General features: G+C 65.0%; 111 protein-coding genes (2 of these 111 cut by a window edge). 59 read left to right on the top strand and 52 right to left on the bottom strand.

The genetic code is table 11. The features are described 5' to 3' along the window. Positions 1-1749 carry the 3' portion of a maltose alpha-D-glucosyltransferase gene (gene treS / locus GGC64_RS29095; protein WP_192726070.1) on the top strand. The gene continues 474 nt to the left of window position 1, outside the view, so 1749 of the gene's 2223 nt are visible here — the last part of the coding sequence; its start codon lies off the left edge, out of view; the stop codon is at positions 1747-1749. Between the two features lie 25 nt (positions 1750-1774). After that, a complete protein-coding gene (locus tag GGC64_RS29100; protein WP_192726071.1) occupies positions 1775-2170 on the top strand; it encodes a pyridoxamine 5'-phosphate oxidase family protein in 396 nt (131 codons plus the stop codon). A gap of 364 nt (positions 2171-2534) precedes the next feature. Here GGC64_RS29100 and GGC64_RS29105 read toward each other — a convergent pair whose 3' ends face one another. Further along, positions 2535-2900: a site-specific integrase gene (locus GGC64_RS29105; RefSeq protein ID WP_192726072.1), complete on the bottom strand. Its 366-nt coding sequence runs from the start codon at positions 2898-2900 to the stop codon at positions 2535-2537. A gap of 107 nt (positions 2901-3007) precedes the next feature. Between GGC64_RS29105 and GGC64_RS29110 the strand changes: the two genes are divergently transcribed. After that, complete coding sequence (locus GGC64_RS29110; RefSeq protein ID WP_192726073.1) at positions 3008-3229, top strand: hypothetical protein; 222 nt, start codon at positions 3008-3010, stop codon at positions 3227-3229. A gap of 653 nt (positions 3230-3882) precedes the next feature. Here GGC64_RS29110 and GGC64_RS29115 read toward each other — a convergent pair. Next, positions 3883-5058: an FAD-binding domain gene (locus tag GGC64_RS29115; protein ID WP_192726074.1), complete on the bottom strand. Its 1176-nt coding sequence runs from the start codon at positions 5056-5058 to the stop codon at positions 3883-3885. 124 nt (positions 5059-5182) lie between these two features. Between GGC64_RS29115 and GGC64_RS29120 the strand changes: the two genes are divergently transcribed. Next, positions 5183-5791: an O-acetyl-ADP-ribose deacetylase gene (locus GGC64_RS29120; protein WP_225952627.1), complete on the top strand. Its 609-nt coding sequence runs from the start codon at positions 5183-5185 to the stop codon at positions 5789-5791. 10 nt (positions 5792-5801) lie between these two features. On the opposite strand, the gene GGC64_RS29125 is transcribed toward GGC64_RS29120, so the two are convergent. The 3 genes from GGC64_RS29125 to GGC64_RS29135 are packed head-to-tail and all read right to left on the bottom strand — an operon-like array spanning position 5802 to position 11048. After that, complete coding sequence (locus GGC64_RS29125; protein ID WP_192726075.1) at positions 5802-7631, bottom strand: RiPP maturation radical SAM C-methyltransferase; 1830 nt, start codon at positions 7629-7631, stop codon at positions 5802-5804. Continuing rightward, entirely contained in the window at positions 7628-10408 is a 2781-nt protein-coding gene (locus GGC64_RS29130; protein ID WP_192726076.1) for an AMMECR1 domain-containing protein, read from the bottom strand. Before GGC64_RS29130 ends, GGC64_RS29125 begins: the two co-directional genes overlap by 4 nt. Positions 10409-10412: 4 nt before the next feature. Beyond that, complete coding sequence (locus GGC64_RS29135) at positions 10413-11048, bottom strand: hypothetical protein (protein WP_192726077.1); 636 nt, start codon at positions 11046-11048, stop codon at positions 10413-10415. A 689-nt stretch (positions 11049-11737) separates the two neighbouring features. Between GGC64_RS29135 and GGC64_RS29140 the strand changes: the two genes are divergently transcribed. Next, complete coding sequence (locus GGC64_RS29140) at positions 11738-12103, top strand: hypothetical protein (protein WP_192726078.1); 366 nt, start codon at positions 11738-11740, stop codon at positions 12101-12103. A gap of 32 nt (positions 12104-12135) precedes the next feature. Here the strand turns inward: GGC64_RS29140 and GGC64_RS29145 are convergent, their stop codons facing one another. Beyond that, positions 12136-12888 (bottom strand): hypothetical protein, encoded by a 753-nt coding sequence (locus tag GGC64_RS29145; RefSeq protein WP_192726079.1) that lies wholly within the window; start codon positions 12886-12888, stop codon positions 12136-12138. Between the two features lie 231 nt (positions 12889-13119). Between GGC64_RS29145 and GGC64_RS29150 the strand changes: the two genes are divergently transcribed. Both GGC64_RS29150 and GGC64_RS29155 read left to right on the top strand, forming a co-directional pair. After that, positions 13120-13581, top strand: coding sequence for a hypothetical protein (locus tag GGC64_RS29150; protein ID WP_192726080.1), 462 nt, complete (start codon positions 13120-13122; stop codon positions 13579-13581). Then, entirely contained in the window at positions 13574-13999 is a 426-nt protein-coding gene (locus GGC64_RS29155; RefSeq protein WP_192726081.1) for a hypothetical protein, read from the top strand. The genes GGC64_RS29150 and GGC64_RS29155 overlap by 8 nt, the downstream gene beginning before the upstream one ends. Here the strand turns inward: GGC64_RS29155 and GGC64_RS29160 are convergent. The 4 genes from GGC64_RS29160 to GGC64_RS29170 form a co-directional block, all read right to left on the bottom strand. Further along, positions 13996-15072: a lycopene cyclase family protein gene (locus GGC64_RS29160; protein ID WP_192726082.1), complete on the bottom strand. Its 1077-nt coding sequence runs from the start codon at positions 15070-15072 to the stop codon at positions 13996-13998. The genes GGC64_RS29155 and GGC64_RS29160 overlap by 4 nt on opposite strands. Further along, complete coding sequence (locus tag GGC64_RS29165) at positions 15069-16979, bottom strand: LodA/GoxA family CTQ-dependent oxidase (protein WP_225952629.1); 1911 nt, start codon at positions 16977-16979, stop codon at positions 15069-15071. The genes GGC64_RS29160 and GGC64_RS29165 overlap by 4 nt, the downstream gene beginning before the upstream one ends. Then, entirely contained in the window at positions 16976-17986 is a 1011-nt protein-coding gene (locus tag GGC64_RS34870; RefSeq protein ID WP_225952630.1) for a hypothetical protein, read from the bottom strand. The genes GGC64_RS29165 and GGC64_RS34870 overlap by 4 nt, the downstream gene beginning before the upstream one ends. Before the next feature lie 148 nt (positions 17987-18134). Next, the gene (locus GGC64_RS29170; RefSeq protein ID WP_192726083.1) at positions 18135-18722 is read right to left on the bottom strand and encodes a hypothetical protein; all 588 of its coding nucleotides are present in this window, start codon (positions 18720-18722) and stop codon (positions 18135-18137) included. Positions 18723-18944: 222 nt separating this feature from the next. On the opposite strand from GGC64_RS29170, the gene GGC64_RS29175 reads away from it, so the two are divergent. Continuing rightward, on the top strand, positions 18945-19283 hold the full coding sequence (locus GGC64_RS29175) for a hypothetical protein (protein WP_192726084.1): 339 nt from the start codon (positions 18945-18947) through the stop codon (positions 19281-19283). 10 nt (positions 19284-19293) lie between these two features. Here GGC64_RS29175 and GGC64_RS29180 read toward each other — a convergent pair whose 3' ends face one another. From GGC64_RS29180 to GGC64_RS29195, 4 genes are read right to left on the bottom strand one after another with little or no spacing between them, the layout of a single operon-like run. Continuing rightward, positions 19294-20733, bottom strand: coding sequence for a S8 family serine peptidase (locus tag GGC64_RS29180; protein ID WP_192726085.1), 1440 nt, complete (start codon positions 20731-20733; stop codon positions 19294-19296). Positions 20734-20755: 22 nt separating this feature from the next. Further along, complete coding sequence (locus GGC64_RS29185; RefSeq protein WP_225952631.1) at positions 20756-22114, bottom strand: phosphatidylserine/phosphatidylglycerophosphate/cardiolipin synthase family protein; 1359 nt, start codon at positions 22112-22114, stop codon at positions 20756-20758. 40 nt (positions 22115-22154) lie between these two features. After that, positions 22155-22931 (bottom strand): DUF2182 domain-containing protein, encoded by a 777-nt coding sequence (locus GGC64_RS29190; protein ID WP_192726086.1) that lies wholly within the window; start codon positions 22929-22931, stop codon positions 22155-22157. Positions 22932-22944: 13 nt separating this feature from the next. Further along, the gene (locus GGC64_RS29195; RefSeq protein ID WP_192726087.1) at positions 22945-24363 is read right to left on the bottom strand and encodes a tyrosinase family protein; all 1419 of its coding nucleotides are present in this window, start codon (positions 24361-24363) and stop codon (positions 22945-22947) included. Positions 24364-24625: 262 nt separating this feature from the next. Here GGC64_RS29195 and GGC64_RS29200 point away from each other — a divergent pair, with 262 nt between their 5' ends. After that, positions 24626-27340, top strand: a complete 2715-nt coding sequence (locus GGC64_RS29200; protein WP_192726088.1) for a hypothetical protein — start codon at positions 24626-24628, stop codon at positions 27338-27340. 483 nt (positions 27341-27823) lie between these two features. On the opposite strand, the gene eccCa is transcribed toward GGC64_RS29200, so the two are convergent. Continuing rightward, positions 27824-31999, bottom strand: a complete 4176-nt coding sequence (gene eccCa, locus GGC64_RS29205) for a type VII secretion protein EccCa (RefSeq protein ID WP_192726089.1) — start codon at positions 31997-31999, stop codon at positions 27824-27826. Between the two features lie 122 nt (positions 32000-32121). After that, entirely contained in the window at positions 32122-32628 is a 507-nt protein-coding gene (locus tag GGC64_RS29210; protein ID WP_192726090.1) for a hypothetical protein, read from the bottom strand. A gap of 302 nt (positions 32629-32930) precedes the next feature. Here GGC64_RS29210 and GGC64_RS35390 point away from each other — a divergent pair, with 302 nt between their 5' ends. From GGC64_RS35390 to GGC64_RS29225, 3 genes are all read left to right on the top strand, one after another. Continuing rightward, positions 32931-33218 carry a helix-turn-helix transcriptional regulator gene (locus tag GGC64_RS35390; RefSeq protein ID WP_192726091.1) on the top strand — a complete coding sequence of 96 codons (288 nt, stop codon included), beginning with the start codon at positions 32931-32933 and terminating at the stop codon, positions 33216-33218. A 36-nt stretch (positions 33219-33254) separates the two neighbouring features. After that, positions 33255-33467 (top strand): hypothetical protein, encoded by a 213-nt coding sequence (locus GGC64_RS29220; RefSeq protein WP_192726092.1) that lies wholly within the window; start codon positions 33255-33257, stop codon positions 33465-33467. An 88-nt stretch (positions 33468-33555) separates the two neighbouring features. Beyond that, the gene (locus tag GGC64_RS29225) at positions 33556-35466 is read left to right on the top strand and encodes an ATP-dependent endonuclease (RefSeq protein WP_192726093.1); all 1911 of its coding nucleotides are present in this window, start codon (positions 33556-33558) and stop codon (positions 35464-35466) included. Between the two features lie 87 nt (positions 35467-35553). Here GGC64_RS29225 and GGC64_RS29230 read toward each other — a convergent pair whose 3' ends face one another. Together GGC64_RS29230 and GGC64_RS29235 are read right to left on the bottom strand one after the other, a co-directional pair. Continuing rightward, positions 35554-35757 carry a hypothetical protein gene (locus GGC64_RS29230; RefSeq protein ID WP_192726094.1) on the bottom strand — a complete coding sequence of 68 codons (204 nt, stop codon included), beginning with the start codon at positions 35755-35757 and terminating at the stop codon, positions 35554-35556. Positions 35758-36097: 340 nt separating this feature from the next. After that, the gene (locus GGC64_RS29235) at positions 36098-36379 is read right to left on the bottom strand and encodes a phage major capsid protein (RefSeq protein WP_225952632.1); all 282 of its coding nucleotides are present in this window, start codon (positions 36377-36379) and stop codon (positions 36098-36100) included. A gap of 199 nt (positions 36380-36578) precedes the next feature. Here GGC64_RS29235 and GGC64_RS29240 point away from each other — a divergent pair, with 199 nt between their 5' ends. Together GGC64_RS29240 and GGC64_RS29245 are read left to right on the top strand one after the other, a co-directional pair. Continuing rightward, entirely contained in the window at positions 36579-36938 is a 360-nt protein-coding gene (locus GGC64_RS29240) for a hypothetical protein (protein ID WP_192726096.1), read from the top strand. Between the two features lie 685 nt (positions 36939-37623). Beyond that, the gene (locus GGC64_RS29245; protein ID WP_192726097.1) at positions 37624-38523 is read left to right on the top strand and encodes a hypothetical protein; all 900 of its coding nucleotides are present in this window, start codon (positions 37624-37626) and stop codon (positions 38521-38523) included. A 64-nt stretch (positions 38524-38587) separates the two neighbouring features. Here GGC64_RS29245 and GGC64_RS29250 read toward each other — a convergent pair whose 3' ends face one another. Together GGC64_RS29250 and GGC64_RS29255 are read right to left on the bottom strand one after the other, a co-directional pair. After that, a complete protein-coding gene (locus GGC64_RS29250) occupies positions 38588-39328 on the bottom strand; it encodes a potassium channel family protein (protein WP_192726098.1) in 741 nt (246 codons plus the stop codon). A gap of 723 nt (positions 39329-40051) precedes the next feature. Next, positions 40052-42712: a DUF4236 domain-containing protein gene (locus tag GGC64_RS29255; RefSeq protein ID WP_192726099.1), complete on the bottom strand. Its 2661-nt coding sequence runs from the start codon at positions 42710-42712 to the stop codon at positions 40052-40054. A 477-nt stretch (positions 42713-43189) separates the two neighbouring features. Between GGC64_RS29255 and GGC64_RS29260 the strand changes: the two genes are divergently transcribed. Together GGC64_RS29260 and GGC64_RS29265 are read left to right on the top strand one after the other, a co-directional pair. Beyond that, on the top strand, positions 43190-43504 hold the full coding sequence (locus GGC64_RS29260) for a DUF732 domain-containing protein (RefSeq protein WP_192726100.1): 315 nt from the start codon (positions 43190-43192) through the stop codon (positions 43502-43504). A gap of 342 nt (positions 43505-43846) precedes the next feature. Further along, entirely contained in the window at positions 43847-44314 is a 468-nt protein-coding gene (locus tag GGC64_RS29265) for a hypothetical protein (RefSeq protein ID WP_192726101.1), read from the top strand. A 96-nt stretch (positions 44315-44410) separates the two neighbouring features. Here GGC64_RS29265 and GGC64_RS29270 read toward each other — a convergent pair whose 3' ends face one another. From GGC64_RS29270 to GGC64_RS29315, 10 genes are all read right to left on the bottom strand, one after another. Beyond that, positions 44411-44722, bottom strand: a complete 312-nt coding sequence (locus GGC64_RS29270; RefSeq protein ID WP_192726102.1) for a hypothetical protein — start codon at positions 44720-44722, stop codon at positions 44411-44413. Continuing rightward, positions 44719-46368, bottom strand: a complete 1650-nt coding sequence (locus GGC64_RS29275; protein WP_192726103.1) for a hypothetical protein — start codon at positions 46366-46368, stop codon at positions 44719-44721. The genes GGC64_RS29270 and GGC64_RS29275 overlap by 4 nt, the downstream gene beginning before the upstream one ends. Beyond that, on the bottom strand, positions 46365-46679 hold the full coding sequence (locus GGC64_RS29280) for a hypothetical protein (protein WP_192726104.1): 315 nt from the start codon (positions 46677-46679) through the stop codon (positions 46365-46367). Before GGC64_RS29280 ends, GGC64_RS29275 begins: the two co-directional genes overlap by 4 nt. Continuing rightward, entirely contained in the window at positions 46676-46978 is a 303-nt protein-coding gene (locus tag GGC64_RS29285; protein WP_192726105.1) for a type VII secretion target, read from the bottom strand. Before GGC64_RS29285 ends, GGC64_RS29280 begins: the two co-directional genes overlap by 4 nt. A gap of 41 nt (positions 46979-47019) precedes the next feature. Next, the gene (locus GGC64_RS29290; RefSeq protein ID WP_192726106.1) at positions 47020-48933 is read right to left on the bottom strand and encodes a DUF4226 domain-containing protein; all 1914 of its coding nucleotides are present in this window, start codon (positions 48931-48933) and stop codon (positions 47020-47022) included. Next, positions 48930-49091 carry a hypothetical protein gene (locus tag GGC64_RS29295; protein WP_192726107.1) on the bottom strand — a complete coding sequence of 54 codons (162 nt, stop codon included), beginning with the start codon at positions 49089-49091 and terminating at the stop codon, positions 48930-48932. The genes GGC64_RS29290 and GGC64_RS29295 overlap by 4 nt, the downstream gene beginning before the upstream one ends. A gap of 62 nt (positions 49092-49153) precedes the next feature. Beyond that, positions 49154-50197, bottom strand: coding sequence for a C40 family peptidase (locus GGC64_RS29300; RefSeq protein WP_370582395.1), 1044 nt, complete (start codon positions 50195-50197; stop codon positions 49154-49156). Positions 50198-50375: 178 nt separating this feature from the next. Further along, positions 50376-50894 carry a hypothetical protein gene (locus GGC64_RS29305; RefSeq protein WP_192726109.1) on the bottom strand — a complete coding sequence of 173 codons (519 nt, stop codon included), beginning with the start codon at positions 50892-50894 and terminating at the stop codon, positions 50376-50378. A gap of 39 nt (positions 50895-50933) precedes the next feature. Then, complete coding sequence (locus GGC64_RS29310) at positions 50934-52007, bottom strand: hypothetical protein (RefSeq protein ID WP_370582396.1); 1074 nt, start codon at positions 52005-52007, stop codon at positions 50934-50936. Between the two features lie 93 nt (positions 52008-52100). Continuing rightward, positions 52101-52817 carry a helix-turn-helix transcriptional regulator gene (locus tag GGC64_RS29315; protein WP_192726110.1) on the bottom strand — a complete coding sequence of 239 codons (717 nt, stop codon included), beginning with the start codon at positions 52815-52817 and terminating at the stop codon, positions 52101-52103. Between the two features lie 217 nt (positions 52818-53034). Between GGC64_RS29315 and GGC64_RS29320 the strand changes: the two genes are divergently transcribed. Together GGC64_RS29320 and GGC64_RS29325 are read left to right on the top strand one after the other, a co-directional pair. After that, a complete protein-coding gene (locus tag GGC64_RS29320; protein ID WP_225952684.1) occupies positions 53035-53310 on the top strand; it encodes a transcription factor WhiB in 276 nt (91 codons plus the stop codon). A gap of 426 nt (positions 53311-53736) precedes the next feature. Next, positions 53737-54174 (top strand): STAS domain-containing protein, encoded by a 438-nt coding sequence (locus GGC64_RS29325; RefSeq protein ID WP_192726111.1) that lies wholly within the window; start codon positions 53737-53739, stop codon positions 54172-54174. Positions 54175-54322: 148 nt separating this feature from the next. Here the strand turns inward: GGC64_RS29325 and GGC64_RS29330 are convergent, their stop codons facing one another. Continuing rightward, a complete protein-coding gene (locus GGC64_RS29330; protein ID WP_192726112.1) occupies positions 54323-54571 on the bottom strand; it encodes a hypothetical protein in 249 nt (82 codons plus the stop codon). 264 nt (positions 54572-54835) lie between these two features. Between GGC64_RS29330 and GGC64_RS29335 the strand changes: the two genes are divergently transcribed. Beyond that, positions 54836-55114 carry a WhiB family transcriptional regulator gene (locus GGC64_RS29335; RefSeq protein ID WP_192726113.1) on the top strand — a complete coding sequence of 93 codons (279 nt, stop codon included), beginning with the start codon at positions 54836-54838 and terminating at the stop codon, positions 55112-55114. A 44-nt stretch (positions 55115-55158) separates the two neighbouring features. Here the strand turns inward: GGC64_RS29335 and GGC64_RS29340 are convergent, their stop codons facing one another. Both GGC64_RS29340 and GGC64_RS34875 read right to left on the bottom strand, forming a co-directional pair. Next, on the bottom strand, positions 55159-55989 hold the full coding sequence (locus GGC64_RS29340) for a hypothetical protein (RefSeq protein ID WP_192726114.1): 831 nt from the start codon (positions 55987-55989) through the stop codon (positions 55159-55161). Then, complete coding sequence (locus tag GGC64_RS34875) at positions 55986-58322, bottom strand: hypothetical protein (protein WP_370582397.1); 2337 nt, start codon at positions 58320-58322, stop codon at positions 55986-55988. The genes GGC64_RS29340 and GGC64_RS34875 overlap by 4 nt, the downstream gene beginning before the upstream one ends. A 161-nt stretch (positions 58323-58483) precedes the next feature. Between GGC64_RS34875 and GGC64_RS29350 the strand changes: the two genes are divergently transcribed. The 3 genes from GGC64_RS29350 to GGC64_RS29360 all read left to right on the top strand — a co-directional run bounded on the left by GGC64_RS29350 (position 58484) and on the right by GGC64_RS29360 (position 59770). Then, positions 58484-58702 (top strand): hypothetical protein, encoded by a 219-nt coding sequence (locus GGC64_RS29350; protein ID WP_225952633.1) that lies wholly within the window; start codon positions 58484-58486, stop codon positions 58700-58702. A 65-nt stretch (positions 58703-58767) separates the two neighbouring features. After that, positions 58768-59154 (top strand): hypothetical protein, encoded by a 387-nt coding sequence (locus GGC64_RS29355; RefSeq protein WP_192726116.1) that lies wholly within the window; start codon positions 58768-58770, stop codon positions 59152-59154. Positions 59155-59191: 37 nt separating this feature from the next. Continuing rightward, a complete protein-coding gene (locus tag GGC64_RS29360) occupies positions 59192-59770 on the top strand; it encodes a zeta toxin family protein (RefSeq protein WP_192726117.1) in 579 nt (192 codons plus the stop codon). Positions 59771-59836: 66 nt separating this feature from the next. Here GGC64_RS29360 and GGC64_RS29365 read toward each other — a convergent pair whose 3' ends face one another. Continuing rightward, on the bottom strand, positions 59837-60103 hold the full coding sequence (locus GGC64_RS29365) for a hypothetical protein (protein WP_192726118.1): 267 nt from the start codon (positions 60101-60103) through the stop codon (positions 59837-59839). 129 nt (positions 60104-60232) lie between these two features. On the opposite strand from GGC64_RS29365, the gene GGC64_RS29370 reads away from it, so the two are divergent. Together GGC64_RS29370 and GGC64_RS29375 are read left to right on the top strand one after the other, a co-directional pair. Beyond that, positions 60233-60700, top strand: coding sequence for a VOC family protein (locus GGC64_RS29370; protein ID WP_192726119.1), 468 nt, complete (start codon positions 60233-60235; stop codon positions 60698-60700). 267 nt (positions 60701-60967) lie between these two features. Continuing rightward, positions 60968-61234: a hypothetical protein gene (locus GGC64_RS29375; protein ID WP_192726120.1), complete on the top strand. Its 267-nt coding sequence runs from the start codon at positions 60968-60970 to the stop codon at positions 61232-61234. A gap of 46 nt (positions 61235-61280) precedes the next feature. Here the strand turns inward: GGC64_RS29375 and GGC64_RS29380 are convergent, their stop codons facing one another. Continuing rightward, a complete protein-coding gene (locus GGC64_RS29380) occupies positions 61281-61802 on the bottom strand; it encodes an isoprenylcysteine carboxylmethyltransferase family protein (RefSeq protein WP_192726121.1) in 522 nt (173 codons plus the stop codon). Positions 61803-62222: 420 nt separating this feature from the next. On the opposite strand from GGC64_RS29380, the gene GGC64_RS29385 reads away from it, so the two are divergent. The 14 genes from GGC64_RS29385 to GGC64_RS29450 all read left to right on the top strand — a co-directional run bounded on the left by GGC64_RS29385 (position 62223) and on the right by GGC64_RS29450 (position 76629). Then, positions 62223-63761 (top strand): ParB N-terminal domain-containing protein, encoded by a 1539-nt coding sequence (locus tag GGC64_RS29385; RefSeq protein ID WP_192726122.1) that lies wholly within the window; start codon positions 62223-62225, stop codon positions 63759-63761. 356 nt (positions 63762-64117) lie between these two features. Continuing rightward, positions 64118-64354, top strand: a complete 237-nt coding sequence (nrdH, locus tag GGC64_RS29390; protein WP_192726123.1) for a glutaredoxin-like protein NrdH — start codon at positions 64118-64120, stop codon at positions 64352-64354. A gap of 3 nt (positions 64355-64357) precedes the next feature. After that, the gene (locus GGC64_RS29395) at positions 64358-64711 is read left to right on the top strand and encodes a hypothetical protein (protein ID WP_192726124.1); all 354 of its coding nucleotides are present in this window, start codon (positions 64358-64360) and stop codon (positions 64709-64711) included. Further along, positions 64708-65283 carry a DnaB-like helicase N-terminal domain-containing protein gene (locus GGC64_RS29400; protein WP_192726125.1) on the top strand — a complete coding sequence of 192 codons (576 nt, stop codon included), beginning with the start codon at positions 64708-64710 and terminating at the stop codon, positions 65281-65283. Before GGC64_RS29395 ends, GGC64_RS29400 begins: the two co-directional genes overlap by 4 nt. Before the next feature lie 178 nt (positions 65284-65461). Beyond that, positions 65462-66004 (top strand): hypothetical protein, encoded by a 543-nt coding sequence (locus GGC64_RS29405; RefSeq protein WP_192726126.1) that lies wholly within the window; start codon positions 65462-65464, stop codon positions 66002-66004. Between the two features lie 26 nt (positions 66005-66030). After that, a complete protein-coding gene (locus GGC64_RS29410; RefSeq protein WP_192726127.1) occupies positions 66031-66315 on the top strand; it encodes a hypothetical protein in 285 nt (94 codons plus the stop codon). A gap of 4 nt (positions 66316-66319) precedes the next feature. Next, positions 66320-67774 carry a His-Xaa-Ser system radical SAM maturase HxsB gene (gene hxsB, locus GGC64_RS29415; protein ID WP_192726128.1) on the top strand — a complete coding sequence of 485 codons (1455 nt, stop codon included), beginning with the start codon at positions 66320-66322 and terminating at the stop codon, positions 67772-67774. Further along, positions 67771-68931, top strand: a complete 1161-nt coding sequence (gene hxsC / locus GGC64_RS29420; protein WP_370582399.1) for a His-Xaa-Ser system radical SAM maturase HxsC — start codon at positions 67771-67773, stop codon at positions 68929-68931. The genes hxsB and hxsC overlap by 4 nt, the downstream gene beginning before the upstream one ends. Positions 68932-69335: 404 nt before the next feature. Then, complete coding sequence (locus tag GGC64_RS29425; protein WP_192726129.1) at positions 69336-69869, top strand: hypothetical protein; 534 nt, start codon at positions 69336-69338, stop codon at positions 69867-69869. Between the two features lie 50 nt (positions 69870-69919). Continuing rightward, positions 69920-70225 carry a hypothetical protein gene (locus GGC64_RS29430; protein WP_192726130.1) on the top strand — a complete coding sequence of 102 codons (306 nt, stop codon included), beginning with the start codon at positions 69920-69922 and terminating at the stop codon, positions 70223-70225. Between the two features lie 423 nt (positions 70226-70648). After that, on the top strand, positions 70649-71638 hold the full coding sequence (locus GGC64_RS29435; protein WP_192726131.1) for a DUF4192 domain-containing protein: 990 nt from the start codon (positions 70649-70651) through the stop codon (positions 71636-71638). Between the two features lie 131 nt (positions 71639-71769). Then, positions 71770-72333, top strand: a complete 564-nt coding sequence (locus GGC64_RS29440; RefSeq protein WP_192726132.1) for a GNAT family N-acetyltransferase — start codon at positions 71770-71772, stop codon at positions 72331-72333. Between the two features lie 555 nt (positions 72334-72888). Next, a complete protein-coding gene (mobF, locus tag GGC64_RS29445) occupies positions 72889-75699 on the top strand; it encodes a MobF family relaxase (protein WP_192726460.1) in 2811 nt (936 codons plus the stop codon). A gap of 180 nt (positions 75700-75879) precedes the next feature. Next, entirely contained in the window at positions 75880-76629 is a 750-nt protein-coding gene (locus tag GGC64_RS29450; protein WP_192726133.1) for a hypothetical protein, read from the top strand. A gap of 101 nt (positions 76630-76730) precedes the next feature. Here the strand turns inward: GGC64_RS29450 and GGC64_RS29455 are convergent, their stop codons facing one another. Then, positions 76731-78377, bottom strand: a complete 1647-nt coding sequence (locus GGC64_RS29455; protein WP_192726134.1) for a MinD/ParA family protein — start codon at positions 78375-78377, stop codon at positions 76731-76733. Positions 78378-78693: 316 nt separating this feature from the next. Between GGC64_RS29455 and GGC64_RS29460 the strand changes: the two genes are divergently transcribed. The 3 genes from GGC64_RS29460 (at position 78694) to GGC64_RS29470 (ending at position 80453) form a co-directional block, all read left to right on the top strand. After that, complete coding sequence (locus tag GGC64_RS29460; RefSeq protein ID WP_192726135.1) at positions 78694-78879, top strand: YegP family protein; 186 nt, start codon at positions 78694-78696, stop codon at positions 78877-78879. 565 nt (positions 78880-79444) lie between these two features. Then, a complete protein-coding gene (locus GGC64_RS29465; RefSeq protein ID WP_192726136.1) occupies positions 79445-79972 on the top strand; it encodes a hypothetical protein in 528 nt (175 codons plus the stop codon). Between the two features lie 157 nt (positions 79973-80129). Continuing rightward, entirely contained in the window at positions 80130-80453 is a 324-nt protein-coding gene (locus GGC64_RS29470; RefSeq protein ID WP_192726137.1) for a WXG100 family type VII secretion target, read from the top strand. Here GGC64_RS29470 and GGC64_RS29475 read toward each other — a convergent pair whose 3' ends face one another. Continuing rightward, positions 80454-81053 (bottom strand): ComF family protein, encoded by a 600-nt coding sequence (locus GGC64_RS29475; RefSeq protein ID WP_225952634.1) that lies wholly within the window; start codon positions 81051-81053, stop codon positions 80454-80456. Between the two features lie 786 nt (positions 81054-81839). On the opposite strand from GGC64_RS29475, the gene GGC64_RS29480 reads away from it, so the two are divergent. Both GGC64_RS29480 and GGC64_RS29485 read left to right on the top strand, forming a co-directional pair. After that, positions 81840-83054, top strand: coding sequence for a helix-turn-helix domain-containing protein (locus GGC64_RS29480; protein ID WP_192726139.1), 1215 nt, complete (start codon positions 81840-81842; stop codon positions 83052-83054). After that, positions 83054-83722, top strand: a complete 669-nt coding sequence (locus GGC64_RS29485; protein ID WP_225952635.1) for a WhiB family transcriptional regulator — start codon at positions 83054-83056, stop codon at positions 83720-83722. The genes GGC64_RS29480 and GGC64_RS29485 overlap by 1 nt, the downstream gene beginning before the upstream one ends. A 30-nt stretch (positions 83723-83752) precedes the next feature. On the opposite strand, the gene GGC64_RS29490 is transcribed toward GGC64_RS29485, so the two are convergent. Both GGC64_RS29490 and GGC64_RS29495 read right to left on the bottom strand, forming a co-directional pair. Further along, positions 83753-84121 carry a hypothetical protein gene (locus tag GGC64_RS29490; RefSeq protein WP_225952636.1) on the bottom strand — a complete coding sequence of 123 codons (369 nt, stop codon included), beginning with the start codon at positions 84119-84121 and terminating at the stop codon, positions 83753-83755. Then, positions 84114-84908 carry a ParA family protein gene (locus GGC64_RS29495; protein ID WP_192726142.1) on the bottom strand — a complete coding sequence of 265 codons (795 nt, stop codon included), beginning with the start codon at positions 84906-84908 and terminating at the stop codon, positions 84114-84116. The genes GGC64_RS29490 and GGC64_RS29495 overlap by 8 nt, the downstream gene beginning before the upstream one ends. 753 nt (positions 84909-85661) lie before the next feature. Between GGC64_RS29495 and GGC64_RS29500 the strand changes: the two genes are divergently transcribed. Next, the gene (locus GGC64_RS29500; protein WP_192726461.1) at positions 85662-86195 is read left to right on the top strand and encodes a GrpB family protein; all 534 of its coding nucleotides are present in this window, start codon (positions 85662-85664) and stop codon (positions 86193-86195) included. Then, a complete protein-coding gene (locus GGC64_RS29505; RefSeq protein ID WP_370582400.1) occupies positions 86152-87783 on the top strand; it encodes a carboxylesterase/lipase family protein in 1632 nt (543 codons plus the stop codon). Before GGC64_RS29500 ends, GGC64_RS29505 begins: the two co-directional genes overlap by 44 nt. Before the next feature lie 172 nt (positions 87784-87955). Here the strand turns inward: GGC64_RS29505 and GGC64_RS29510 are convergent, their stop codons facing one another. Continuing rightward, a complete protein-coding gene (locus tag GGC64_RS29510; RefSeq protein WP_192726144.1) occupies positions 87956-88720 on the bottom strand; it encodes a hypothetical protein in 765 nt (254 codons plus the stop codon). A 444-nt stretch (positions 88721-89164) separates the two neighbouring features. On the opposite strand from GGC64_RS29510, the gene GGC64_RS29515 reads away from it, so the two are divergent. Beyond that, on the top strand, positions 89165-89881 hold the full coding sequence (locus GGC64_RS29515) for a ParA family protein (RefSeq protein WP_192726145.1): 717 nt from the start codon (positions 89165-89167) through the stop codon (positions 89879-89881). Further along, positions 89881-90726 (top strand): ParB N-terminal domain-containing protein, encoded by an 846-nt coding sequence (locus GGC64_RS29520; protein WP_192726146.1) that lies wholly within the window; start codon positions 89881-89883, stop codon positions 90724-90726. The genes GGC64_RS29515 and GGC64_RS29520 overlap by 1 nt, the downstream gene beginning before the upstream one ends. A 93-nt stretch (positions 90727-90819) precedes the next feature. On the opposite strand, the gene GGC64_RS29525 is transcribed toward GGC64_RS29520, so the two are convergent. Both GGC64_RS29525 and GGC64_RS29530 read right to left on the bottom strand, forming a co-directional pair. Next, positions 90820-91680: an SAM-dependent methyltransferase gene (locus tag GGC64_RS29525; RefSeq protein ID WP_192726147.1), complete on the bottom strand. Its 861-nt coding sequence runs from the start codon at positions 91678-91680 to the stop codon at positions 90820-90822. 57 nt (positions 91681-91737) lie between these two features. Beyond that, a complete protein-coding gene (locus GGC64_RS29530) occupies positions 91738-92178 on the bottom strand; it encodes a hypothetical protein (RefSeq protein WP_192726148.1) in 441 nt (146 codons plus the stop codon). Between the two features lie 187 nt (positions 92179-92365). Here GGC64_RS29530 and GGC64_RS29535 point away from each other — a divergent pair, with 187 nt between their 5' ends. Both GGC64_RS29535 and GGC64_RS29540 read left to right on the top strand, forming a co-directional pair. Further along, complete coding sequence (locus tag GGC64_RS29535) at positions 92366-92542, top strand: hypothetical protein (protein WP_192726149.1); 177 nt, start codon at positions 92366-92368, stop codon at positions 92540-92542. Between the two features lie 50 nt (positions 92543-92592). Continuing rightward, positions 92593-93135 carry a thermonuclease family protein gene (locus GGC64_RS29540; protein WP_370582401.1) on the top strand — a complete coding sequence of 181 codons (543 nt, stop codon included), beginning with the start codon at positions 92593-92595 and terminating at the stop codon, positions 93133-93135. 419 nt (positions 93136-93554) lie between these two features. Here the strand turns inward: GGC64_RS29540 and GGC64_RS29545 are convergent, their stop codons facing one another. The 4 genes from GGC64_RS29545 to GGC64_RS29560 all read right to left on the bottom strand — a co-directional run bounded on the left by GGC64_RS29545 (position 93555) and on the right by GGC64_RS29560 (position 96890). After that, complete coding sequence (locus tag GGC64_RS29545) at positions 93555-95072, bottom strand: serine/threonine-protein kinase (protein ID WP_192726151.1); 1518 nt, start codon at positions 95070-95072, stop codon at positions 93555-93557. A 182-nt stretch (positions 95073-95254) separates the two neighbouring features. Beyond that, positions 95255-95542: a hypothetical protein gene (locus GGC64_RS29550; protein ID WP_192726152.1), complete on the bottom strand. Its 288-nt coding sequence runs from the start codon at positions 95540-95542 to the stop codon at positions 95255-95257. Positions 95543-95651: 109 nt separating this feature from the next. Further along, positions 95652-95810, bottom strand: coding sequence for a hypothetical protein (locus tag GGC64_RS29555; protein WP_192726153.1), 159 nt, complete (start codon positions 95808-95810; stop codon positions 95652-95654). Between the two features lie 417 nt (positions 95811-96227). Then, the gene (locus tag GGC64_RS29560; protein WP_192726154.1) at positions 96228-96890 is read right to left on the bottom strand and encodes a hypothetical protein; all 663 of its coding nucleotides are present in this window, start codon (positions 96888-96890) and stop codon (positions 96228-96230) included. 199 nt (positions 96891-97089) lie between these two features. On the opposite strand from GGC64_RS29560, the gene GGC64_RS29565 reads away from it, so the two are divergent. Next, the gene (locus GGC64_RS29565; protein ID WP_192726155.1) at positions 97090-98028 is read left to right on the top strand and encodes a DUF6602 domain-containing protein; all 939 of its coding nucleotides are present in this window, start codon (positions 97090-97092) and stop codon (positions 98026-98028) included. A 519-nt stretch (positions 98029-98547) separates the two neighbouring features. Here GGC64_RS29565 and GGC64_RS29570 read toward each other — a convergent pair. Further along, complete coding sequence (locus tag GGC64_RS29570) at positions 98548-98976, bottom strand: hypothetical protein (protein WP_192726156.1); 429 nt, start codon at positions 98974-98976, stop codon at positions 98548-98550. 97 nt (positions 98977-99073) lie between these two features. Here GGC64_RS29570 and GGC64_RS29575 point away from each other — a divergent pair, with 97 nt between their 5' ends. Further along, the gene (locus tag GGC64_RS29575) at positions 99074-99940 is read left to right on the top strand and encodes a hypothetical protein (RefSeq protein ID WP_225952693.1); all 867 of its coding nucleotides are present in this window, start codon (positions 99074-99076) and stop codon (positions 99938-99940) included. Continuing rightward, positions 99924-100469 (top strand): SLATT domain-containing protein, encoded by a 546-nt coding sequence (locus GGC64_RS29580; RefSeq protein WP_192726158.1) that lies wholly within the window; start codon positions 99924-99926, stop codon positions 100467-100469. The genes GGC64_RS29575 and GGC64_RS29580 overlap by 17 nt, the downstream gene beginning before the upstream one ends. A 586-nt stretch (positions 100470-101055) precedes the next feature. Here the strand turns inward: GGC64_RS29580 and GGC64_RS29585 are convergent. Next, positions 101056-101235: a hypothetical protein gene (locus GGC64_RS29585; RefSeq protein ID WP_192726505.1), complete on the bottom strand. Its 180-nt coding sequence runs from the start codon at positions 101233-101235 to the stop codon at positions 101056-101058. 16 nt (positions 101236-101251) lie between these two features. After that, positions 101252-102166, bottom strand: coding sequence for a spirocyclase AveC family protein (locus GGC64_RS29590; protein ID WP_192726159.1), 915 nt, complete (start codon positions 102164-102166; stop codon positions 101252-101254). A gap of 149 nt (positions 102167-102315) precedes the next feature. Here GGC64_RS29590 and GGC64_RS29595 point away from each other — a divergent pair, with 149 nt between their 5' ends. The 3 genes from GGC64_RS29595 to GGC64_RS29605 all read left to right on the top strand — a co-directional run bounded on the left by GGC64_RS29595 (position 102316) and on the right by GGC64_RS29605 (position 106750). Further along, a complete protein-coding gene (locus GGC64_RS29595; protein WP_192726160.1) occupies positions 102316-102705 on the top strand; it encodes a MarR family winged helix-turn-helix transcriptional regulator in 390 nt (129 codons plus the stop codon). Between the two features lie 653 nt (positions 102706-103358). Further along, the gene (locus GGC64_RS29600) at positions 103359-105482 is read left to right on the top strand and encodes a molybdopterin-dependent oxidoreductase (RefSeq protein ID WP_192726161.1); all 2124 of its coding nucleotides are present in this window, start codon (positions 103359-103361) and stop codon (positions 105480-105482) included. A gap of 71 nt (positions 105483-105553) precedes the next feature. After that, positions 105554-106750: a cytochrome P450 gene (locus tag GGC64_RS29605; protein ID WP_192726162.1), complete on the top strand. Its 1197-nt coding sequence runs from the start codon at positions 105554-105556 to the stop codon at positions 106748-106750. Positions 106751-106767: 17 nt separating this feature from the next. On the opposite strand, the gene GGC64_RS29610 is transcribed toward GGC64_RS29605, so the two are convergent. Beyond that, the gene (locus GGC64_RS29610) at positions 106768-107442 is read right to left on the bottom strand and encodes a TetR/AcrR family transcriptional regulator C-terminal domain-containing protein (protein WP_192726462.1); all 675 of its coding nucleotides are present in this window, start codon (positions 107440-107442) and stop codon (positions 106768-106770) included. Between the two features lie 66 nt (positions 107443-107508). Beyond that, positions 107509-108801 (bottom strand): acyl-CoA dehydrogenase family protein, encoded by a 1293-nt coding sequence (locus GGC64_RS29615; RefSeq protein WP_192726163.1) that lies wholly within the window; start codon positions 108799-108801, stop codon positions 107509-107511. Between the two features lie 108 nt (positions 108802-108909). Here GGC64_RS29615 and GGC64_RS29620 point away from each other — a divergent pair, with 108 nt between their 5' ends. The 4 genes from GGC64_RS29620 (at position 108910) to GGC64_RS29635 (ending at position 113797) form a co-directional block, all read left to right on the top strand. Then, positions 108910-110028, top strand: coding sequence for an amidohydrolase family protein (locus GGC64_RS29620; RefSeq protein ID WP_192726164.1), 1119 nt, complete (start codon positions 108910-108912; stop codon positions 110026-110028). Then, entirely contained in the window at positions 110025-110864 is an 840-nt protein-coding gene (locus tag GGC64_RS29625) for a hypothetical protein (RefSeq protein WP_192726165.1), read from the top strand. Before GGC64_RS29620 ends, GGC64_RS29625 begins: the two co-directional genes overlap by 4 nt. 78 nt (positions 110865-110942) lie before the next feature. Beyond that, a complete protein-coding gene (locus GGC64_RS29630; RefSeq protein WP_192726166.1) occupies positions 110943-113321 on the top strand; it encodes a CaiB/BaiF CoA-transferase family protein in 2379 nt (792 codons plus the stop codon). Positions 113322-113455: 134 nt separating this feature from the next. Next, complete coding sequence (locus GGC64_RS29635; protein ID WP_304611136.1) at positions 113456-113797, top strand: nuclear transport factor 2 family protein; 342 nt, start codon at positions 113456-113458, stop codon at positions 113795-113797. Here GGC64_RS29635 and GGC64_RS29640 read toward each other — a convergent pair. After that, positions 113794-113905 carry the final stretch of an acyl-CoA thioesterase gene (locus GGC64_RS29640; RefSeq protein WP_192726167.1) on the bottom strand. Its footprint extends 308 nt past the window's final position, so 112 of the gene's 420 nt are visible here — the last part of the coding sequence; its start codon lies off the right edge, out of view — the gene reads right to left on this strand; it ends in the stop codon at positions 113794-113796. The two genes, GGC64_RS29635 and GGC64_RS29640, sit on opposite strands and share 4 nt — an antisense overlap.

Below are 113905 nucleotides of genomic sequence, written 5' to 3' on the forward strand. Positions count from 1 at the left end.
GACATGACACCGAGCGTCGACGGCCACTTCGACAGGATCAGCACCCAGATTGACCCTGCGTTCGGCACCGAAGAGGAGTTTCGCCACATGTGCGGAACCGCAAACTGGTACGGCGGCACCATCATTGATGACATCGTGCCGGGGCACACCGGCAAAGGGGCCGACTTTCGGCTGGCCGAGTTGAAGTACGCCGACTACCCCGGCATCTATCACATGGTCGAGATCGATCCACGCGACTGGGCTCAGTTGCCCGACGTTCCGGCGGATGCCGACTCGGTCAACATCGACGCCACAACGGAAGAATGGCTGGACAAGGCCGGGTACATCATCGGGCGACTCCAGCGGGTGATCTTCTATGCCGAAGGCGTCAAGGAAACCAACTGGAGCGTGACACGTCCGGTCGTCGGCGTCGACGGTGTCGAGCGCCGCTGGGTTTACTTGCACTACTTCAAGGACGGCCAGCCCTCCATCAACTGGCTCGATCCGTCGTTCGCAGGCATGCGACTCGTCATCGGCGACGCACTGCATTCGCTGACCGACTTAGGTACTGGCGGGTTACGGTTGGATGCGAACGGCTTCCTCGGTGCGGAGAAAACTGCCGCCGAAGACAGCACCGCGTGGTCGGAAGGCCACCCGCTGTCAGAGGCGGCCAACCATCTGATCGCCAGCATGGTCCGCAAGGTCGGTGGGTTCACGTTCCAGGAACTCAATCTCACCATCGATGACATCCGCGAAATCGGCGAGGCGGGCGCCGACCTGTCCTACGACTTCATCAACCGCCCAGCCTGTCAGCACGCGCTCGCGACGGGCGATACGGAATTTCTGCGGTTGACACTTCGGACCACCCTCGAACTGGGCGTCGATCCCGCTTCGCTGGTGCACGCACTACAAAATCACGACGAACTCACCTATGAGCTCGTGCACTGGTCCACCGGTCACCGCGACGACATCTACACCTACAAGGGCGAAGACGTGACCGGGGAAGCACTGGGCGAAACGATCCGCCGCGACCTGACCGAGAGACTCACCGGCGACAACGCGCCGTACAACCTGGTTTTCACGACGAACGGCATCGCCTGCACCTCCGCCACCATCGTCGCGGCCGCGCTTGGAATTACCGATCTGGATGTGATCGACGACATTGATCGAATCCGCCGCGCACATCTTCTGCTGGCAATGTTCAATGCCCTGCAGCCCGGCGTTTTCGCGCTGTCCGGCTGGGATCTGTGCGGGATGCTGACACTTGCGCCCTCCGATGTCGCTTCGTTGCTGCAGGGCGGCGACACTCGGTGGATCCATCGAGCGGCACACGACTTGATGGGGGTGAACCCGTCGGCAACGAAATCGATGGCTGGCATTCCGCGAGGCCGAAGCTTGTACGGGTCGATTCCTGAGCAACTCGCTGACGAGACGAGCTTCCTTCGGCAACTGCAAGCCATGTTGCGAGTGCGATCTCACTATGGCATCGCGACCAGCCGTCAGGTCGATATTCCGGAGGTATCACATCGCGGCATGCTCGTGCTTGTGCATGAACTAGCCGACCAAGGCCGCCATCAACTGACGGTCCTCAACTTCGCCAATGAGGAAGTCGTTGGGACAGTGCGCTCAGAGAGCCTCCCGCCGGGCGCGTCAGTGTCGGACATGTTTACCGGCAAAACTCTTGCAGCCGTAGACGATCTGCACAGCTTCTCCATCGAGATGCAGGCCCACCAGGGAATGTCGCTGCTCATCGAAAGCACTGCGGACTGACCTCGCATGCGGGATGGATTGCACCGTGTTCACCGAGGCCGAGTTGCAGCTGTTGGCTGTCTGTCAGCAAGGCAGAATGGTCAGCCTTGGCGCCGACGATACCTCGCAGATTCATCCCGTCTCGTTCGTCGTCGACCCCGTGGGCGGATGGATCGATATCAGTGGTCCCCGGCTCCGCGATTCGCAGAAATACCGCAACATCCGTCACGATCCGCGGGTGACCCTTATCGTCGATGAGGACAGCGCAGCAGCATGTGGATCAGGCGCTTCGAACGCTCGTAAACTTGAAATACGCGGCATAGCCGAGCTTTCCGAGCGTCCCACTCCAGGAATGAGCACCGACGTGATCCGGATCCGGCCCGTTCGCATAGGCACCTGGAACCTGGCCGGAGACGGTCACGACAGCCGCTTCGTCAGGTAGACCCGACGGCGGTTATGCTTCTCTTCAGTCGCGGCTATACACGGGTGGCGTGTACGAAGTGTTTCCCAGAACTCACCTGAGCCTCGCCGCCAGCGGTGCTGTACCCGGCCAGGTTTCGAGCCGCTCCTGCTGCCTGGAAGTAATGCAAGTGCTCGGCGATGGCCTCACCTATCCGATGAGAGTCACGGCAGATCGGCCAGCTGGCACCTACTTCCCCGCGTCGCATAAGCCGTCCACCAACAAATCACCAGATATGCAGTGCAACTCGCTCACCGAACGTGGTTTTCGACGGTCGTGCGTTCCGTGCGGGATCCGATAACACCCGATTAGGTGAACTCGCTGCTGGCCTCCTAATCGGCGTCCGCTACGTCCGCGCACGCCGAATCACCACTGCGGCAGCTGGATTCGATTCATTCATACCGCGAGCCACGAGCTCGTCATAGAACTTGCGCAGAGCGGTGACACGACGGCGGATCGTGCTTCCGCTGTACTTGCGTCGACGCAACAGGGCGACGTACTGACGAACGTCTTTGGCCGATAGGTCCAGGACGTCCTTCTCACGTGCGTGCGCCCACCAGTACACGTCATCCAAATCGCCCCAGTAGGCGCGCGCGGTGTTGTACCCGTGGTTCAGCAGCACGCTTTCGCGAATCTCCGCGAACCGCCCGTAGTCGACGCGGCGCGCGGAAATCACCGGCAGCAGATGATCCGGGTAGAACTCGCCTGTCACGACCTCAGGCTACTGCCCTAGTGCTATCACGCTTACGCTTTTCTCGCCTCTACCTGCAGCTTTAGCCTTGTGATCGACACATCCATTGCGGATGCGAGGAGCGAGCAATGCGCCGGCAACAGATTAACGGCACTGCCGAGTCACACCGGCCAGTGCTCGACGCCGCCCAGCGGCTCGCGCGACTGGTCATCATCAGCTGTGTCATTCTGGTGCTCGCCTACTTCGCACTCGCCGCCATCGTGGTCATCCGTACCGGCGACATCCAAGCCGTCGCCGACGTCGGGCGCGCAGCCGCGGAGCTGATTCGCGCGCTCACAAGGTACGACTGAACGAGCTGGGCAAGTCGCGCTCAGCGATACCTTCGCTCCACCACGCTCCGCATTTTGGCGTACCCGATGCTCATACTCGGGTCATGAGTCAGCTCTACACAAAGAATGGCCGTCCATTGCAGGTCACAGGCTCCGAGGTGTACTCCAAGGCAGGCCGATACATCGGTCAGCACAGACGGCCGGTACGCCGGAACCGTCGTGGGCACCGCGTCGTCTATCGCGGCACAGAGAGCGCACGGATGGGCAGCCCATCGACGAGAGCCGGACCGGCCGGGCTGCGCCTCGTCTGGGACGCCGAACGTCCCGCTTCCGAGCTCGCCGAGGCTCATGGAGCCCGCCGAGTCCGAAACCGTCTACGTCGACATCTCCTGCCCGAACGCCAAATAGAGTGACGTCGGAAATGGCGCATCGAGGCGTTGCACCGTGAGGACCTAGCCGAACGGAATATGTGTCTGCTGCGGTACAGGTCACCGGTCTAGGCGATGCGATCAATGGCGCGGTTTCGCCGAGCGGACTTCTCGCGATGCCGTCGACGCTGTTAGGGGCCTCTGCGCCCTGAGATAACAGTTCTGCTGCGGCGACTGCCAACCGTCGCTCACATCGAAGGCTAGCAGCGGGGGTGATGCCCTTGCGCCACAAGGGGTTCAGCTAAGTCACATAGGGTAGTTCGGCAATTCGAAGTCGTCGCGCAGGCTGCGGGACACCAGCAGATCGCCCAAAGGAGCGAACTTCATGGCCCGCATCACCAGATGCCGAAACCGGATACCGAGCTCGGTCTTTGTGGCGAAGACGGGTATGAACTTCTCGGCACCGGCCTGTTTGCCTTCGATAAACGGCCGCATTCGACTCTCATAGGCCTGGAATGCAAGCTCGTGATCGCCCCAGGCGTTCTGGAGTTCGCTGGCCAGCACGTAGGCTGCGGTCACGGCCAGACCGGTGCCCTCGCCTGCCAGCAGGGATACGCAGGCGGCTGCGTCGCCGATCAACTCCACCCTGCCCTTTGACCAGTGATCCATGCGGATTTGGCTGACGACGTCGAAGTAGAGGTCGTCAGCGTCGTCGAGTGCGGCGAGGATCTGCTTACATTCCCAGCCAGCGTCGCCGAATTCGTTCCATAGCAGCGCCTTTCGCGCGTCAAGCTCGCCTGGGTCGTAGCCTTGGTCGGAGCGGAACACGAACAGAAACAGGGTGCGGTCGCCGCGCAGCGAAAACCGTGCAACTGATCGACCCGGTCGACTGTAGGTCACGTACACCAGTTCGTCGCGCGGACGATAGCCCTCCACGACCGCGGCCGCGACCAGACAGCCCATGTAGTGCTCGGTGTTGGCCTCGGGCCCGAATGTCAGCCGACGCACGTTGGAGTGCAGTCCGTCGGCGCCGATGACGAGGTCGAAGTCGCGGGTCTTGTTCTTGGCGAAGCCCACGCTGACCCCGTCGGGGTATTGATTGATCGCCGTGATGCTGTCGTCGAAGATCGTTTCGACGTCGCGCTGAATGGCAGCGTAGATGATGGCGGCTAGGTCGCCACGCGCCACGCTGGTGAGCTGTCCGTCGGTCGCTCGCCGGAACCCCTCAACGTTCAGGCTGGCCTGGGTCTGGCCATCGGGGCCGACGGAACGCAGCGATCGCATCTGATAGCCGGCGTCGCGGATGGCCGCCTCCAGCCCCATCCGTTGTGCAACGCGGTAACCCACCCCCCAGAAATCGATCACGTAGCCGCCGGTTCGAAAGTGCGGCGCCCGTTCAATCAACGTCGGCTCGTGACCGGTGCGGTGCAGCCAATACGCGAGTGCCGGGCCGGCGACTCCGGCGCCGGAATCTCTCACCATTCGCCCACGTCGCCGCTGTGCCCGCCGCGCCGCCGGACTGGAACGCCATCGCAGCGCTCACAATCATCGCGGCGGCCCTGATCGCCGCGGGCGTCGCCGGATACTCGCGACGTGACCTGAGCTAATGAGCAACCACGCCAGCAGCTCCGACGTCGACCACGCGACGGATGCCTTCTTTGCGCCCCTGATGGACGAACATAGGGGCATGTCAGCGATTCTTACGGCGATACAAGCCGATATCACCACACTGCGAGTGGATGCCATCGTTAACGCGGCGAACGAATCGCTGCTTGGAGGCGGTGGTGTCGACGGCGCCATTCATCGCGCTGCTGGACCCGGCCTGCTCGAAGAGTGCCGACGCCTGCACGGCTGCCGCACGGGTGAAGCGAAGATCACCGGTGGCTATGACCTTGCCGCCGCCCACGTGATCCACACTGTTGGCCCCCGATGGGCGGGAGGCGATGCCGGCGAACCGGAACTGCTCGCGTCGTGCTACAGGAAGTCTCTTGAACTTGCCGCAGCACATGACGTCCGCTCCATCGCCTTCCCTTGCATCAGCGTGGGCATCTTCGGCTACCCATTCGAGCAGGCCGCGCAGGTGGCGGTGTCGACGGTGAAAGCGACGGTGGACAACTTGTCCGGCATCGGCGAGGTCATCTTCTGCTGCTTTACCGCAGACCAGCTGGCCGTATATGAGCAGCTCCCGGGAATCAACGCCGACCCTTTAGCCTGAGCCGAATGGATCAGTGATAGGGGTTGGCGGGCAGCGCAAGCGCCAGGTACTTGCCATCCAGACTGATAACCAAGTCCAGGTCGAGGAACCGCCCCAGCGCCTGCTGTAGCCAATCGACTGGGCGATCCAGGCCGGCCGCCAATTCGTCGAAACTGCGTGCGTCGGTGCACATCTCATAGAGCGCAGCATCGTCGTCATCGAATCGGTAGCCGCGGTACTCATCGCCGCGGCCGTCGTGGATGCTGACCGACTCCCACGTTTTCACCATCCGCAGATACGGCCGATTCTTCTCATCGGCCCACAGGCGTTTCCACTGCCCCACTAGACGTATGCATTCGCCGTAGGTCTCCTTCGGCAGGCCGCCGACAGTGTCGTGTTCGAAGAAGTACGACACCCGATTCAGGTCGTAGGACGGCGGATAGATGTAGCGGTAGCACCGCGAAGGGCGCAGCCCACTCACATCGTGTTCTTGCGGTTGCTCGAACATCGGTGAGCCGCGGTCGGGGCGGGCCCGCGCAATCGCATACGGCGGCTGTAGGTGCGGGATCTTACGCAGCACTGCGGCCTGGCTGCGGTAGTCCTGTTCGGTTTCTCCGCGGAACCCGTAGAGGATGTTGTAGAGGTTGTTGATGCCGTGATAAGTGGTCCATTTCAACAGCTCCAGGTTGCCCATGCCGGTGATGTTCTTGCGCATTGCCGTGAGCACGTTGGTGGCGAAGCTCTCGATGCCGGGCTGCACGGAGACCAGTCCCCCGCGTCGCAGCTCGCCGAGCTGTGCGCGGGAAAGCTTGGGGCGGATCTCGTAGTGCAGTCGCAGGTCGGTGTGGGCATTGGCGAGCCGTCCGAACAGGCGCGAGATGTAGGCCGGGGCAAGGATATTGTCGATGGCGTTGAAGTCGCGCACCCCGTAGCGACTGGACAGCTCTTTGAGCATCACCAGGACCCGCTCGGGCTTCATTGAACGGAATTCGATCCCTGCCCGGTTGAGCCCGCAGAAGGTACAGTGGTTCTTCATCCCGTACCAGCAGCCGCGTGCGGTCTCGATCGGCAGCATCGCCCGCCGATGTCCAGGATGGCGGTCGTATCCGGTGGCGGCCCGCGTGTGGAAGTACTCGTCGAAGTCGGGGGTCGGCGCAGAGTCCAGATCGCTGAAATTGGCTGCACGGCCTTCGAATACGACTTCGTCACCGTCACGCCACAGCATTCCCCGCAGACCCTTCATGGGTTCTCCGGACCGGATACGCGACACTACTTCGGGCAGCGACGCGTCGGCGTCGCCGCAATGCAAGTAGTCGATTTCGGGGTTGCGCGCCATGATCTCCATGGCGATGTCGTCTTCGAAGGTGGCGCCGCCGAAGATGATCGGCAGATCGGGATGTTGGGCCTTGATGGCCTTGGCCAGCGCGAGGGAGGCCACCATCTGCTGAAAGCACACACTGAAACCGACCAGGCTGTAGGCACTCCAGTCGACCTCACGCAGCGCCCAGTCGATGAAGCTCACGGTCTTGTGATCGCGCACAGCGACGATGTCTGCGACGGTGCCGCCGGCCTGCCTGGCGATGTGTTCGAGGTCGGCGCCGAACTCTTCGAGGTATTCGCCGGTGTCGGACGAATCGCCGAAAGCTGCTTTGGCCCATATCCATTCGCCGACCATGCACGGGTAGACATCAGCCAACGCTTCGTTGAGTTCCCAGCCGATGTGTTCGGCGAACCGAAGGAACAGCGACATGGATTCGACGGCGAACCCGGCTTGCTCGAGTGTGGGTTTGAGTAGGGCGAGCTGGAAGGACGGAAATCGCGACGCCAGCGTCGGCGCACTGATCAGCGCAATGGGTTTCACGAGGCGAGCACCCCGTCGAGGGCCATCAGCGCCGAAAGTGCGTGGTGAACGTAGTCGGTGCGCACCTCGCTGGAGGTCAGTGAGCTTCGCACGCCTCCCAGCGCCCAATCCGCATTCGGCAGCACTGCGGCGTCACGGTCTTGATAAACCAGCCGATCCAGAAACCGCACCCCCGCTCGTGCAGCGCGCCGGTAGCGCGCCTCGCGCTCGCCGTCGCCGTCGCTGTCGGCGGCCGCGCGGACCGCGGCGATTCCTTCTAGATACAAAGCGGTTGTGGCGCCCGGTGTGTCGGGTTGGTGGTCGTTGAGGAAGGCACCGGTTTTGTCGGACTGGAATGTCAACGCCCAGTCGGCGATTTCGTAGGCGAACTTCCACAGCACCACGTCATCGAGCACACTGGCCCACACCACGAAGGCTTGCATCAGCCAAGCAACCGCTCCCCAGGAATGGTTCTGCCGGAAGCGCATCCGGTAGTAGCGCAGGGCGCGGTCGATGTCAGGGCAGCGCGGTGCGCACACGCCACGCTGCGCCGCGACCGCTAACGCAAGCAAGGCTTGGCCGGGCGCGTAGTCCTGATATGCCGCAATGTCGGTGTCGCGGTGAGTGGCGAATCGGCCGTGGCAGTCGATGCGCGACCACAGGTTCTCCAGCATCGTCTCATCAACCGGCACACCGGATTCCAGCTGTGCCAGGACGACGAACGCCACCTCAGAGATCGTCGCAGGCTGGTCATCGACTTGCACCCAGCCACCGTCGACCACATGCTTCTGCAGCCGGTTCAGGTCGTCGATGCATTGCTCGGTCAGACCGGCACGCGCCTTGATCCACGCGCCGTAGGCGAACCGCGCCGGATGCATGCCGGTCCGCAGCCGATCGGCGAACACCTCGTATCGGTTGACGGGGTCACCGGACGGGTCGTGCACCCTTACGGTGTAGCTGGTAAGAAGTTCACGCAGGCGCGCTGCGTCGACATCTTCAGCACCGACAGGTAGGCCGGCTTGCATCCGGTGCACTCCGGCGGCATCGGCCAGCCAGCTCGCACAGTCGTAACGCGTCCAGTAATACGGGGGCCGGGTGATGCCCGCCTTGTCGATCACCTCGTTGACATAGCCCTGCGGGGTGAGGTTGTGGGTCATCGCCACAGACGGCAGCAGGAACCCACGGCGGTGTCCCTGGCGCACGGCCAGCGCCTGATCGCCAAAACGCAACGGTCCGGTCACCCACTCGGGTGCAGCCGCCCCGATCTCGTGCTGGTTGGCGAGCAGTGAGACGCTTACCGCGATCTGCGCGTCGGCCGCCGGGCCGGCGAAACGTTCATCGGCCAGCGCCGCATCGGTGAACTCCGGCAACGACGCTGCGAGGTCACCGTTGAATCCCCCTGCGCAGCCCGCGATCGCACCGTTGGCGTAGACGGTGACGAACAGTCCGCAGATGTCATCGGGCAATGTGACGGGCTGCCCTGCTCCAGTCGCCCTCATCGCGTGCGCGCGTGCCTGCCGCGCCAGCTCCGTCGCGGCGTCGTGCGGCCAGGCAGCTCGTGGCGAATCGGGCGCGCCGGTCGGCTGCCATCTCACCCCGGGTTCGACGACCTTGACGACGTCGTGGCGATACAGGTGGTAGGGCTCGAGTTCGAACAACTGGGCGTTGCGCCGCGCGGCGTGCCAAAACTGTTGCCACTCATTGGCGATGCCGGGCATGCGCGGCAGGGCACCGCCCAGCTGGCTGTCGCGTTCGGTGCTGCGCACCACGATGCCGTAACGGTCGTTATCGAGTTCCCCGACGGTGCATTCTTCTAGCGCACCGAAGAAGGTGACCGCGATCGCGCAGTCGTTCAGGACTGCGTGCGGATCGCTGTGGCTGGCCGAAAGTTGTTGTGCCGTCTGCACAGCGGCGGTGACCACGTCGGTGCACGGTGTCCCCCTGGCTTCGCCCGGGAAGTGCCAGAACCCGTCGCGTGCGCAACGATCGTGTATGTCGGTGCGCCGACGCAGACTGATCCAGCAGCCACCGGCGGAGTCGTAGTCCGCGGCCAGGGTGTCCGGTGCCCGCAGCGCGCGGCCGGTGTTGAGGTATTCGGCAACCGCCTCGCGTGCCAGCACGGCGGGATGCAGGCCCTCGGGGGCGCGGCGAACCGCGGCGGCGAGCGCCACGGCGGTCTTCGTCGGGTTGGCGGGCGGCGGTTCTTCGCCGTCCATGTGCCGCATGAAGTCGGAGAAGATGTCGAAGACGGCCGCCACCCGTAGTCCGCGCGCCTGCAGCTTCGCCACGCCCAGGTCGTAGCGGAAGCGGACCAAGCACACCGCTCCCTCGACTTGAAAACCCGCTTCCTCCAGTCGATCTGCGCACGTCCACGCGGAGAAACCTGAGCTGATGGAGTCGTCGATGATGACTACCGGTTCGCTGGGATCAAGTTTGCCTTCCATCAGCTTGCAAGACCCGTGCTTCTTGGCTTCTTTACGAACCAACGCGCCGCGGTAAAGACCGCCACCGCCCAGGATGCAGCCCTGCAGCAGAGGCACGCCGGTCAGACCGTAGGTCACCAATTGCCGACTCTCAAACGACTGCAGCACATCGAGCAGACAGCTGCTGGCCAGGTGCGCGCCTCGAGGTGTGAGGGTGACGGCCAGCGAGTCGAGCATCCACCGCGCGGACGAGCCGTCGCGCGACAACACCGGCTGCGAGGGTGTGCGGTGCAAGATGCCGTCAGTGCGAAGCATCTCGAGGAATTCCGCGCGCTCGTCCTCGGTCGCCACTGACCGGCGCGCCGTTATCGCCATGCGACTATTCGCGTTCGGGTGACTCCGGCGCGACTTCGACGACGGTCTCCGGTCCGGTTTCGCGGTCGGGACGTTCGGGCGCCACCTCTTGAATCGGTGGGCGGTGCGGATGGTGCCCGGGCCGATCCGGGGAGACTTCGACGATCTTCTCGGGTTTGTCCGGCTTGTCCGGATTGACTTCCGGATATGTCGGCCGCCCGGGATGCTGCGGGGCGACCTCGGGATGATGGCGGCCGGGCTCGTCAGGGGCGACTTCGGGGATCACCCTGTCCGGGTCGTCTTCATCGGGATCCTCAGGCGCGACCTCGGTGTGTATCGGCTTGCCTGGATGCGGCGGGGCGACCTCTGGGTGCTTACGGCCGGGGTGGTCTGGATATTCCGGCTGGACTTCCGGGTGCTTGGCGGGTTCGGTCTCTGGTGCGACTTCGGTGATGGTCTCTGACGGCTCCGGGCCCTTTTCCGGTTTCCCTTCGGCGGCAACGGTTTCGACGGTCCGCCCGTCGTGGGGCACAGTTGCAGGACGATCCACCTCGACGCCGGGCTCATCGGATCCGCGGCGCCGACCAGTGCCGTCGAGCGCTCGGTCATCAGGCACACTCTCCGGCCGCGTACCGCTCGTTCTGTTCACCTCGACACTCACCACAACCCCCATTCGTCGCGGCAGCGGAGTTCCCCACCCGCTGCGAAGAGCCCTCACCCGACTCCTGGAAACACTCAGAGAGTGGCAAGGATGATGGCAGCGTACGCGCAGTTGTTGCCCGGGGAATGGTTTTGCCGAACTAATCTGTTCCCTCGTTGCGGCAAACCCGCCGCGCGCAGATCCGTGATCACAGCGCAGCCGCGCTTTAGTGGGCCATGCAGAGCGTGACACGCGAGAACCGTTGACGTGTCGGGCAATCAAGATCAGAGCGTCAGGTGCACAACGGTTAAGCTTCGCGCGTTTGCCATGACTGCGCGCCGCGTCGCAGCAGCACTGCAAGCCAGCGGGGTGCCCACGATATCTTTGCTGTCCGACGCCTGCCATGGTGGGTGGTACTGCACTTCTGTGATACGTCGACGGCCGTTGCCGCGTTCATTTGCTGCGCCCGCCGCTGCTAACAGATCCCGTGGACGGTAATCCCCTGGGGTGTGATCAGCTGGCCGGTTGACTGGGTGGTGGCCGAAATCTGTTGGGCCACTGCGCTGGGGGCATCGCCGACTCAAAGCACTAGCGATTCGAGTAGTCGTGTACGCGTGCCGCCACGATGGCGCGGCCACAGACTCATGGTTGTCAACTCCATTGCTTCATCGCGGCCGGCCGATTTCCGCGTCGGCAGGAAGGAATCAGAAATGTCATCTACCAATACTGCCGGTGGCCTCCTGACGATCAGCGTCTCCGGACCGGCCAGCCACGTCAGCGAATTCGATGTCGCGCAGGGGTCTTCGGTACATGTCGAGATCCCTTCGGACTACACAGAAAAACACAACGCACTAGCGACGAAAGACCTCGAGATTCTCAGCGGCATTTTGAGCGGTAGGAGCGTCGAGGTGAGCCGTCTGATCTCCGCGGCATCTCGCGGCGAGTTCGATGAGGCGCGCTCTTTGGCCAAGCAGATCGGCATCGTCGAGGACACCTTCGTCTCTCAAGACGGTGGGCTGTGGGGACTGGTCGTCGTCATCGCAGTGGTGGCCGCTGTGACGCTCGCACACGATTAGGCCGGTCAGCGCCCGGCGGTAGCCAAGCAGTCCTAGGCCGTTGCGTCTAAAGGCAAGTCCGTTCCGTGTACTCGAGTTTCATTGTGACATCGTGCGGGGGTTTGGTTCTCCGCCCCGATGATCAGGCCGGTGGCGAGGATCTCAAGCCCGCGGGTGGCCGATGATATGCCAACGGGCTGCAGGAAGTATGAATGTAGCGACGCCGAGCTGAGCATTGCGACGATGGTTGAGATGCCCAAAACGCAACGGTGCGTGTGTATTCGCGGTCTTGATAGGCGGCTTTGACGGCCGCTGCTTCTTCGAGGCTGGCTTGGGCTTTCTTCTGTGTCACAGGCACGTGAGCGGTGCTTGCCCGCATCCCTTGCGAAGCGGCCTTCTTCGCGGGCATCCGCAGCATCGGCCAGTGGGTACGCGGCGTGTGCGTGCGCTGCTCTTGCGTGGTAGAAGTTCGTCGTCGCGTCCGCGGCGGCTCCCATTGACGCCGAGAGGTCATCGGCGACGTTCTGCTTCGGGATCAGCAGCGCGGCAAGCGGTTCGAGCAGTCGTTCTATCGCGAAGGCCGCGACGAAGAACACCGCAGGCGGGCGTCGGTGACCGGCAAGGGGCGTCTGGCCGGCGGAGCCGAGGTCGACGAGACCTTCGGCGACGACCGCGCTATCAAATCCGGTGCAGCTCCTGCTACCACCGACCTTACTTTCGTAATCCGCGCACGGCACCGACAGCAAAGAATGGGGAATTTGCGACAATTCAGGCGATAATCCGACTGCCGTGGCGGACGAATTCATATCACACGAATGAGATACACATGCGCCGCCTGACCGATCGTCGAGCCAGGTGATATGCGCTGGTCACGGGCCGCTGGCGGGCCGATGAATTCCACGACCCCCGTGCTCCCTGCGACCGCATTTGATCCCACGAATTTGTCGGCTTTAGTGTGCGAATTCGCCCCATAAAACTCGCTCGATATTCGTACGATGGAGGCGGCTCAGGTCGATCTAAAGAGACGGGGGAATTCCATGGCTGAGGTATTCAAAGTCGTCATCGACGGTCTGCAGTCGCGCGACGCTCACGCCACCATCAATGCCGCCATTCAGCAGGCGGTGGTGACGCACCTGGCTGGCCGCGACGTCGGGGGCGGCGATGACGACGAGGCGGTCCTGCTGAGCAACTGGCGGCTCGCCGGCTACGTCGCCAGGGTCGGCCTGCCGGCGATACAGGCAGATCTCGCCGACCGTACGCGCGAAGCTGTGCCCACCGAAGACCGATTGGGTCGCTTCGAGGTCAACATTGACGGACTGGACCTGCGCGACGAGGAGCGCACCGCGATCGCTGCGGACATCCAGAAAGCGGTGCTGCCTCATATCGCGGCACTGGACCTCGGCGCTCGCGTGCCGGCAATGGTGTTGCGGCCGCCGGGCTGGCTGGGGTTGATCCTCAAGCCGCTCGAGCCCGAGGAGTTGGACGAGTTCCGTGTCTGACAGCTGCTGCGGCGGCACGAACAGGGTGCACCTGTGTCCGAGCGCGCCGGCCAAACCCGGAGCGATTTTGCTGGGCCTCGTCACGTCCAACGGCCAAATCGCCTACCTGACACCACAGATGCGGATCGACGAGGACTTCGTCGACGTCGCCGCCAAGGGCCGAAGCCCCGAGAAACGCTTCCGGTTCGCCAGTACGTGCGTCGAGGGGGGCTGCGCGCAGTGGACGGGCAGTCGTTGCGGCGTCATCGAGGCCGCCGTGGCCGAGGCCGGCGGACAAGCAATCGACTCGGAGGATTCGTCGCTGCCGAAGTGCTCGATCAGGTCGCGATGCCGCTGGTTTCATCAGCGGGGACGCGACGCGTGCGGGGTGTGTCCGCTGATCATCACCGACCGCGGCGGTGAAACCGGCAGCGTCTAAGCACTTCTCGTCGTCTCATCGGCGCCGTGCTGGCTAAGCCAGAACGGGCGGCTCGCCCACCGCTGTTCGCGGGCATATGCAGCCGAGCGGCGTGCCTCGTAGATGGCGCGCACCTCGCGGTGTCGTGCGGTGACGTCCGCGAGCGCGTTGCCGGTGTTGTGCGCGCAGATCGCTTGTGCCGCAACGACACCGCCGGCGAGCGCGCCCAGCAGTCCTTGCGATGACAGCGGATCGAACGCGACGGCCGCGTCGCCGCACGCGATCCACCCCTCTCCGCACACGCGGTCCAGCCATGCCCCACCCGCAGGTGACACCTGCGGTGTCGACCACGCCTTGGGCTCACCGGCCCAACCCTGTAGGTGTTGTCGCCCGCCCAGCCGGGCAGCGAACTCCTCGCGGCCACGCAGCGACTGTGCGTCGGCCGGTCGCAGCACACACGCCGCCCCGATGCGGCGCTGTGCCGAGGCGCCGACATACCACCAGCCATCGGGCTCGCTTTCGACGAAAATTCGGGCCGGCAGCAAGTGGTGGGCTTCAAGTTCTCTCACAGCGTGTACCGCCACCAGCGGCGCATCGTTGCGGCGCTTCGCCCCGACCCGCCGCGCTACCGCACTCGCCCGGCCCGTCGCATCGATTACCCAGCGAGCCGCGACATCTGCGCCATGTGCGAAGCGGGCAAGCCATCGCGTCTGGTTGCGGCGCAGTGCGATTACTCGATCAGTGCTCAGCGCGACGCCGATGGCTGTGCAGCGCTGCCGCAGGGCCTCGTCGAATTCCTGGCGGTCGATGAACCATCCTGCGCCATCGGGTGAGCCCAACGCATCCGATGCCGCCAAATGACTATTCCCCCAGGCCGATAGCGTTCCGCCGCACCGGCCTGCGGTCAGCCCGTCCAGAGGTGTGAGCCCGGCGGCTGCCAGTACGCGAGCGGCGGCGCCGGGCAGTGACTCGCTGCGGCGCAGGTTAACCGCAGCACGGTGGACCAGCAGAACTGATGCGCCGTCGTGGGTGAGCCGGGCCGCGGCAGCGCAGCCCGCCGGTCCCGCACCGACGACGACGACATCGATGTTCATCGGTGGCGGATTCGCACGCTGCGGAATTCGTGGAACTGCTCCTCGCTTCCCCACCCGGCTCGCACCACGGGGTCTGGTGAGGGCGCGAGGATTTCGGCGGCGAGGCCAGCGGCACGCAGCGCATCGGTGACGTGGGGGGCCAGATTCTCCACATACATCACCGCCGGCAAGTCGGGGTCATCGGCAACGCCCTCGCGGGCTTCGATGACACCCAGGCTGCCGAATTCGTCGATCATGCGAGCCATCACCTCAGCGACGCCGGCGCCGTCGCTGATGAGTTTGCGCAGCCATGCGTCGCGGCTGTTGTAGGCCGCGAGGCGCTGCTCGCGCGGCTTCGTCGGGTCCACGGCGATCTGATAGCTCTGCTCGGTCAGCACCTGGTTGGGTACCCGCGCCGGCCAAAACGTCGGCAGGTACGGGTCGAATTCCGGTTCGTAGCCCGACCGGCAGAATGCGGTGTCGCCCTGCCAGGGCAGGGCCATCCACCGGGTCAGCCCGCCAGGGGGCTGGGCATACAGCGGACCGTCCAGGCTGAGGGCATTGGTCTGGGTCAGCTGTGGCCCGAGGTCGCGTTCCCGGTCGGTCGGTGGGCGTGACCGGATGCGGAAAGGGCTGCTGTACAAGCTGATCCGGCGCATCGGCCAGGTGAGTTCGCATCCGGGGTGAAAGGCGTCGGCCAGGCAGTAGGTCAGCGCCGCGCGGTCGAGAATGTCGGGCTGATCGGCGATGGGCGCCTGTTCGATCTCGGTGAGTGGCTTGGGTGCGGTGTCGCGCTCAAATCTGCCGTGCGCCCATTCGCCGAGGATCCATGCGTGCAGCGGAGGCAACGCCAGACTGTTGCGCGGCGAGGCGGCGTCGAAGGATCCGAACGCGTCGCCGTAGATCCACGGCCACAGCCGCGGTTCGTTGACAGTGGATGCTCGCGGGCGAAACGCGTTGAGCAACTGCAGGCGAAGCTCGCGGTAGGGATCGCTGCCGCCCGTCGGCGGAGTGGCCAGTCGGTCGATGAAGGCCGGATCGGCGAAGTCCATGGGCCGGCCCCGGCCGAACATCGACGCGAAGCCGGCATTGACCCACTGCAGGTTGGACAACCGGGACAGGACCGGTAGCACGTCGGCGTGAAAGTGCACTGCGTCAGGCTTCGGTAGCCAACCGTTTTCGACGTAGAGGTCGATGAGTAGGTCGGTCATCGTGCGCCAGCTGATGACCTCGGGCGCATAGTTGGGCGGAGTGACGACCACCCACGCGTCATCGACAGGGATCCTGCGCCCGTCGATGACGACATCGGCCGTGACGGGGCCGTCGGCGGTGTCGTCATACCAGTCGTCGGCGTTGTTGAAGCTGTCCGGGTCGTCCGGGTTATACAGTGGTGCGTCGCTGGCCGAGTGCGAGACGCCGTGGGCACCAAAGACCAGCAGGCGTCCGTCCTCATCGGTGCGCAGCTCACCCAGGGCTACCTCGACGTCCTTGAATTTCCCGCCGTCGAGCTTGAATTCCGGTTTGCCCGATTGCGATTGGCCGGCGATGGATTTGGGTCCTGGGTCGATGACAAGACTTTGGCGGGCCGATCCGCGGATGTTCGGGTTGCGCCGCGGGCACTGTGCGGTGGCGGCGTCGGGGATGTCTAGTGCCGCGATGAAGCGGTACCACGCCGCTTTGCGGTTGGCGACATGCACCGTCCAGGTGATCTCGGCGGTCTCGGAGGTCAACTCCGATACCACCGCGCCGGTTTCGTCGATGCCGTAAACGCGAAAGCGGGCGGCCTGACGCTTGAGCGCTCCGCTCGCATCCCGCAGACTTTCGGTGGCGGGCGCGCCGATCACCTCGGGACCGATGGTGAAGTCTGTTGTGCTGTCGCCGATCCGGGCGATTCCGATCCCGGGATGGATCCGGGCCCGCACGATCATGCCGGTTCCCCCGCGGGTTGGCGGCCCCCAACCGGGTCCGGTGAGGACGGTTCGTCCAGCGAGACACCGTTGACGGTGCGCCGTTGATCGGCTGAGGCTGCGTAGGCCAGTCGTCGCGCTTGCGCGATCGAGCCAAGCGGCAGGTGTTCGGCGGGTACCCGCCAGATGTTGAACGCCAGGTTTTCGGCGAACTGAGCCTGACCGGCAGCGGTGATGTTCTGTCGGGGCAGCAGCAAGTCAGCGACTTCTATCGGTTGGCTTTGCGCCTCGTTCCACGGCACCGTCGCATCGTCGATGGGCATGGTGGCGGGATCGGTTTGAATCTGAACGGTCAGCGCGAAGCGGGCGTCGCCAGACTTCAGGCGCGCAGCGAGATCAGCTCCGAGATAGTCCCGGTCGCTGGGTGTTTGAGTCAGCGGCGCGTCTTCGATGGGCGGAGTCAGCTTGTACTTGACGACGTAGTCGGATCCCAGATGAAACGGGACCCCGCTCCAATACGGGGTGCCGAGCACGCTGGCCACCGGCTTGGCCATGTCGCGGAGAATCGCCGCGGTCGCCGGGTGGGCTTGCAGGTAGGGCCCGTAGTCGCCGTCGACGACGCCCGCGCGGGTGAATTCGCACATATCGGTGGCCGTCGCCACGAAAAAGACGTCGTGGTTCTGCATCAGCAGATCCATCGTGGTGTCGCTCGTCTTGCCGATGGACATGGGCCCGGAGACGCCGAACAGCTTCACCCCAATTCCCAACGTGGACTTGAAGTCCGGTGCACGCGGCGGCGTGTCGGAGGAGAACCGCACCCACGCCGGCACCTCGGTGGCGGCGAACAGACCCACACGCAGATCCTCGGGAATGCCGGGGCGCATCCGTAGCACGCCGCGCGCGGCGCCGTGAACCTTGTGGAACACGGTGCGCAGCGCGGGGCGTTCGCCGGCGTCGATGCGTTTCTTCTGGACGATGTCGACGAACATCTGCTTGAGGTTGTCTGCCGCATGCGCTGCGCAGTCCATGGTGTCTCCTCGGCCAAGTGCTCACTACGGATGCCGGGCTTGCCGAAGTCAGTATCGTGCGCGGCGCAGCGATGATCGCGAGTAGTCGACTACGTGAGTTTCCTGCTGCGGCAAGCAGTGCGCGGGCGGCACGCGACCGCCGTCTGGCTCAGGCTTCCAGGATGATCGCGGTGATCGTTCCGGTGGTTGAGGCCACCAGCGCTCCCCCGCCACCAGCGATGGCGCCGCCAAGGCCGTCGGCCAAGCCGACGCCGAGGAGAAAGCTGGTCGCGTCGAACGCGAAGTGACGCGGGTACAGAAACTCCGCCGGCGGATACAACGGCGAATAGATCGTGTCGGCGCCGTCTTGGTACATCTCCTCCACGAACGCAAGGTTGTCGGCGAGCTGTGGCACCCGTGCACGGGTGGCTTGGACCACCTTGATGACATCGTCGAGCGATTTGTTCTGGATGTCCTCCTCGAGTTGATCCAGCGCTTCGCGGACCTCGCCGGAGACGTTGTCCTTCTGCGCGGTGATGGCGGGCAGCATGTCCAACGCCCGCTGCACGACATCGCGGACCTCGTCGTCGAACGCGCGAACCTGCAGCGCGGCTTCGAGCACTTCCCGTTCCGTCGGCGCTTGCCCCTTCGGGGTGGCGAGGTAGTGCACGACATGCAGCGGGTATTGCATGAACGCCTGCATCACCTTGGTGTGCTCGGCGGCGGTGATCTCGGATTTCGCGGTGGTGACCGTCATGGCCTCTCCTTTGTCGGTGAACCGGCGACTTCGATGCTATTGATGTTGACTGCTGCGTTAAATAGGGGATTTCCCGACATTTTGCAGGTCACGGACGGCTGTGCTCGCGCGGGCGTGCGGAGGTGTTTGCTGCATGCCCGACGCGCACCGCCGCGCGCGCTTATCCTGGTAGTCGTTGGAGTGGCTGTCGGCTCAGTGAGGCGACGGGCCGAAGGAGTGGTCATGGCTGGTAAGTCGGGTAGCAAAATCAGCCCTGCGCTGCAGGAGCGTCTCGAATCGGTCGCACCCGACGAGGCGATGGAGGTGGTGGTGCAACTCGAGCCGCCACAGATTCCCACACAGGGATCGCGCGCCGAGCGTATCGACGCCACCAAGACCAAATTCGACCGCACCTTGACGGACTTGACGGGCAAGGTCTCCACAGCGGGCGGCAAGGTGCTTTCGGGGGCCTGGATCAACTCGACGGCACGGGTTCTGGCCACCCCCGACCAGATCAAGACTCTGGCAGGCGATGACCATATCCAGGCGATTGACTCGCCGGTCACGCTGCAACCCGACTGATCACGGCTGGTTACTTCAGCTGCAGCAGGCCGCGGCCCTGCTCGTTGGTGGTGAATCCCTTGAGCTTCTTCGTCGAGCCCAGCAGTTGATCGCGCACCTGATCCGGTGTGAGGTGGGGGTTCTGCTGCAGCAGTAGCGCGACCGCGCCGGTCACTTGCGGAGCGGCGTAACTCGTGCCGTAGCCGGCATCACCGAAGCCGCCGCCGACGAGGCAGCAGTCCAGTCGGGGCCCGTTGAGTTCGCCACCGGGTGCCACAAGGTGCGGACGGGTGCGCCGCAGCGCCGGTCCGCGACTGCTGTAGTCGCCGACCCGGGTGCCGTCGAGGGTGGTGCCGCCGACCACGATGATCCCTTCGGCTTCGGCGGGTGTGGTCATCGTCGAGGCGCGAGGTCCGTCGTTGCCCGCGCTCTTGATCACTACCATGCCCAGCGCCCACGCGTTGTCGACGGCGAGGGCTTCTCGGCTCTTGGTTTTGGAGACCGGTCCGGCTCCCCACGAGCAGTTCGCCACGGCCGCACCGTCTTCCAGGGCCTGCTGGATGGCCAGAGCGCCGGCGTGGTCGTCTGCGTGCAGCGCGCGGACGGTGGCCAGCACCTTGTAGTTGTAGATGGTCGCGCCGGGGGCGATGCCGCCGTTGGTGGGGTCGTCGGCGGCGATGAGGCCGCCGACGGCCGTTCCGTGAAAGTCCGGCGTTCCCCACGGCTCGGTGGTGTAGTTGCGCCGCTGCACGACGCGCCCCTGCAACGCGGGATGTTTGGCGGCGATTTCGGAGTCGATGACCGCCACCGTGATGCCGGCGCCGGTGAGGCCGGTTCTGGTGAGGTAGTCGGGTAGCCCGATGGCGACCTGGTTGACGGCGGCCGCTTCGGGCTGCAATTGGCGCGGCATGTCGATCGACGTCACCGCGGGGTCGGCTGTCACGTCGGCAAGGGCGTCGGGCCCCGCCCAGGTGCGCATGGTGCGGTTGAGCCAGCAGACTTGGGTGATCAGCGATTGGATCTGCGGCCAGCCCAGGAAGTCTGGTGAGAGCCCGACCGTCGTGGTCGACAGCCGCTCGATCTCGGTGTAGACCGACGACATCGCCTGGTAGCTGGCGGTGCGTACCCGGTTGACCGCGCTCGCGCGGTCGATGTGCTGCGGCTCTTTGCCCCGCGCGCCGCGGCCGCGGGATGCAGACCGCGCCGCGTCGGGTGTGTCGTCGAGCACCTTCAGTGTGGCGGGCGGATCGAATTCGACGACAGTGGCAAGCGGCTGCTTGCTGGGCGCCACGGCTGGCATCGCCTCCAGCGCCAGTCCACGCATGCCGGGACTGGGCTGTCCGGATGGTCGCCGGTAGACGGCCAAACAGAAAGCGTCGGAGGCCTTTTCGGCCAAGGCGCTGCCATACAGCCGCTTGGTGTAGGCCCGCGCATCTTTGCGCTCTTCGGTGTCCGTCAGTGCCGTTGTCATTGGGGTGCTCCTTATCTCGCGGTCAGACTTCTCGGTAATCGCCGGGTTCGACTTTGACGAATCCGCCGGCGCGCAGCGCCTCGGGTGCAATGGCCTCCGGTGTCACGTTGGTTCCGGTGAAGGTCTGATCGGGGCTCTTGAACGCGGTGCTCCAGTCGGTTTCGAAGATGGGCGTGAAGTATTCGGCGATGTCGGCGTCGGGCACCCACAGTCCGGCTTCCCTGTTCTTGGTGACCGCGAAGTCCGACCAGTTCTGGGAGCTGATCAGCACCGCGGCGCGATCGACGATGACCATCTTGTTGTGGCAGTGGACGTATCGGTCCGTGTTGATGTAGCGGATGTGTGTGCCCAGCTTGAGCCCGAAGTCATCGGCGAGCATTTCCAGGTTCTTGTGCTCGGCGTCCAAATCGCCCCTACTGAACACCCTGCCGAGCACGATGCGTACTTTCAGGCGTGGGTTGGCCTCGCGCGCGGTGGCGATGGCGCCCAGCAGTTCACGCACCTCTGGTTGCTTGGCCTTGATGTATTGCTGCTCGATGTCGATCGAGGTGGTGGCGGCCTCGAGCAGCGGGGGCATTACCGTCATGTAGTTGTCGGGGCTGGTCACCGGTTGCAGGCGCAGCGGGCCGCTGAGATTGAAGCGCCTGCTAGCGAACAGCTTTGCCGGCCGCTTGGTGGGGGCTGCCTCGAGCAGGATTGCCTCTGGGGGCGGCGCGGCTTCGGGCGCGAGGCCTCCCGCGGCGTCGGTGGCAGCAGCCATGTCCGCGCGCAGGATGTCGGTGAACAGCTTGGCCAGTGGCTTGGAGCGCACCGCCAGGCCGGTGTCGCGGTTACCGGTGCGAAAGTGGGGGCCGGCCACGCCGTCTTGTTCGTTGAGCGGGACGGAGTTCGCGCTGTAGTTGCCGCTTTGCACCAGGGTCCATTCGTCGTCGATGACGATGACCTTCTCGTGTGAGGATGCGAACAGGTGGATGTTGGGGTTCGCGCAGGATGGCGCCGAGACGGCGTCGACCCCGATGTCGGCCAGATCTGCGAAGAGTTTTTTCTCGTCCGCCCCGTCGATGTCGAGCATCAGCGCCACCTTCACTCCGCGGGCCAGCGCGTCGAGCACCAGCTGCTTGATGTATGCGGCGGTGAAGTCGTAGATGCCGATCAGGATGGATTTCTTCGCATTGTCGAAGAGCTGCTTGGTCACCGCGTACGTCGAGTCGGGTGAGGCGTAGGCGATGATGTCGCTTTGCACCGAGACGCTGGGAATCTTGCGCTTCTGGTATCCCCCGAGCTGACACTGTCGCGGCACCATCTCCAGCTCGATGAGCCCTTGTGCCTCTGGGTTGATCGCGCCATCGCGCGCGGTTGATTTGACGGCCCATGTCGGCATCGTGGTTATCCCCTGTGTCGGTGTCTGTTTCGGGTTGTGGCTAAGTGAAAGTGGTCAGGATCGCCGTCGCCGTGAGCGCGGCGGCCACTGGGCGCACGATGCGGTCGGGCCGCGACATGAACTTCTCCGCGACGATGGCCGCGGTCATCGGCAACATCAGCCACAAGGTGATCAGGTGACCGGCGACGAGCATCGCGCACATCAGCGCCCAGCAGGCGCCGATACACCATCGCGCGTGGGTCAGTCCGCGCGCCAGGCAGGCGACGTCGGCACGCCAGCCTTGCGGCGGCACGGGCCGCACGCGGTGGCATGCGCGCAGCGACCGCACCTTCCAGCCCGTCAGCTCCCACACTGCCGCCAGGACCAGTGCGATCGGCAGCAGCCACCGCGGCCAGTGGCCGACCTGCGACGCCACACCAATGGTCAAGGCCCCCAGCAAGATCCATGGTGCGAGGTATCCCGCAACGAACAGGGCCTGAGCGCGCTGGCGCCGGTGCCAGCGCGAGCCCAGTGCGATCGACCGTGCTGCGGGCAGGATCGTGGGCAGCATCATCGCGACCACCATCAGGGTCCAATGCGGCACCGATGGTGGTGCGATGGGTGTTTCCGGCCCGGATGGGAGCAGCACGCCATGGCCGTGGCCGGGCAAGTGTGAGGCGTGCTGGGCGAGATCGCCTGCACAGAGCGCGAACAGCGCCATCCACACCGCGACGGCGACCACGGCCAGCGGCCACTCGGGATATCGCCAGCGGGCATTGCGCGAGGCCACGATCAAGTCGCGGCCAGCGGCGCGCAACGGGCTTTCTGTGGTCGTCATGGCGGCCGGGCTGCTATTGAAAGTGCACGCTGACCTGGCCGACGTCCACACTTCCCGGCCGCTGCTGGCCGCCCGGCGCCCGTTGATCAGCCTCCACCTCCACTGCCGGCGGGCGGACATATAGCGGTACGAACCGGACGCTGACGTGATCGCTCCACTGCCCCTTCGCTTTCAGGGCGCGGTAGAGGTCGGTGATGTCAAAGACCAGTTGCATGCCCTCCGGATGGTCGTGTCGCGGGTCGGGAAGCGCTTCGATGCCGAACGTGGAGGCCGTGCCGACGTAGTGGTCGTCGGGTGTCTCGGGGTCGTCGTCGGGGACGTTGAGATACACCGCGTAGGGCACGTGCGGAGTGTCTTTGCTGGTGAGGTCGCCGAGGCGCAGATAGACCCGGGTCGGCTCGGCTTCGGCCTCCAAAGGGCCTGACGGCGCGCCGATTCCGAAGCCGACGTCGACGGTGTCCCCGCTCAACTTCACCGATTTGTCGGTGGCGCCGACGAGTTGGGCGGGATGGTCGGGTTCGGGTTCCATGGCTTCCTCCCCCAGCGGCGCGGAGATGTCGTCATATTTGTAGTTCAGCTGTGTCGCGGGGTCGAGCACTTGGGACGCGGTCATCACGACGTCGTGGCCTGTCGCGTCGTGGAAGTGGAACTGCTGGCCGCCCAGCCAGTCTGGGTCGGTGGTGTTGGCCCGGCCCTGCCCCGATCCAAGCCACACCTGCCAGAGGCGGTCGATGTTCGCGTGGTGGAGCCAGAAGATCGGATCTGCGGGGGCGGTGTTGAGCTGGCTCATGTTCACCCCGACCGAGTTGTGCACCGAGCCGTGCGGGACCGCTTCCAGCGGGCCGGCACCGCGGGGCTGGTAATGCATGAATGCCGTCTTCGAGCCGCCGAAGCCGGGTGCGAAGTTGCTGGTTTGGAAGTGGCGGGGTCGAAGTGCCGTGTCAATGAGAACCGCTCTGGGGTCGAGGGTTTCGCCGTTGTTGAGGAATCGGGTGGCGTCGAACAACGGGTTGCGCTGACCGTCCAGCTTCGGTTCGGCAAATGCGGGCGGCAGCGCCAGCGTTTGCTCGTCCTTGGAGTAGTTCCAATACGGCAGCGCCCAGCTCGCCTTCGTATCGGCGTCGATGGTCGCGTCCTGCGTGATCACCGCGCGCAGGATCGCCTCGTAGTGGAACAGGTACATCCGGTGCCACGGCAGAAAGAACCACGTGCCGTGCTGGCATTTGTTGAGGAAGTTGTCGTGTGCGGGAGCGCTGTCCTCCCAGTGGATGGCCCTCTGATAGCCCCACCTGGTCGGGTCGTTCTTGTGCGCCTGGTCTTTGTCGCGGGCTTGGAGCACACCGACGGCGCGTGCATAGGCGCGGATGACAGGATGCCAGACGTCCTGTTGCGACAGCGTCCAAATGTCCTGGCGAATGCGTGGCTTGGCCATGGGTTAGTCACCGTTCTGCATTGAGATACGGACGGCGAGGATCGTGGCTTGCGCGCAATTCAGTCGACGATGCCGAACGTTACTTCTGTTAAGCAACTTTCGAGGCCCCCTCGCCCGCAAGTGGATGCGGTCCCCTCCTACAGAGGATGACAGTGAAGGCGCGTGGGCACATGCGTATCCGACTACTTGTTTTTGGCCGCCGGCGTCATCGGCCAGTCAAAGGCGACTCGTCGGCCGGCCGTCGTCAGTACCGTCGCGTCTCATGAACGCCACCGCGGATCTCGCCGAGGGCGACCGACCGGCCGAGATGATCGAGTTGAAGGTGCACGGGGTGTCGGGAACCCCGGCGACCACACTGCTGGCCTACCCACCCGAACTCATCGAATGTGTCTACGGTGACCAGGACGCTGGTTTCCATCGGCGCAGAGAGCTTTTGGCCGAACCCCAAGTCGATGTCTCGGCGCAGCCTGGATTCGCCCCGTCCGGCCGACAGACTGAGGCGTTCTGCTGGGGCGGGTTGACATCTGGACCGGCGACCAGAGCACTTTGGCTGCTGTTCTTGCCCTTCATCTTCGTCAATCTGGCGCACTGGATGCTGCCGGCGACCGACCGCAAACGGTGCGCTCGATGGTCGGTACGGTTGTTGCGTCTGCTGGGCCTGACCTTGACGATGGCGCTGTCGCTGAGCCTGGTGTCGGTGGCCGTTGACATCGTGGGCTGGCAATGCGCGGGCCTACCGCAATGCGCGCAACGGTTGGGGCCGTTGACTTTTCTGTCATCCTGGCCAGCGGCGATTCGCCTGGCGGCGACGGCGGCTCCCGTGCTGGCAATGGCCGGGGTGCTGATGCTGATGCAGAAGCAGACTCCGCGCATCGGTGCGCCGCCACCGGACGCCTCCGACGTCTCACCCTCGAAGTCACCGCTGACCCAACCGCGCTTCTGGAACGGTGACCGATCGGTGACGCGGCTGCGTGACTGTCACCTGACCGTGTGGTTCTCGTTGGCCGCGGCACTGGTGCTGGCACCCGCGAGGACCATCGACGACGGTTCACCGAGGTGGCCGACTGCCGTGCTTCTCGCAGTGAACCTCGTATTTCTGATCACCAGCGTGGGGTTGACATTCTGCGACCAGGTGACCGCGCGAGGTGGCGACGGCCTACCCGGTGATCAAACCGACCGACCGTCGCAGGTGACACGATGGATGTGGGTGTCGTCGTTGATTGTGAGCCTCACCTCGCTGGGATGGGTAGCGGCAGGCGCGCTCTGGGCTGACCGCGCGCCCCAGGGCACGGCAATCCTCGGTGCCGGGTCGCTGCCCTACCTGGGTCCGGTCACCGAGTGGGTCATCGGGATCCAGGCGGTCCTGCTCGTGGCACTGCTGGCCACGACGTTGTTGTCCAAGCGGACCCCGGCGGCGCCTGAGCGCGGCTTTCGGCCCACGCTGCGAGGCCTGACCGCTCCGTGCGTCGCCCTGCTCGCATGGCTTATCAGCGGCGAAATGTCGGTAGCTCTTGGCTTTTGGGTTGCCCGGATACTCGGTGAGCCCGTGCAGTCAGCGCAAGCCACCGACGAGTTCACCCACCAGGCCGCGCAGCGGCTGCATGCCGCCGCCGACGCAGTGCTCGCACTCGCGAGAACCGATGAGGGCAGCGGGTCAGCCCAAGCATCGTCGAAGGTACTCGGCGATTTCGTTGCCGCCGCCAATGGGCCAGCACCGTTGCAACTGTTCGACACCTACTTCATCGGTTCCGCGGTCAACCTGGTGGTCATCGTCGTGGTGCTGTGTACCGCGTTATGCGTGGGCGTCATGACATGGCTGCGCGGACGCAAGCCCGACGCGGTGTCGAAGGTCTGGGACGACTACGGTGGACCCTCGGCGCAGACGCAGGCCGACCACAACGCACACTCCACGTCGACCACGTCGACGGGGAAACGACGAAAAGCAATGGCGCTGATGGAGATATCTCGCGCCAAGGCGGTCGCTTCGACGCGAGCGTGGGCGGCGCTGACCGACCGCGGACCCCGCATCTTATTGTGGCTGATCATCGCCGCACTTGCCGCGACGGTGGTGTTCGTCATTTCCAGCGTGATCGCCACGTTGGTGAACCACGAACGACACGATCTGGCGTCATGGTTTGGCGGACACGATGATTCCGCATGGACAGCAGTCCTGGCGTTCGGGCAGGCGTTGACAGCGCTAGTCGCCTCCCTCGCAATCGGGTTGGCCTACCGTGCGTTCCGCGACCGTGAGACCCGACGCCACGTCGCCGTGCTGTGGGATGTGGTGACGTTCTGGCCGCGGGCTTCTCACCCCCTGGGACCCCCCTGCTACGGCGAACGTGCCGTTCCGGACCTGTGGCTGCGGACATCGCTGCTGAGCACAAAGTCTAAAGTAGTTATTGCAGCGCACAGTCAAGGGACTGTCATTGCCGCCGCCGCACTCCTGATGAACAGCGATGCGCCAGACCCAGAGGCCCTCGGCGCAGATAAACGGCCACTGTTTTCCCGGCCCGTCGCCCTGCTCACATTCGGCTGCGTGCTGCGCCGGCTGTATGCGCGCAACTTTCCGGCATACTTCGGTTATCAGTCGCTGAATCTGCTGCGCGGCAAGGCTTCAGGGGATGGCGCGCTGGCGACGCGATGGATCGATTTGTGGTCGCTGACCGATCCTCTCGGCGGCTGGGTCTTCGACGAGGATCTGTCCCCACCGGCCGGGATTCCCGTAGGACCGACCCTTGACCGCCGTCTTGCTGACGCCCAAGGACTGGGCCCTGAACCTGACACGGGACGATATCCGCCGATATGTGGCCATTCGGGATTCTGGACCCGGCCGGAATACGACGGCGCCCTGAGCGCACTGCAATCGCGGATCGAAGCGCAGCCGCGCTCACCGGTCGAACTCGAAACGACGCCGGGTGGACCCGACGAGGCCGGGCCACCGCTTGTTCCGTTGCGCTTTGCGGGCCCGTGCGAATAGCTTGGCGGTGGCGCATGCAACCTCGGGCATGGGAGGACTGATTCGCCACTCGCGGCGCGCCGACATCGCGGGACCAATTCCCTCGCTCGGCCAACCGCTGACAGGCTCAAGTCGACATAGCCAGATCCAAAACTTGAGCTACTCCGTGAAGTCTGTAGGCGGCGGTTGGCGCAAAGCATCGTAACGCTGCGCCGCAAGCCGTTCGGGAAGCCAGACACGGGCTTGGGCTCGGCGAATATCACCATTCCGCTGTGTGGGAGCCTTCTCGATCCGCCAGAGCAAGGACTCCCAGAGCAAGGGAACTGATTCGGCGGGGTGTCACGCACGCCACGTCATGCCCATACCTAGATTCGAGCGCCCAACTACGCGTTTTAATGGGTTGTTAGACAAGCACTTTCAGCTTGTTAACTATGTTGCATCTCGACAACGTTCGCGTTCGTTCTTCGCCGTAACACTTGTGAAAGCTCATCGTCCTCATCACCATCAGCGTCGCCGCGCAATGACCGGCGGATCCGACCACCCGACCAGCACACCGTCGGTGCCGCGCCGGGTCCACAGCAAGCCCTTGCCGGGCCGCTGCGGCGCGGCGAACACCCCGGGCACGATCGCGCCGTAGGAGCGATGGCCGTCCATGATCACCACCGGCGCCTGCATGTTCATCATCCGGCCCAGCACGCCGCCCTGCGACTGGTAGCTGAACGTGCGGATGTCGGCGGTGGCCACGATGTGCAGCCCCAGGTCGTCGCCCTCGTCGACGTAGGCGATCAGTTTGGCCAGCGGGCTGTTGGCATGCGACCAGGAGGTGATGCCGTCGATGACGACGAAGAACTCGCGGCCCTCCCAGAACCGCTTGGTCGCCAGGTCGTGCTGGCTGGTTCCCGGCGGCGGGCGGCGCTTCTCCAGGATCGCGCACAGTTCGTCGACCACCGCGGTGATGGCGGTCGGTGTCTGCGCGTAGGCGCCCAGCCAGGTGTCCTCGGGCACCACCCCGACCGAGGTCCGGCGCGGGTCGATCAGGATGATCGTCGCGTCCTGGCTGCGGTAGGACGCCATGATGCCCTTCATCATCGCGCGCAGCCACGCCGTCAGACCCGAACCGGCCAGCCCGGTGGCCACCACGTGCGGGTGATCGTGGAAGTCGATTGTCGCTGTGCCCAAAGTGGATTCGGCCAAACCGAACGGCACCATCCCGGGCTGCAGATCCAGCGCGCCCGCGAACACGTCGGCCAGCGGCACCGACTCGGGCAGCCGCACCACCGTGGTCGCCTTGTCCACCCCGGAGACCCGGCGCACGATTTCGCTCAGCGCATCGCCCTCGACCGGGCCCGCGACCGGCCGGCCCTCGAGCTGCGGTGGCGTCGCCAGCACCGGGGCGCCGACCATCAGGTGATGGCCGTCGCGGGTCAACCCGCGACCGGGTAGATCGGGCACCTCACGCACCGGGTTGCGTTCGGGGTCGCGCGGGTCACGCTTGACCTCGGTGTCGTGTTCGTTGACCAGCTTGAGCTCCAGGCGCTGACCGGTCTCGGCGCGCACCGCCGACTGCAGCCCCGACAGCGAGCTGGTGTGGGTGATGATCACCCGCACGCCGTAGTTGCGGGCCCGCTGCAACGCCAGCACCCGATCGACCAGCGCGGTGTGGCCCTCGGTGAAGTTCTTCCAGCCGTCGACGACGAGCACCACCTCACCGCCGGACACCCCGATGTCCACCGGGTTGGGTCCGAACTTGGCCGCACGCACCTTGCCCATATCCAGGTTGCGGGTGGTGAACGCCTTATCCCGTTCCAGCACAATGTTTTCCAGCGTCGACACCATCCGCGACACCCCCTCGGCGTCGGAGACCGCGACCACCGACGCGACGTGTGGCAGGTCGGCGACCCGCGCCAGCTGCGGGCCGCTGGCGGCGATGCAATAGAACTGCACCCGCTCCGGGCGATACAGCAGCGCCCCAGTGGTCACCATCGTCATCACCGCGGTGGTGGCGCCGCGGCCCGGCGCGGCGACCACCAGCGCGTTGTCGTTGAGCATGTCGAGGCTGTACACCTCTTGGCGGGCGCCGCGCGGATAGTCGGCCAGCGCCACCGGCAGCACCAATCCCGGGTTGTTGCCGTAGTCCTCATACCAGGGCCGGCCGCGCCAGCGAGCCACCAATTCGTCTGCCGGGGTCGGGTCACCGAGCACCGGAAGCCACAGCGAGCGCGGCGGGCGCTCCTTGGCGGCCTGCAGCGAGTCGGTGATCGCGGTGGCCAGTTTGAACGGCGCCTCGACCGGCCGCACCGGCAGCGGGATCACCTCCGGTGCCGGCGGCGCGGTCAACCGGTTGTCGACGTCGCGCGCCTCGGCGGCGGTGAACACCCGCGGCGCGAACTCCGCCCCCGAGCGCTGCGGAGCCGCCAGCACGCCGGCGTCATCGGTCTTGGGCACGAAGTCCGCCGAGGTGTAGAAGTAGCGGAACTTGCGCGGCTCGCGCAGCGCCACCCGCAGATAGGCGGTGCCCTCCTCGCCTTCCGACGCGATGTGGGCCGCGGCGTTGGAGCCGATCGCCGCGCGCGACTCCTCCTCGGTGCCGGTGCGCGCCGCGATGCTAAAACCCAAGAGCTTGTTGATATCCCGCAGATTCTGGGTGTCCTTGGTCTGCCCGACCAGCTGCAGGAACACGTGCAGAGAGCGGCCCACCCGCGCGATGCGCAGATACAGCTTGCGGAACTTGGGACCCCAGATCGGGTCGGCGAACACCTCGTTGTACTCGTCGGTGATCACCCACAGCGCCGGGATCGGCGGCAACGACGGATCCACCAGGCGGCGCTGGTTGTAGGTGGTGATGTCGGGGCAGTCCTCCAGGTCGGCGATGATCTTGCCGCGCCGGTCGATCTCGCCGTCCAGGGCGTCATAGAGCCGGCCCACCAGGTGGCGTTCCTCGGCCAGGTTGCTCACCGCGGCCACCACATGCGGGAAGCGCCCGATCATGCCGGCGGCAGACTTCAGCTTGAAGTCGGTGAACACGATGTTGAGCACCTCAGGCGAATGGGTCAGGCACGCCCCGGCGACCGCGGTGATCAGGCCCTCGGACTTGCCGGCGCCGGTGGTCCCGATGAACAGCGAGTGCATGCCCATGCCGCCCTGGGAGCCCTCGCGCAGATTGAACTCCGCGACCTCCCCGGTGTCGCTGTACACCCCGACGGGAAAGCGCATCCACGCCGGGCCCTGCGCGCGGGTGGCCGCCCACAGCCGGTCGGTGTCCAGCCGGCGCGGGTCACGAATCCCCAACACGTCCAACAACGTTCGTTCCTCGGCCGAGGAGGCGGAGATCGTCACGCTGGCCGACCCCGGGGCCCGGTAGCGGGCCAGGCTGCGGGCGAAGCGTTCGGCGTCATCGACGCTCATCGCGTCGGCGGTGGCGTAGAACGCGTCGTCGAGCTCGTCGCTGGCCGCGGCCCCTTCATACAGGCTCTGTGCCACCCGCTGCCGGGGATCGGTGCTGACTTGTTTGCGCAGCACACCGTCGCGCAGCCGGTAGGTGGTGTCGGGGGTGAAGCCGACCCAGAACCGGGCGCCGCCGGGCGCTGCGACCGACGGGCGCGGGGGCACATCGGTGGCCAGCCGGACGAAACACGTACTGGCGTAACCGGATGCGCCGGTCAGCCCGGCCCAGTCCTCGGGGCTGCCGCAGTGGTCGTCGATGATCACGCGCAGCGGCATCGCCGAGGCGAGGCCCGCGGTGACGCCGCTAGAAGGCGGCGACCAGGCGGGCCGGGCGTCGTCGACCTGCTCGTCGAAGAACGCCTCCAGCTCGGCGGGTGAGCTGAAGACCATCCGGCGTTCGCCGCAGCCGTCGCGGCGGCTGTCGTGCTGAACGTGGGGCAGCCACTTGACCCAGTCCCACTGCTCGACATCCGAACTGACGACGATGAGCTGCAGGTCGGCGGGGCTGTGGAAGGCGGCCAGTTGGCACATCACCGCCCGGGCCAGGCTGCGGGCCTCGTCGAGGTCACCGACGAAGGACAGGCCCGGAAACCGTTGCAGCCAAATCACCTTCGGCATGTCGTCGACGTATTCCTGGGCGTTGAGAAACTTACGCAATGCGTGCCCGGTGGCGGGTTCGAGGTCGGCGGCCGGCGCGATCTCCGGCTTCTCCAAGGTCATGGCCAGCTTGACCTTGCCGACACCGACACGCACGACTGCGAACATCGGCTCGCCGGGCTCGCGGTCCCACATCCGTTCTGAGCCGGCGACACCGAACAGATCGGTTGGGTCCCAATGGAAGTGGCGGCGGTGCGCCCACTGCCGTTGGCGCTGGACGTCGACCTCGTCGCGGATCTCGTCGAGGCGGGAGAACCACTTGCGCCGGCGGCCCAGCAGCTCGCCGAACGACATCTTGCGCCCGGCGCCGCGGTTGCGCACGAGCAGGCCGATGGCGCTGATGCCGGCCATGCCGCCGAACAGACCGAAACCGCCGGCGAGCTGACGCTGCCCGGAGGCGTACATCACGACGATCAGACCGACGATGCCGACGAGCAGGCCGATCGGCAACACGATGCCCCAGATGCTGCGCGGGATCGGGATGGGCGCGACGATCGGCGCCTCGAGCTTGATCTTGCCGCCGCCGGTTTCCGGATCGGGAACACGCTCACCAGGGCGCACGAAGCTCTGCGTGGTCACGCAGACCACCCTAATGGGGCGCGAACCACCCGCTGTGCGGCAATTTCGGCGGTACGCCTAAGCAAACACACCGCCGATGGCAGCGGCCAATCTACTAGCGGCAATGGCGATTTGGGTGAAATCTAGACAGGTGCGCGGCCAGTTCCCGAGCCGCCGCCGGCCGCCCCGCCCGGGTCCAGCGGCACGTAGGGCGTGTGGAAGTGACCGAACTCGTCTTCTTCCATGTCTCCGGTGATCCGGAACGGCTCACGTGGATCGTCCCAGCCGTCGCTGACCTCCATGATTCGCCCGCTGGCTCCCCCGGAGCCGAGTCCGTCGAGGCCGCCGGCACCGGGAACGGCGCGGTAGCGGTCGGCGTTCTGCTCGTCGGTGGCCTCGGTCTGGGCGACACCGCTGGACGTGGTGGCTTGCAGGGCAGGGCCTTTCGAAGCGACCTGGGCGGTCATGTGGGCGACCTGGGTGCCCATGGCGGCGGCGACGCTGGCGGCTGCGGCGTCCATCGGAGAGCCGGGCTTGGGGATGGGCGCCGCACCGGGATTGGGCGTGGCGACCTGTTCGGCGGTCGCGGCCACTGACGCCGCGCCCTGCAGCATCCGGGACGGGTTCACCTTGATCGGCTCAGCAGCCATCACGCACTCCTCCACATGCGCTTAGCTTAAGGGCCGCGATCCGATGACGTGGCCACGTTTTCGAGCGCCCACCCGACGACCTCGGCGATTGCAACATCTAATGCTCGCGCCTGCGGCGTCGTCCGAAAGGACGATCAGGCGACGATTTCGATCTGATGCTCACCACCTGCCAACTGGTTCAATCCCAGTATCGCGCAGCAGTATTGCCGCAGTTCTTAGGCGGTTTTTACAGCCCGAAGCGGCCCGCGTGACCTAGATATGACCTGACTCAATTTGCGACCAGCAACGAGAGGACACGTCATATGACCAGCAGGGGCCCCGTACCGACCTCCGAGTTGCGTTGGATACCTGAAGCGATTGCCAATCTGATGCTTCGACGCAACATCACCAGCCGCGACCAGCTCGCCGGGGTAATCGGCGTAAGCCGGTCGAGAGTCTACGACATGTTTGAGGGCGGCTGGTCGGGAAGAGCGTCAACCAGCGTGCTGGCCCAAATCGCCGGCGCGTTCGGTGTTCCGCTCGGCTCCCTGGCGACCAAGCCGGCGCTGCAGCACCGTCCAGCGAGGGCCCAGCGGTCAGTAGCTACGTAGAAGGAGGTTGTCGGCGCCCGGCGGGACAATCTGACAATGGGCCGGTTAACAGATGACCTCGTCTTCGTGCCGCACGACGGGTACGTACGGAACTCGTTTCACGCGCAGATGTCACATCTGCATTTGCGCGAGGCCCTCCGGGCGCAGCAGGAGGCCGCGTTAGTCGAATGGCTGAAAGATCATCCCGTCGGCGAACTGATGGCGTACACGCTCAAACGCAACGGCTTCGGTCACCTGCTGAACGAATAAGCGGTACGAGGGCAAATCGCGACTTCGTAGTCAACGCGCCGACCGGCTGCCGCCAAGATGTCGGAGGAATCAACCATCATGGTTGCCTATGAAGCTCCTGTCAGCGCAAGTTCAGATGTTCCGAAACGTCGTGGACAGCGGCGAGATCGAGTTCGAAGAAGACGTCACCTGCCTAGTCGGCAAGAACGAAAGCGGTAAGACGTCGGTTCTTCAGGCGCTTCACCGTTTTAACCCCGCTCCTGACAGCGCCACCTTCGACGCATTGAACGACTACCCGCGCTGGCGATACACGCAAGACCGGCGACGGGATCAAGTCGACTCAACACTGCCCATTCGATGCACCTTTGAGCTTGAGCAGGACGACGTAGAAGCGATCGAGGAGGAATTAGGGCCAAGCGTTCTGATGTCGACGTCCTATTCGTGTTCGGTGGCATATGCGGGGAATCGCGTGGTGAGTCTCAACGTCGACGAGGCCAAGGCCCTCACCAATTACTTCGATCACGCGAACACGCCGTACAACATCAGGCAGCTCTTGACGAACGGTGCCACCGCAGCCACCGTGCGCAGTCAAACTGCATTCCGTAAAGATCTCGACGAAGCCGAGCAGGCCCAGGCGGACGCGCTGCGCAATGAGGTCGAAGAGCGATTCGGGAAGAAAACGGCCTGGCAGATTGCGCAGGGAATCATTCGAAGCCGCACTCCCAGGTTTTTCTACTTCAGCCAGTACGAATTGCTGCCGGGCCGCATCGACCTTCGCGAATTGAACACCGATCACGACTCGCCGGGTGAAACGTCAATGCAAACGGCCCGCGCCCTGCTGCGCCTCGCTGGCGCCGATCAGGAGACGCTCACGGCAGACGAGTTCGACCGCCGCAAGGCGGAACTTGAGGCAGTCAGTAACGACCTATCGCGCGAAGTCTTCAAATACTGGACTCAGTCGTCGGACCTGTCTGTCGATATCGACGTCGACAAGACCACCGAAAACGTCGGGTCAGGTCAGACGGCGGTCGTTCGGTTTCTCGAAGTTCGCGTGCGCGACGCGCGCCACGGGTTCACGGGAAACTTCTCGCAGCGTTCGAGCGGCTTTCAATGGTTCTTCTCGTTCCTCGCCGCCTTCTCGGAATTCGAAGACAAGGGGCACGGAGTAATCGTGCTGCTGGACGAGCCTGCCCTAAATCTGCACGGTAGAGCCCAAGCCGACTTCCTGCGATTCATCAATGAGCGCCTGGCACGCGGCTCGCAGGTCATTTACACGACGCACTCGCCGTTCATGGTTGAGCCGTCGGAGCTTCAGCGGGTGCGCATCGTGGAGGATAAGGGGCCGGACATAGGCTCCGTTGTCAGCAAGGACGTCTATTCCGTAGGTAGCGAGTCGATATTTCCGCTGCAAGCAGCGTTGGGTTACGACATCGCCCAAAACTTATTCATCGGCCCGGACAACTTGCTGCTGGAGGGTACGAGCGATTTCACGTATCTTCAGCTGCTGAGCGATCATCTAAAAACCCTTGGCCGCGAAGGTCTGTCGGAGCGGTGGCGCATCATGCAGAGCGCCGGCGCGACGAACATGCCAACCTTCGTTTCGCTGTTGGGCGACAAGCTCGATGTCACGCTCTTGATCGATGGAACGTCGACCAACTTCGCCAAGATCCAATCGCTGATTCAGCAGAAAGCTCTGTCGAAAAAGCGACTAATCGTCATAGACACGTTCACCAAAATCAAGGCGAGCGATGTCGAAGACATGTTCACGAAGGCCGAATACCTTAAGATCTACAACAGGGCCTTCGGAACGAATCTGTCCGCTGGACAGCTCGTTGGCAACGACCGAATCATCGCCCAGATCGGTCGAGCAGAAGGGAAAGACTTCACGGCCCACGGCAAGCCAGCAGACGAGTTGCTCAGGGCCACTGATCGAAAGACTGTCCTCGGTGCACTCTCGAAAGGAACGCTCGACAAGTTCGAAGCACTCTTCAGGGCCGTTAACGCCACGCTGAGCGACTAGGCGCGACCTCGTAACCCGTAGTGGGTCCGAGCAGCTATCACCCCTTGGGGCTCCGCGACCTGCGCTTTCGGGGCATATGCCACCCGGTCAGCGCATCATTCCGCGCCAATGCTTCCACCGGCTGACGTCGTTGCGCAACGCGTCTCTGCGCGCCTCTCGTTTGCGAGTCTTCATCCACCGTCCTTGGTGCCATTCGATGTCCCACGGCCAGAGCCGCCGGTATACCACGTCCATGTACCGTCCTGCGGGCACGGCGTGGGCGTCGAGCGTGAGAGTTGGCCCCTTCCGCATTACTCGAAACTGGCATGTCGCGGCCTCATCCAACGGCACAAGAGGCGCGAAGTGGAACGCGTAAACGTCTAGCAATTGAACGCATGGACGCCGCGTCCGAGTCAAGTACGTTTGGTTCTCCCTCTTCGCAGCGAGATCGAATGGAGCCTTCACACGGTTCTGCCATACGGCCCAACCACCGAAGACCGTTGCAAGCGTGCCGCCGACAGCTCCGACTACCGCGATCGGATCGACTCCACTCACGCAGTACAGGATGCACAATTTCTCGGTCGAATCGTGGGAGCGCCCCGCGGCGGTGGGCACAATGCTAAAAGACCGTGCCGGCGCGGGACACTGGTCACTACGGCGTGGTCGCGATCTTCGCGATGGCAGCCGGATCGGTGAATCCCCAACTGACGCGGATGATGCCGCGTACCGCAGTCCTGTCGGAGCTGAAGGACGCCGAGGTATCTGTCGTCACCGAGGTATCCGAGCGCATGGCTACCACGACGCGGTTGCCCGGGATCGCCCAGATGATGTCGTCGCCAATCGTGGGCGACGTGATCAGGGGCACGCCTGGGACGGTGCGGCTCGCCGGCCAGTGGCTTCTGGGTTGTCGATTGCTCTGAAACGAGCTGCGCAAACCTTCTGGCGTCGGTCGTCATGGTATGCGAATCTATTTTTCTCCCGCCGGGCCGATAACGCAGACGTTAAAATCAGCAACTCTTCAGGCCAGCGTTTGATTTGATGAAACGCCTGCATGAGCGTAGGTACAGACTACTCTTGGCAAACATCACGGGGAGGCCTAAACCTGCCCCAAAGTCGAGGAACGGAGCATGCCGATGAACAACACCACCGTCAAAATCGCCGCGGTTTGTATCTGCGTTCCGCTCGTGACGTTCGGGGTCGCTGCTGCGCCCGGTGCGGTAGCCGCCCCGTGCGATGCGTCATGCGGCGTCGGCGGTGTCGCTGGAGGCACCGGTGCTCTCAAATCGAACGGCAAGGCCAACGGCGGGCAGTACGTCGGCCCCAGCGGCACGACCATATCCGGCACCATCAGGACGGATAATCAGGTAACTGCGGGTCATGAGAACTATCAAGACCCGACAGGCGCCACCGGCACAGCAAGCGGCAATTTCACCACGCTTCCTGGGCACGGCCATTGCACGGGTGTCGTCCTTGCCGCTGGCTTTTGCGGTTGACCCGCGGCAGGCGGCGGTCGTCCCACATATTTATGAAGTGCGTCCAGAGTGTGACCGGCCAATCGGTAAAGGCGCCCATTGCGCTTGAGATCGTTGCCGCCCCCGACCGCAGCCGGGGCGAAGCGATGCCCGTTTTGCGCTGTTCACGAGTGTGATGCTAGGCGCGTGACGAGCCGGTGAGCTTCTCGCTTTTATGCGTGCGTTGATCACTCGCGGCGTGCGAGCGATGTGCTAGCGGTACGGGGTGGTGGTGTGGCTTGCACAGTGCGCCCGTTGCTTTGACGCTCACCCAGCCTGACAGCCCTCAAAAGCCGTAGGAGGCGCCCCCTGGAGTTCATGCGCGTCCGCGCACCCAACGCCGGGGCTGAGGGACACATGCCGTGGCAGAACCGTGCGGCGCCCGCACGAGCTTTCTACACCGCCGCAACGGTGCAGGTGCTGCTCGCACCATTCGACTGCTACAACCGAAAGATACTCTGCCGTAAACGCTTCCGAGATCCGCGCGACAGTGACGGCGATAGCGGCACGAGACGTCGCACGGCCAGGCACCTTGCCTGCCGGCCAGGAAACCCTTCCACGTTTGGGGGGTGACTCTGGCCTGCCGGCGATTACGGCGCTACCTGCTTGGTCAGCATGATTGCTCTCGAAGGCGGCCATGAGGTCACCTCACAACGAGGGAGACATCATGGCGCTCAACATCACGAGGCGAAAATCCGTGAAGGACTTTGCGATAAAGGCTTCATTGGCGTTTGCCGGCTCGTCCGTGGCGATTGGTGCCTTCGCTGTGCTCCCGGGCGCGGCACCCGCGCATGCGGACTCCTGCTTTCAGTGGGCCTTCAATGGACGCACCGGTTTTCATGAGTCCAGCGGTTGGGAGATGTGGTTCAACTCGACCGGGACAACTGCCCAGGGTCGCGTGGACGGAATCGACCTGGGTACAGGTGGTTACCCGACATCACACGGCACCATCGAGCACGGTTCTGTCGTGGGTCACGGGGTCGATATCACGGTGCGCTGGGACAGCGGTACTGTCCAACGTTTCACCGGCACTGTGGTGGACGGCAAAGCGACCGGCAGCACTAATAACCCCGATTACCAGACCTGGTACCCGGTTGGGAATCCGCTAACGTGCATCGATCAGGAGCTACCGCCGGCAGCACCGCAGGCTCCTGCACAACAACCGGCTCCCCCTGACACCCAAACAGCCGCCGCCCGTTTGGGTGTCGCCGTCAACGGGCCGAAAACATTGCTGGCCGGCCAAAGCGGAACCTACACAGTGAGTGTCAGCAATTCGGGGGACGTCAATGCGCCCGTCGAACTGTTCATCAGCTTCAATGGTCAACTGCAGCAGGCGGGCTTCACCCCCTCCGGGGGCTTAGATTGCGACGTCCGCAACTATGGCGGCGGCAGCTCATCGGTGCACTGCACCACCGGACAATTGCCGGCGAAGGGTACGGCGAACATCGTGGTGCAGGGACGGGGATCGGCGCCGGGCGCAGCCACGTTGGGCGTGAACATCAACTCTTCTGACCCCGCAGCTCAGTTCGTGCAGAAGTCCCAACAATTGAACGTCACGATCACCTAGTGCATCCATCGTCGACCGTCGCGAAGCGACAGCCTTCGCAGCAAGCCCGCGCTGCGCGAACGACTTATGCGGAGCCAGCTGATGGCGGCATCATTCGCCTGACGTCCTCGGCGAGGCTGCGGACATCGGCACGAAGCTCGTCAATTTGAGCGGCTGTGGCTGCCTGCTTGGCAGTTTCGACTTCAGATACCCGCTGCACGATCCATGACGCGAGCGATGCCGTGACAACACCGACTAGGCTGATTCCGCCAAGCATCAGCAGGACAGCGATGACCCGTCCCGTGACTGTCACTGGGTAAAGATCGCCGTAGCCTACGGTCGTCACAGTCGTGATCGACCACCACACCGCCTTCCCGAATGAGGTGATGGTCGCCCCCGGCTGATCGCGTTCCTTATCCAGCACGGCCAACGAAGCCACATAGATCAACAGGACGATACCGGAGATGGTGTATGTGACGATACGGCCCCGCACCGCATCGCCGATCGCCTTCTGCAAAGCGCCGAGTAAGACCACGAGCCGTAGCAGCCGCAGCGGCCGCAGCAGCGGCAGGGCAACGATCGCGAGGTCGAAAAGGTGCCGGGAGAACCACCGCAATCGACTGTCTGTCAACCAAAGCCGAGCAAGGTAGTCGACGACGAATAAGCCCCACACTATCCACGTAACTGCCCACAACGCGCGCGCCGTATGACCATGCGGCTGCGCGAGTACCTGCACGGAGTAGATAGCGAGAAAGGCGAGTGCGGCTGCCGCAAGCGGCCATTCGGTTCGTCGCTCCCATCGGTCGAGCCGGTGTCCAGCATCCATACGCAATCCCAGGCCTTTCAAGATCTTCCAATTAAGCTGACCGACTGCAGTGCGACTTCTCGCGAAAGCTTCTAGTCAAGTTTTCGGGCCACCGGATTGAGCCCAAGTCGCACAAATGGCATGAGCATCGAGCTCCGCTGAACACCGTGCGGTGTCCGCATCGACTCACGGCTTTGTGACGTTGAGTTCGACTTGCTCGTATGGATGTACCGTGCAGCCCGCAGGCGGGTACATGCTGACGACGGTCCAGTTCGAAGCCTGCAGGACCATCTTGTATCTCGGGTTCGCGGAGGACATCGAGTTCCTCAAATCGAGGCTCTTCAACTGGTTTTCGGCGAGCTGAGCGTTAACGCCCACCAGGTCAGGCAAAGTGACGGAACGCTGTTGGAAAGTGCCTGCATCTCCGCCGGCGACAGTGGGGCAGGCGCCGGCGGCTGGTGGGGCCGCGACCCGCGGAGCTTGATAGGTGATTGGCGTACTTGGCCCGCTGCCGGTGGAACTGTCGTGGTGACTGCAGAGGCTGATGAACGGCGAGGCGATTAGCGCGATGAGAAAAAGCATTCCGCCGCCGCCTGATTTCCGCGAGCGTCGCCTGCGCCATGACGTGCCTGCCGAGAGCGGTCCGACGCCGACACCGACCCCACGCGTGGAGATTCCGCCTCGGACGCCAAAGGCTCCGCCTCCGATGCCTAATCGCATTCGTACTCCCTCGGGTTGATTTCGTCAGCCATACCAAGGCTCATACTCAGGATCGTGGTCGAGTTCCGCGCTCCGCCATGTCGGACGCCAGTAGGCGTCGGCCTCGGCTTCTCGTTCCCGGCGCGAAGCGTTGTATTCGTCGATTTGCCGTTGCCTCTCAAAGGCTTTCAGTTCCGCTTCGCGGATGGCCTCATCGAGCCTTACTGCTCCTTGAGCGGGACTGATGATGGGGACTCCCAGCTTGCGGGCGGTTGTGTGCCGGGAATCGGTTGTGTCAGGTGCTGCGCTGACCATCCATTTCACGGTCTTGGTGATGTTGACGGCCAGTTTCGCGCCGTAGGATTCGGCGCGCTCGCGCAGCTCGATGGCCTCGCTGTCGTCGCCGACGATCGCGATGCGTAGCCCTCGAAGGTATCGACCCTCGGGCGCTGGTTCGGGCTCGGCGCAATATTCGATGACCTGGTTGATGCGATCGGCAAGCTCGGGTAGCCCGAGCGAATCAGCCAGAAGGTACATTTCGCGGCGTCGGACCGGCGTCAATGTTGACCATTCGCAGTCCTTTTCACCGGCAAACGCGGCGTCCCACGCTTGCTGGTGGAGCTCGCGCAACTGGTTGCCCGTCAAACGGGTCAGCCGGGCCTGCGCCGTAAGCGTGCTGGCTTCCTCATAGGTCAGCCGGCCGTCCTCAACGGCTTCCGTAAGACATTCGTGGTATTTCGCGATTTCGACCGGATCGCCGGCCCGGGGATGCGGCGACTGCGGAAACGACTCCAGCAGCGCCGCGACCGAGGTCCGTGTCAGCGGAACGGGCCGACAGCTGATCGGGCACTGTTCGAACGCCGCGGGCACCGCAGCCGGGGGCTGCTGAGTCAGATGCAGCGGGACCGGAGAGGTGCGAAGCAACCACAGCAGCACGTCTCGGATGGCGCGTGCGTCACCGAGCGCGGTGTGTTTCTGCTCCTGCCACCCACCCGTCGCCGTTTTGTACATGGCGGTGAGGCTGAACGCGCGGCCGTCGAGCTGCCGGCGCGCGGTCTGCAACGTGCACACGCCGACGACGCGAGGCAAAGGTATCCCGGTGTGCTGTGCGGCGGCGGAGAGGAAACCGTCGGCGAAATCAAGGTTGTGTGCGACAAGTACGGTGCCGGTCATGAAGGACAACGCCTCGCGCAGGACCTGCTCAGTCCTGGGCGCCCCGAGCAGGTCAGCGTCCTCGATGCCATGAATCGCGCGGGCTTCTGCGCTGGAGCCCGGATTGTTGACCAGTGTGGCGAATTCGTCGACGACGGTGCCGTCCGCAGTGAACTTCACCAGACCGATCTCCACGATCCGATCGGTGTTCGGGTCCAGCCCGGTGGTCTCCACGTCGATCGCCGTGAACGTCGCGGCGCTGGCCGGGTATCGGGTCGGTCTTCGGGTCAGCAACGCTCGGATGAATCCCGGGTCCCGCCGCGGCGGCGACGGCACGGGTCGTGGCGGCATAGGGGTCATGGTCAGCGGGCTTGATATTGGCGGTTGCGGCGTCGGACCAGGATCAGATGCGGGATGCTTCGTTGGGGAGATTGGTTGTGCGGCAGGCGGAGTCGTTGCCTTCCCGCGTGCAGTTTGTGTGGAGTTGCGCGCCCAAGTTAATACCTTCGCCACTGGCGCTGCCGCGTCTCTCCGCGATACTTGCAGGTTCCACCGCAATCCCTGCGGGCTGGTGAAGTCCAGGGTTCCGTACAACATCACCGGGAGTATCCGATTGTTGGCGTACCGGCGATCCGGACCACCTTTGACATTGACGTACTGCCAGGTGTGGTCAACCTGAATCGCGTCGCCTGGCGGCGCAACGCTTTCGATGAACCGTGTCTCGCCGGCGCTCACGCCCAGGTGTGTGTAGCCGACGTCGCTGAAACGCTTGCCGTCGCGAACCAGAACACGATCGGGCAGGAAATACAACGCCGCGTTGCCCGCGGTAATCGATGGGACCGCGATATTGGTCGCTAGCTGTTTGGGTCCGCCGGTGCCTGCGACCGCTGCTATTCGACTGATGACACTGCTGGCACCTGAGTTCGTCTTGAACTGGTAGGTGGTCCTGACTGCTCCGGATTGCACCTCCCGCCACAACTTCTGCGAGCCGCACAGCCATTTCCATTGTTCGACAACGGAATTGAACCAGGCAGCTGGCTCATCATCCACGTCATAGAAGAGCACGACCTTAGCCCGGGCTTGATCCCAGAAGAACAGCCAGACGCAGATCGGCGCCAATACCGCCCACGCAACGAGTCCGAGCGGCATCCCGAAGAGCAGTCCGATCACAAACGCCACGCCCGCGGCTGCCCTGGCGACGGGAAACTTCGCCGCCGCGGCGTTGAGTTGCTCCACCACCTCGCCGCCCGCCGTTGGCTCCATCGTTACGACGGTGCTTCCGGTGACGTCCTCCATCACGATGCCGCTCGGCCGGTAGTCGGCAGGAGCCGGCACCGGCCGGGCGGCATGCGACGGTGCGGGCGAACGGCGACCGTGCTTGCCGCCCAGCGCGGCCCGGTAATACACGCCGTGGCGACCGATGTTGACATAGTTGCCCCGCGGTCCACTGCTGACCCGAAAACCGGGCACACCGGCGCTCACGCCGAGACCCGACTTGCTCAGATTGAACCGGAACGGCCCAGCTTTGATGCTCTTGCGTACGTAAAAACCCATAGATCCCCACAGCGACCGGCAGCAAACATGTGCCGCCCCGAGACGGTATCGCAGTCTGTGCGCTATTGGCCTCCATTCCGACGAATTCACAGCCAAAGTCGTCGTTCGGCGCAAAGCTGATCGCCGCAGGGTGGCTTGCTCCAGCACACATCCTCGCCTGTCGGAGGTGTGCACCCGAAACTCCGAAATGAGGTGACTTCTCGCCCAGCCCTCAGAGTCCACACTTGCATCGCCGCGTCCGCATCGATGGACAGTTCGCCCTCGTCCGATTATGGAGGGCGCCAACCGCTGGCACGGTGTCCGCCGCGATGAGATCGGCGCTGTTGAGAATGGCCGTCTCAGTCGAGCTATCACGGACTGCGCTGCGCTTAGAGGACCGGCATGACTCCTTGAACAGGCCACTACTTTCCGAAACTGCTTCGGCCCGCAAGCAAACAGACCTACACTCGCACGCACAACGAATGGGGAGGAACTCGAATGCGAGCGAGGGTCGTCATTTCGGCTATCGGTGCTGCTCTATCCGCTGCCGCCATCTGTGTCGCCCCGGCTTCTGCTGACCCGGACGGCGACTATCTTGGCGCGCTCGGCAACACGCCAGGAGTCATCGGCGGCCCGGTCAACAACGGCATCTACGTCGCGGCAGGCCATCACGCGTGTGACATCCTCCGTGGCGGCGGTACCCATGACGACGCAGTCAACCAATTGACTGTTCCCATCTACGTGCAGTCATGGCTAGCCCAAGCAATGGTCGACGCCGCGCAGAGCGCGCTGTGCCCCGACACAAAGCACTGACGCCCGGTGCCGTCCTCGGAGCTCCGGGCACGGTGAGGCGCGGCGATGACCGCAAACCCCAAGGCTCGGTGACCTACAAGCCGGGGATAACCTCGTTGCGGTGTGGCGCCGACCGCCGCGACGAAGAGTTCCGACTCAGGAGCTTTCCCCCTTAAGGCCCTGGGGCACAATAGAAGTGAAGCTATTCGCGAGTGACCCAGGAAGGCGCCCAGCCGCCACCGTAATGATTGGCCTCACCAGCCGCGAAGAAGCGCCAGCGCGGGGTGTGAACCCACCGTGGTGCGAGGTGATACACCGAGAATTGCTCGTTCGCGACTACCCTCTTGCGGAGAGGAGGGCACGGTGCAAAACATCATCGCCTTTGCCGCATTGCTTGTGTCGCTGGTGACTGCAGCCGCCACCTGGTGGATGTCGCGGGTCAAGGCAAAGAGGGCACATGTGAGCGCAGAATTCCACTGGTTGCGTGAATACGCCTACATCACGCTGCCGTCCGGGGAGGAGAGTCGCGTGGGCTATCACTTGGTGTTGACCAACGATGGGCCGCATTGCGCGACGAATGTCAATGTCAAGGTATATCCCGGTGGCCGCGCCTCAGATTGGAAAGAACTCGTCCTCACCGACGTAACGCCGGACGAGCTTCCGTTGAGTGTGCTCGACAGCGGCGGCCGATATCCCATTCCGTGGGCTTTGGGCAAAGATGGCATGGAGTGCAGGAATATGCGTCGGTTCGAAATTGAGTTGGAGTGGTATGACGGCCACGGTAAACAAACTCGTCGGATCCCACTTCGGAAGGGCAATTTCCATAGTTAGTGCTTGGTCGCCAAGCGGCTTTGGGTTCTGAGTGTGACTCTCCACTTCGGTACGGTGGTCCCCCGCATTCAAACCCACAGCCCCAATCCCCAACCCTCAGAACAACTCCGCCCGCATCTGATCCACCCCGTCCTCTCCGGCCGCGATCAGCCGGTTGAGCCGGGCTTCGAGTTCGAGGTTGGTCATCACGTGCCCGATCGCGTCGGCGATCTTTAAGTCCAGCAGCCGCCCATCGAATCCCAAGGCGAACGAGATGTACCCGTCGGGGTCCTCCACGGTGGCCCGTAGTCCGTCCAGATCGGCGAGCAGCTTGTCGAGGCGGGCGAGGGTGGCCGCGGATTCCTCCTGGCTGAACTTGACCTTCTCCGCATCGTCCATGTCCTCGAAGCCCGACGCGTCCAGACTCACGTCGGCTCCTCAGGGGGCCGGGTGACAATGCGCCGCCGCACCACTTTTTCGGCTTTGCCCGGCGGGTCGTCGTCCTCATCGGGGCCTCCAGAAGACCCTCCCCGAGTCGCAGCGGCTGCGGCGGCCAGCCGGTTGGTGTCGACGCGCCCGGTGACGTCCTCGGTGTGCGGAATATCGCGCCCCGCAATCTTTTTCGGCCGACCCGCCTCTCCTTTGTCGCCGCCGCCCTGACCGCCAGCACCGCCGAGGCCGCCCATCCCACCCATCGGCATGCCCATCGGCATCCCCGACGCACCGCCTTGGGCGGGCCCGAGCGCCGACGGCGGCCCGGATGCCCCGGCGGGCTCCACCGCCGGTGTGGACGGTGCACCCGTGGTCGGGGCCACGGACAACGGCCCCGCTCCCCCGGCCGGGCTGACACCCGCGCCGCCTCCACCGGCGCCACCACCCGAACCGCCTGCGCCATCACCCATTTCGGGCATGACCGGCAGTTCACCGGAGGCATCCAGCTTCGGCTCCCCCACCCCTTTCATCGCCTGGGTGGCCTGCTGGGCTGCCTGAGATGCGGCCTGCATCAACTCTTCTGGCGCCTTGGTCACCGCGCCCAGCAGGCCGCCGGCCATGCCGCCGACCGCGCCGAGCACAGTGGGAATCATCTGCGCCATCTGCCCGGCCATCTGACCGGACTGATCCGCCGACCCCGCCGCAGCCGGATCCTTCCCCGAGCCTGCGCCCCCGGCACCCGCGCCCGCCGCGTCGCCGGGCTGCGCGCCACCCGGGTCGCCGGGATCCGAGGCGCTCGTCGCGGCGTCGGTGTTCGCGTGGAAGTCGCCGTAGCCGGTCGTCACCCGGGTGTTCAGCTGGGTCTTGGTGGCCACCGCCTGGGCAAGCGCGGCCGAGTGCCGGCCGCCCGATGCGACGTTGTTGGCCTGCATGATTCGCACGTTCTGGTCGGCGACGGCCAGCTGCTGCGGCGACGGGATCGCCTGGCGGGCGGCGACCTGATTCTCGGCATACGCGCTCGCCTGAGTCACCAGGGTGCGCGCCCGCTCGGCGTAGGTGTCCAACCCGTCGGCGAAGGCCAGCAGGTGAGCGCTCACCGCCGGCGTGGACACCTGCGCGTCCAGCGTGTCGGGTAGCTGACCGACCGTCGCGCGGATCGTGTCGGCGCCGTCGTGCGCGGAGGCCGCCACCTGCGACCACGCCGAGGTGAACATCTCGCCCGCCGACGGGTCACCGGCGTGCGCGGCCGCCGAAATCGCCTCGGGCGGACCAGTCATCGGCGGCGGCATCGGCAACCGCACATCCGGGGGCACCGGCGGCGCCGGTGGCGCCCACACTCCTGGCGCCGGCGGCCCGGACGCGCGGCCACCGGTCAGCGCCAGCAGCGCCTTGTTGAACTCGTCCATCGCCACGAACGCCGCCGCCGTCCCAGTCAGCGCCTCGACGGTGCCGATCAGCGCGGCCACATGCGCGGCCAGCCCCGCGCCCAGCTCACCGCCCGCGGCGCTCAACCGTGCCGCCGCACCCACCGAAGCCACATCCGCCGCCAACGGCGGGTGCGGAACTTCGGCGCCGCCGACGGCGATGACCGCGTCGAGGAGTCGCTGCGCGGCAGCCACCAGACCGGGCGCGTCGATCTTCACCGCAGGCTCCTCAACCGCGCCCGGGCTTGCTCGAGGTCGGCGGGCGTCGGCATCCAGCTGATCCCGTCGGCGGGTGCGCCGCGCTGCTCGAACTCGGCGCGCAACGCGACCTGGCCCTCGAGGTAGGCGACGTCGGCGCAGGCCTGGATGGCGGCGGCGATCTCGCTGCCCGGCCGGCGCATCACCGGCGGCTCCAACTGCACCCCCAGCACCCGGCCGCTGCCCAGCACCCGCACCCACACCGTCTCATCGGGGGTGTGGGCGGAGTACTCCCGCTCGGCGGCGGGCACGGCGGCCGGGTCGTCGGTCACAGGTTCCGCAGGGTCGCCGCGTTCTCGTCGTCCATGTTGAGGAAGGTATGAACGGCGCGGTGCAGCTCGTCGCTGGCGGCGCGGTGGCGCGCGCTGTGCTCGGCCAGGGCGGTGTCGCGTTCGGCCAGCAGGTCACCGACGGCCGCTTTCACCTGGTGCATGATCGGACCATAGCTGCCCACGGCGGCCGCGATGTCGGCGCCGGCCTCGCGGGCCTCGTCGATGACGCGGGCCACGTCCTCGTGGTTGGCGGCGACCTCGCGCAGCACGGTGGGGTCGATGCGGATCGGTTCGGTCATCTCCAGGTTCCTTTCCGTTGCAACTAATTGTGCGCCTCTCGCTAACCGGCCGGGACCGCTGATGCGGCGTCGGCGAGCGCATCGGGGGCCGGGGGCGGCGGAGCCGTCGGCGGCGGCGGGGCGGGTTGGGGACGTCCGGAGGTGGCGGTGGGATCGATCCAGCCTAGGAAGTCGGGGCTCGACGCCACCGAGCCCAGGGGCACGACTTGCCCGTTGGCAAGCGCCTTCACCGAGCTCAGCGCCACCACATAGTGGTCTTTGAAGATGCCGACGTCGCCGCACGCCAGCTGGCTGGGATCAACGGGGTCGGTCACCGGTGTTCCCGGCGGCGGCAGCGCCAGGTTGTTCTTGCTGTAGGCGGCATCCACGGTGTCCCCGCCGAGGTAGGCCGTCACGGCTTGGGCCGCCGCCGGGGTGCGGGCGTTGGCGCTGGACCCGTCGGGCAGCCGCACCGTGTCCGTCGGTGGCGCAGGCGGCGCGGGAGCTGCCAGCGGGGCAGGCGGGCCAGCGGGCGGCGCGGCGTCCGCATTGCTCGCACCCTTGTCCACCGGGTCGGTTTTCTCGGCGGTATCGCGAGCGTCGTTGTGGTCCTTGGGTTCTGGGGTGTCGTCGGTTTTCTCCACGGTGTCTGGGAAGCGATCACTACGGTGGTCGCCGGCTTGGGAAGCCAGCCCGGCCAGTGGGGCGATCGCGCCCGCCAGGCCGCCGAGCCCGTCCAGCGGTGTGCCCGGTGCCCCGCCCAGGCCGCCGAGGGCACCGGGCAGCGCGCCCAGCGACGACAACGGGTCGGCACCCAGCCCGGTGTCCAGGGGGAGGCCGCCGAGCACATCGGACAACGACGGGTCGGGCATCGGCTCGGCGGAGCCCAGTCCGGCGTCCACCGGCTCCGCCTCCGGTGGCGTCGGCGCGACGGGTGGGGTTGGCGGAGTTGAGGATTCGGTCGTTCCGGCACCGGTGTCGTCGGCCGCGTACAGCTTTGAGAGCGCCTGCGTGGTCTTGGCCTGGTCGTCGGCGGTCAGGCTGCCCGAGGTCACCAGGTCGTTGATCGCGCCGACCTGACTGTGCAGGAACGTCAGAAACGACCGCTCACCGGCGGGGGTGTCGATCGACATCGCCGGGTTGTTGACCGCGTCGATGATCTTGGTTTGGATCTCGCCCAGTCGCCGCTGTCCGGCCGCGCTAGCCGCGTGCGCGCTGAGCAGCACCTCCGACAGTTTTTCCTCGGCCTCGCTGATCGACGAATAGTTCTTCTTGAGCTCGTCGTGCAGTTTGCCGACGGCGTCGGCGGCCTTGCCGGACTGCTGTTCGTCGGTGGCCAGACCCGGATCCGGTGTCGGCGAGGCGCTGCCCTTGGTGTACTGGTCCTCGGTGATCGGGCGACCGTCCTTGTCGAAAAACGACTTCCTACCGTCGGGCCCCAGCGTGTAGTAGGCGCCGTCGGCGTTCTTCGGGGTCAGCACCCCCGTCGCGGGATCGGTGTGAAAACCGTTGTTGCTACTGGGAATTCCGCTCAGTTGTGGTGCGATCTGCTGGCCGCGGGCGTCGATCGGGGCGTAGCCCGAGCCGACCTTGCGATAGCCGGCCGGGGTGATCGGCGGGCCCGCCGTGCCGTCCGGGCCGACGAGAGCGACTGTGCCGTCGTCGTTTTGGGCCCAGTTCTGCTTGGTCGACGAGTCGTGGTAGACGACCGTGGCGTCTGAGGGCAGCGGGGTCTGATCGCCGAACACGAGGTGGCGCTGCTGGCCGGCGTTGTCGGTGTCGTAGTGGATGTTGGGGTCACCGTAGGTGTGGCGCGCGTTGTACAGCACCGCCACCCAGTAGGGATCGTCCTGGCCGATGTAGCGGGTGGGGTCCGACGGCATCGCCCACCCCGGTTGGGCAAGGCCGTGGGTGCCGCGGGTGGAATCCCAGACGTCCCAGTGGGTCTGGCCGTCGAAGTGCTTCGCTCTGCTCATCGGCAGAAGTGTCCGCGACCCAGATCGTCTTCGAGGTCTCGGCGGGGTGTGAACACCGGTGGATCAGCGGGCGCGGTGTCGCCGCCAAACAGCTTGTGCGCACGAGTGACAACGTTGAGCACGCGGTCGATTTCGCGTTCCATTCTGGGGTTCACCACGGTCCTTTCCTGCGCTGGGTTCTAGCCTAAGGCCGCCGCCGGACGGCTCGGTGCGCGAATTTTCACGCCTCGACCGCCGCCGGCACGGGCCTGCGGGCGATGAAGCGGGCCGGCATCGGGGCGATCCTGACGACGTCGCCCGTCGTCGGCGCATGGACGACCTGCGTGCCGGAGATGGCTAGCTGCACGTGGCCCGGCCCGGAGCGGCCACCTTCACCGAAGGCGTCCAGCGGGAAGATCAGGTCCCCGGCGCGCACCTGGTCGGGCGTGACTGGCACGCCTTGGGCGATCTGGCTGTAGGTGTCGCCGCCGAGGCTCACCCCGGCTTGGCGCCACGCCCACTGGGTCAGTCCCGAGCAGTCAAATGTGCTGGGCCCCTTGGCACCCCACACGTAGGGTCGGCCCAGTCGGCTCAACGCCGCCTTGGCGGCAGCGTCACCTGGGCCGCCGGGGATGTCCGCGGCCCGGTGCTCGGCCCGCGACGCCAGCATGGTGCGCGGTCTGCCCCCGCCGGCCAGCGGCATCCCTGTGCCGCCACCACCCAACCCACCCCCGCCCCCAAACGGTGTGCCGCCCAACGGCATCCCGCCGCCCCCCGCCGCGCGTCGACGGCCGTACGCCAGCACACGCACGACGGCCGCCAACCGCGCGTCGCGGGCCCGTTGGGCTTCGATGATGCGCTGTTGCTGTGCGACGCGGGCGCGCAGCGCGGTCACCAGGGCGCGCTGGCCCGCGGGCGTGCCGGACACCGGTGACAGCACGGCGGTGTCGCCGGCGGCCCCGGTGCGCACGGCACCGGAGTCCGCGCGCCCCGACTGATCCGAATCCATCGCCGCTTGCAGTTGGCCGCCGAGCGCCTCATCGGTGCCGGCCACGCCGAACAGCGTCGGACCCGCTGCGGCTGCGAACCGGCGGTAACGCGACGCCAGATCTCCCGAAAGGCCGCCGACACGAGCGTGACCCGTGCGCACCAAGTCGCCCGCGGTCGCCAACCCCGCACCGGCATCTAAGGTCGCAGCACGCCCCTCCGGCGTCGGATCGCCGAATAATGCGTGCGCCCGGTCCAGCACGTCACCCACTTGCGCAACCAACGCGGCGATCGACACACACCAAGTATCAAGCTGCCAACACCCGCCCCCGGACACAAATTTTGGCTGGCGGCAACGTAAGCCTGGACATGTGCTGGCGTGCCAGATGCTGTCAGCGACCAAGTTGGCCTATCGACGACATGCCCAACGATGGCGGGTCACGAGCTCCTCGGCCGACGACAAGGCAGGTGCGCGACTATTCGCGGTCGTCATCACTGGGTGAGATGGGACCGGTCGACGAAAAGACTTTATTGAAAGCATCTGACAGATCCACGGTTTCAACGGCCGGGTCAGCCTTGAACCGTGCGGTTAGCACGATCTCTCGTCCGTTGACGTGGGGCTGGTGGCGGACCATCCTCTCGACGTCGGCGCGCAACACCCGGTAACCGGTCGCCGAGGTAAACCCCTGGTCGAACTCGACAGCCAAGACCGAATCATAATGAGCGCCGCGGATTACGCCGAGCTTGTTGCGAGACGGCCTCGACTTCCACAAAGCCTTCATCTGGATCAGCTCGCCGTCATCGGTCTCGAGGTCGTAACCGGTTGTTGACGAGGTCGCCAGCGTGCCCCCGTAATGTTGCCGCGCGATGGCCTCGGCCAGCTCTCCGACCACGCTGTTGGTGCGAGTCAGCCCTCGACGTTGTAGCTCGGCCGCAACGCCCGACCATACGGCCAGCAGATCGCGAACGCTCATGTCCGCCAAGTCAATCGACATGAGGTGAGTTTATTGAGTCACTTACGCGAGAGGCGAGTTTTATTCGCCGTCGGTGATGCTGCGGTACATCTGCTCGGCGTGCCCGTGTTGACTCATGATTTCGGTGAGGTATTCGTGGCGACCGCGGCTGTAGGCCGCGTGTGCTGATGGGTCACCGGGACGCTGTTGCAGCCAGAAGATCGACTTCCAGATGTCGGCAGAAGAGGGGCCGCCGTGGCGGTCAAGGCGGTCGAAGAACGCGGCGATCGCCAGGTTGGGATTGTCCCTGCCGGCGTAGCTAGAGTCCTGCTGAAAAATATTTCGCCACAATCCATTCGGACTGACAGCTTTCGGGTTGAGTCCGCTTTCCTGCATCGCACACGACAGGATCGCGATTGTCTGCTGTGGCGAGTATCCGCGCCGCCATGCCTCATGGATGATGGCCGCGGCCACTTCCCGCGGACTGGAGTCAGGGGTGAGTGCCCCCAGCGGGATGCCCACCGCTTTCTCCGCGCCGCTCAAACTGTTGGCGATCAACAAGTTTGGCGTTAAGTGCTCCAACCCCGACGCCATCTGGATTCCCCGCATGCCGGCGTCACCGAGCGACGTGTCGCCCACGCCGAGAGCGCCACCTGCACTGCAGGGCCGGTAGGCCAACGACCGCAGCATCGCCGCCAGCCGGGCATCGCGAATCGCATAGGCGTTGATGACACGTTGCTGCTGGGCGATGCGAGCGCGCAGCGCCGCGACGAGGGTGCGCTGGGCCGCCGGTGTGCCGGATACCGGTGCCAGGGCGGCGATGTCTGCGCCCGCGCCGGTGAGCACGGTCCCGGAGCGGGCGCGCCCCGACCGGTCAGCAGCGGCCGCGGACTGCACCCTTCGGGCCAGCGCGGTGTCGGCGCCCGCGGCGGCGTCGAGCGCCGCATCCGCGTCTTCGGCGAAGTCGCCGTAGCTGCCTGCCAAGGCGCCCGACAGCGGCGCCGCGCGGATTCGGCTGGTACTCACCACGTCCCGTGCGGCGGCCCACCCTGGACTCAGCGCCTCAGCCCGACCGTCGAGCACCGGATCGCCGAACAGCGCGTGTCCCCGGCGCAGCACCTGATTCACCCGGGCGGCCAACGCAGCGATCGACACACACCCAGTATCAAGGTCCCCGGGTGCGGCGCCTTACACGAATTCCCGTCGGGCACAGCTTCAGTCGCAGCCGGCCGACCCGTCGCCGCGCGATCAGGCCCGGTTGAGGCTGTCGATCAGCGCCTCGATCTTCTGCGCGTCGGCGCGGCTCACACCCTGTTCGCTCTCCGCCGCGCTGATCACCTCCGGCGCCAGGTCGGCGATCCCCGCCGTCTCGGCCACACTCAGCGCCGCCCGGTTGCGCGCCACATACAGCCGCTGACCGAGGGTGGCGTCGGGCGATGCCGCGGACCGGGCCATCAGGTCGTCATAGCGGGTGCGCACCAGCCGCAGTGCCTTGATGACCTCGGGGGCGCCCTGGCTGCTGCGCACCGCGCGCGCCGTGATCGCCTCGAGCTTGCGCAGATCAGCCAGCACCGCCTGTGCGCGGGGTGCGAACGCCGGGTCGCCGTCGCTGGGCAGGGCGTCGATCGCGGCGACGACATTGCCCATCGCCAGCAGCACCGCGTCGGTGACAAGGGTCGCCGACTCAGACCCGGCGTGAGCCGCAGCAGAATCAGTGCTTGCGTTCGCCGCGACACCGTCACGCAGCTTCGCCAACGTGCCCGGCGGCCAGCGCGCGACCTGCTCGAGCTTGGCCCTGGTTTTCTCCCGAGGCCAGGCTCTTCCCTTTTCAAAGGCGACCAGGGCCGGCTGCCCCATGATCTTCAGCCCGGCGATATCACGTTGTGTCAGACCTAATTCCACGCGGCGGTCAGCAAAAGCCGACCCCGCGCGAAGCACGCTGGGATCGACCGCACTGTCTGCCATCGCGCCAGTCTATCGGCATGACGACGCCGTCAACCCGCACCAGATGTGTTGCCTGGGTGATTCGGCGCTTTCCTTCAGTGCAGAAAACGATACCCACATTCGATTCTGTTCTATCAGGTGATGATTCTGTTCATCGCTTGTGTTGATTCTGTTTGCGCGCTACGGTTGGTTGCATCGCGAGGCGAGCAGCGCTGTGGGAGGAGTGATCGTGACCGTGATGTTCGACAGCCCCGTGACGGTGACTGTGACGCCGTGCATGGCAGACCCGGACCGCTGGGACGTCGGTGGTGACGATCCCGAACTCAAAGCGCTGTGCCGAGGCTGCCCACGGCGGTTTCTGTGCGCCAAGGACGCATTGCAATCCCCTGGCATCGAGGGGATGGTCGCCGGAGTGCACATCCCTGCTGAAGGCAGAGGACGCACCTTCGCACTGCGCCAACTGCAATCGCTGGCAGCCTACGGCGGCTACGGCTGCCAACCCGAGATCCCGTGACGAACGGGCTCCACACGACATCGAAAGTCGCTTGCAGCCGTCGGGCTGCGCCTGTGCTCTACGCCAGCACATCCGGCCAGCGGTAGCCACACGCGGCCGCCCGAATGGCCGTCCGCGCTCTGACATTGAAGTGATCAACCACCCTGTGTAGCAACGCTTTCACGAGCATCACAATTGCGGCCTCCGCGTGCAGATAGCACGTGGCGGCCGCACCGACACCGCAAACGTCGGAACCCTAGTCGATTAAGGGCCGGCACCCGACGAGACACCGGCCAGGTGGTTGTCTAGCCACGAAATTCGCATTACCCTCGGTATCGGTTGAGCTCCCAGCCAGCCAGACGCGCCGGGCGCACCCCATCGGGATCGCCACTGCGACGCCGTCCGAGCTGCACAACAAATCCGCGCACGAGACGAGCTGGGGGGACCATGCCATCTGTTGGTACCACCGCCACCCATCGCAAGACCATTGCTGACACCCGCGGGTGCGGGCGCGCCAGGTTTGAGACGCGCCGGCTATCGGCCAGCCGGCTGGCGATCGCGGTGACCGGGGAGGTCGACGCGGTCAACGCCCGCCAGTTGGGCCGCTACGTCGAGGCCCACACCGGGATTTCGCGGCAGCTGGTGCTGGATCTGCGTGCCGTCGAGTTCTTCGGTAGCCAAGGCTTCACCGCGCTCTATTACGTCAGCGTGCACTGCGCGCGCGCCGATGTGGACTGGATCATTCTTGGCAGCCCGTCGGTGCGGCGACTGCTGTCGATCTGCGACCCCGACGGCGAACTGCCGCTCGCCGACGATTTGTCCGGCGGGCTGGCCCGCCTGGATCGTCTGGCGCAATGTGGTCAGCACGTGATGGGGACCAGATAGCGGCGAATCACCGCGTGCCGCAACCTATTTGCCCGGCATTGTCATCGACGGGCGTGTTAGATATTGTGGCCGCGACGTTGCTCGAGCAGCGGGCAGGGTCGGTGACATCTGGTTCGCACGACCAGGAGCCGCGGCCGATGAGGCGGCATCAACCGTGCACCGCCACAGCGACAGCAGACTGTGGCGGTGCCGCGCGCAGATCGGGCCACCGCGCCAGTCCGGATACCCAGCCTCTTAACCCTTCGCGATCGGCATAGATCTTGTCCGGGTCGACGCCGTAGGCCCTGGGCGCCGCGGCGACGACCGGGGCCAAGACCGGCGGCGCGCAACGCGAACCGCTTCGCCGCCGCCCGAACAAGCGGAGTCCGCGGCACACGTTCGACGGTGGCGTCGCCACTCATCCCCCGCGCCGTCCCGGTACAGCGCTAAACGATAGCGGATCGCTTTCATATTGCTATCGTATGTGATGGTCAATTCCTGACCGCATGTCTGCCGCAGTGCCGTTTAAATCGCCCTTACCTGGCCGTTTCGTCCGAGCGACCCCCCATCGCCTCGACCTCGTCGCGCTCCGCTTGCGCTATCGCAGCGCTATTATTACTCTCGATTTAACGATAGCAATACGATAGCGCCATCGCGGCGTCCTCGACCTTCAGGGACGGCAATGAACGCAGCACGCGGCACCGCTCACGGCGGCCCGGCCGACCTCCCGTGGCCGTGCGCAGCCGACCCCGACCGGTGGTTGGAGGCCGGTGACGACCCCGAACTCAAGGCGTTGTGCCGCGCCTGCCCGCGTCGCTTCCCGTGCGCCAAGGATGCACTGAACACGCCTGCCGCCGTGGGCATGTGGTCGGCGGTGTACCTGCCGCCCGACGGCCGGGCCCGCCAGTTCGCGCTGCGCCAGCTGCGCTCACTGGTCGCGCACGCCGAAGCCACCGGATGACCCCCGCCCGAACCGATGGCCGACGACCCACGGCGCGAGCTCCGCTACTGTGCGCTGCCCGCCGGCCAGCCGGGAAACGCCGGCAGGGTGGGGTAGTCCGACCGCGGGTGCACTCCGGCGGACAGGAACAGCCGATGCTCGCGGGTGTCGGGCGCCTTCGCCTGGCACTCGTTGGTGTCGTCGACCATCGTCGGCCACTGCGGCGGCGGCCCGTGGAGGTAGGCCGCGGCCGCCATCTCCTCGTTGATTTTCCAGCCGCCGAACACGTCGTCAACCGGCGCCGGTGCCGGCCCTTTCTGCGGCGGCAGCGATGCTGACCCAGGCGGTGGCGGGGTCAACGCGAGCCGGAATACGCCGACGGTATCGGTGGGTCGTCGGTTGGGATCGTCGGTTCCATACCTTCCGTCGCCGAGATCGTCGGCGACGCCGTAGAACCAACCGCAGTACACCGCAACCAGATTGGCGCCCGAGGGCTCGATGCGCAGGATGTGGTAGCGGTCGGTGCCGACCAGCGGGTGAATATTGGCCCGAGGGTTGTGGGGATAGTGCGGGGCCGGCGGCGGGGTGCCCGGCGGGGGCAGCACGTGCGCGTAGCCCGGGTACAGGAAGTCCTCGCTGCCCCCGAACGTCACACCCGTGCCCGATTCCTGGAAGGCGCGCACCACCACCGCCGGCCCGGTCAGCAGATCGACGCCGGGCTCAGCGCTCCACACCACCCGCACCTGCGCCATCGTTCCGGTCCAGGGTCCGCTCGGCGGTGGCGGCGGCGCCGGCTGCTGCCCGGGAGTCCCCGAATGACAGGCCGCCACAAGGGCAACCGCGCAACATGCGGCCACCGTGCGCGCCAGGCGGCGCCGCCGCTGACCGCACGTCACTTGTGACCCGCTTTCCACGGCTGCGGGTCTTTGATCACGTTGTTGTAGTCGCCGGTGACATGGGTGTCGATCAGTCCGGCGTTGTCGGCGCCGACGAACGGCGCCAGCGCGTTGTGCAGGAAGTCGCGGTAATCCTCCGGACCATGCCACTGCATGTGCTCCCTGACGGGTTGGGGAAGCTGGTCCCAGCCGGCCACCTCCCACCCCCTGCTGGGATCGGCGGGATCCACCGGCCGCAAGAAGGTGTCGGGAGTGAACCCGTCGATCGGGTGGGTGGCCACGATCCCGGTCAGCGCCTCGCGGTAGGGCGCCTCCCCAGGCATGTCAGGCATCACCGTCGAGGCGCCGACTTTCGGCTCCGGGCCAAGGATGACGTCTTTGAGCGCGGTGCCCGCGACGTCGGTGGCCAGTCCGCCGGCCGGCCCACCCACCACGCCGGCGCCGGTGCCCGCGAACTTTGTCGCATATTCGTAGGCCGATTTCTTCAGGTTGTAGGCGTCGATCGCCTGTTCGGCGGCGTTGATGTGATTGGCGTCCACCGCGTTGTGGGTGCCGATGTCCATCAGCGCCTGCAGCTTGGCGGCCCGGGCGAGGTCGGCGGTGTTCGACGCCATCGACGGGTCGGCGGCCACCATCTGGGCGTAGTGCTGCTGGTTGGCGGCGATGTCGCCAATGACCGCACCGTTGAACACATTTGACGCGTCCTTGTCGGTGGACAGCACCGAGAACACCCCCTTGGCGATCGGCAGCGTCGACTGGTCGATGTCGTGGGCGGTGTCGGGCGGATAGAAGTTCTCCAGCCCCGGCACGTTCTCCTCCCCGGCGATCGCCGGGGCGTAGGGCGCCAGACCCTGAGCGAAACCCTGTGTCAGCGCCGGGTTGAGCTGCCCGAGAGTCTGATGGCCCGGCAGGTCCAGCAGCGGCCCGGCGTTCTCGCCAAGGTATTTCGAGTACGCGTCGGCGGTCTGGCCCGCCATCACCGCCTCCGGACCGGTGGTCTGGTTGGTCCAGCTGAACAGCCCAGCCGCGGCCTGGCCGTGGTCGTCCCACGGGTGATGGGTGACCGCATCGAGGAACTGACTGGTGGTCATGTCCGGCAGGTACTCGCTGTTGCTGGAGCCGGTGATGATGCCGCGGTCGACCATGTGGTCGCGGCCCGCGCCGGAGAAGATGGTCTTGATCGTGTCGTCGGCGCTGTGGTCTCCGCCCGACATCCCGGGCCAACCACGGTTGCCCTCTTCGCCGGCCAGCATTTCCGCGCCGCGGCCCATCAGCGCGTTGTCGATGTCGCTGTCGTGCTGCAGCGCCGGGCTGCCCTGCTTGACGATGCCGCCGATGACGCCCAGGGCGTCCTTGTTCGGGAAGTCGTTCATCGCCAACCCCGAGTTCGGATCGATCTTCATCACCGCGCCCGGCTGCGTCAGCGGTCCCTGCATGCTGCGCGGCAACTGGGTCAGCCCGCCGGTGGCTCGGCTGGTGGAGTCCTCGGTGGCGCCCACCTTCAGCGGGGTTTTCGGGAACGAGACGTTGCGGTTGCTCATCAGCTGCCAGGAGTCGCCGATCAGCCGGCTGTCCGGGCCCAGCCTGTCCTGCGCGCGCTTGAGGTCCTGCAGCGACATTCCGTTCTGCTGGGCCTGCAGCTGAGAGAGCACCGAGGCCTGCTCGGGGGTCAGCGGGGCCTTGCCGGCCAGCTGCTCGGGGGTGACGCTTTCCAGCACCCCCTGCACCCGGTTGGCGGCGTTCTTGTCGCCGCCCAGCGCGTCGTGGACGTCGTGTTCGGCCTGTTCAGGTGTCTCGACGCCGTGGCTGGCCAGCTCGTCGTCGAGCGCCTGGGCCGACTCGTCGCCGGCGGCGGTCTTGATCGCCTCGGCCAGCTCCTCATCGGCGACACTGGCACGGGCATGCAGCGCCTGGATGCGGCGCTCGAGCTCGGCGATCTCGTTGTGCAGCCGCACCCGCGAGTCACGGTCGGCGGGCTCGACGTAGCTGAACGTCTCGGTCTCCGGATCGATCGTGATGCCGTGGCCGGCGGCCTCGGCCTTGATCGCCTCCCAGTCGGCCTTGATGGCGCGCACTTGTGTTTCGGCGGCGCTGGCGGCGCGCCCGACAGCCTCGGCGTCGGCGGCGTGATTGTTGAGATCCTGACGGATCCGATCGTGGGCGCCCATCGCGGCATCGTGGGCGGCGCCGTCCCACGGCACCGCGCGCATCACGTCGCCGAAATTGTCAGCCGCCGCGCGGGTGCCCTGCGCACGCGAAATGCACGCCTGAAACACCGTGTGGATGTCGTCGGGATTCCAGCGTTCGATGTCAGCCAGCGTTAGCCCAGACACCCCTCACCTCTTGTTCGCCTTTTCAAAGAGAATCTACCGGCCGCCCAACGATGCTCCCGACGGCAATTTGTGCCCCGCGGCGAGCTGACTGGTTTGCCCGTGGGGCGACTCGTGGTCTGGTTGACTGATTCGCCATGGGGGCTTTGAGGGGCGGGAACGATATGTCGGACAACGGGATTGCCGTCGGGACGGCGGTGCGGGTGTATCCGGACACCGACCGGGAACGGCTCGGAACTGTCGTTGAGGACTTCGGTGAAAGCGCGGGGCAACCGGTCGACGTGGGTGGGCACACCATCGCCGGCGCCGCGCGGCGCTGGGGTGTGCAGCTCGGCGACGGCGACCTGTTGTTCGTCGACAGCGCCGATCTCGCGCTCGGCTGACCGGACCCCCCTCGCGTAGCATTCTGCTACACTCGTTACATATTGCTACACGAGGAGGAGGAGTGGTGGCCGAAACCGCCGACCGGGTGACCCGCTTCGCCGCCGACCTGCTCGACGCGGCGGCCGCCGAAGGCGCGCGCCAGAGCCGCTCGGCCAAACAACAGCTCGACCACTGGGCCCGGGTGGGCCGGGCGGTCTCGGCCGGGCAGACCGCGGCGCGCCGGCGAGTGGAGGCCGCGCTGGCCGGCGACCTCGAGCTGGCAGAGCTGAGCGAGGAGGAGGGCGTGGTGTTCAACGCCGAGATCTCCGCATCGATCGAGGAGCAACTGAGCGCAGGCGACTACGGCCGGGTGCTGGCCGGGCGCGGTGTCACCACCGTCGCCCTCAACGACAACGGCGAGATCGTCGAGCACCGCCCCGACGGCACCTCGGCCGTGGTGACCGGCCGGTGAACCCGGCCCCAAGGAAGATCAACGCCGCACCCACGCCGTGAACCGGCTCGACCTCGTCGCCGGACCCAACGGCGCCGGTAAGTCGACCTTCGTCGAACTGACCCTGGCGCCGATGCTGAAAGGCAGCGTGTTCGTCAACGCCGACGAGATCGCCAAAGCGCGCTGGCCTGACGACCCATCGGCCCACGCCTATGAGGCGGCGCTGATCGCCGCCGAGACCCGCGAGAAGCTGATCGAGCTGGGCCGCTCGTTCATCGCCGAGACGGTGTTCTCCCATCCGTCCAAGCTGGAGCTCATCGACACCGCCCAAGCCGCCGGGTACACGGTCGCGCTGCATGCACTGCTGATCCCCGAGGAGCTGGCGGTGGCCCGCGTGGACTACCGGGTGCGTGCCGGCGGACACCCGGTGGCGCAGAATAAAATTCGCGAACGCTACCACCGGCTCTGGCCGCTGGTCGCCGAGGCGATCACCCGCTGCGAACAAGCCACCGTCTACGACAACAGCGCCATCAAAGGGCCACGGATCGTGGCACAGTTCAACCGCGGCTTCGTCGTCGGCTCTCCCACGTGGCCGACCTGGACACCGCCGGCGTTGCAATCGCGTTGGCCCGACTGACAATCCGACGCTGCGGCGGCCGTCTGAACGGAGCGCTGCGATGCCACGAGCGCACCTGTGCGTCCGCTAATCGGCGGGACGACGGCTGTCCAAATAGAGCGGAAAGAAGAACTCCCACAACAGTAGGCAGGCGAGAAACCACCTGACTGGTGTGTCGACATCGAATGTGTGGATCGAGAACACGGCGAGGTTCCGATGCTTCGCCTGCTGCTTCGCATCGCCATACACCCACAGCGCCGTGGCCGGCACCATGACGACAATGACGGCCAGCACGATGGCCGCGCCAGCTGCATTGGCCGGGGGAATGTGAACGTGCACCGCGTCTCTTTCCACATGACGGCTCTAGATCGCCGGAGATCGCAGCATCATCGCCGTGCCGGGGCCCGCGCGCAACTGGCCCACTCAACGAACAGCAGCTGATCACCCCTTCCTGGTGTCAGAGCCCGGCGAATACTCGGCGCCATGAACTCATCGGCTCCCCTGGCCAACCTGATCACACTTGGCGCCCGCGACCTGCCCAGGCTCAAAGAGTTCTACCGCGCCCTGGGCTGGCCGCAGATCATCGACGACGGCGAGTTCGTGGCGTTCGAGCTTCGCGGCATCGTCCTGGCACTGTTTCCCCTGGTGCAGCTGGCCCGCGACGGGCACACCGAGCCCGAGCCCGTCTCAAGCGGCATCGGCTTCACGATCGGCATCAACGTCGACACCGCCGAGGAGGTCGACCGGCTGACCCAGCGCATGCGTAGCGCCGGCGCGCGCGTCACCAAGGAACCCGTCGATGCAGAGTTCTTCACCGGTCGCTCGGCCTATCTGTGCGACCCGGAGGGCAACTACTTCGAAATCGTTTGGGCCCAACCAGATAACCCCGTGCTGGCCGCAGTTCGCCGCGCCGCCTGTGGGGCCGCCGCCACGCCCGAGAGCTCCGAATAGGCGCCCGCCGCTCGGTGCCCAATACAGCAAGCTGCGCGCGCAGCCCCCCTCGGCGCAACCGCAAGTGCCCCATGGCCGGCTTCCCCCACCGGTTATTCGGCGACGTAGGGGCGCTGTTCGGCGCGGCGTGGGTCAGCCTGCATTGACCGAATCCGTTGGGCCCCAGTCATCTACAACACACCGGTGCACCGTGCCGGCGCATCGCGACATCTCTGACCTGCAGCCGCACCGTTATGATGCACGCGCAGAGGCCTACGCTGCTGACTTGTGAGTGATTACATCGAAGCACCAATCGACAACTGGCTGGCATCGTTTGACGGCCGCGTGCTCGAGATCTTCACTCCGTATCGGGAAGGCTCGATGCGCTACCACGCCGCCCTGATGGTGGACTGCCGCATTGACGGCACGACGCTGACGGTGGAATTTGCGCGCCGCGAGGCGGGGCTGTGGCCGTTTAGACCCGAACAGCTCCAACAAGTCAGTGCTCTCGTCGATGCGATCCATGCGGCGCGCCGGGCCTGGTGGCCGTCGTAATCCGCGCATCACACCGCGGGGCCGCATGGCGGTGCCCTCATCGCCCTTACCAAATGCCCGGGACCAGCCGACGCGTATGCGCCATGTACTGCGCGTACTGTTCGCCCAAACCGTCGAGCAGGGCTCGCTCTTCAACCCTGATGCGGAACAGCACCGCCATCACAATCAGCGCATCGACGACCACGATGGCCGCAACGTTGGCCAGCGGCAGCGTCAACCCGAACAGCGCCACCACCAGCCCGGTATAGGCAGGATGACGCAAGACTCGATATGGTCCGGTGCGCACAATCTGATGGCCTTCCTGGATGTGCACGATGGGGCGGAAAAAGCGGCCCAACGTCGCCACCGACCACAGCCGCAACGCGATGCCGCACCAAGCGATTACGAGTGCCAGCACGATTCCTTGCCCACTGTGCAGCCAGGGAATGCCCAGGGCCGTCAAGTGCACGGCCAGCTGTCCCGCAAGCACGCCCCCGAGGACCGCACATAGCCAAATCACGATCAGACTGCGCCACTCGCGGCTGACCGTGCGTCCGCTGCCGTAACCGCAGAACCAGCTCGCAGGCAACCCACAGCAGAGTGCTAATCGGGATCAAGTGATGCACGACTCCATGGTAGGAGCTGCTGCCTTTCGTATGCGACAGTGCCTGCCGGGCATCTCATTTCGGCAGCGAAGAGTCCGCCTGGGACGTGAATTCGGCTTGTTCACGCGGGCGGCATCGCCATCATCGGACGTAAGAACTGATTTTGCCTTCTGGCCTTCCGATTGTGGCCGGCGCGCCGCTGCGCGCAAGGCACCGGCCTTCGCTGCGCTACGGGCCCCAAGGGGCTCGCGGAGTTCTTTTCCAACGCCGGGCTCCTGCGGATCGGGCGAAAAGAACTCCGCGCCCGGGCCATTGCGCTTTCGCGTCGCCTGCCGGCCGGGATCTCCAGTGCCAGAAGGCAAACAAAAACGGGCGGCCCACGCCCACGACCCGAAAGGGAGATCATGACCGGAACCCTAGAGCACCTCGATCCCACGACGCTGGTGATCGGGGAGAACGTGCGCGACGACGCCGCACTGGACCCGCACTTTCTAGCCAGTGTGGCTGAACACGGTGTGCTGCAACCCATCACCGCGGTACGCACCGAGGCTGGCGTCGAAGTTCGCGACGGGCAGCGCCGCACATTAGCCGCGCGCCAAGCCAAGCTGCTCGCCATCCCGGTGTACGTCCTCAACGCGCAGCTGACCGACGACAAGGCCGCCACCGCCGAACGCATCGCCCAGCAGATCGTCACCAACGACCAGCGCACCGCCTTGACCGACGCCCAACGCGCCAAAGGGATCAACCAGATGCTGCTGGCCGGAGTCTCCGCTGCCAAGGTCGCCAAGAAACTCGCTGTCGACCGCGACACCGTCACCGCCGCCGCCACCGTGGCGGACTCCCCCGCCGCGCTCGCCGCACTCCAAGACCGCCAGTTGTCGCTCACCGAGGCCGCCGCGCTCACCGAATTCGACGGCGACGAGGATGCCATCAACGCCTTGCTCGCCGCGGCAGGAACACCGGCGTTTCACCACCGCGTCGCCCAAGTGCGCCAGGACCGCCTCGCCGAACGCGCGCGCGGCGAGGCCGAAACCGGCTACGCCGAACAAGGATTCACCATCCTGGCCGACCGACCGGCGTGGCGCGACACGGGCGCGGTGCTGCTGCGCAACCTGCGCACCGCCGACGATCAGGAGGCCACCGAGGCAGCGGTCACCGACGCCGCACAGTGGGCGGTGTGGATGGTCGAGGACACCGAGCTGGTCGACGCCACCACCGGAGAGCCGGTCGACGAGGCCGACGTCGACTGGTCCACCGAACGCCAGCCCGAGCGACAGCCCGCCGAGGGCACCCGCCACGCCGACTCGGTCATCGAAAAGACCATCTGGACCCCGGAGTACTACTGCCTGGATCCGCAAGGGGCCGGACTGACCCTCGCCGAGTTCCTCACCCACGCCAAGCCCATCGTGTGCGGGCAAGGCGACGCCGAGGACGCTGAGGCCCGCGCCGAAGCCCAACGCGTCCAGCGGCGAAAAGTCCTGGCGCTCAACAAGCTCGGCCAGGCCGCCGCGGAGGTTCGCCGCGCCTGGGTCCGCGAGCACCTGCTGGCCCGCAAGACACCCGTCAAAGGGGCGATGGTGTTCGTGGCGACCTGCCTGGAACGAGGGCCCGGTCTGCTGGTCGACCATGCCGCGCGCCCCATCGTCGCCGAGCTGCTGGGCGCCGCCGACACCTCTCTACACGAGGCGGTCGCCAAGCTTGCCCCCGCTGGCGACGGCCGCGCCCAGGTGCTGCTGCTGGGGATGGTGCTGGCAGCGCTGGAAGGCCGCACGCCCAAAGACGCGTGGCGCGACGCGGCAAGCTCCTACAAACCGCAACCCGGCAGCGAGGAGTACCTGCGTTTCCTGGCCGCCAACGGCTATGCGCTCGCCGCCATCGAGGAGGTCCTGATCGGCCAGCGCGACGCCGATGAGCTGTACCGCGAGCTGGCACACGACGCGTGATGCCCTCCGCCCGCCGGACTCCTCAGCGGGCCGGCGGGCGGCTGCCAGCCCGAAAAGCAAAAAGCGACACAATGATATCCGCGGTGTCGGAGCCATTCGCTACAACAAATCATGCCTGTTTCGCGTTCGGGGGTGGATATCCGCGCCAATCCACCGCACCAGACCTACGCGGATTGGCTTGTCGCACGCGGATATCCAGCACCAACGATGACAACGCGGATATCACCGCCGAAACGCACACCGGTGACCTTTGTGGACAAATTGTCATCGTGTGGATAACGCGAAAATAACGTAACTGGGTTGCTCCCAACGCATTTAGAATGGAAATACGAAGCACCACATCGAAAAGGCCTCTCATGCAGCACATCACCGTTTACACCAAACCCGGATGCCCGCAATGCCGCGCCACTCTGCGCGCACTCGAACGCGCCGGCTTGGACTACGAGACTGTCGACCTCAGCACCGACCCGCAGGCGCGCGACTTCGTCATGAGCCTGGGCCACGTGCAGGCCCCGGTGGTGCTCGCCAGCGACCGGCACTGGAGCGGATTTCGCCCCGATCACATCGACGACCTGGCTGGCGAGGTCGCCTGACACATGTTCAGGCTCACCATCAGCCATCCGCAGACATCGGCGGTAACGACGCACCCCGGGCGGGAAGTGGCACTCGCAGCGCTGGAACGGTTCCTACGAACCATCGGGCAGCGCCACCGCATCATCACCGCCACCTGGACCCAGGCCGACTACGAGATCCTCGCCGGGCGCGGTCGCGTCGTGGGCTCGGCCGCGATCGACGAGATCTGCGTGTGCAGCCACGCCGCGCGCGACCACGGCGAAATCGGCTGCACCGCAATCACCTTCGGCCCAGGACCGTTCGCCGAGTGCCACTGTACGGGCCACAGCCCGGTGATCGTCGAGGCCGACCTGTTCGCACCCGAGGTGTCGACATGAGCAGCGCGCCCAAGCTGACTGTCGTCGGCCGCGACACCTCGGCCCCCGCACAGGGCGCCGAAGCCACCCTGCGCCACTGGGATCCCGAAGCCCAGCTGATCGGGGCGCTGCTGCACCTGCCGGCCGCCACGGCCGCACCGATCCTCGCGTTGGTGCCCGACACCGCTATCTGGCATCCCGATCATCGCTGGGTCTATGAGATCGTCCGCCACCTCGTTGACATCGGCACCGATCCGGATCCGGTCGTAGTGCTGCGCACCGCGCGGCATCGTCCGCCGGCTGATGGCGGACGAACGGTCACCGCCCGCCGTCACCACGCGTTCGCAGTGCGCCTCGCCGAGCTCTACACCAACACCGTCAGCCCCGCCATGATCGACCAGTACGCCCGCGAAGTCCTCGAGGACGCCTACCGCCGTGCGGTTGGCTTCCATGGCACCCGGATGACCCAACTCGCCGAAAGCGACTGTTCCCGAGAAGAACTCACCGACTACCTGACCGTCATGCGCGCCGACCTGGCGGAGCTGTGGCGGCGAGCCGAGGCCGCCGGATCCCGTCGACGCCCCCGACGTTGACGACCTCGCTGTCCGGCACGCCAAGATGGGTCGATCAACGGACGGTGGCCGTAGAGGCGTTGCCTAGCCTGCCCCTGGAGGCCGCCGCCGGGGCCGCCTCCATGGTTCTTCAGCTGCTTTTATCTCTTTGGGCAAAACGACCCGGTGGCGGTGCCAGTATTTGCTAGCATCGCCGTCGATGCGTGAGCCTGCAAAGATCCTGAACCTGGCTTCGGCGCTGGCGGCCCTCGTGGCCCCGGCGGCCGCGCCGCCGGTCGCGAACGCCGCTGACTCCGATGAGTCTGCGATCGCGACGGAGGCCGAACACCGGCCGCAGACCCCAGCGGAGACCACGGCGTGGGGCGACGTCGAGCTGATGAGCTTCACCGTGAACCAGACCAGTGACGGCATGCCATTCCCGCAGCATCAGTCGCATTCCTCGCACGTCTCGCACGCCTCGCATGTGTCGGGGTCCATCCCGTGGCCCGACCCGAACCCAGTACCCGTGCCAATACCCGCACCGGCACCCGCGCCCGCGCCAGCGGCCCCCGCGCCGGCCGCCGATCCCGCCGCCCTTGCCTGCGCGCGAGCAGCCAATGGCCTTGGCGTGAATCAAATCGCCAACGAACTACAACAGGTCTTCGGATTAGACGCCAGCACCGCGGTGAGCATCGCCCAGCAGGCGTTGACCGCCGTGCTCACCGGAGGCCACTTCTGCGATGCCTACCTGGGTGACGGATGACGATGAACTCGTCGCCGCAACCATCAATGCCTGACATCGTCGTTGACTTCAACGCGTCGACCCAGTCGTTGGGCGCCCTACGCGAGGCCGCCTACCGCGTAATCGGGCACGCCGCGTGCCACATCGACGAAGCCGACGGACGATACGTTTGCCGGCTGTCACCGTCGCGGCTTCACGGCGAGGAGTTGCGCTCCCATTTCCTGAATCTGGTGACCGACGAAAACCTCCGCGAGAAAGTCGGTAGGGAAACTGACCGGCTCCGCGACGTCATCGTCGCTTTGGCTTTCGGGTCTTTAGCCCAGGAGCAGTGAGGCTTTGGCCGGCTTCGCGTCACCCGGCGCCTTCTGTCCCGAAACCTCTGCGCTTCAACTTTTTCCGATCCGCTTTGAACGGCTCGGCGCGGACCGTTTCCTGGTCGGCAACATGGTGGGCGACCTGGCCGAGATGACGGCCGCCGAACTGGATCGTCTGTGCGCCCTCGATATCGCGCCCGGCGACGGCCTGTATGAGCGTGCATTCGAAAAGCTCTTCGTCGGAGCGGCAGACCAGCGCGCACAGCAGCAACTGCTGGCGCTTCGGCTGCGTAGCCGACTGAGCTTTCTGCGGGCGGCCACGCCGCTGCACCTGTTCGTGGTCACGCTGCGCTGCGAGCACACCTGCCCGTATTGCCAAGTATCCCGCCAAAGCCAGGACCGCGTCCGCTACGACATGGACCAGGCCACCGCGTCCAAGGCGATCGACATCGCCCTTTCCGCCCCGGCCCCGCTGATCAAGATTGAGTTTCAAGGCGGCGAGCCGCTGCTGAACTTCGACCTCATCCGGTGGATCGTCGTGACCGCCAAACAGCGGGCGCTCCGCCGTGGCAAGCAGCTGCAATTCGTGATCGCCACGAACCTGGCCCTGCTGACCGACGAGGTGCTCGACTTCTGCGCTCAGCATGACGTTTTGTTCTCCACCTCACTGGACGGGCCGCGCGACCTGCACAACAAGAACCGGCCGCGCCGCGGACAAAACAGCCATGAGCTCGCCGTCGCGGGTATCGCGCGCATCAAAGAGCGGCTCGGCGCCGACCGTGTCGGTGCCTTGATGACCACCACCGAAGCCAGTCTGAATCGCGTCGAGGAGATCGTCGACGAATACCTGCGGCAGGGCCTCGACGGGATCTTCCTGCGCCCACTGTCGCCCTACGGCTTTGCGATGAGAACCAAGCAATTTCACAAGTACCGCGGCCAGGACTGGCTGGGATTCTGGAAGCACGGTCTGCGCTACATCCTCGACATCAACAAGTCCGGTCGGCGGTTTCCCGAGTTCTATTCGACACTGATGCTTCGCCGGATGCTCAGCGATGAGCCCATCGGCTACGTCGACCTGCGAAGCCCCGCCGGGATAGGGCTGGGCGCTCTGGTCTACAACTACGACGGGGCCGTCTATGCCTCCGACGAGGCCCGGATGCTGGCCGAAATGGGTGATCGCAGCTTCGAACTCGGCAACGTCGATGACCACAGTTATCGGGAGCTGGTGTTGTCCGACACCCTGGTTTCCGCGGTCGCCGATTCGCTCACCCAAACCGCGCCGCAGTGCTCCAGCTGTGTCTTTGAACCCCACTGCGGCGCAGATCCCGTCTATCACCATGCGACGCAGAACGATGTGTTGGGGATCAAGCCGTTATCCGAGTTCTGCCAACGCCAAAAGGGTGTCCTCACCCACCTGTTCGAGCTGTTGGAGCATTCCCCCGAGGACGCCGCCATCCTGCGGGGCTGGGCCTCGTGAAACCGCTTGTGCTGCTGGGGCGTTCGCCGGAGCTCGAGCTCACCGGGTTGGGCGCGCAGCGGCATTGCTGGCGGCTCCGGTCCCCACACGGTATCCCGGCCGGTGATCGCGACGCCGCGTTGGTTGCCGACCACCACGATTGGGAGCTGGCACGCACGCACGGCTACCAGGTCGCGATCGGACGAGACGCGCGCCCCGACGGAATCTCACTGAGCTACATCCGATTACCCGACGGGTTCGCCGCGCTCGGCGACGGTGACGTCGTGGGTGTCTACCCGCAATCCGGCCGGGTGCGGGTGCTCTACCGTCGGTCTTCGCGACACAACTTCTTCCTCGTCACGGAGCGCTGCAACAATTACTGCTTGATGTGCTCGCAGCCGCCGCGGAAGGTCGATGACGGTTGGCTCCTCGAGGAGATCGCCGAAGCACTCGCGCTGGTCGACTCGGCCACACCGGCACTGACATTCACCGGCGGCGAACCACTCACCGAGTGGCACCGGTTCGTCGGCCTGCTTGAGCTGGCACGCGATCTGCTCCCGGACACCGCCGTGCACGTGCTGACCAACGGCCGCGGCTTCGCCGATGCGGAAGTCGCCAAAGCCTGGGCGGCGGTTGGCCATCCGAAGCTCTCGGCAGGCATCCCGATCTACGCCGCCGTTGATCACATCCACGACTACGTCGTGCAAGCCAAAGGGGCGTTCGACCAGACGGTCCTCGGTGTGCTGCAGCTAAAAGATCGCGGTCAACGCGTCGAGATCCGCGTTGTGCTGCACGCCATCACCGCGGCGCGCCTACCCGACACCTGCTCGTGGATCGCCCGCAACCTACCGTTCGTCGACCACGTGGCTCTGATGGGGATGGAACACACCGGCTTCGCGATCGCCAACGACGACCTGCTGTGGATCGATCCGCTCGACTACCAACAGCAACTGAAGGCCGGCGTCGAGGTGCTCGCGGCAGCCGGGATCAACGTCTCGGTCTACAACCTGCCGCTGTGCGTACTTGACCCCAGCATCCGGCCCTTTGCGGTGCAGTCGATCTCGGACTGGAAAAACGCCTACGTCACCGAATGCGAGGGCTGCTCGGTGCGCGGCGACTGCGCGGGCTTCTTCTCCAGCGGGCGACCGAAATTCAGCCGCGGAATAGCCGCGATCTAGTTCACACCCCCTGACCCGTTTCCACGCCGCGCAGGACGAGGCGATGATCGCCGCAACGGATTGCACGTTGACCTCAATCATGTAGCGCCGTGCGTACGGCCCTTGGCCGCCTGCGGCGGCCAAGACCAAATCCGTAGCCACTCACCATTCTTGCCGTCAGCGCTCGCCCAGTGTGGCCGACGGGGCCCCGACCGCGTCAACCCACGCCGCTTCTCGCGCTCGCCCGTTCTCCGCTGCGCTACGCCCGTGCGGCTCCGACGAATTTCGCCACCCCCGGACTCGCTGACGCTCGCCGGCGAAATTCGCCTCCTGCGCGGCGGCTCAAAGGGGTTGACCCGGCCACCCCACCGGCCCGACCCGGCGCCGCCAACCGGCACTCCCCTTCAAACACGAGGTGTATCACCATGACTCAGACACTGCACACCGTCCCAGCGGCCACCATCACCCACACCATCGCCGTCATCCGCGGCGAAATCACCACCGATGTGACCGTGCATCACGCCCGCACCACCGACGCGCGCATCGGGCTGATCTTCGGCACCGCGCTGATGAACCTCTACTCGGCGTCGGCCGCCCAAGGCCTGCTCGAGGCGTTCGCCGCCGCCCGCGCCGCCATGACCCGGGTGCCCCGCGAGATCGCCGCCCCCACCACACCGCCTTATGAGCCGTTCGCCCGCACCACCCTGGCCATCGACTGGACCCGCCGACCCGCCTACTGCGTGGTGCCGCAGTCCGGCCCCAACAAGCTGGGCACCCTCACCATCCACTGGGTCGACCTGCACTGCGGGCCAATCACTTTCCAGATCCGCGACCAGCGCGGCCTCAAATCGACACTGGACCTGCTGACCCGGGTGCACCAGACCGCGGTCGCGGTGTTCCTCGACGGGCCCCAGCACGCCGCCGACCCCACCGCCGACGACTACCGGTGGCCGCGATAGCGGCCACACCGGCGCACCCCCGGCCGGCGCGCACCCACCACAATTGAGAAATGGACATCGACTACGCGCTGGCGTGGCAGTTCGTCGACCTCGACGGGCGGCCACGCCGGCTGCGGTTCCGCCGCGACGACACCGAAGCCGACGACGTCTTGTCGGGAACCGGCCAACTCGTCGCGGTCATCGCCGACCCGCACCGGGCCGATCACGACGACACCATCGCGATCAGCCGCCCCGGCGTCGATTTCCTCGCCGTCGAGCGCGCACTCGAGGGCTGGCGCGAATGGGCGATGCTCGGAGAAGAAGCGGTCAACCTCGCCGAGATCCAGCGCCGCATCCACGCCGCAGACCTGGACTGACCCCGCACTCCCCGCGGCTCCGACACCGCGGGCCGGCACCGACAGAACGCAATCACAGGATCACCCGGTGATCCGATCACACGATCACCAGCGGTGACACGGCGCCTGCGGCGCCGTACGAGTCCGTAGCCACTCACCTAACTAGCCGTCAGCGTGCGCCCAGTGTGACCGGCGGGGCCCCGTCGGCGTCAACCCACGCCGCTATCCGCGCTCGCCCGTTCTTCGCGCCGGCTCGCTGGCGCTCACCGCCGCTGCGCCCGTGCGGCTCCGACGAATTTCGCCAACCCCGTGCTCGCTGGCGCTCGCCCGACGAAATTCGCCTCCTGCGCGGCGGCTCAAAGGGGTTGACCCCGCCACCCCACCGGTCGCCCTGTTCTCACGCCAATCGGCGCACCGATCACCTTCGTCAACGAGGAAAACACCATGAACACACCAGAACTGACCCTCACCACCCCCGCCGACCTGCTCGCCGCACTGCCCCACCTGCTCGGATTCGTGCCCACCGACGACCTGGTCGCGCTCATGCTCGGCCCCGCGGGCCACCGCGACAACAGAACAGTCGCGATGCGCAGCGCCATCCGCTGCCCGCTCACCATCGATCGCGAAGCCGCCGAACAATTCCCGCGGGCGTGCGGCCTTGATGCCGACCACCACCCCGGCGCCATCCTCGCCGCGGTCTGCGACAGCGATCACGACGCGCACGCGCGCATGCTGCTGCACACGGTGCGCGCCGCGCTGCACCGCCGCGGCATCGTCGTGCACCGCATGCTGATGACCTCCAGCGTCACCGCACCCGGACACTGGATCGACCTCGACACCGGCCAGACCGGCACCACCACCGCCTACATCGACTCCGCGGCCACCGCGCTGGGTGTGATGCAAGGCCGCGTCATCGCCGCCTCCCGAGACCACATCCAACGGGAATTCACCACCACCGACCCGGCCCCGGCCGTGGACGCCGAAGCTCAACACATCGTCGCCCTCGCCGACGCCACGGTGATCGACTTGCAGGAGGCCATCAGCCGCAACAGCCCGCCCACAACCGATCTGGCGATGCGCGCCGCGCTCGTCGTCACCGCGCACATCGGATGGCGCGATGCGCTGCTGCGCCTGGCGGCCGGACGCGAACTCGTCGCGGGCCGGCTGTGGACCCAGATCGCGGCCCCGCACGGCGGGCGCACACGCGCCGAACTGCTGACCATGGCCGCGTTCGCCTACTACTGCGGGGAAGACACCGTGCGCGCAGGCATCGCGCTGACCCACGCCGCGGCCGCCGCCCGCGACGACGACAGCGCACCCCCGCGCCTGGCGGTCATGCTCGACACCGCACTACGAGCGGGCATGCCGCCCAGCAAGATCCGCCACCTCATCGTTACCGAGCCCACAGGCCCCACACAGAAACCGCACATATAGTCCCCGACACTGCGGCCGGCCGGACTCGACCCCCCCGAAGAGCCGGCCGGCCGCGGCCCTTTCCCGCCAGCCTGCCCACGGCCGCCGCGCGGCGTTCTGTGGAGGGCCGCTTGATCGTGACTGGAGGGTCGATGGGCGATGGTCCGACGGTGTCGGTCCCCTTCATTGAAGGCGAACGGGTCGTGCTCAGAAAGGCTCACGCCGGTGATGTCGAGGGTTTGATCGACACGCAGGTCGATGCTCGCGTACGTCGTTTCTTGGGCGGGCCGCGGCCCGAAAGTGAGGTCCGGGCGGCGTTCGAGTCGGTGGGCGTCGCTGAGCTGTTGTCGACTGCTGGTTGTTATGTGGTGGCCGGCAAAGAGACTGACGAGATGTTGGGGACGGTTGTTCTTGACCGCCGTGGGCAGGACCTGCCGGGGCATCTTTGTGATGGTGGAAACGAGCTGGAGTTGACGTATGTGTTCCGGCGGACTGCGTGGGGCAGAGGGTATGCCGCTGAGGCGGCACGTACCTTGCTGCGGACGGCTGCCGCAGAGCTTCCCGATCAACCGGTCCTGATAATCACTCAAACGGTCAACCTGGCGTCGCTTCGCCTGGCTGAACGCTTGGGTTTCAATGTCGTCAAAACCTTCGAGCAGTGGGGTGCTCAACAAGCGTTGGCGATGGCGCAGCTGCATGAGTTCCGTGCGGTTTGAATGTTCACCTGCTGCACACCAGTGATTTTCGACGTTCTTAGTGTCCTCAACGTCGCGGGGGCGTGACCGTCCGAGGCGTGCAACATGCGGTGGTGACACATTGATCAATCGAAGAAGCCTGCAGCGCTGGTGCCCCACGCCAGATCGGCTGCGTTTTCCGCTGTCTGCTCTCGGATATGACCCGAATCTGAGATTCCAGCAACCGCCAACCACCCACCGCTCTCACACCACTCTCGCCGCCCCCAACTAGTCCCTGTCCACATTCACTCACACCCGAGTTCTCCACACCCCCAACGCCATCCACACCCCCAAGCCCCTAACCCACCCAACCAAATAACCGTCCGGCACATTGGCACAGCAGTGCAATACTGGGTTCGGACGCGTTGTGGCGCTGCATGATTGCGGCACCGCAGCATCCCTGGCGGGATGCTGCACGCGCCCGAAACCGCTGCCCCACAAGGGGCTCTGGTCGCGGCCAACGGCCGCGACGATCACAGCTCAGCGAAACCATCTCCACCCCAGGCGATCTCACCGACAACGATCGAGGCGTCGACATTGTTGACTATCTCGCGCTTGACGAAGTCTTCCATCAACTACTACAACGACACCGCTGATGCGGCCAAACAAGCCGCCATGGACCGGCAGAGCGCCAACGGCGGGCTGGCCGAGTACTACTCGGAAGGCGAAACTCGCATCCCGACCTGGCTGGTCGTCGGGGATAAGGAAGCCATCGGCCGCACAACGGGTCTCAGCGAGGCCGCGATGGAGGGCGGGGATGCCGACGTCGACGACGCCCGTGTGTGGCTGGACTACGGGACCGCCCCCAACGGGGCGCTGGGCCGCGCCTTTACCGAGAAGTCGATCCACGGTTTCGATTTGACGTTCGCCGCGCCGAAGTCGGTGAGCCTGATCCGGGCGCTGACCGACGACATCGCCGAAAAAATCCTCGCCACCGCCCACACCAAAGCCGTCCATGCCGCGATGACCTATCTGAAACAGCACGCCGGTTATACCCGCGTGCACAATCCGATTACCGACACCAAGGACCTGCAGCGGCTGCCCGGGCTGGTCGCGATCGCCTATCAGCATGAGACGTCGCGGTGCGGCGATCCGCACCTGCACACCCATGTCATCGTCCCAAATCGGCAGCCGCGCAGGGACGGCCGGCTGGTCAGCATCGATTCGAAGAGCCTGTATCACGAGGCCAAGGCTGCCGGGGTGATCTATCAGGCGACGTTGCGTCACGAGCTGCACGCCGAGCGCGGATTCGAGTGGGCGCCGGTGGACCCGCACACCGGGATGGCCGAGATCGCCGGCGTGACCACAGAGACGATCCGGGCGTGGTCGCAGCGATCGACCCGGCTGCGGGAATGGGCCAAAGACAACTTGGTGATCGTCGACGGCGAGCCCACGGCCGCGCAGTTGGCGGCCGCGCAGAAAGCGACCCGACCGGCCAAGCCGGAGTCACTCGCCTGGCACGAACTGAAGGAGGGCTGGCGCGCCGACGCGCGCGGTCTGGGTCTGGACCGCGACGCGCATTTCGCCGCGCGCACGCAGCGGCGCACCGCGCAGCGCAGCGCGGCGGATCGCGCGCACATCGCGGCGTGCGCCGCGCAGATCGACAAGGCCGCGTTCACCCGCGCCGACATGGTGGAGCTCATCGGCGCGCAGCTGCCGATCGACGCGCCCGGCGACCCGCGCGCGCTGATCGAGCAGATCATCGGCGAGGTGAGCCTGCGCATCAGCGCACCGCGCCGCGCCCACCACCGCGAGGGCCATGAACGCTTCACCGTCGACGCGGTCATCGCCGAGGAGCAGCGCGTCCTGGACATGGCCGACGCCACCCATAACGGGGCGCGGCTGGATGTGCGCGACGAGGACCTCGGCGACCTGTCGCTCGATCAGCAGCGTGCGATCGGGGCGATCGCCACGTCGCCCTTCCTCGTCCAACCGCTGCAGGCTCCCGCGGGAGCAGGTAAGACGCATTCGCTCAAGGCGCTGCGCGCCGCGGCGCACCGCGCCCGCAAACAGGTGCTGGTGCTGGCCCCAACCGGTAAGGCCGTCGATGAGGCGATGGGTGAAGGTGCCGGCGACCACGGCCTCACCGTCGCCAAGGCGCTCAAACTCATTGAAGACAACCGGCTCGGCGTCGACGCGCGCACGGTGGTGATCGTCGATGAGGCCTCGATGCTGGGCACCCCGGAACTGAAGAAGCTGCTCGCTTGCGCCACACGCGGGTGCGCGAAGATGGTGCTGGTCGGCGACGCGTATCAGCTGGCGCCGGTCAAGGCGCGCGGCGGCATGTTCGAGCAGTTGTGTGCCGAGTTGCCGTGGAGTCAGCGCCTCGGTGAGGTGTGGCGGATGAAAGATCCCGAGGAGCGTGACATGTCGCTGGCGCTGCGCGCCGCGCACGGCAACCGGTTGCGCAGTGCGGTGAGGTGGTATCGCGATCGTGGCCGGCTGCACACCGGGGATCCGATCGCGATGGCCGCCGACGCGCTCCAGGCCTACCTCGACGATCGCGCCAACGCCAAGGACGCGCTGGTGATCTGCGATACCTGGGAGATGGCCGACGCGCTGAACCGCCGACTTCACGACACGTTGACTGGGCCGGGCCCCGCGTTGACCGCGGCGCGCGAGCAGCAGATCCGGGTCGGTGACATCGTGATGAGCCGAAGCAACGACGCCACCATTTCGGTGCATCCCGGCCCTCAACACAGACGCACCGACGCGGTGGATCAGGTGCGCAACGGCAACCGGTGGCAGGTGGCAGGCATCGACACCAAGACCAATCGGATTGCCGCCCAACGGCTCGGCGATCAGGCACGCGCGGTGTTCGACGCCGACTACCTAACCGAGCACATCACGCTGGGGTATGCGGCCACGGTGCACTCCGCGCAGGGGGTCACCGCCGACAGCTGCTATGCCGTCGTCGGTGAGGGCGCGACACGGGCCATGCTGTATGTCGCGATGACCCGCGGCCGCCACAACAACGAGGCGTTCCTGTATCAGCGGGTGGCCCACGAGGCCGACCATGAACACGCCGCACCGGTGGCGGCGCCGGAGATCCACCAGATCCGGCGCGGTGACAAGCATTCCGCCGCTTACTATTTCCGCCAGATCCTGGGCAACGACGAGCGGCCCCGCACCATGCACACCGAGGCAGAACGTACCGAGCGTCACTTGCTTCCCGAGGTGGTCGCCGAGGTGATTGAACGCAACGAGCTACGCCGCCGCGTCCGCCGCGCCATGTGGCAGGCGCACCGCAGAACCGCTGAAGCCTGGCGCAGCGGCTATGAGCGAGTGGCCGCTGCCGCAACCCGCGATGTGGGTATCGGCTTGGAGGCCAGCGGTTTCGAGATGTGACTCTGCCGTGCTCGTCGATTCGGTCACGCGGCCGAGATTATGCACCGTGCGAGAAAGCGGCGATTTGCCCCGCATCGGAGGCGATGGTGCCACTCTGGTCGTTGGCACTGGTGCGGGTGGTGTTCGTGGCTTGAGGCCATGTCGCTGTTAGGGGATGTGATGCGGCGCATCTGGGTGGGTGTGGCGACGGCGGTGTTGTTGCTGCTCGCAGTAGTCATTTGTGTGGCAGTGTTTCTCGCACCCACGCGGGCGTCCGATATCTGGACGGAGATCGCCAAGGCATGCATCCAACTTCTCGTTGTGGTCGGGCTAGGTGGCGTGGTCGGTACGGTGCTGAGATCCGTCGACCAGCGCCGCGATGAGCGCCGCGCACGAGATGAACAGCGGTACGCCATCTTTCAGCAGACTGTCGATGCCTATCACCGTCTAAAGTACGTTCGCCGGTACTTTCGATCGATGGGTCTGCGTGCGCCGGCGCCCCAACCACTAAGTAGCAAGCAGCTGACGGCTCTACGAGACGGGATGACCGACGTCATCCAGGTCGAGTTGACACTCGAGGACATCTACCGTGGGTTAGACGCGCGCCCTGTCTTCGATCGGACCAAAGATATCCGCCACCAGCTCGATCGGCTGCTCAAATACGTCAGCGGTTTGGTCAAGGAATGGGAAAAGAGTGGCGCAGCGCTGTGTAAGAACAGCCAGGCAGTCCACGTCGACAATCTGCCACGGCTGCAAGCGTTCCTGGCGCCAGCCCCAGTCAGCTTCACAGCCGGGGCCGCTGATCCTATGGGCTGGATCGAGTGGATTGTGCGCGACGAATTATCGAGTACGCGACACACCCGTCGCAGCCGTGTAGAGGCCAAGAAACAGGGCCCGGCGGCCGAATTTGACGCCGAGCGCGACGACAGCCAGTCGCCCGCCAACGGCTGACGGCGCGTTCACAGCTCGGGTTCTGGCCTACCGCAGCCCAACCAGAAGTCGGCGTGCTTCCCGGCCGGCGTTGATCGGATCCGTGCAGACCCTAGTCGCTGCTACTGCTCCCACCGGTGTCCGCGCGGCGCATCGGTGGTGCTCGGGAAGTGCTCGGCGATTGTCGCTGCGATCTCGAGGATGCGCCGGCGGGTGACGCGATCGACCTCATTGTCGATGTCGATCACACCGCCGGGGCGCAGATGCCGGTCGAACGGCAGCTGGATCACCGCCTGGCCGTGCTTGCTGAAGTAGTCCGCCAGCTCGTTCCGGGCTTTGGCGTCGGCGTGGCCGTCGGAATCGTTGAGCACGACCACGGTGCGGTGCAGCAGGCCGGTGTAGCCGCGTTCGGCCAGCCAATCCATCGTCTGTCCAGCGGCCGACGCGCCGTCCACCCACGTTGAGGACACGATGATCAATGCGTCGAGGTCAGCCAAGACCGCCTGCATCACAGGCGAATCCATCGTCGTCCCGCAGTCGATGATCGAGATCGTGAAGTGACTGTCGAGCCGCGCGGTGGCTTCCCGGTAGGTTGCGGGATCCAACACCCGGCGTCGCGCTGTCGCGGTTTCACCGGCCAGCACGAACAGGCCGGCGCCGTTGTTGCCCACCCGAGTTCGCATGTCGGCGAAGGTGTTTAGTTGCCGGTCGCCGATCAGCTCCCAATAGGAACCGGATGTGCGGGGATCGATACGGGTGGCGAGCTTGCCGAACGCGGTGTCGGCGTCCACGGCAACCACCCGGTCGTCCTGGCGGAGTCGGGCGAACAGCGACCCGACGCAGGCGGCGATGGTGGTCTTGCCGGTGCCGCCCTTGCCCAGCACCCCAATCTTGTAGCGGCCCCGCAACACCGCGCGAACCTTGGTCTCCAGTTCGGCCTCGCGTCGCTCGTCGGGTGACTGGCCCAGGTTGATCAGCCCGAAAGTAATCCTGAGCACCACTCGCCGCCAGCCACGCGAGGGCGGCACCTTACGGGTAGGAACCAGTTCGCTGCTGCGGATCTGGTCGACGTAGGACCAATTGACTGCACCCCCACCGGTGGGCGCGGTCGCGCGCTGTTCGGGTCGGTGACCCGGCCCGATTGGCTGGGGATTGGGCGCAGCCCACTGAGCGGGGCCCGGGCGTTGCCCCGGATCGGTGTCATCCCAACGGCTTCCGGGTCGGATTGCTTGTGCGGGCTGCGGGGCCGTCGAACCCTCAGCAGGCCTCGGCATCGATGTGCGGCTGAATTCGCGCGGCGAATACTCGTCCGTCGCCCCGGTCCACTCATCGCCCAGCGGATCGTGGTCCTCGCCAACAGTCGCGGGGCTGGGCGCAGGACCCCAGCGCTCCCGACCTGGCTCGTCGGACGGCCCCCCGTACCTTGCGGGTCCGGAGCGTTGCGCATCATCGGCGCGTTGTTCGTTGGTCGGCGCGGATGCGGGCTCTACTTCAGGCCGGCCGTCATCTGAGGTTGTCGACGCGTCGATGCCGTAGTAGCCGGCGGGCCCGCGGGGAGCGATGGAGGCAGGCCGCGCGGCTGAATCTTCCTCATCCGCCGAACCAGTCTGTGACTGCAGCCGCTCCCACGGCGGCGCGGCGTTCGGCTGCGGTGAATCAGGTCGTGCCGGTCTCTGCGGCGGGATGGGCCGGCTAGGCGGCGGAGGCTCAGTGTGTGCGTTGTTGTCCGGTGCAGCCGACACGTCGGTACTGCTTTCGGGGTCGCTCACTTGCTCATCCTATCGACCATCAACGCGGCGCCGCGGGGCCGAGATCTGCGGTCACGGGGCTCGGGTCACCCGGCTTTGACACCCGCCTGCGCCGGGTCGCCCGACCGCTCAACTGTCCGAAACGCGCCGACGTCGTTGCTGTGTCGTCGATAGCGCGCAGATAGCCATGCGTGTCGACTTACGACGCGCCGCACGCGATTTCGCCACCCGCGGATGATCGACCGGAGATCCCCTGCCGCGCGCCAACATCACCCGTGTTTCCCATCGCGAGAGTTGTTAGCGTACGTGGTGCCAACCGATGCGAGAAGGAGGCCAGATGGCAGCGAAGTTCGAGCTGTTCAACGACAAGGCCGGCAAGTACAGGTTTCGGCTGAAGGCCGCCAACGGCGAAGTCATTGCCGTGGGTGAAGCCTACGAATCAAAGGCTTCGGCCAAGAACGGTGTCGAGTCGGTGAAGAAGAACGCCGCCACTGCCGAGGTCGTCGATCTGACACAGACGTAGGCACCGTTCTCGCAGGGACCTGATGCTGTTCGCGCCGTACACGGCGAACTAGGCGCTGGGGTTGTGCTTCGGGGGGTCTAGGTCCGCAGTGGCTCGTCGGTGGCTCGGACAACCAGACAGCCGGCATCCGGTATTCGGAGCTGGGTGACCGGTACTTCATGCGAGATGTGTTGACCGCCAACGAATGCTGCGTGTTATGTCCTGTGTCGTGATTTATAGCCAGGGGCGGGTGGACGCTGCCCGTCTCGCATCACGTGCACACTTTCCACGATGCTGACTGCCCGGGTGACTCAGCGACGCAGCAACGCCAAGCTCTCTGTGTTGGGCTGTCCGGTTGACCGGTAGTGCACCAAAGTCCGCGGCGCCCAAGAAAAAATGTGTACAAGTGACCCTCCCCGCCGACTTTATGGTCGTCATCGACCAGTAAGTACCGACGATGGACGGGACAAAACGTGTCACAGGATATCAACAGCCTGCATCCAGGCAGAGCATCGAATGTCGTTTTCGGACAACCGATTACCGCGGTGCCGGAGCCGTTACCGCGCGGTGCTCAGGCGGGGCGCCGATGAACGGCAAGCTTCGACTCAGCGACGTCGACCGGTGGGATCCCGAAGCGCTACGCCAGGTCGCTCGCGCGTCCCGCCTTCGCGCCGAGGCCGCCGAATCCGCCGCGCAGGGCCTCGCCAACCTCTCCGTGTTCGGACCTGCCGACGGACCACCCGCAGCATCAGCACAGGCGATCGCCGAGACACGCGATCGGTTGACCGCACTTGCCGCAGAGGCACGCGATGTCGGTGCCGCCGCCGACATCGCCGCCGTAGGCGTCGAAGACCTCAAGGACCGCCTTGCGGCATTGCGTCAGCGAGCATCCAGCCAGCAGCTGCGCATCGACGAGGACAGCGACGGCGTGGTACTCGAACCGGCCTCTCCGGGTGACGGGCCGGAAGCCGCGCCGACCGTGGCCGCGCTGCAGGCAGAACTCGACGCCATTGTCGCCGAGGCAAATCGGATCGACCAGACCCTGGCCGCTGCGATCGAGGCCGCGGATCACAGCCGAACGCAAATTGTGCCGCCCGCTAAAGAGGCCGTCTAGCGCGACGAATCGCTGCCCCACCAGGCGGACGTTTCACGATCATTCGACCCCACCGCTCGGGACGGGAAATTGCCGTCCGCGGCCGATGCTTGCCGCCGGTATTCTGATCTTCTGCAATTTGCCGGCGCGAAGTTGCGCCCAAGTGCTGGAGGAAGCGATGGCTGATCGGATCCGCGTCAGACCCGAGGACCTGCTGATCTCAGGTGCACAAGTCAAGAGCCAAGCCGAGGACGTGGAAGCGGGTCACGCTGCATCCGACGCCAATATCTATGCCGCCCAGGCAGGCATGGTCGGATCGTCCGCGGCGGCGATGGAAGCCAAGCTGGCGCAATGGCAAAGCACAACGGTCGCACTGACGAACAAACTGTCCGAACATGCCCAGGCGCTGACCGCGGGCGCCGACGAATTCACCGAAAGCGACCGACACAACGCGGCGATCATCGCCGATGTCGGCAGACAGGCCACCCAAGCAGGCATGTGATCACCGGACTGACACCGCACCTACTGCGGTGAGATCGCAACGATGTCCGGTGACCGGGCACAGCAGCGGATCGTAATTCGCATGGAGTTGTTCGCGAATGAACCGCACGCACAACGGATGCCGCGCGTCTAGCCACCGCGCGATGACGACCACACTGACCGCCGAAGCCCCGGCTCGGCGCAGAGCCAGCGACGCGGACTGGGCGTTGGATCCGGTTGTCCAGACGTCGTCGATCACCATCACGTGCTGGCCGACCACGGTGCCGTCGACGATGAGTTTGTCGGCGTCTACCACGCGGTCGCACCGCGCATCGAGTGACGGCCTCAACACCACTTCGCCCAGCAGATCCAACGAATGTGCGATGGACACCATCGGGTGGGTCCCCATGCGGCTGGTCAGCGAGGGCACCACGACCCGCGTCGCGACCGGCTGACCGACCGCGGCGGTAATGCACGGCTGATGGCGTGAGATCGCCAACCGGAGAAGTTCACCGATGATGCGCGCGCAGCGTTGACGCTCAGCACGCTTGGGGTGGTTCTTGTAATTGCGCAGCAGCTCCGCTGAGCCGGGGCCGTCCATGGCATAGATCAGCGGCGCCACGAGATCCGCGACCCCAGGTGTGCGCCGGTGTTGTCGACATCGCCAGCAGAACCGATAGCCGCCGACCGGCGTGGTGCAGACCGCGCAGGTACGAGCCGGTTGTCGTATGACATTGCGGAAAACCTCGAGGGCGACGGCGGGCGGGCGAGTCGCAGATGTAGAAGTCGGTGCGCGCATGACCGGAAGCTATGACTGCAAGCCGACGAGGTTGCGGGTCGATAGACCGGTTGTTAACACCAACTGGGCTATCCACAGGCTGTGGATAGCCGACAACGAAAAGCGCCTCCGCCCGACATCCTTACACGTCTTTGCCACGCTGCGACAGCAGAATAGAAGCCCGGTGCCGACGCCCGCATACCGCCGCGAACCGTACGAATTTCTGCACCGGGCACCTGCCCGGCGGGCAGAGAATTAGATGATGGCAGTCAGTCAAGCCGGCTCGCGAGAACCAGCCGGCACCATAACGGCCGTGACTGATGTGACTATTGGTGCGGCGTGTCATCACCGAATGGGCCGCGACCTGCGGCATGCTGCCATGTAGCGCGGATATCCGCGTCGAATGGACACAAGTACAAACGCGGATATCCGCGTCGACCAGGCGCCAGATAGGAGTCCCCGACACCAGCCGGCTCGGCTGAAATCCCATACCGCACAACTTCATACGCATACGCGATAGCCCCACCTACGGCGAAACCCCCGGTCCTGCGGACCGAGGGTCGTCGGATTCGAGTTGCCGCTCGAACCGTCGTGCTTTCGCGCTCTCCCCATCGCTGGAAGGGAATCGTCATGAAAGACGCATTCCACGGTAGCGCACGCCCATCTGGCGGTCTAGTTATCGCGCACCGTGGTCACGGATCGACCATCACTCGCCCATATCAGGGCTCGAGCCAACGGATGCGGCGCCGCGGTACCGCCCACACCGCACCCGTCTGGATACGCCGCGCGGGTGCGCACTGCTTCGACCGACTGCCCCGCATCGTGCTGGAAGTCGACGCGGCCTGGGGCGCCATTCCCTGCTGGAGCGGTCGGGCACGGCGCTGGGCGCACGAGGTCGTCCCTGCGGCCTACCGCGAGCGCTACGACAGCCATGTGCGCCCCGCCATGCCGAACAATCCGGTGAGCTTGAAATCGCTTGTGGCGGTGGCCGAAGCGCGCGCCTCCTTCGCCGAACACCGCACCGGGCGTAACTGCCGCGCCTCCAACGAGCGGCTTGCGGCCATGACTGGACTGTCGGTGCGCACGGTGCAGCGCGCCTCCACGGCGCTGCGGCTGCTGGGGGTGGCGACCGAGGTGATGCGCGGCAGGCAGCGCACCCGCGCCGAGCGGTTTGCAAGCTGGCGGGTTGGGGATAAAGGGCGGGGTTGGGCTTCGGTATGGGCATTGCACGACAGTCGGATTCAACCGCTGTCACCCCATCCCGAAGGGTCGTATTTCCCTAAAAAAACCTCACCTAAATCAGTACTCACTACACGCACCCGGCGGCAAGCCGCCGGTAGCAGCGCCGCTGCGCGGCGCACTCGCCCCGACAACCGAGGTCTCGCGCTGGCAAACAAATGGGTGCTCGATGAGCAAAGTCCCCCCTGGGCCAGGCGCTACCGCACCGGCACGCCGTGGGCGTGGGTGCTCACCGGACCGGCGCAGCACGGGTGGACTCCACGCGACATCAACCAGCTGATCACCGACTGGATCGGCACCGGGCACTGGTTGCCGGAGAACCCTCACAGACCGATCGGGTTGCTCGGCGCGATCCTGGCCGCGCACGGCAATCTGCAGGAACGGCCGGCCGCCCTGGACGAGGAGCGCGAGGCCGCGGAACTGGCCGCGGCTCGCGAGCGTGTCGTGCGGCAACTGGCCGAGCGCGAAACCGCCCGCGCCGCCCGGGATGCGGGGCGCGCCGCGCTGTCGGGACCGGGGCGCGAGGCCGCACGGCGAGCGCTCGACGAGATTCTCAAGCGCGCCAAGCGCCGCCATGGCGAGCCCGGCGCCGGCGGTGCGCGATGATGCGCGCCACTCCCCCGCCGCCGCCGAATGTGCTGCCGTGCCAACGCGATCCCGAGCCGTGGTTCGAGCGGGGTCGTCACGCCGATGCGCTCGCCGGCTGCCTGTCATGCCCGGCGCGACGGTGGTGTGCCCGGGAGGCGCTGGAATGCCGTGCATCCTGGGGACTTTGGGCCGGCGTATGGATCGATGGACGCCACGACGACGCGGTTCCTCACCTGCGAGCGATCGTCGCCGACGTGCTGCAACAGGCGGCCCCGGTTGCCGCGGCGCCCGAGGAGCGGCCACGCGCAGCCGACCGCATACCAGCCCGCCTGCATCGACCCGCGGCCCCACTGATACCTGCGTCGGCGCGGACTGCGGTGCTCGCGCGCAGCAGCGGACACTGTGAGATCCTCGCCGAGGATTGCCGACTGTCGTTGGACCGCATAGTGACCCGGCGTGCGATGCGGCCCGAATCGCCTGCTCCCCCAGACCTGTTCGCGGCGTGTCACCGCTGCGCGGAGATGGTCGCCGCGCTGGACCCGAACCTGTCCGCCCGGTTCGGTTACCTTGTCGACGGGCATCGCGACCCCGGGCAGGTGCCGTTCTACTGGCGCCAGAGCCGCTGGGTGCTGCTGGATCGCGACGGTTGGCTGACCGAGCTGCTCGATCAGGCTCAGAGCGCGTGAAATCTTTACCGCGGTAAAGATTCCGCGTGGCTACGACGTCGCGTCGTGCAGCAGCGCGCGGCGGGCCAAGGCCTCTTCCACGAGGTCCGACGCGAAATCCTGTGCAGTCAAAAGGACGTCGTCACGCTTGGCCGCCAGCCACGCATCGCGAAGTCGCGACGCAGCGGCTGGCCGCAGCCGCAGAGTGCGTGGCGCCTTCGAGGAAGCCGCCTCGGCCGGTAGCGGCTGCGGGGCGCTGTACAGCGGACTTACCGAGGCCTGCGGCTGTTCCGTCACTGTGACGACCGGAGCGTCAACGATCTCCTCTACCGGTTCGGGACTCTCCCCGATCCGACGTGTCTGCGCCCCCGCGGTGGAGAGCATGCTGAGAACCGCTGTGGCAGTGTCCTTCTTAGGCATGATGTTTCCCTCGATTCCGTCGGCCCTCATCGACGAGGGACATGACCTCCACAGTGAAGTTGGCATACGCCTCCGCCAAATCAGGGTCGGCGTCCTCGTCGCCGAGCATGACCTGATCGCTGACCATCCGTTCTGCCGCAGTACGTTTCGGGATCATGGTGTTGAACATCGGCAGGCGGTCACCCTGTAACGCCTTGAGCGTTTCGCGGCTCACCAATGTTCGCGACTCGTACTTCGTCAACAGCACACCGAGGAATGTCGCCGAAAGCACTTGGTGCTGACGCAAAGTGGCCGACCACTCGAGGAACATGTTCACCCCTCTCCTGCCCCATTTGCTGGCGTCGGTCGGCACGATCAACCAGTCCGCGGCGTTGAGCGCGGTGATCACCAACTGCCCAAGATTCGGTGACAGGTCGAGGACGATCGCGTCGTAGTCCTGATAGATCGGCTGCAACGTCATCGCGAGCTGTTCTTCGCGGCGGTGCATGGTGACGAGTTCCTGGTCGAGCTTGGCCACCGCGAGCGTGGACGGAACCAAGTCGAGATTGTTCAGCCGCGTCGGGCGGATCACCTTGCTGACCGGCGTTCCTTCCCGGATGAGGTCGTAGATGTCGAACTCCACGTCGTCTTCGGGATCGAACATGGTCGTCGAGTTGCCCTGCGGGTCGCAGTCCACGAGAAGGGTGCGCCAATTGCCCCGCGCCAGGCCGGCGGCGAGGTTCACCGCGGTAAAGGACTTGCCCACCCCACCTTTGTGATTGGCGATCGCGATTACTTCCGCTTTCACAGCAGTCACTCCTTTAACTTGAGTTACACGAATTAGACCAGGGTGATTCGGCGTTGGAGCGACGCCATCACGGCGTGTTGGGGTGATGTGATCGCCTTGTGATGTGATCGCCGGGCGATCCGGTGAGGCCGTGATGGCGCCACCGGGCGATCGCATCACCGGATGATCGGATCAGTCGGCCACCCAATCACCCAGCGACGAGATGACTTGGTGACCCGGTCACCGAGCGATCGGATGATCCGAACACGTCGCAACTTCATCACGCAGTCACGTGGTGACGAGATGATGCTGTGATGTGGTCACCGCGTGACCGTATGACCACGTGATCGAATCGCGCCGTGATGAGGTGATCCCATAACGCAGTGGCGTTGTGATCGTGTGTTGGGATCACCGAGTGGCGGCGTGACGCAATCACGCTGTGCCGCAATGATTGTGCGACTCGGTGAGCCGATGACCGAATCACGCTGTCACACAGCTACCGTGCGACGGGATGACGGGATCACGCAGTGACCGTGTGATCCTGCGACGACCTGGCCGATCGCTGCGGCGCCGACTCGGTTGCGTCATTGCACGATCATCGATGAATTTTCACAGTGTCACGGTGACGAAATCGGGCGGTACCGTCGGGAGCCTTCGGATCCCGAGTAATAGAACGATGCAACGCCGTTTCGAGCGCTGCGATGGGGGAGCGCACCCGGCGGACGTGACTGCTGCCGGTCCGACACCCCGACGTACGCTGAACCGGTGGTCGACATGCCGGTCACCGTCGTCGAATACGACCCTCATTGCCCCAGCCAATTCGCCGAGCAGCGGGACCAGCTGACGCACCTTCTTAAACCCTGGCTCGGCGCACCGGTCGAGCATGTCGGATCGACGTCGGTGCCCGGGCTAGCCGCCAAGCCAGTCATCGACATCCTCGCTCCAGTCACCGCGCTGGCCGAGGCACGCGCGGCGGTGTCGGTTCTGGAGAACGACCGATGGCTCTACTGGCCGACGGACCCGAACGGACGTTGGCGGCTATGGATGCTCCGGCGCCGTCCCGAAGCGCGAACGCACCATCTTTATCTAGCCCAGCGCGACGATCCCCATGTCGCTGAACTGCGGGTGTTTCGAGACGCACTGCGTGCAAACCGTGGCCTACGCGATCAAAACGGGGCGCTGAAACGACGTTTGGCCAATGCCTTTCGTGACGACCGCGAGGCCTACACCCGAGCCAAGACCCTTTTCATCGACAGCACGTTGCGTGCAGGCGGCGTCGATCCGCTACCTCGACCAGGGCTGCAATGAAAGCGTGCCGATCCGCGACAACAGGGGTTGGGAATCCGTGACGGGCGCCGACGTTGACGTCCGAACCAAGGCAGGCGTCGTGCGCGGCAGGTGGGAGAGCGGCGTTGCGGTGTTCCGCGGGATCCCCTACGCCGAGCCGCCATTCGGCCTGCGACGGTTCGCGGCGCCTGTGCCGGTAATGCCCTGGGACGGCGTTCGCGAGGCCATCACGTTCGGCCCACCGGTACCGCAGGCCGGTCACAGCGGCGCGGTGATGTCTTCGGTGTCTGGAACCGCGGCAGACGGCTCGGGCGACTGTCTGACGCTTAATGTCTGGTCGCCCGTCCTGGGAGCCGCGGGGCTGCCCGTGCTGGTGTGGATCCACGGCGGCAGGTACCTGCAAGGCAGTTCTGCCAACCCGCACCACGACGGCGCAATGCTCGCCGCCCGCGGCGTGGTCGTCGTGAGCATGAACTACCGCGTTGGCGCTGAAGGCTTCGCGCATATCCACGGAGCGCCGGACAATCGCGGCATCCTCGACCAGGTCGCCGCCTTGCGGTGGGTCCAAGACAACATCGCTGCGCTCGGGGGAGAGCCGAACACGGTCACCGTCTTTGGCCAATCCGCCGGCGCCGGCTCCGTCGCTGCCCTACTCGCAATGCCGATGGCAACCGGACTGTTCCGGCGGGCAATAGCCCAAAGCGTTCCCGGAACGTTCTTCTCGCCGGACCTGGCGTCCACGGTGTCCGAAGCGATCGCCGCAGAACTCGGGGCGCGACCGGCCGCGCACGAGCTCGCGCGTATCTCACCGCATACGCTGATCGAAGCCACCGAGTCGGTGCTCCAAAAGATGCCCGAATTCGTCGAGGCGTGGGGGCCGATGGCGCTGACACCCACGCCGTTCTCGCCGATCGTGGACGGGGAAATCATCGTGGAGGTGCCCTGGCGCGCGCTCGCGACAGGCGCCGCACGCGACATCGAGCTACTCGTCGGCCACACCCGCGACGAGTACTCGCTCTTCAACCCCTACCGCGGAGTAGAGATGCCCGAGGAGCAAGTGTCCGCCAGGCTCGACCAACTCGCGCTGGCCATCCGCGGCGACGCTTACCGCACCGAATACCCCGACGCGAACGCGAGCCAACGATATGAAATTCTCAACTCCGACTGGCTGTTTCGAATGCCGACTCTTCAACTCGCCGACGCCCAGCACAGCGGCGGCGGCCGCGCCTGGATGTATGAGTTGTGCTGGAGCTTCAACCGAGACGAGGGCGCCTCACACAGTTTGGATCTGCTGCTCGTGTTCGGAACGCTCAGCATCGAGGACGTGCGCAACCACGCGTCCGCCCTGGCGAACGCCGCGGAGGAGCTGCGGAGAGTTTCTGACCGGATGCGCAGCGACTGGGTGCGCTTTGCGACTTCCGGCGACCCCGGATGGCCGCGCTATCACCCGGACACCGGGACCACTCGGGTGTACGCCTCGGAGTTGCTTACCGGGCCCTACCCGGAGGAGGGCTCGCGCCGGATCTGGCGCGAGCACGACTTCGGCATCCTCGACCTACCAGGACACGCCCCACGCCAAGAAACCGCTGACAAGAAGCCCTCCGCTTGACGCCTCTGCCCTGGAATCTGGGCAACGGCACCCCGCCCAGCCGGCACGCAGGCGACGTGAATCTGTTTGCCACTTTACCGCGGTAAAGATTTGACGGCGCGAATCCACAGGTTGCGTCGTCAGTAGAGGCGGAAAACGGTGAATCGCCACTTTGCTAGCGAGTACCCAAATGCTAGGCCGGGAGCCGTGCCGTGGCCTTCGCGCCCAGTTCGGCGAACTGGCTGCGCAGGTTGTCGGCGCGGGCCAGGAGCGTGTGCACCGTGTACGGGCGCGTGCTGTCTAGTTCGAGAACCGCGGGCGCGGTGCGCAACTCGGAGGCCGCAAGGCCCAGGATCACCATCGTCGAGGAGGTGAACTGGTCGTCGCGGCCGTCGATCTCGAGTTCGTCGACCCATTCGCGTTCGTCGATCTCGAATCGGTCCGCCTGCTGCACGAAGCCGTTGATGACGTTCATCAGCTCGTCGCGACGGGCGTGGAACCACGCCTCCTCGGTCGGCATGCGGGCCTGGCGCTCGCGTTCGGTTTGGCGCGCTGCGCGGCTGATCTTCTCGTCGGGCCGGTCGTAGCGCAGCAGGGCCTCGAGCCGGTCGATGCGATCGATCAGGCCCTGCTTGCCGACGCCGACTTGCGCGCCGATCTGAGACAGAAACAGGCCGCGATCGCGGCCGGCCTTCAGAAAATACAACTCACGGCGACGGTCTTCCCACCACAGCCAGTTGTTGAGGGTCAGGGCGTCGCAGACATCGGCCTGCAGCACCCAGCGGGGGATATCCGGGCCGCTGAATCTGCGTAGATAGTCGAGTACTTCGCGGGGGTCGGAAGCGGCTGAATCGGGCAACAATTCGAGGTGTCGATCGTCGATTTTAGCCCTGCGACGTGCGATTCTAGTGATGGCAGTGGCCACCTCCGAGCGATGCACCTTGGGCCGGGTAGCCACCCTGTCAGTATTTCACTGACGGATAGAACGGGCTCGTTGCGACGCGCCGGCCTTTCCGGGACACCAGCCGAATCTAGAGTCGCTGCAGCGCATTTCATCCGCGTCGATGCGACGGGAGCGACGCCGCCCAGTCGCTGACCGTGAACGTAACTGGCATGCACCGTGATTCGCGACCTCGCCGGCAGAGCCCGATCAATGGCGGGTGCGGCTCGATGCTCGCTGGCCTCCCATTCTTTACCGCGGTAAAGAATGGAACCGTTCAAATCTTTACCGCGGTAAAGATCGTCAGACCTGGCTGTGGCCTCGGCGCACCGACAACCGGTGTGCCTCCACGCTTTTCGCCCAGCGTGTCGGCGCGAGAGATTAAGCGCATCACCGTAGACTGCAGCTGTCTCATCCGAAGTACCTCGCTAGGCGAGGGAAGCATACGGAAAGGCCATATCAATGGCTGTTAACGTCGTTCTCAATCAGAAGGGCGGCGTTGGTAAAAGCACCATCACCGTCAACCTTGCCGCCGTCACGGCTGATGTTCTCACCCACCGCGACGATCCGAACGCGAGCTCACCGGTGGCAGCAGTCTCCATTGACCCGCAGGGGTCCGCGATTTGGTGGGCGTCGCGCGTCAACGACCTGCCGTTCCACGTTGTACAGGCGGACAACGATGACCTCGACGCGCTCAAGCGCCTCGGTGAATTGCCGGGCATTCAGCATGTCTATGTCGACACTCCGGGTTGGATCGAATTGGCCAGTGGCGACGACGTCTCTGACCCACTAGGCCAAGGACCGGCCGCAGAGGCCCTGCGGGTTGTTCTCGACGTCGCCGACCGTGTCATCGTTCCGATGGAGACTGAACCGCTGAGCTTCGACCCGACCGCGCGGACCATTAACAAAGTTATTCGGCCTCGCGGGATCCCGTACATCGTGGTCATCAACAACTGGGAGACTCGCGACGGTCAGCGCGACCTCGAGGAGACCAAGGAGTTCGTCAGGGGCAACGGATGGCCGTTGGCGCACACCGTGATCCGTCACTACAAGCTGCATGCGCGCGCCAGTGCTGACGGCCAGGTCGTGACCGAGTACGCGACCAACGGGGTTTCGTTGCGGGCGCGCGAAGACTTCTACCGGCTCGCGCTCGAACTCAACGTCGGAGGAGTCAGCTGATGGCCCGCGGAGGACGGACCAACCTCGCCGCCCTAGTCACCGGCGTCGGCGATCAGTCGCCGGTTGATCAACTGGTCAGCGGGGCATCCACTCGCACCGCACCGTTGTCTGATCTGACACCGAATCCGCGGAACCCCCGCGAGGATCTCGGGGACCTGTCGAACCTGGAGTCGATCGCTGACATGCAGCTGCAGCCGGCGGTTGTGGTCACCAAAGGCGCATACCTCAAGTTATATCCCGAGGACCGCATCACCACCCGCTTCGTCGTCATCAACGGATGCCGGCGCTTGGCGGCCGCGCACAAGTTCGGCCGCACCGATCTGGACATCGTTGTCAACGACGAAATCGCCCGGGACCGCGTCACTCTCATCTCGGCATCGATCGCCGAAAACGTCGACCGCCAAGACTTCGACGTCATCGAAGAAGCGAAGGCGGTCGCAGCGCTCGTCAAAGAATGTGGCAGCGCCAACGAGGCAGCCAGCCGGCTGCACAAGCACGAGACATGGGTGTCGCAGCGGCGTGCGCTGCTGCAACTGGCGCCCGAATTGCAAAGAGCTTTGCGCAGAGGCGAATTGGCGATCAGGGAAGCCCGCCAGCTGGCGCGTGTTCCGCACGAGCAACAGGTCGCGCGGTGGCAAGCCGCTCTCGACAAGAAGAACGACAGCAGCGAGAACGACGGCGCAACTGGCAAGCGACCGCCGAACCCCTCGCGCATAATCGTCAGCGCCCTAAAGGAATTCGACTCGAAGCCACAGTTGCTCGCTGACGCGTTGCGATCACACCTTGGCCCCGACGGTGTCAAGACGTTGCTCGCCGCACTGGCCGACGAAGCGGCTGCGGTCTAACGACACACTCCGGCGTCACGTGACGATTGGCGGCCGTGTAGCCGCAGTCTGGTCGTGCAACGGCGAAACCGCTGCGTGCGGCGAGAACCGCTGCTAGCGCCGTTCTTCTGTCTCGGGTCCGGGAGAAACGGCGGCATGCAGGAGGTGCCCACCTCCCTGATCAGCGCCGGCGGCGACCCCAAAGATCCGCGCACGAATGTCGTTGCTCGCGAGATCGTCGACGCTGGCGAATCCCGTCGCCGCGAGCAGATGGTGCAGCTCTTCAGGCTCGATCGGATCCTGGAGTGGCTCTCCGATAGCTGCGGTGCGCGTACGCAGTCGTTCCCGTGTCTGCACCACAACGTCTGACTCGTTGCGGAGACGTGCCGCGTAGTCGAAGACCACCTCTGCGCCGGTCACGGATGCGATTCCGCGAAGCGTCGCCGTGACCGCGGACCGCGTTAAGTACGGAACAACACCCAGCCACATGAAGAACGCCGGTTGCCCGCGATCAAAGCCGTGACGTGTCAGCGCGTCGATGAAGTCCTCACGTTCGAAATCGACCGCCACATACACGACGTCGCGGGGGAGGGCGATGCCCGATTCCTGCAGCCGCCGACGCTTCCAATCGGCGGTGTCGGGGTGGTCAACCTCAAATGTGACCAAGCCCGGGTAGGGGTTTCGATATGCGAAGGTGTCCAAACCGGCGCCCAGGACGGCGAGTTGGCGTGTCCCGCGATCGACGGCAGACGAAAGACAATCCTCGGCGAAGCGGTGCCGGGCCGCGATGAACAGACGAAGGCGCCTGGCGTGCGGGTCGTTTCGGGTCGCCGTCACCGTTTGTTCGGGATGCTCCTCACCCAAGATCTGCCACGCCAAAGGGTCGGCGAAGATGCGGCCGTCCTCCAATACCTGATGGACAGCGCGGTGTCGCGCCGCCGCCAAGGCGGTCTGGCTGGGTTGTCCGCTGCGCACCAGCCAACGATACGAACGCACGAGGTGGCCCGCGAGCCATCGACGCCCGTGCTGGACTTACCGATCGGCCAGGTCGCCGATGTTGCCCGGCGTCATGAATTGGCCCAGCGCGTCGAGGTAACGGCTCGCGATCGCGCGATACTTTTCGGAGGCGTCGTTGACGGCCTTGTCGGCGTCGAGCAATTCCTGTTGGGCGGCGATCAATAGCCGGTTGGCCTCCGACAGCGACACGATCTGGGCGCGCAGTTCGTCGACCACCGTGTCGGATGCCGGGGGAGGGGCGGCGCCCGCCGCTGCACCCGGCAGCGCATCGGCGTAGACGTACCAACGCAGGCGTTCGGGGCGCGGAATCGCACCGCCGCGAATCTCGCCGGCCTCGATCGCGCGTTTGACCGTGCGCGGATCCTTGCCCAGTCGGGTGGCAGCCTCCTTCAACGACACCACAGGTCCTTCTGGTGCCGTTTCAACGCCGGGTGGTGGTTGCTTAGGCTGCGTCATCCTCGATCCGGTCGGGCGCGGACCGTGCGTGGGGTCCGTAGAAGCATTATGCTCCTAAATAACGGCAAAATAGCGACATGCGGAGATTCGATTACGACAGATGCCGCTAATTAAGGACATCGATGTCGTAAACTAGCAGCACGCGCACCGCCGCGCAGATCATCACGACGGCGCCAGAGGAGTGAACATGAGCCGTGGGACCGAGACCCGCAAGCTCACGGAGGGTGTGTACGTGCGCTTCAGCCCCGCCGACTACGACGCCCTGCGCTCGGAGGCGGAGCGCCGCGACGTCAGCATCGCCCAGCTGCTCCGCGAGGAGACGCTTGCCGCGTGCCGCGCCGGCGACGAGGTCAGCGTCGCGTAACCCCGCGCGATGTCGTCACAATTGACAGGTCGGTGCGGCATATTGCAAACGTGCGCCGCCTGACTCGCCTCGTTCTTGCCGTCGCGACGGTGGCTGGCGCATCTCTGATTCCGGCAATCGATCAACCGTCGGCGCACGCCGATCCGATCGCGACGACGGCCACGGTGCTGAAGGTGGTCGACGGTGACACCGTCGACATCGTCGACGACGTCCGGGGTCGGCTGCGCATCCGCCTGTTGGGCATCGACACTCCAGAAACCAAGAAGCCCGGCTACACCGTCGGCTGCTGGGGCCCGGAAGCATCCGAGTTCGCGAAAGCGACTCTGCTCGGACAACGCGTCGCGCTCATCACGGATCCGAGCCAAGGGATGTACGACCGCTATGGGCGCACGTTGGCCTTCCTGGACAAGGCCGACGGGTGGGACTACTCGGTTGAAGCGGTCCGCGCCGGCATGGCCCGTGCGTACGTCTATCACAACAATCCGTCGGCCCGGGCCGACGAGATCGCCGTTGCCGAACAGGAAGCCAAGACCACAGGCCGCGGGCTGTGGGGGCCACCGTGCAACGGCCTGACAGCGTCTGTCCCAAACTGATCGTCGGACGCCTCTTGGAATCCGGACCTGTTGGGGGACAACACGATCGGTGCTGTTTGGACGCTATTGCCTTAAGCGCGGGCGCGTAGGTGTACCCGCGACTCCGATCAACGAGATCACGTCCATGTTCGTGAGTCTGCGGTTTGCGCAAGGGGTTGTCCGACAAAGATTGCTCCACGCATGAGTGAGCGAGGAGGGCAGTGTTAATGATTCCGGTGATGGATCAGAACTTCTAATGTCGACCGCTGACGTAACGCAGCATTATCGGCGTCGCATCCGGTTGGCAGTTGCTCTGCAGTGGAGTGATAGCGGTCCGAAAGCGATGACAGACGGTTTAGAAAGGTGCGACGACATCATTCGAGACGCACGATCGCTCATCTGTGGCCGCTGCGCTGACAAAGGCAACCGTGTGTCCACGGTTAGGCACCGCAAAGCCCTTGACTGTCACGGAATCCGGTACCTCTTGGGCACAAGGTGACTGGCTTACCGGTGGGGTCGGTGATCGTCGCATAACCATCGGGTCGCAACGTAAAGGTGAAGGCTTCGCCGCTGTAGCGGTTTAGCCATTGAGTGGCGGTATCGCCGTGCGACTCCATCTCAGTCGTCAGAACGATCATGGCTGTGCTGGAGGTCATCGCCGACCATGTGGCGGACCAGGACGTGCCGTTGGCCACTCCGGACCACACCGCATAGTGGGCGCTCCCGTCTGGCGCGAGGGTGACAGACGTTGCGTGTTGGCCCCACTCGCCGTAGAACCCCGCGGTCGATATCGCGGGCGTGGTTGTGGTTGGGGGTGACTCAGCCGGCTGCGCCGGGGCAGCCCCGGGAGCTGGCGTAAACGGCGAACTGACCGTGGACGCTGACACCGGACTGGATGTTGATGGTGCGGTTGTGTCGGGGGCAGTCGGAGACTGCCACGGTCGCCAGAGCACAAGCGTTATCGCCAGCGCCACGATCGCGGCTGTCGCGGCAGCGGCTAGCCATCGGTGACGAGTACTTCGATTTGATGCCGTAGCGGTCTTCGGCTGGGGTGCTGGCTTCGCAGTGGCTTTCGGGGCGGTTGCGGTCGGTGCGGAGGCCGCATGGGCATCGGCCGAAGTGGCCCCCTTCAACGCGCGCGCGAAGTCCGCGCAGTGTTCGTATCGGTCGGCGGGATGCTTGGACAGCGCTCGAGCGAGCACTGGATCCAGCGCCCCGAGTCCGGGACGTTTGGCCGCCAAGGATGGAGGGTCGGCGTTCAGATGGCGGCTGATCACTACTGCCGGATTGGACTGCGGGAACAGCTGCTCACCGGTGAGCAGGTGGTAGGCGGTCGCCGCCAATCCGTACTGGTCGGCGCGCCCATCAATATCCTCACCCATCAACTGCTCTGGCGCGGCGTAAGCGACTGTGCCGACGGTCATGTTGGTCGTGGTCAAACCGCTGACCTCGCCCAAGGGGCGCGCGATGCCGAAGTCGGCCAGCAAGATTCGGCGGTCCTCCTCGCCGGCTGCATCATGCTCGGCGAGCATGATGTTCGCAGGCTTGACGTCGCGATGCAGCAGACCGCGCTTGTGCGCGTGGTCCAATGCCGCGGCAACAGCCGTCACAATCGTGATCACCTCATCGACGGGCATCCCCGTGGGTGAGTCAGCGAGTCGCTGGCCAGCGTCAATGCCGTCGACAAACTCCATTGCAATCCACAGTTGGCCGTTGTGCTCGCCGCGGTCGTAAACAGTGACCACGTTCGGGTGCCATAGGCCGGAGGCCAGGTCGGCTTCGCGTGTGAACCGCTCCCGGAACGTTGAGTCCCTCGATATCGCTGCCGGCAAGACTTTCAGTGCATCGCGCCTCGGCAAACGCGGATGCCGCGCGAGGTACACCTCGCCCATACCGCCGGCGCCCAACGCATCGATAATCGTGTAGTCAGCAAAGTCGTCCCCCGGGGCTAACTGCATCCCCGCATGTTAGCGATGCCCTGGTCCGCAGTCCGCCGAAAAGAGGCTTGTGTGCTTCGGCTCGGAATTGCCCATTGGCGCAGCCTACTGGTGCGTCGGCGTTCGTTCGGCTGCGCGCCGACCTAGAACGAGCAAGGTCAAATCGATCTCAGAAGTGAGACGTTGGGCGCTCGGTGCGCGAACTAGTCGCGTTCATTCAACCTGCGCCACTTAATACATAGCTTCCGAACCTGCGCTGCCACCGCGAACTCCGTGCCAATATTCAAAGTCCACACGCCGACGAACAATGCGCGAACCGGATCGTAGCGATGTCCCCAATCGTCAGTGAGTGCTCGTACGACGACCAGGATGGCCGGTGGGCCACAAGCTAAAACGATGACGACGATAGCGATCAGCAGTGGAATGGCGCGAAAGAACAAGGCTTGCTTGACCTGAGCGATTCGCGGACCTCGATCGGCGAACTTGCCCATGGTAGGCACTTCAGTGGCAGCTGCATCTCGGGATGCCATGCGGAGAAGAGCAATCCGAGGGTCGCAAGCAGCAGGCCGGCCGCGGTGAGGAGGTCTCCGTTGACATCCATCAGAGTCGCGTCGTCAAGGCGGCGTATGTGGATGCTGCGATCTCGTATTCACCTGCAGTGCCTGCCGCCTTCCTGATCTTGGGCAGCGAGCCGTCGTGCCGCGCGACAGTGCCATTGAGCGCTTCGATGATGTTCTCCGAGTCGCACACCAAAGCCACGTATCGGCATCGTCGTCTTTTGTCGCTTGCCCGAAAGCCGCAGCCATCGTGTCGTGGGTGGCCTCACGAAGCTCGTACTGAAACTGCGCACGGACAGCCCGCAGGAGGCTACGGCTCTCCGTCGTGGTCGTCTGAAACAGTGCACTTATTTGACCTTCGGTCGGCAGGGGCCCGCCGAAAGGGTGCTTGATTCAGTAGCGACAGGCGGGAAATTTTGATGTCTTGCCCGCGGCTATCAACGTGTTGGCCCAACATCATTCGCACGTGCTCTTCTTCGGCGGCGGCGACGAATCCCGACAGGCGCTCGTGGAGATCTTCTATAGAGCAGCCGAGCACCGATGCCAGCTGTGTCCGTTCGGCACGCGTGAAGTCATTGGACGTCGCTTCCTCCCGTTGCGGCGCGGATCGTCGGTGGATCTATCCCTCCGCAACCGATTCAAGATCCGCCAGCAGCGTCCGCCCGAACTCACTGATGCCAGTGATGCCGAGCGTGTCCGCGTAAGTGATGGAAAAGAGCCCGTTGCCGCGCTGCTCGGAACCTTGCCGCACGACGCCGGTCCGGGCCAGCGCCGCCAAGACTGGATAGGGGATTGCCCTTAGCGCGCCTTGGAGGACGTCGTCGTTAAGGCCGGGGTCTTTCTGGTTCGCCATGTCGGCTTCACGAATCCGCACGAGCGCTCGGATGTGCGGCCGATCAAGCTCCCTCAGCGCGGAAACGATAAGCAGCGCTTCATCGATGGGCTCGCTGCTCGTCATGGCCACCGCCACGACCTGGGCGAGATAGACCCGCTTTCTCAGGTCTGCGGAGGACATCGATGTCTGCGTGCTGGACCACAAGATTTCGCTGCGCTCGTCGTCGGTCTGGATGATGTTCAACAGCTCGTCGCTGCCGACCTGCCCGGCAATAAAGGCGACGTGCTCCGTGCCCTTCCGGCGTCGTTTATCCACCAGCCGCTCGATGGCCGCCGCGCCTTCCTGCAGTCCAGGCGCGCCCATGGACGCGAGCAGAATCTCGACACCGCCTACGGAGAGGGCGCTGACGGCTGCTTCGAACGGGGAGGGCTCCAGCTCTTCGGTCACGGTGGCGATGGTAGTTGGCGGGGTGCAGAGACTCGGCGTCGTCGATTCATGTTTGATCTGTGCGTTCCCGCTGTGTGGCTAATGATTTCCGCAAATGCCTCAGGCGCGGGATAAGGGGGCCGATGCATTCGAAAGAGCGGCTGCGGTTGTATCGGAATGAACCGAGAAGCGGGTCGGAGCCAGTGCCTACCATCGAATGATGGAGCACGAGCATCACCAGTGGCTGGCGGACGTGAATAGGTTGATTGTCGAAGCCTACGAGCGGGACGCGGAGATGGCGCGCCACCCGAAGAACATCCAACGCGTTGGCCACCGTGCGGAATCGCATTGGGAGGAACTGCTGAGGGAGTGGCTTCCCCCGCAGTACGGAACCGGCACCAGGAAGTACATTTTGTTGGAGAAGGAACACGGGCCGTCGGTCACGAAAGAGACCGATCTCGTTGTCTTCCATCCTCATTACCCAGAGAAGCTACGAGATAAGTCGTCGGTGCTAGCTTCCGGCGTGGCGGCAGCATTTAGTTGCAAACGAACGGTCGACCGCGACGCGATAAAGGAAGCTTACGAAGACGCCGACACGCTTCGGCGCGGAATGACCATCCGCGACGGCACGCCGCGCCAGTACCTTGCGCCGCCGGTATTCTTTGGACTGCTCGGTGGCTCCCATGGCTGGAAGACCGCCGACGATCCGAAGCAGAAGATAAAAGCCATCCTCGACGAGTTCGACGAAGGGGTTGAAGAGCCGCGACTAGGTCTCGACATGATGTGCGTAGCGGATCTCGGGTATTGGGTTCGATCAACATCGATCTTCCCTGAGAAGTACATGAAGCAGCAGTCTGAGCAGGTCGCGGAAATCCTCGGTACGGAAGCACTCGTCTTATCAGCCATGCGTCATAGGTACGACGACCCGCAACCACTAGCCCCAGTCACCAACTTCATCGGTTCCCTCTGGGGCACGCTCGCCCTAAACGATAAGTCGCTGACCCCCCTCGCGGATGGGTTCCGTATTACGAACACCTATCCCACCAGCGGCCAGCTTGCCTTCAAACGCTGGAAGCTCGCGGAGCTTGTGACTCCGTTCATGGTCGACAATGTACGCAGGGGATTTATACCCAACTCCGATTGGCAGTATCTGTACTAGCAATGGTTGCATCCCGACATGCATGGGTTTCGAACAGCCCCAAATATGTTCGGCGCGTAGATTGACTTCAATCCCCTTGTGGGTCTTCGTCGACAGCCAGCCCGCGAATACGCGTGCGACGAATGCGGCGGCTGAAGCTCGGAACACAACAGCCATGCCTACAACCGCTTCATCTTGCGCCGATACGTGTTGGTCGCGACAGCCACTCCGCGATTTGTCGCCGACCAGTTGCCGGGACTGCCGACTGTTGCCGGTATGTCGGCGCCTGCTGTCTAGGTCGCCGACGGCGAGCAACGCAGCAAGTCGGCCCTGATCGCAGGCACCAGGTTCCGTGAGGTCTCTAGATTCATCGAAACGCCCGATGACCAAACCTGTCGCCATAGGGCTGACGGCAGACGCCGAAGCAGTCAGGGAGCTGGCTCAAGACATTGGCAAATTGCAACGGTCACGTCCGCTCGGCGAAGTCGATACGCGTAAGCCCCTTTGGTGGGCTCAATCGCTCACGACGTCCGTTGGGCATCAGTGCTTGGCGACAAGTTTTAAGTAGCCGCGAATATGGTTGGGAGGCATGACGGGTCCCCGCGGGTCTTGGCCGGACAACGCGAACTCTGGGTCGACGGTCTCGATGTACTCGCGGTATTTGCCTTCGACTCTGCCGCCGGGGCGAGGACTCAACAGTCCCTGCTGCACGTCCGCGGGCAACCCGTTCCACCATTCATCGAGTGCCAACTTCAGTTGCTGTAGGTCTTCGATCTGTTCCAGAGACAGGTGCTCAGGTTCCTGGATGTTGCCTACCTGGTCGGCAGGGTTTAGAACGCCGGTACCCGGACCGCCAGCCAGACGGTTAGTGACTTGCGCTGACAGCTCGCGACGGGGGTCCTCGAATAGGTCCTTGATTTCGTAGGGATTCAGCGGACTCAGCCACGTCGGCAGCTCCAGTTCCTGCATACTCAGCGACATTACGCTTGGCCCGTTCGCCGGGTCCGCGACGTGGTATCCGGCAGTTGCGGGACGAGAGCGAGCACTAGTGCCCTCGACGTCCGAGATGTTCCGAGCTTTCGACAAGGCAATCGCTGTAGACGAAGAATCCGTAGATCGAGGGATCGGACGCATCGTTGAATGCGCTCGAGCTATGAACGCGAAGTATTACTCGGAAGGTACCAGCGTGACCGACACGGTCACGGAGTTGGGATCATTGGCAAAAAAGACCGGCATTCGTCCACTGGCCGATGTGGACGTTCTGTTCCGTATGCCGCCTGGTACCTACTCGCGGTTCAACGACTACACCGGCAATGGTCAGTCCGCGCTGCTGCAGGAAGTTCGAGAAGTGTTGAGGCAGCGGTACCCACGCACGGAAATAAGGGGAGACGGGCCCGTGGTAGTCGTGTCTTTCTCCGACCAGCCCGCGGTGGAAGTTGTACCGGGTGTGCTTGTCGCCGACGGAAGCAACATTCTGTATGCGGAAGCATGGGTACCTGTAACTCGCGATGGCGGAGAATGGGAAAGAGCTGACTATGGAGCAGAACTCGGCGCATTGGACGCCGCTGACGGGCCCCTGGGCGGCCAACTCCGGCGCTTGATCCGATACATGAAAGCGTGGCGCCGTCATTGCGATACCGAGCTCAAATCGATCGTCCTGGAACTCATGGCCGTCGACTTCGCCAAGACGTGGAGCGATGAACGGTCTTCGTTCACGTTTGACGACTGGCTCGTCCGTGATTTCCTCCGGTACATGGTCAACAACTACACAACAACTTATCGTCTCCCCGGCACGGCCAAGACCATCGAAACTGGATACGGCTGGTACATAGAGGCGTTGGAGGACGCCGCGGAAGCGTGCCGCCACGATCCTGACGATGTGTTGTACCGGCATTACTGGCGAAAGGTTCTCGGCGATGACTTCGGCAAATGACCCGTTTCTAGCGGAGATCCGGCAAACGTTCGGTCGTTGCGTAGTGACGCAGAAGACCCATGAGAAGGACGCGGAGCGCAAGGTGCGGCAGAGTTTATGGCTGACGTGGACCAACGTCGTCGTCATTACGGTCACGTTGGCCGCAACACTTGTTGCATTCCTAATCCACGGAGTTGCCGCTCAATTGGTCTCGATCATCTCGGCAGTCGTAGCGTTCGCCTTCGCGACGGCCCAGCTCAGCTTTCAACCTCAGCGAGAGGCGGCGGAGCATCGCAGCAGCGCCAAAGCCTTCCTCGCGATTCGAGATGATTTCGGTCGGCTCATTGCCGATGAAAAGTGTGGCAGTACGCCCGACGAGCTTCGTAATAGACGAAACGTACTGGCCGACCGTCTGAACGACCTGTATGCCCACGCGCCACAGACTTCGCCGAAGGCTTATGCGAAGGCTTGTGAAGTGCTCGCCAAGAACGAACAGCTGGCATTCAGTGATGAGGAGCTAGACCGGATGCTTCCCCCACAACTGCGCTGACATTCCGCACTAGACGAGTAGGGATGAAGCAGCTTCATGGATACTGGCGGTTGTTCATGACCTTTCTCTTAGATATGTTGCGGGACAGCATCTTTAATTGACCGATCTGCCGGATGGGCATGTTTCACGGCGACAAATTGAGCCTCCAATGCCGAACGAACTGATCGATCGCATTGCTGCTGCGACACAGGCAGCTTGAAGTGCAAACCTTGATCAGCCCAATCGGATCCGCGTTGCCTAATGCATGAGTATCGAGAGAAGAACCTGATTGGCGGCACCCTGAACCCCACCGACGCGACGTCCGGACTAACTACTGCACAACCGTGTGGTTCTAGGATCCGCCACGAATATGAGAAAAACGCGTCCGCCATTTTGATGAGAATCCTGCAAATCCGCAGCTAGAAGGTTCGCTATCCGCCACGCAGCTTGAGAACCTACAGTGGCCAAGACGCAGGACAAATCGGCCCCGCTAAACGGCACGTACCTTGGACTGGACGGGCTGTGTGTACACACAGTCCAATCTGGTCAACGGTGTAGACAGCAGACGTGGCAGTCCATGCTGGTGCCGCCGGGATGTTGATCACCGTCACACGCGGACGATGATGTTCTGCATGAGCGCGACGGTGATCGCGAGAACGGTGATGAATGCGTAACAGCCCAGCGCCAATGCCGCTGTCTCTCGCCACAATCCGGATTTGGTGGGTGGCGGGAGGAAGAACTCTGCGGGCATGTCCTTCATGTTCTTGCGGTTGAAATCGCGGGGCATTCTGTGGGCCTCTTCGTCAGGGAACATACGGGCTGTCCGCGCCCAGCACGGCGCGGAGGATCAGAAGTGGGCCGACGAGGAAGCCGGCGAAGGTGATCTGGAACCCGACGAACCATGCGCCGAGCCGCATCAGCTCGAATTTCCACCGCGCAATGGTCACCTCGTAGTTGAGCATCGCATCGAACTCTTCCGTCTCGGTCAGCGCGGCCGACTGGGCCGCCACTGCGACAGCGCCTGATCGATTCACCGAAGCTGGTTCGCGCGCAGGCACTTTGGCTCGAATGAACCGCTCAAGCCCACAGAACCTTTCCAAGTGGTTGAGGCCGCGGATTGGCGGCTTACCCGCCCAATACGCGATCAGGTTCGGCCAGGTGCACATGATGCCGATGGTCCACAGCAACGTGATTCGACCGCCGCTATCCCACTCGAGCACGGGGCCGATGCCCGGGTCGTACGTCCACCAGCCCAGCGCGGTCGCGGTCCCCTCGACCACGAAGTCCCACACATAGTTGACGGGAATAGCCAGCACGATCATCGATTTGAGCATGCTCCAGCCGAACCGAGCGGACACCCACTGACTGAGCCATAGCACCAGCAGGGCATGCGCACCCCAGTACACGGCGTACGCGAAGGGCATGAACAGCGGGTCGTGGGGCGTCTTCAGCGGCAGCCAGTCCAGCAGATGATGCTCGGCAAACGCGGGACTGTAAAAGAGCATCTGGCCCCAGTCGCCTGCGGTCTCCATCCAGTACACCGCCATGCTGTTGAACAGAAACAGGAAACCCCAGGTCATACGGCGCCGACGTACAACATCGGCGATCGCGAGCAGGATGAAGACGCTTCCCGCGATCGGAATCACCCAGTCGAAGAACCACACCCCGATCGGATCCGCGGTGGCCGGAGGGATCAGGTCTTGCGTTGCGAGAACCATCGCACCTCTCCGCGGCCGGACTTTAGTGAAGTAACCTTCACTAAATTGGATTGTGTTGTCAACCCCCGGGGGTGCTTGTGGACGAACGTCGGACTCGCGAGTTCCAGGCGGACTCACTGCAACGACATGCGATTGAGTTCGGTGAGTGGATGGTCCGAGCCAGTAACAGTCACGCGCATGCTTTGGGCCACAAGGACTTGCGGCCTGCGCATGCGCGTCTGATGGTCTTCCTCGGTTGGGAGGGCAGCCGCATCACCGATATCGCCAAAGCGCAGGACGTCTCGAAAAACGCCGTCGGTCAACTCGTGACGGAACTGGAGGATCTCGGGTATGTCGAGCGGGTGCCTGATCCGGTCGACGGGAGGGCCAAGATCGTCCGATACACCCGCAAGGGGCGGGCGCTGATCGCCGACGCCGCCACGATCGCCGAACAGCTGAACGCGGAGATCGAAGAGGTCATCGGAGCAAAACGGCTCGGGCAACTGCGGGCGACGCTGGCCGACATCTGCCACCACCTCGACATCGGCCCGGCGCTGTGACCAACACCCTGGCGAAAGTGCGAGCAGTTGCAGAGCTCGTCGCGTCGAAGTCACCGTGGGTGCCGAGCGCGAACCGTCCAAGTCGTCGCTCGCGCATCGGCGACTCCGCTCGACGGCACCACCGGGACAACCGATCGTCGACGGCTTGCGGTGGAGTGGAACGCGACAGGCCGGCGCGCCGGTTTGCCTGCCAAGATCTTTGGGCTGCATGGCGATTCGCATCTTGGCACCAGCTACTCGCGGCCGGACGGCCGTTCGGGTCTGCTCGATTGGTAGGTGGTTTGGCGCGGGCCGGGCCTGCGTGGGGTCACGTATTGGATGATCTGTTCACGCGCTATCTCGACGGTGTGCGGAGGGCGGAGTCACCGAGGTACCGAGCGCGGAGGCGGTATTCGAGCGGTACAGGTTGTACTCCGCCAAGCGCGGGATGTCACGGCGATGACCATCGCCTGGCCAGGGTTGCATGCACAGGAGAACGCCGAGGCCGCCTGTGTCGCGGTCGAGGATCTGGGCACCGCCGCCGCTGCAAAGAGGGCCGGGAAGTAACGCTGTCAGCCCGTTGCGGCCTGCGCGGAGGACCAGGGCGTGTGGACTCTACCCAATACCATAATATAGTTATATAATTTAGGTCTGCTGCCAGGACGGAGCCACGCGTGCATCAGGTCCACACCAACTGCCGCATCTGCGCGCAGCGATGCGGTCTCACTGCGACGGTCGAAAACAACCGGATCGTGCGCATCGGGCCCGACAAGGAGAACCCGCTGTCGTGGCGGGACTTCTGTGTCAAGGGACGCACCGCCGCCGAACTGGTCGAGCACCACAGGCGGATCCTCGCGCCGATGCGACGGGTCGGCGACCGCTACGTGGAGGCCACTTACGAGGAAGCGTTCACAGAAATCGCCGAAGCCGTGCGCGGCGTTATCGGCCGCGGTGGACCGGAGGCGGTGGGCTGTTACTACGGCAATCCAGCCGGCTTCAACCCGACCGCACTGCCGGCACTGATCCGGTTCATGGGTGCGGTCGGCAGCAAGAGCATCTTCAACTGGGGCTCTGTCGACACCAACGCCAAGGCGGTCGTCAACGGTGAAATGTACGGAGTCACACTGCTGCCGATGATTCCCGACGTCGACGACTGCGACTGCTTCTTGTTCGTCGGCGCGAATCCCGCCGAGAGCAAGATGACCTGGATCACTTCGGTGCCGAACGGGTGGAAACGGATCCTCGACCGGGTTGAGCGCGGGGCCGACCTGATGGTGCTCGATCCATACCGCACCCCGACCGCTGCGGCTGCATCCTCGCACTGGGCGCTCGTGCCCGGCGAGGACTGGGCATTCCTCCTCGGCATGCTCAAGGTCATCTTCGACGACAACCTCGAGGACCGCGCGGCTTGCGACGCCGAGGACGGTATCGAGGACCTGCGCCGCCTCGCCGAGGATGCCCAGCTTGACGAGTTGGCGGCCCGCGCGGGTGTCGAACCAGAGGTGATCGAGGCGGCCGGTCTGCGATTCGGCCGGGCCCGCACCGCTATCGCCACCGCACGCACTGGCGTCTCACAAACCAGCAGGGGCACGCTCGCTTTGTGGCTGGCTGAAGTTCTCAATATCGTCACCGGTAACTGGGATCGTCGCGGCGGCAGGTATTTTCAGCCGGGCTACACGCCGCCCCGACTTCCTCCCTATGATCCCAACCCACATCTGTCGAGGGTGGCGACGCGACCTGCGATCGAGGGCTGCCACTCGCTGGCCGAACTGCCCGGCGAGATCATCACTCCCGGTCCAGGCCAGATTCGGGCGCTGTTCATCGACCACGGCAACCCGGTGGTGTCCGGACCCGAAGGCGACGCGCTCGACGAGGCGCTGGCCGATCTGGATCTGCTCGTGGCGGTCGACATGGTCCAGCGCGAAAGCCATCGCCACGCCGACTGGCTGATCCCCGGCACCCACTGGCTGGAGCGCAACGAGCTTGCGCCACATATCAACGTGACGCAGGAGCTGCCGTTCGCGCAGTTCGCCCCGCAAGCGGTCAACCCTCCGCCGAAGGTGCGGCCCGAACACGAGTTTTACGACGGCCTCGGCCGCGCACTGCAGCTTCCGGGTTATGGCCCCGACGAACCACCTTGGTCGCCGGAAGTGTCGTGGCGCCGGGCGGTTGAGCGGGGCGGTCGCATCTCTTGGGACGAGTTACGCGCGCATCCCCACGGTGTCCTGCTCGGCGACAAGGAGTTTGGCCACGCACGTGGTGTGCTGCGCACACCTGATCAACGAATCCGGCTCGCGCCCAGCCGCTTCGTGGCCGAGGCCAGGCGACAACTGGCCTGCCCGCCGCATATTGGCCCGGTCGACTTGCCACTGCGGCTCGGCAACCGTAGGCGGATCAGCTCGATGAACTCGTTCCTCAACGACCTGCCGGGCACGAGGAAGATAGTCGACCGCAACCGGGTCGAAATCAATGGGTTAGATGCCGCGCGGCTCGGCCTGAAGGATGGCGATCGCGCACGCGTGCGGTCGGCTACTGGGGCGATCGAGCTCGATGTTGCGGTGACCGATGCGCCGCGTCCGGGCGTCGTCATCGTCGAACACGGCTGGGGATCGCGGGTGTTCGACCCGGTCGGCGGCGGCGATCCCGAACTGCTCGGAGCCAACCGCAACCTGCTCACGGCGCGGACCGAGGAAGACCCGCTATCGCAGATGTCAGCGTTCAACGAGACCTGGGTGGCTGTCGAGCCGATCGGATCTCTCACAGAGACAGCTAAACGGCTAACCGGGCTTACACTGTAACGCAAGTCACGTTACAGTGTAAGGTTAGAGGCGCAAGCCCCGCCTCTAATGGCTCCCGAGAACGAGGACTGATGACGCAAGCGACGAAGTTCGATCCGCGGCTTGCGCCGCTGACCCAGCAGGTCAAGGCGATGGCGAGCCCGCAGGCGCTCTACAGCGAGAAGGCAGCCAAGATTCGCGCAGAGAAGTCTAACGGCGTCTGGAATCTCTATCGCCATGACGACATCATCAAGATCAACCGGCATCCAGCGATCCTCGGGAACGGCGGCCAGGGCGGCAGCTTCGGAAACGATAACCCGTTGATCCCTCTCGAGATCGACGGCGAGGACCACAAAAAGTGGCGCAAGCTGCTCGACCCGATCTTCGGCCCCAAGCAGATGTTCCCGCTGGAGGCGCAGATCCGCCAACTCGCCGGCGAACTCATCGACAACTTCGCCTCGCGCGGTGAAGCCGAACTGCACGACGAATTCTGTGTCCCACTGCCGTCTCTGACGTTCTTGCGTCTCGTCGGTGCACCGATCCAAGACCTCGACTTCTTCATCGAATTCAAGGACGGCGTAGTCCATCCCCGGGGCGACACGGTCGAGGACATGGAAGCGAACATGGCGGCCGCCGGCGCCAAACTGCTCGAGTACTTCGTGAACTTCCTCGCCGAACGCCGCAAGGAGACCGAGCAGAAAGAAGACGTCATCTCGGTTCTGCTGCGATCCGAGGTCGACGGCAAGCCGATCGAGGACTTGGACCTGTTGAACATCATGTTCCTGTTGATGTTCGCCGGCCTCGACACGGTGACCTCGTCGCTGTCGTGCATCTTCGCCTGGCTCGGTCAGCATCCGCAGGAGCGGGACCGACTGATCGCCGACCGCTCGCTGCTACCAGCCGCCATCGAAGAGATCATGCGCTACGAATCGCCGGTCCCTTCGGGGCAGCGTCATCCCACCGAAGACATCGACCTGGGCGACGGACTGGTCATCAAGGCGGGCGAGCCCATTCACGCGTTTTGGGCGGCCGCCAACGTCGACCCCACCCACTATGACGATCCCCTGAGGGTGAACTTCGACCGCGGGCGCCAAAGCCACATCGTGTTCGCCAGCGGCACACACCGCTGCCTCGGCTCTCATCTCGCGCGGATGGAGCTCAGAATCGCGTTGGACGAAATCCTGACTCGCATACCGGATTACACCGTCCCCGCTGTCGGAGACTTGGTATACGACAATGTTTCGGTCCGCGCCGTCACTCGTCTACCGATCAAGTTCACCCCGGGCTAGCCGCTGTCTGACATTGCTTATCGGCGGCGAGATCTCTTCTTCGCCGACAGCTGCGCTCGCAGTCCCTCGATGATGGTGTCCACGCCGTAGGTGAAGAAGTCACGTCCGCGCAGACCGGTCAGATGGGGCACCAGCTTGGCCAGGGTGTCCTCCAGCTCGCCGGGGTCCACCTCGGAGGGATCAGGGGTGTCCAATTCCACCACCTGATAGCGGCCGAACAGGTAGGTATGGATCATCGCGTAGGACAGAAAGACTCGGGGTCCTTCAAAACCCGCGCTCTGCAATATTGCCAGGATCCCGTTCATCAGGCGCTGGTCTGTGCTGCGCATACGCTCGAGCATCACGGTCGCGATACCGGGATGATCATGCAGCCGCGCATCGATGCCGTACAAGACGGTGCGCAACCGCTCCTCCCACGGACCCGAATCTGGTTCGGGCAGTTCTACTTCCGAAAGCAGCTTGTGGGCCACGAGGTCGAGAAGTTCACGTTTATCGCTGACATACCAATACGGCGCCATCGCTGATCGGCCAAGTTCTCGAGAGAGTCGGCGCATCGACAGTGCTTCGAGACCTTCTGCGCGGATGATGTCCAGCGCCGCGTCGACGATCTGCGCTTCGGTCAGCGTCGGCGGCTTGCCCCGCCGTGCGTTTCCCGACGCTTTGGTCGCGGCGGCCTGTTTGGCGGCGATCAGCGTGCTCCGTTCAGTCGCTCAAGTTGACGCCTTGATGCTAGATGACAGGTTCGCGGTTGGGCGGCCTCATATGCCCAGGCGGTCGAGCAATCGCTCGTGGAACACCGCGGGACCGCCGAGCAGCAGACTTGCCGACAGCGCCCGTCGGAGGATCGCGGAAGCCTCCTTGGATTCCCTCGCGATTTCGGCCGCCAGGGTCGCCACCCGCAACGACGCTGTTGAGCATCCGATGTGCGCCACGGCTGCAGAACCCACCTCCGCGTCTGCGCTGAGCGCTTGCGTCCATAGCGAAACAGCGGTCGCGTGATCCAGCACCGTGCGCGTGAGATCGGTCGGTGCTTCGACGTCGGTGTGATCGAGCAATACCGCGACAGCGCGCTCGATGAGGCCGACCTGTTCACCGGCCAACGCGACCATCGCGAGATCGATGGTTTCGCGCATCAAAGCGCCGCCGTGCCCTTCTTTACCGAGCAACCTGGTAGGCGTGTCGTCGAAGTCCACGCGGAACAGTGCCCGGGTCGCATCGATGGAGTCCATTTCGATGATCGTCAGCCCAACAGCTTCGCTATCCACGGCGTACAGCGAAGGCCCCGCGATCGAGCGCGCGATGACAAGGATCACGTCAGCGCCCGCCGCGTCAGGAACGAATAGTTTTGTGCCCGAGAGCCGCCAGTCATCGCCGTCGGGCCACGCCTTGGTGCGCACAAGCGCGGGATCCCATGATCCCGATCGTTCTGCCGCGGCAAAGGTCGCGCGAAGCTCGCCCTTCTCGATACGTTCACGCAGCGCGGTGCCCTCGCCGCCGAGCGCGCGCAGCGATTGCCAGGCGAGGCCGACGTTCGAAAACAGCGGGGCCTCGCTCAACGCCTTTCCGTAGCCACGCATCGCCGCGCTGAGTCCCGCTGTTTCGGACGTCGCCATCATGAGCCAATTCGACTCGTCGGGATAGGTGCTTCGCGATATCGCGCCGAGGTAATCGGTTGCGCGGCTGCGCACTTGGTGGTGTGCCTGGCTGGCGATCCGGTCGAACGAAGCGGGGTCGCTAGCTGCAGCGAGGAATTCGGCGCGCAATGCGCTGCCGGAATCCGCGATGAGGTGCGGCCCGAGCACGTCGGCGGTAAAGCGCGCGCCCGCAGCCAGGCTGCGCGCATGCAGGACCGTTGCGATCGCCTCGTCCGGAATCTCGCCGCGGGCAGCGGCGACCGCTACCAGGAGCGAGCTCAGATCGCGCCGCAGCGCGCGGTCATCCCACGTCCACGTCGATCGCATCAGTGCCGAGAGCGTCTCGGGGATCAGCGCATTCTGGAACTCCCGATGAATCGAAATGCCCGAGCCTGTCTCCGCAGTGCCGGTTGCCACCTGCGACCTCCCTGGTCGATCTCCGTCAGCTCTTGGCCAACTTCAACATTACAGTGTAAGGTCGAACCAGTCCACGTGGGTGACGCGCAACCAAAGGAGCCTTCGACCATGACGCAGGTAACCGAAATATCGCCCGGGTCCGATCAGCTAGAGAAAATCTGGGCCCACTCGGGTGATTCGCACGCCATGGAGCCCGCGGATCTATGGACGTCGCGGCTGCCCAAGCGCTTCGCCGACCGTGCCCCGCGTACTGAGCGCGGCGAGAAGTACGAGATCGTATATGTCGACGGTCGACAGCTGAGTCGCCAGCTCAACGACTTCATGGACGCGATGCGTCCGCCGGGCGCGTCGGACATCGAGATCCGGCTGCAGGACCTGGACCGAGAAGGTGTGCAATGCCAGCTCGCTTTTCCGTCCGCCGGGTTCTGGACGGTCAACATCCAGGATGCCGAGTTGTCCCGCATGTCTGCCCGCGCATGGAACGAGTGGTCCCGCGACGAGGTGATGTCTTGGCAGAAGCGCATTTTCACTCCGGCCATCGTGCCGCTGGTAGATCCGGCCGATGCCGCTGCGGAGGTGGAATGGGCCGCCGAGCAAGGCTTTCAGGCAATCTTCCTGCCGTGCACGATGCCCGCGGAAAAGGAGTGGGGTCTGGATCTCTGGGAACCATTGTGGTCGGCCGCCGATGCCAACAACATGGTGCTGGCCTACCACATCGGCACGGGCGGCGAAAACGTCGTCTACCGGGGACCCGGCGGCGCCGTAGTGAATTACATGGAGACGACGTATCCGGGGATGCGCGTGGTGTCGCATCTCGTCGCAGGCGGCGCTTTGGATAGGCATCCGGACCTCAAGGTGCTCATCGCCGAGGGCGGAGCGGGATGGGTTCCCGCCATCGGGGACCGGATGGACGAGGCGTACCGGCAACACGGAATGTTCGTGCGTCCCAGGCTGACTCGGCTTCCCAGCGAGATCGTTCGCCAACAGGTCTACGCCTCCTTCCAGCACGACATCAGTGCGGTCCAGATCATTGAGGACACGCAGTACGACAACGTGTTGTGGGGCGACGATTACCCACACCTGGAGGGCACTTACGGCCATACCCAGGAGACGCTGCATCAGTTGTTCGACTCGGTCGATCCGCAAATCAAGGAGCGAGTACTGCGGGGGACGTTCGAGGAATTGTTCAACGTGCCGAAATTGGACGACAACTCCGTTCCGCGGTGACCGACACAGCTGCCGCATATCGGCCGGCGCCCGATCCGCAAGAGGAGTGGGCCGCCACCCGGGGTGTGCTGATGAGCTACGCCTACCTCGGATCACGGCCCGAGGCCATCGACTCCAACAGCGCCCAGAATGTGCTCGACCTGCGGTCGGATCTGCGTACGCCCGTCGGGGCTGTGCTTGCATCGCCGCTCGCGATCGCCATGCTCGACGCTGCGACCGTCAACGTCGAAGGGATGAGGGTCCTCGCCGTCACTCAGATCGATATCGACATTGTCGACTGCGCGCTCGATATCCGTCACGTGCGTCTGGCCGGACGGATCACCACCGAAATGCGCTCGCAGCTGTTCACCGAAGCGCGCATCACCGATGCCGAACATCCCGACCGGCACATCGGATTCGGCACCGCGAACTGGGCGGTGCTCGGAGGGACACCGCACCGGTTCTGTTTTCCTCAACCCGGTCCGCCTGAGGTCGGCGGGTCGGGGTTGCCACCGCTGTGGCATGCGTATTCCGGTCGCCGACGTGACGACGGCACGATGGAGATCCCTCGCCTGCCGCTCGAGGTCGGCGAGGAGCGACTGCACCACGGGCCGATGCTCGTCGTCAGCGAGGCTGTCGCGCTGGCGTGCGCTGCCGAGGAGCTGGGCACCGATGAGCTTGTGGTCGAGCACCTGGCGATGACGGTCGTGGCGCCGGGCCGCGCGGGACCGTTCATCGCGACGGCGGTGTACACGGCGACCGAAGGTGATTCCGTCGGCTGCAGGGTTGAAATGCGTGACGCGGGACGGGGCGACCAACTGATCGCCGCGACGTTCGTGCGTATGCAGATGTATTGATCGCCCACTAGCGGTGTGACCCGCATAACTTTATGGTGTAAAATTAATCGCGGACACGCGTACGCCAAGGAGGCTTGTATGGAGTCGATCTGCGCTGGCATCAACGTGGTCGAACTCGGCTCTGGAAGTATCGCCGCCTCCATCGCCGGAGTCGTGCTCGCCGACGCGGGCGCCCGCGTGATCAAGGTCGAGCCGCCGGACGGTGACCGTCTCCGCACGCACAACCCGAGCGGATTTCTCGTCTGGAATCGCGGCAAGGAGAGCCTGGTCGCCGACCTGCACACGGCGGATGGTCAACAGACGGTTCGCGACTTGGCCGCGCATGCCGATGTGGTCATCGAGGGGTTTGCACCTGGCAGAACATCGGCATGGGGAATAGGTGCGAACGACCTCCGCGCTGCGAACCCGGCGCTAATTCATTGTGCGGTAACCGGTTTCGGGACCTCTGGCCCGTATGCCGGGTTGAAGGCCTACGATTCGCTGGTCGCTGCGAAGGTGGGCCTGTGGGCGCGCGGCGCTTTCGGGCATCGGGATGGACCGATCATGTTCCCCGTGCCGTGGGGCAGCTTCGGTGCCGGGATGCAGTCAGTAGCAGGCATCATCGGCGCGCTGATGGTGCGCGAAAAGACGGGCCGTGGGCAGACGTTGGGTGCCACGCTGGTGGCCGGCCTCGACCCGATCGACTACTTCGTGACCACTGTCGTACAGGTGATGGCCAAGCGTGGTGAGAAGCCGAACGCCGATGCCCGCGCTGCTACGGCGGCGAGTCGATTCGGGGTGCTCCTCGTCACCAGAGATGGCCGTTTCGTACAAACCTCGACGATGCTTCCCCATCAGGGCAGGGCGCTGTGCGAGGTGGCGGGCGTCGGCAGTTGCCTTGAGGATCCTCGCTTCCAAGCGCTGCCCACGTTCGCCAACGCCGACGACGCCCAAGAATGGGAAGAGTTGTTGCAGGAAGCTTTTCGCGCAAAGGATCTCGACCATTGGCTGCCTTTATTGGAAGCCAGCCCCAACGTCGCGTTCGAAGTGGCGGTCACCAGCGAGGAGGGACTGACTCATCCGCAAATCGTGCACAACGGCGACGTGGTGACGGTTCACGACGCGGCGCTGGGTCCCGTCCGACAGGTCGGACCGGTCGGACACTTCGACAAGACACCGATCGGCCCGACGCGGTCGGCGCCCGCTCTCGACGAGAACGCGGGACCGCTGATAGCCCACGACTTCCCCGCAGGTGGTTCGGCTGCACCGAACCACGCGTTCGACGGCATCACAGTTGTCGAGTTCGGCTGCTTCTACGCGATGCCGTACGCGACCGCGATACTTGCTTCCCTTGGCGCGCGGGTCATCAAGATCGAAGACGGTAACGGCGATCCGCATCGCAATTCCTTTGGACCCGAGGTGGCCAGCACCAAAACCACCGCGGGCAAGGAGAGTCTGTCGGTCGATCTGCGGACAGCTGAGGGCCGTGCGGTTGCGCAGCAGGTGGTGGCCAATGCCGACGCCTTCGTGAATGGCTTTCGGTCCGGTGTTGCCGAGAAGCTGGGGCTCGGCTACGAAGAGTTGTCCGAACTGAACCCTCGGCTTTTCTATGTGCATGCCGCGGGTTACGGCACTGACGGCCCCTATGCTCATCGCGCGCTCTATGCACAGGCAGCGCAAACGGTGGCGGGTAGCTTCGGCAGGCAGGTCGGTTACTGGATGGATCCAGCGCAGAGCGAGGGCTTCTCGGTGATGGAGCTTCAGGCGGTGGTCTTACCGCGACTGAACATGCTCGTCGATGGCGACAGCAATGCCGCTCTGGTGTTACTTGCCGCGCTCTCGCTCGGCCTCTACGGGACACAAAAGACCGGTGTCGGACAGTTCATGCGGACGTCGATGATCGGAACGAACGCCTGGGCGTATTCCGATGACTTCTGCAGTTATCAAGGCAAGCCGCCGATTCCGTTGTGCGACAGCGAATACTACGGCACCGCACCGCTTGACCGGGTGTACCCCGCGAGCGGTGACGGCTGGGTGTGCTTGTCTGTGCGTACCGACGACGAGTTCGCAGCGCTTCGTCAGGCTTTGGAGTTGCCCGAGGTGGCCGCCGACGATGCCCAGCTCGAGTCACTGCTCGCCGGCAGATTCATTCAACGTCCTGCGGCCGACTGGGAATCGGCGCTGACCGCTGCGGGGGTCGGCTGCGTCGAGGTGAACATGAAGGGGCAGCCGATCTTCACAGCGTACGACCCGATACTTCGCGAGACCGGGTTGACCGTCGTCGATCAACATCCGGTGTTCGGTGAGATGGTCAGGGCTGCACCGCCCGTCACTTTTTCGGAGACACCAGGACGGGTTGCCCCGTCGTGCCTGCGCGGCCAGCACAACAGGACGATCCTTGCCGAGCTGGGCTATAGCGACGGGGACATCGCCAAGCTCGAAGAGCTCGAGGCCGTGATCCCCCCCGCTTCATCATGATTCCGCGCGAACCCAGAGATTTTGTCGAGGCGCGCGACGTGCTTGCCATCGCCCACTTGGCCGCCGCGTACGCTGACGCCGTCTCGCGTGGAAAGGTCGCCGAAGCCTGCCTGACGTAGGCCGAAGATGGCGAACTGCATTCTCTGACAACGGAACCGGCCATAGGCCGAGAAGCGGTCACCGCCACCATCACGGCCACCTGCGCGACTTTGCAGTTTGTGTTTCAGACCGTGCATCAGGGGCTGGTGCAGGTCGACGGAGATATCGCGCGGGCACGCTTTCCGATCACCGAGTGGGCCCGTCGTACCCTCGATGCGCGTCCGATCCAGTTCCTCGGTGTTTACGAGGACGAGTGCGTGCGCACTTCAGAGGGGTGGCGATTCGCGCGGCGCACGCTGCTGCCGAGGACGTTGGGGCGCCCGGAGGGCTTGAGCGGCAGAGTGATACCGCTCGACGGGCTGACTGACTGGGCCTAGACCGCCGGGTCCGCCTCGGCGATCAGCTTATTCAGCGTTGCACGTTCGGAGTCCGTCCACGGCCGGGTCCCGGAACGGTCGTTGTTCATGACGACTTGAACGGTTTTC

This window comes from Mycobacterium sp. OAS707 (assembly GCF_014873705.1).
Classification (GTDB): Bacteria; Actinomycetota; Actinomycetes; order Mycobacteriales; family Mycobacteriaceae; genus Mycobacterium.

Excerpts from the sequence above, each read along its gene's own strand:
- GGC64_RS29110 (WP_192726073.1), top strand. The coding sequence starts at position 3,008 with ATGCGCCGGCAACAGATTAACGGCACTGCCGAGTCACACCGGCCAGTG.
- GGC64_RS29115 (WP_192726074.1), bottom strand. The coding sequence starts at position 5,058 with ATGGTGAGAGATTCCGGCGCCGGAGTCGCCGGCCCGGCACTCGCGTAT.
- GGC64_RS29120 (WP_225952627.1), top strand. The coding sequence starts at position 5,183 with ATGAGCAACCACGCCAGCAGCTCCGACGTCGACCACGCGACGGATGCC.
- GGC64_RS29130 (WP_192726076.1), bottom strand. The coding sequence starts at position 10,408 with ATGGCGATAACGGCGCGCCGGTCAGTGGCGACCGAGGACGAGCGCGCG.
- GGC64_RS29140 (WP_192726078.1), top strand. The coding sequence starts at position 11,738 with ATGTCATCTACCAATACTGCCGGTGGCCTCCTGACGATCAGCGTCTCC.
- GGC64_RS29145 (WP_192726079.1), bottom strand. The coding sequence starts at position 12,888 with ATGAATTCGTCCGCCACGGCAGTCGGATTATCGCCTGAATTGTCGCAA.
- GGC64_RS29150 (WP_192726080.1), top strand. The coding sequence starts at position 13,120 with ATGGCTGAGGTATTCAAAGTCGTCATCGACGGTCTGCAGTCGCGCGAC.
- GGC64_RS29160 (WP_192726082.1), bottom strand. The coding sequence starts at position 15,072 with ATGAACATCGATGTCGTCGTCGTCGGTGCGGGACCGGCGGGCTGCGCT.
- GGC64_RS29165 (WP_225952629.1), bottom strand. The coding sequence starts at position 16,979 with ATGATCGTGCGGGCCCGGATCCATCCCGGGATCGGAATCGCCCGGATC.
- GGC64_RS34870 (WP_225952630.1), bottom strand. The coding sequence starts at position 17,986 with ATGGACTGCGCAGCGCATGCGGCAGACAACCTCAAGCAGATGTTCGTC.
- GGC64_RS29170 (WP_192726083.1), bottom strand. The coding sequence starts at position 18,722 with ATGACGGTCACCACCGCGAAATCCGAGATCACCGCCGCCGAGCACACC.
- GGC64_RS29175 (WP_192726084.1), top strand. The coding sequence starts at position 18,945 with ATGGCTGGTAAGTCGGGTAGCAAAATCAGCCCTGCGCTGCAGGAGCGT.
- GGC64_RS29180 (WP_192726085.1), bottom strand. The coding sequence starts at position 20,733 with ATGACAACGGCACTGACGGACACCGAAGAGCGCAAAGATGCGCGGGCC.
- GGC64_RS29185 (WP_225952631.1), bottom strand. The coding sequence starts at position 22,114 with ATGCCGACATGGGCCGTCAAATCAACCGCGCGCGATGGCGCGATCAAC.
- GGC64_RS29190 (WP_192726086.1), bottom strand. The coding sequence starts at position 22,931 with ATGACGACCACAGAAAGCCCGTTGCGCGCCGCTGGCCGCGACTTGATC.
- GGC64_RS29195 (WP_192726087.1), bottom strand. The coding sequence starts at position 24,363 with ATGGCCAAGCCACGCATTCGCCAGGACATTTGGACGCTGTCGCAACAG.
- GGC64_RS29200 (WP_192726088.1), top strand. The coding sequence starts at position 24,626 with ATGAACGCCACCGCGGATCTCGCCGAGGGCGACCGACCGGCCGAGATG.
- GGC64_RS29210 (WP_192726090.1), bottom strand. The coding sequence starts at position 32,628 with ATGGCTGCTGAGCCGATCAAGGTGAACCCGTCCCGGATGCTGCAGGGC.
- GGC64_RS35390 (WP_192726091.1), top strand. The coding sequence starts at position 32,931 with ATGACCAGCAGGGGCCCCGTACCGACCTCCGAGTTGCGTTGGATACCT.
- GGC64_RS29220 (WP_192726092.1), top strand. The coding sequence starts at position 33,255 with ATGGGCCGGTTAACAGATGACCTCGTCTTCGTGCCGCACGACGGGTAC.
- GGC64_RS29225 (WP_192726093.1), top strand. The coding sequence starts at position 33,556 with ATGAAGCTCCTGTCAGCGCAAGTTCAGATGTTCCGAAACGTCGTGGAC.
- GGC64_RS29230 (WP_192726094.1), bottom strand. The coding sequence starts at position 35,757 with ATGCGGAAGGGGCCAACTCTCACGCTCGACGCCCACGCCGTGCCCGCA.
- GGC64_RS29240 (WP_192726096.1), top strand. The coding sequence starts at position 36,579 with ATGAACAACACCACCGTCAAAATCGCCGCGGTTTGTATCTGCGTTCCG.
- GGC64_RS29245 (WP_192726097.1), top strand. The coding sequence starts at position 37,624 with ATGGCGCTCAACATCACGAGGCGAAAATCCGTGAAGGACTTTGCGATA.
- GGC64_RS29250 (WP_192726098.1), bottom strand. The coding sequence starts at position 39,328 with ATGGATGCTGGACACCGGCTCGACCGATGGGAGCGACGAACCGAATGG.
- GGC64_RS29255 (WP_192726099.1), bottom strand. The coding sequence starts at position 42,712 with ATGGGTTTTTACGTACGCAAGAGCATCAAAGCTGGGCCGTTCCGGTTC.
- GGC64_RS29260 (WP_192726100.1), top strand. The coding sequence starts at position 43,190 with ATGCGAGCGAGGGTCGTCATTTCGGCTATCGGTGCTGCTCTATCCGCT.
- GGC64_RS29285 (WP_192726105.1), bottom strand. The coding sequence starts at position 46,978 with ATGACCGAACCGATCCGCATCGACCCCACCGTGCTGCGCGAGGTCGCC.
- GGC64_RS29290 (WP_192726106.1), bottom strand. The coding sequence starts at position 48,933 with ATGAGCAGAGCGAAGCACTTCGACGGCCAGACCCACTGGGACGTCTGG.
- GGC64_RS29305 (WP_192726109.1), bottom strand. The coding sequence starts at position 50,894 with ATGTCGATTGACTTGGCGGACATGAGCGTTCGCGATCTGCTGGCCGTA.
- GGC64_RS29315 (WP_192726110.1), bottom strand. The coding sequence starts at position 52,817 with ATGGCAGACAGTGCGGTCGATCCCAGCGTGCTTCGCGCGGGGTCGGCT.
- GGC64_RS29320 (WP_225952684.1), top strand. The coding sequence starts at position 53,035 with ATGTTCGACAGCCCCGTGACGGTGACTGTGACGCCGTGCATGGCAGAC.
- GGC64_RS29325 (WP_192726111.1), top strand. The coding sequence starts at position 53,737 with ATGCCATCTGTTGGTACCACCGCCACCCATCGCAAGACCATTGCTGAC.
- GGC64_RS29335 (WP_192726113.1), top strand. The coding sequence starts at position 54,836 with ATGAACGCAGCACGCGGCACCGCTCACGGCGGCCCGGCCGACCTCCCG.
- GGC64_RS29350 (WP_225952633.1), top strand. The coding sequence starts at position 58,484 with ATGTCGGACAACGGGATTGCCGTCGGGACGGCGGTGCGGGTGTATCCG.
- GGC64_RS29370 (WP_192726119.1), top strand. The coding sequence starts at position 60,233 with ATGAACTCATCGGCTCCCCTGGCCAACCTGATCACACTTGGCGCCCGC.
- GGC64_RS29385 (WP_192726122.1), top strand. The coding sequence starts at position 62,223 with ATGACCGGAACCCTAGAGCACCTCGATCCCACGACGCTGGTGATCGGG.
- nrdH (WP_192726123.1), top strand. The coding sequence starts at position 64,118 with ATGCAGCACATCACCGTTTACACCAAACCCGGATGCCCGCAATGCCGC.
- GGC64_RS29395 (WP_192726124.1), top strand. The coding sequence starts at position 64,358 with ATGTTCAGGCTCACCATCAGCCATCCGCAGACATCGGCGGTAACGACG.
- GGC64_RS29400 (WP_192726125.1), top strand. The coding sequence starts at position 64,708 with ATGAGCAGCGCGCCCAAGCTGACTGTCGTCGGCCGCGACACCTCGGCC.
- GGC64_RS29405 (WP_192726126.1), top strand. The coding sequence starts at position 65,462 with ATGCGTGAGCCTGCAAAGATCCTGAACCTGGCTTCGGCGCTGGCGGCC.
- GGC64_RS29410 (WP_192726127.1), top strand. The coding sequence starts at position 66,031 with ATGCCTGACATCGTCGTTGACTTCAACGCGTCGACCCAGTCGTTGGGC.
- GGC64_RS29425 (WP_192726129.1), top strand. The coding sequence starts at position 69,336 with ATGACTCAGACACTGCACACCGTCCCAGCGGCCACCATCACCCACACC.
- GGC64_RS29430 (WP_192726130.1), top strand. The coding sequence starts at position 69,920 with ATGGACATCGACTACGCGCTGGCGTGGCAGTTCGTCGACCTCGACGGG.
- GGC64_RS29435 (WP_192726131.1), top strand. The coding sequence starts at position 70,649 with ATGAACACACCAGAACTGACCCTCACCACCCCCGCCGACCTGCTCGCC.
- GGC64_RS29440 (WP_192726132.1), top strand. The coding sequence starts at position 71,770 with ATGGGCGATGGTCCGACGGTGTCGGTCCCCTTCATTGAAGGCGAACGG.
- GGC64_RS29460 (WP_192726135.1), top strand. The coding sequence starts at position 78,694 with ATGGCAGCGAAGTTCGAGCTGTTCAACGACAAGGCCGGCAAGTACAGG.
- GGC64_RS29465 (WP_192726136.1), top strand. The coding sequence starts at position 79,445 with ATGAACGGCAAGCTTCGACTCAGCGACGTCGACCGGTGGGATCCCGAA.
- GGC64_RS29470 (WP_192726137.1), top strand. The coding sequence starts at position 80,130 with ATGGCTGATCGGATCCGCGTCAGACCCGAGGACCTGCTGATCTCAGGT.
- GGC64_RS29480 (WP_192726139.1), top strand. The coding sequence starts at position 81,840 with ATGAAAGACGCATTCCACGGTAGCGCACGCCCATCTGGCGGTCTAGTT.
- GGC64_RS29485 (WP_225952635.1), top strand. The coding sequence starts at position 83,054 with ATGCGCGCCACTCCCCCGCCGCCGCCGAATGTGCTGCCGTGCCAACGC.
- GGC64_RS29490 (WP_225952636.1), bottom strand. The coding sequence starts at position 84,121 with ATGCCTAAGAAGGACACTGCCACAGCGGTTCTCAGCATGCTCTCCACC.
- GGC64_RS29500 (WP_192726461.1), top strand. The coding sequence starts at position 85,662 with ATGCCGGTCACCGTCGTCGAATACGACCCTCATTGCCCCAGCCAATTC.
- GGC64_RS29515 (WP_192726145.1), top strand. The coding sequence starts at position 89,165 with ATGGCTGTTAACGTCGTTCTCAATCAGAAGGGCGGCGTTGGTAAAAGC.
- GGC64_RS29520 (WP_192726146.1), top strand. The coding sequence starts at position 89,881 with ATGGCCCGCGGAGGACGGACCAACCTCGCCGCCCTAGTCACCGGCGTC.
- GGC64_RS29530 (WP_192726148.1), bottom strand. The coding sequence starts at position 92,178 with ATGACGCAGCCTAAGCAACCACCACCCGGCGTTGAAACGGCACCAGAA.
- GGC64_RS29535 (WP_192726149.1), top strand. The coding sequence starts at position 92,366 with ATGAGCCGTGGGACCGAGACCCGCAAGCTCACGGAGGGTGTGTACGTG.
- GGC64_RS29545 (WP_192726151.1), bottom strand. The coding sequence starts at position 95,072 with ATGCAGTTAGCCCCGGGGGACGACTTTGCTGACTACACGATTATCGAT.
- GGC64_RS29550 (WP_192726152.1), bottom strand. The coding sequence starts at position 95,542 with ATGGGCAAGTTCGCCGATCGAGGTCCGCGAATCGCTCAGGTCAAGCAA.
- GGC64_RS29565 (WP_192726155.1), top strand. The coding sequence starts at position 97,090 with ATGGAGCACGAGCATCACCAGTGGCTGGCGGACGTGAATAGGTTGATT.
- GGC64_RS29570 (WP_192726156.1), bottom strand. The coding sequence starts at position 98,976 with ATGCAGGAACTGGAGCTGCCGACGTGGCTGAGTCCGCTGAATCCCTAC.
- GGC64_RS29575 (WP_225952693.1), top strand. The coding sequence starts at position 99,074 with ATGTTCCGAGCTTTCGACAAGGCAATCGCTGTAGACGAAGAATCCGTA.
- GGC64_RS29580 (WP_192726158.1), top strand. The coding sequence starts at position 99,924 with ATGACTTCGGCAAATGACCCGTTTCTAGCGGAGATCCGGCAAACGTTC.
- GGC64_RS29585 (WP_192726505.1), bottom strand. The coding sequence starts at position 101,235 with ATGCCCCGCGATTTCAACCGCAAGAACATGAAGGACATGCCCGCAGAG.
- GGC64_RS29590 (WP_192726159.1), bottom strand. The coding sequence starts at position 102,166 with ATGGTTCTCGCAACGCAAGACCTGATCCCTCCGGCCACCGCGGATCCG.
- GGC64_RS29595 (WP_192726160.1), top strand. The coding sequence starts at position 102,316 with ATGGTCCGAGCCAGTAACAGTCACGCGCATGCTTTGGGCCACAAGGAC.
- GGC64_RS29605 (WP_192726162.1), top strand. The coding sequence starts at position 105,554 with ATGACGCAAGCGACGAAGTTCGATCCGCGGCTTGCGCCGCTGACCCAG.
- GGC64_RS29620 (WP_192726164.1), top strand. The coding sequence starts at position 108,910 with ATGACGCAGGTAACCGAAATATCGCCCGGGTCCGATCAGCTAGAGAAA.
- GGC64_RS29630 (WP_192726166.1), top strand. The coding sequence starts at position 110,943 with ATGGAGTCGATCTGCGCTGGCATCAACGTGGTCGAACTCGGCTCTGGA.